Source organism: Bacillus sp. ABR (assembly GCF_056172715.1).
The window spans coordinates 173,015-286,384 of sequence record NZ_JAOYSL010000002.1; the positions used below are offsets into that span (position 1 = coordinate 173,015).

Below are 113,370 nucleotides of genomic sequence, written 5' to 3' on the forward strand. Positions count from 1 at the left end.
AACCATAGGCATGAGCATTCCAGCGGCCATAAATCCCCCCACGCCGGTCAACGTGTAATTCAAAAATTGACGCCTGGACACTCCATGTCTCTTCTCGCTCATTTTTTTCTCCCCCCCTCAGGTCGTCAGCTACTTTATAACTGAATTAGAAAAAATTTCATAAAACTAGGACACCCTCATAATATATCAATCTATTCACAAGGTCAACATCCTAAAAAGCTATGTACAATGCAAATGTAAGGGTTTTTATGAAGGGTTCCATTTTTGTAACAAAAAGTTCAAAATTTGTTCTACACTGTCTTGAATGACTTTTTGCTTTAATTCAACCTTCAAATGCTCCAGCGGAACCGGCTTGAGCAAAAATAGCGATTCGCTGATCTCAGCATGCTCTTTCCACTGGTGATCAGATGTGATCAGTGCGACATGCTGAAAATGATCTTTGAGCGACTGCTTCATTGTGAGTATGTCTTCTTGTTTCCGGTCACTCACTTCTAAATATGTATGTGGTGGAAAAAGAAAAACCCGCCCTTTTAATTGTCTTTCAAGTTCCTCTGCTACAAGAATAGTAAACTCTCCTAAAGACACGGTTTGTTTCATTTGCTCTGCATCAATCCCAACTAATGGAATGATAGCGGTATCAATGTAAGCTTTAGATTGCAAAAAGCGATCCGCGTCCTCTGCTTGAAACTTCATCAATTTCCCCTCTTTCATGACATAAGCCCTGCCTGTATAGGGCAAGGCTTATTCGTTCAGTTTATGACAATAGGCTTAATTCTTTTGCCAGCTTATTAAATGTTTCTTGATCATGACGGTCAAGTGCTTCATCTATCTCTTTCATTAGCCGTTCTTTTTGGAAAGTTGCGATTGAGTGCTCAAGCACTTTCTCAGCAAGATCCTTATCTTTTTCGTTCTCATAAAGATCCTTTGGAATATGGGGATTTGTTTCAAGAACAGCTGCATATTCCGGCGAACGATAAGCAGAACGGAAATTCAATTGAATAAACAAATCCTGCTGTTTATTCAAACGAATATCATGAAATGACTTTTCAGCATCTGTCGTCATGATGTTTTCTTTATAAAATCTAAAGGGAACTTCATCCACACAGTGTGTTGACATGATGATTCCCCTTGGGCAAAATTCTGCTTGCTCTACAAAATGAACCTTTTCCATCAAAGAGTCGTGACTCATTAAATAATTTAATATCCAAACACACTCTCTTCGCTTTAGCTGATAATGGTTTAAGAACCACCGGATAAATTCCTTCTTTTCATTGACAGAAACAGGGGTCTGCATGTTATTCCCTCCTCTATCGTAAATTAAATTGCTATACATGAATTATTCAACAAACCAGTTCTTCATTCCTGCAAACTATAAGGAAATTTCGTCTTCAATTCTTAAAATCGTTTCTTCAATTTCTTCATTCGTGCCATCTTTCTCTAGAACTTTGCGTAATAACGGCAATGCTTCTTTTTGTCTGCCCTCTTCTAAAAGGAACGAAGCGTATTCATATAAAAAGTCACGTTCCTCATCAAAATCAGGCAGGGCAAGCTTGAAATACTCGGCAGCTTCTTTGTATTCTTCTCGCCCGACAGAAGCAGATGCTGCATACCAATTCCATTTTGGATCATCTTCCCCAAAGCTTTTAACCTCTTTAATAACATCTAGAATTTCATCAAACAGCTCTTCATTTAAATAGATCGCCAGCAATGTTTGAACTGCTTCAATATAACCCGGATCGAGAGCAAGTGCTTCTTGAAGCAGTTTTTTCGCATCTTCTGAATCCCCATTTTTCAAATCAATCTTGGCACCATATAAATATAATTCTTTGTTATACTCATCAACTTTAATACCCTCTTTTACTACCTCTAAAGCCTCGTGATATAGTCCTTCTTCCTCATAACTTTTCGCTAAAGGCATATAAAGTGACGAATAGGATGGATCAATATCTTTCAGTTCTGTAAGCTGCTGAATGGCTGTTTTTGTTCTGCCAGCCCTCATCGCTGTAAATCCGTAGCCAAAAAGAGTGTTTGGGTCTGCTTGATCTTTTACTGCCTTTTCGTACCATTCAAGTGCATCCTCAAATTCTCCAGCTGTACTGAGTGATTCAGCAAGCCGCTGATACACATTGACCCCGCCAACCTCATGCTGTTGATCTGCCACTTTGTAGAAAAAATCAGCCGCTTTCTTTGAAAGACCTTGAGAAAAATACAACTCACCTAATGCAAAATCGATGATAGCTTCATTCGGAAGTAGTTCTTTCGCTTTTAAAAGCTTTTGTTCACTGACTTCAAATAGTCCTTGCATCTGATACAAATCTGCCATTAACAATAAACTCTCTGGGTACGCATCATCATCTTCAGGAATCGTTTCTAATACTGCAATCGCCTTCTCTTCTTCATCAGAGTCAATCAGCAGCTCTGCATAAAAACACGTTAAACCTGTTTCCTCTGGATATAAATCATGTAAATCACTGATGAGATTCCGTGCTTTATCGATATCTCCCCAATCATAATATAATTGAGCCGCTTGCGCCTTTTCTTCATCATGCAAATGCTTCTCTGCTTGAGCAAGTGTTTGGAGTCCTTTTTCAGTCTCACCCGCCTCAACTAATTTTATGGCTTCTTGTAATGAACTATTCAAATCAAACCGTTCCTTTCTGTTTCCAAAAACCTAAACTATTGTTACTTCATATCATAATCGACAGGTGCACATCCAGCAAATATGTTGCTCTTTTAAAATGAACCCATTTTTGTGTTTTAAAGACTGTTTTTCATTTCATCCTATACGAAACTGATGATTTGTAAACTGCAGACACTATTTTTATCGGACAAAATGTTTTTTTTCAAGGTTTCACCTTGAGACAAGCTATGCTATATTTCTGACAAATATGCAGAAGGAAAGAAAAAGCCTGAGGACATCCTCAGACTGTTTTCGTTAAATATTCAATGTGTTCAAAGAAATTTGGGTATGAGACACGAACAGCTTCCGTATCTTCAATCTCAATTGCTTGCTTTGTCACACATGCGGCAATTCCCAGCATCATACCGATACGGTGATCTCCGTAGCTTGAAACGACTGCGCCGCCTTGAAGCGTAGTTTTACCATGAATCTTCATACCATCATCTGTCGCTTCAATATCAGCACCGAGTTTTTTAAGTTCTGATACGACTGTATCAATTCGATTGGTTTCTTTTACTTTTAACTCAGCGGCATCTTTAATGATTGTTGTTCCTTCTGCTTGGGTCGCAAGAAGCGCAATAATCGGAATTTCATCAATGAGTCTTGAAATCATGTCACCAGAAATTTCAATCCCTTTTAATGATGAAGTAGAAATGGTTAAATCACCGTACGGTTCTCCGCCTTTGGCATCTACTTCATTAATCTCAAGATTTGCCCCCATAAGTTTCAGTACATCAATAATACCTGTTCTTGTTTTGTTTAGCCCGACATTTTTTAAGACAATCTGGCTATTCGGAACGATTGATCCAGCTACAAGGAAAAATGCAGCTGAAGAGATGTCCCCAGGAACAAATATATCTGTTGCTGTTAATGTTTGGCCGCCTTCAATGGAAACACTTTGTTCATCTTCATCTAGTTTTACACCAAACATTGAGAGCATTCTTTCTGTATGATCTCTTGATTTGTGTGGTTCAGTTAATGTCGTTGTTCCCTCTGCTTGCAGCCCTGCTAAAAGGACAGCTGACTTAATTTGTGCACTTGCCACTGGAGACTCATAAGTTATGCCTTTTAAATGACCGCCACGAATAGACAGTGGTGTATACTCGCCATTTGCTCTCCCGTCTATTTTGGCTCCTAGTTGTTTAAGCGGACCCGTCACACGTTTCATTGGTCTTTTGGCAATACTCTCATCACCGATTAGTGTACTGTGAAACTCACAACCAGCTAATATCCCCATCATTAATCGAATGGTTGTACCAGAATTGCCAACATCGAGAATGTCAGACGGCTCTTTGAGCTCTTTAAGTCCCTTACCATGAATGACAACATCTGTCCCTTTTTGTTCAATTTCAACGCCCATCTTTCTAAAGCAATCAATCGTACTTAAACAATCAGCTCCAGGAAGAAAGTTTTTCACTACTGTGGTTCCATCAGCAATTGCACCAAACATCACTGATCGATGTGAAATAGATTTATCACCTGGGATATGAATTTCTCCATTCATAGGAGCATTTTTATGAATTTTCATGTTTGTCACCTCAGTCAGCATAAAATGTATCGTAATTCGCTCTATTTTTTATACAGATTTCTGCACGCTTCCGGTCGTCATCTGTTTGAAAACTAATGCGTAAAATCCCATTAATGTCTTCCCGCGTCTCAATAATACGGATATTTGTAATACTAATGTTTTCACTTGCTAGATGCCCTGTAATCTCCGAAATGACCCCAGGGTGATCCGGAACATCGACATACAGATCATAAAAAGCAGGAATGGCTCCTTTTTTCCTTAGAGGAAGTCCATCGCGATATTCCTTTGCATCTTGAAAATAAGAGAACAATCCTTCAGCATCTTCATGCTGTACGAAGGTCTCAATGCGGTTAATCTCTTTTTTCCATTCATGAAAACGGTCTAAAATCTTGTGTTTATTGTGCAGCAGGATATCCCGCCACATTGCAGGATTACTTGAAGCAATTCGTGTGATATCACGAAAGCCTCCAGCAGCAAACCGTTTAACAAGTGGGAATTGTTCTTCAAAATGATGGGCTTGATGCACAAGGCTGGCTGCAACAATATGAGGAAAATGGCTAATGACACTTGTCACAGCATCATGTTCTTCTGGTGTCATCTCGATGAAATGAGCTTTTGTCCCCTTTAACAAATCCATCAACCGATCAACAGCTTGACGGTTTGTTTCCTTTGCAGGCGTTAAAATGTAGAACGCATTTTCAAATAAAAAGTCTTTTGCTGCAATAACACCTGACTTATGAGAGCCTGCCATTGGATGGCCACCAATAAATTGGTAATGCTCAGGCAGCGCTTTTTCAGCAAAATGGACGACCTTTTGCTTTGTGCTGCCGACATCAGTGATTGTGAGCTCTCTTTCAATTCCAGAGTCTGCAATATCACTAAGCATCTTTACTGTTTGCTGGACAGGTGTTGCCAAAATAATGGTCGAAGATTCTTCTAAACCCGCTAGAAACGAATCAGCTGTTGCATCAATAATTCCCAGCTTTGTTGCAGCAACCATTTGCTCTTTGGAAACATCAAACCCTACAATTTTTTTATGAGGATACTCTTTTTTAATCGAGAGTGCAATGGACCCTCCAATTAAACCGAGTCCAGCGATTAATATTGTTTCGTTTGCATCGTTCATATTCATCACCTGATTTTTCGCGAAAATTAAACAACCTATTTCAACAGCTTATATGTATATGAGGTTGGTACAATGAAAGCCATATCCTGCATTAGGATATGACTTTATGGTTATGCTACGCACGAATGCCTTGCAGTAAATCGGCAAGTGTACTTAGAATTTCTTCATTTTGCTCTTTTGTTCCGACGGTAATACGTAAAGAAGTCGGAAAACCAAGTGCTTTACCGGAACGAACAATGTAACCTTTTTTCAATAATGCATTGAACAATTCATCTGCATCTCGTTTAAAATCAATCAGCACAAAGTTTGTTTGAGATGGATAGATATATAGTCCAAAACGGTCAGCGAAATCTTGATATTGCTTAAGGCCTGCTTCATTTTTCTGTCTGCATGATTGAATGAAGTCTTGATCTTTTATCGCTGCACGCGCAGCTGCCTGAGCGATACGACTAGTATTAAACGGTTCTCTCGCTGGTTCAATGGCAGTAATCAGCTCTTCTGACGCAATCCCGTAGCCTACTCGAAGTGCTGCAAGTCCATACGCTTTAGAAAACGTTCGAAGTACAATGACATTTTGATAGGATTGTAATAAAGATAAACTGTCTGGAAAATCTTCTGCACGAACGTATTCAACATACGCTTCATCTAGTACAACAAGCACGTGAGCCGGCACTTCGTCTAAAAACGCCACAAGCTCAGATTCTGACAAATGATTTCCCGTCGGGTTATTTGGATTACATACCCAGACAACCTTCGTGTTTTCATTGATCGCATCCAGCATGCCCTTCAGATCGTGAGCTCCTCCGTCTAAAAGAGGCACCTCTCGAATTTCAGCATGTTCAATCACTGCATTGTGACGATATTGCGGAAAAGATGGAGATGGGATGACGGTATTTGTATGTTGATCAAGGAATGCCCTTGCAATAATTTGCACAAGTTCATCTGAGCCATTCCCGAAAATTAATTGTTTTTCACTTACTTGAAGAAATTCAGCCAGCTCCGTTCTTAAACTTGCGCTGTATCCATCTGGATAAATCGCTAAATGTTCGAGCTCGGCCTGTATCGCCTCTCTTGCATGTACGGAACATCCAAAAGGGTTTTCATTTGAAGCCAATTTCACAATTTTGTCTAATTGATATTCCTTTTTGACCTCTTCAATTGGTTTCCCAGGTTGATACGGTTTAAGCTGTTTTAATTGATCTTTGATTTGCAAAATGTTTCACCTCATTTGAATGAATAGAGGGGACTAAATGTTTTTGCATATGTTTCAAATTCTCTTAAAGCTTCTTGACGTGTATCACTTGCCAGCAATTGTTCTTGAAGCTCTTCAATTTTTTTCACAAGTGCACTGCCGACAACGACGCCGTCACTCAATTTATTCATTGAGTCTACCTGTTCTCTTGTTGAGATGCCAAAACCGACCGCAACCGGGATGTGACTCAGCTGTTTCACTTGTTGAATAAATTCTGTAATTGACGCGTCAAAGGATTGTCTGACACCTGTTACACCAAGAGATGAAACACAATACACAAAACCTTCTGCCTGCTCTACAATGTTTACTAATCGTTCCTTGCTTGTTGGTGCAACGAGTGAAATATATGAAATGTCATGGGTTTGACAGTTCTTTTGCAGCTCGCTGCTCTCTTCAAACGGCAAGTCGGGTGTTAGGAGTCCCGAAATATGATTTTTGCGCAGTAAAGCGAAAAAGTATTCTGTGTCTAATTGTAACACAGGATTATAATACGTAAATAGAATTACAGGAATTTTTACACCGTTTTTTTTCATCTTCCCTGCTAATTCTATCGCTTTTACGATATTCATGCCATGATTTAGAGCTCTTTTGGAGGCTCTTTGAATGACAGGACCGTCCGCTAGTGGATCGGAATAAGGAACACCGAGTTCAATCGCATGTGCACCGGCTGCTTGAAGGGAGATAGCTAAATCAATCGTGATATCTTCTGACGGATCTCCTGCTGTGATAAATGGGATGAATAATTTTTCGCCTTGCTCTAATTGAAATCTAATCATTTTGTTTCCCCTCACTTTCAAGCACGTTCATTAATGTATGCACATCCTTATCGCCTCTTCCTGACAGGCAGACAAGGACGATTTCATCTTCATTCATCGTCTTGCTTACCTCAAACGCCTTGGCTAGCGCATGTGCAGATTCAATTGCTGGAAGTATTCCTTCTTTTTCAGTCAGCAGTTTTAGGGCATCTAGTGCTTCTTCATCTGTCGCACTCACATATTGAACCCGTCCGCTCGCATGTAAATAGGCGTGCTCTGGTCCAATTCCTGGATAATCTAAACCAGCGGAAATCGAATATGGTTCAATAATCTGGCCAAATTCGTCTTGGATTAAATAGGTCAAAGACCCATGGATCACTCCTTTGGTTCCTTTCGTAATGGTTGCAGCATGGAGCGGCGTATCGATTCCTTTTCCAGCAGCCTCTACACCAATGATATCTACCTCTTCATCTAAAAATGCCCGGTACATTCCAATGGCATTACTTCCGCCGCCAACACAGGCAATGACTTTATGAGGTAGTCTTCCTTCTTTTTCAAGCAGTTGCTCTTTTGCTTCATCACCAATCATGCGCTGGAACTCGCTGACAATTTGAGGATACGGATGAGGGCCAACAACGGAGCCGATCATATAAAAATGATCACTGCAGTGCTGAACCCAATAGCGAATGGCTTCGTTTGTTGCATCTTTTAAAGTACCATTTCCGCTTGTGACAGGTATGACTTCAGCGCCAAGCAGTTTCATTCGGAAGACATTGAGTGATTGTCTTTCCACATCCTCTTTTCCCATAAAGACCGTGCAGGATAACCCGAACTTTGCGGCCACCGTTGCAGCAGCTACTCCGTGCTGACCTGCGCCTGTTTCCGCGATGATGTTTGATTTCCCCATTTTTTTCGCAAGCAGGGCCTGCCCAAGCGCATTGTTAATTTTATGAGCACCTGTGTGGTTTAAATCTTCTCTTTTTAAATAGATCTTTGCGCCGCCGAGGTATGCTGAAATTTGGTCAGCATATGTAAGCGCAGTTGGTCTGCCTGAATAGTTTCGAAGTAGTGATACATATTCTGCTTGAAAAGCAGGATCTTCTTTTAATTCACGAAATGCCTGTTCAATTTCTGCAAGTGGCTGCATGAGCGTTTCCGGGACAAATTTCCCTCCGAATTCTCCGTATCTGCCAATTTCATTTGGATATGCGTACATCATTTAACATCCTTTCTTCGAGCGCTTCGATCTTAGCGCTGCTTTTCTTTCCGTTTTCTTCTATTCCGCTTGAAAGATCGATCGCTTCTGGGTCATAGGCGAGCAGATCTGCTATCGTTTCTGGTGTGATGCCGCCTGCAATTACGCAAGTCTTCCCCAGCCGTTTTGCATGTTTAACGTATAGAGGCACTGCTTCCCAAGCAAAAGCTGTTCCAGAGCCGCCTCTCATCCCTTTTACTTTCGCGTCAATAAGGAAGCCATCGACAACAGGCCCAAATGCCGTCATTTTTTCAAGCGTTCTTGTTACATCAGGCTCGTGATGGAACACTTTCCAAACGACAGACCCTGTTTGTTGTTTGATTTCTTTTACGTCATCCTGCGTTTCATCTCCATGAAGCTGTACGATATCTAAAGGTATCTGTTTTGTGATCTCGCGCACTCTTTGAATCTTTTCATTTACAAATACACCGGCAATCTTTTTCTCACACTTTGTTTGGGTGAGCCATTGTTTCACTTGATCTGGCTGGACTTGTCTTTTACTTGGAGCAAAAATAAATCCGATGGCATCTGCGTGAGATTGCGCAATACATTCCACATCTTCTTGTGATACTGCCCCGCAATATTTTACATAAGGCTTCATCCTGTTCATTCTCCAAACAATGTCTGAACGGCTTTTTCTTGTGATTGTTCTCTCATTAATGATTCTCCTACAAGGACTGCACCCGCTCCATGATTCTTCACAAAGGTTAGATCATCAAATGTTTGAATCCCGCTCTCACTCACTAGTAAGACCTCTTTTGGAACGAGGGGGGCAATCTCTTTTGTTTGTTCAACTGTTGTTGTAAATGTATTTAAATTCCGGTTGTTCACTCCAATGATTTCAGGAGTGAACAACTTTAAAATATTTTCCAGTGTATCTGCTGCATGTACTTCGACAAGGACATCAAGTCCATTCTCTTTCGCTTCAGCATAGAGCTCGTGCAGCTTTTGCGGCTCAAGTACTTCTCCAATTAATAAAATGGCATCTGCTCCTATACGTCTTGACTCTTCTACCTGTATGGAGTCAATGATGAAATCTTTTCTTAAAATTGGACGATCTACGTGTTTTTTAATGAGGGATAAGTATTCGTTTTTTCCTTGAAAGAATGGTTCATCCGTTAAAACAGATAAGCAATCAGCGTTGGATTTTTCGTAAGCTTTTGCTGTTTGTAAAGGATCAAAATTTGGTTGAATGATTCCTTTGGAAGGAGACGCCTTTTTCACCTCAGCAATTAGACCAATTGAGCGATGAGGATTCATGAGTGCTTCTTTAAATGATCGACTTTCAAAGTGTTCATCTACTGGTAACTGCAATGTTTGGACATGTTCTTTTTTGCGGGCAATGATTTGATTAAGCATAGATCTCTTCCTCTCTCGTTTTTTGTTTTAAACGAGCCAATTGTTCTTTGGCTGCGCCGTTTTTAATCGTTTCAATCGCTTTTAATGTTCCTGCCATGAGGTTTTCTGACTTCCCTGCGACATATAAAGCCGCTCCAGCATTCAGGGCTGTAATATGAAGCGGCGCCCCTACTGTTTGATGATTCAATATATTCTGAATCAATTTGGCGCTCTCTTCCGGTGATTGGACCTGAATATCTGATAAATATCCTTTTTGCAGCCCAAAGTCTTCTGGAGTGAGTGTATATTCTGTCATGACATCTTTTTTGAGTTCAATCACATATGAATTTGCTGTAATCGTTAATTCATCAAGCCCATCTTCTCCGCAAACAAACAGCACATGTTCTGGCTCTAATGGCGCAAGGGCTTTTGCCATTAATTTTGCCTTTTCCTTTGAGTAGACGCCGATGATTTGCTTTTTGGCTTGCATTGGATGGCAAAGCGGGCCTAATAGATTAAATACCGTCCGGAAGCCGAGCTGCTTGCGGACTGTGGCTACTTGTTTCATAGATGAATGATACAATGGTGCAAATAAAAAGCCCATGTTTTTCTCTTGTATTTGTCTTCTTGTTTCTTCCGGTGTGGATTGAATGTGAATCCCAAGACACTCTAGTACATCGGCACTCCCGCTTTTAGAAGAAACTGATCGATTTCCGTGTTTGGCGATTTTGGCTCCAGCAGCGGAAGCGACAATCGCAGCGGCAGTTGATATATTAAAGGTTGAGAGTCCATCGCCTCCCGTGCCACAAGTATCAACAACATCAAGCGATCGTTCCATTGGTGCTGCATTTTGCCGCATGGCTTTCACAAAACCCGTCATTTCTTCAGCGGTTTCTCCTCTATGCGCTAAAATCGAGAGACATGCAGCGACTTCAGCATCTGTTAAAAAGCCGCTCATCATATCATGCATGAGTTTATTTGCTTCATTTTCTGATAGAAAGCCTCCATTAACAAGAGCTGATAGTCGGTGATTCATCCTGCACACTCTCCTTTTCTGAGAAAATATGTTCCGCAAGCTGAATGGCTTTCAGAAGTGCTCCTGCCTTGTTACAAGTCTCTTCCCACTCGTTTTCTGGGACAGAATCAGCCACAATGCCGGCGCCTGCTTGTATAGAAGCGGTCTGATTTTTGACGCTCATCGTACGAATGGTAATACAGGAGTCGATATTACCGTCGAATCCAATATAGGCAATACAGCCGCCATACGTTTCCCTTGGCTCAGGCTCCATTTCATTTAATAATTGCATCGCCCTTATTTTCGGGGCACCTGTTAATGTGCCTGCTGGGAAAGCGGACATGAGCGCATCGACTGGATGTGTATCCCGCTTTAGCTTTCCTGTCACAATGGAGATAATGTGCATGACATGTGAAAAATTCACTACTTTTGTAAAGGTCGGTACGGACACACTGCCGTATTCTGCCACACGGCCTACATCATTTCTGGCAAGATCCACTAACATGTAATGCTCCGCTTTTTCCTTTTCATCTTCAAGCAGCTCTTTTGCTAGCTCAGCATCCTCTTCTCTTGTTCTTCCTCTTTTTCTTGTGCCTGCAATAGGATGGATTTCTAGATGCCCGTTTTTGGCATGGATTAATCGTTCTGGCGAGCTGCCGACTAAATCACGATCTTTTAATTTCATAAAATACATATATGGAGATGGATTCACAATCCGAAGCACGCGGTATAACTCAAATGAACTCACTGATACAGGGATATCAAATCGCTGCGAGAGGACGCCTTGGAAAATGTCACCCGCTCGAATGTATTCTTTGATTTTTTCTACGTCCTTTAAAAATTGCGCTTTTTCATAGGTTGACGTCACATGTTCAAAGGATGGCGGCTCATTCATATTCCCTGATAATATCAGTTCTTTCATATCAGTCTTTGAATGGAGCTTGTGAATCATCTGTTCAAGCAGTTTTTGATTTTCTTTATAAGCGCGTATTTTTTCGTCTTCTGCTTCATGTCCGGTTAGCTGGGTGTACTGGATAAAATGAACATGATTCGTTTCATGATCAAAGGCGATCATCGTTTGGCAGACAAATAGTGTGCAATTATCTGCCAGCGATGCGTTTCGATGAGGCCTGACAGAAGGTTCAATGTTTGGAATCAGATCGTAGCTTAAGTACCCAACAGCCCCACCTGTAAATGGGATATCAATATCTGGCGCTTTGATTTGATATTGCTCTTTCATCCAATCCAGCAGTTCTTTCAGCTCTTGCTTTTGCATGACTTCCTGCCCCGCAGCGTCACGTGCAATGTATTTGTTTTGGTCATCATGTAAGGTTAAAAACGGATGCAATCCAATGAAGGAATATCTCGACCAGCTGGAAGACTCATCTTTGCTTTCTAGCAAATACACAATATCTTGTTTGAGTTTTTCAACAATTTGAATCGGTGAGAGCGTATCGACTGTAATGGTTTCAACAATTGGGATCGTTTTGTAGGACTCACTGTCCTTTAAAAATTGGGTCAGGTTTGATTGGGAATTCATAAGCACACTCCTTAAATGGGATTAAGGAGAATGAGGGGACATATAGAGGGTTTGTATGAGTATACGAAATAAGCCTAAAAGAGGGTTTCTCTTTTAGGCAGTATGATTAAATAGAAGTATCGTATCTCTGCTCAACTCTACTCATCTCAACTACCCTAGTCTCATTCTCATCTTCTCTAAGCTTGCAATGCCGTTTACACCTGTGTGTAAACTTCGGCTGTTCATATCGTATTATAATTCCTTGTTTTTTGTCAACTGTAAATCAGGGCGAAGCGTCACAGCTTCTTCCAAGTACACATGCTGTATGTCTTCCTGCTTTGTATCTGTCTGGACAGTCATTAAGACACGAATACATTGCTTTAAACCGCCATCAATGTCTAGTTCCTGCATGCAAGTAACCGGTACATATGTCCATCCTTCAAACTGACGAAGTGCTTTTGCCGGAAAAACGGAGTGAATATCTTGTGTAGCTGAAATCAAGATCTGCACGACACGTTCTGGATCTACTTGGTTTCTTGAAATAATCGCTTCTAACAGCTGTTTCGTTTTGTTTAACACTTCAGTTTCTGTATCTTCTATCACAGTTGTAGCCCCACGTATCCCGCGAAACATCATAGACATCCCTCCTCCCGTTTCCATTCTTCGAGCCAGTAGTGCAGCTCATCTTTTGTGAAAGACTGTAAGGTGACGTCACCAATCTGTTTTAATAAAACAAATTGAACACTGCCGCCTCTTGCTTTTTTATCACCAATCATCCGGTCAACAAATGTTTTCGTTGAAATATCTGGTGTGACTTGTACAGGGAATCCAAGCTCTTGCATCCACTCTTTTAGTTCCAAACGATTAAGGCTGAGCCCCAGCTGCTTTTCGCTCACATACAGCGCAAACTGCATGCCGATTGCAATGGCATCTCCATGCGTGATGACGCCGTATCCGTATTCTGCTTCGATGGCGTGCCCCAGTGTATGGCCTAAATTCAAAAATGCACGCACACCTTGTTCTTTTTCATCTTCTTGAACAATTGACGCTTTGACTTGAATGCCTTGATACAGCATATGTGCCAGCTCACTCTTTGATAAATCCGACAAAGAACGAATGGACATTAGTTCTGCTAAAAAGTCTTCACTAGAAATCAATGCATGTTTGATGACTTCTGCAAAGCCTGATCTTCGTTCAATTTGAGATAGAGTTTCAAGCATACTAGTATCATAGATCACAGCTTTCGGCTGATGAAATGCACCGATTAAATTTTTACCGAGCGGATGGTTGATCCCTGTTTTCCCGCCAACTGCACTGTCATGTGCCAGCAGCGTCGTCGGAACTTGGATAAAGTCAATGCCCCTCATATAAGTGGCAGCAGCAAATCCAGCCAAATCTCCAATCACACCGCCTCCCAGCGCAATAATGCAGGCGGATCGATCAAGCTGAAATTGAATGGCTTTCGTATGAATATGCTCAAATTCGGCAAAGGATTTTGACTGCTCTCCGCTTGGCACAACCACTTTGTTCACAGGCCACTTCTGTTGAAGTAAGCGAACCATTTCATCACCATAAATGGCATCAACAACTGTATCTGTGACGATTAAGAGCTTCGTATAGGAATGCCCAGTGGAAGTTATCAAGTCGACGATATTGCGTTTAATCCCATCACCGATAAATACAGGATAAGTGGCTGATGACGTCTTAACTTCCAGTGTTTTCATTAAAATTCCCTCTGAAGCTGGCGCATTTTTTCAACATTTTCTTTAATGCGGTCAATTTGGTCAAGGCCAAACTGCTCCACAACCGCATTGGCAATTTCCCATGCCACGACTGCTTCTGCAACAACACTTGCAGCAGGAACAGCGCAGCTGTCAGAGCGTTCAATACTTGCAGAGAAAGGTTCTTTTGTTTCAATGTCAACGCTTTGAAGCGGCTTATAAAGCGTTGGGATTGGTTTCATAACCCCTCTTACGACAATTGGCATACCAGTTGACATTCCGCCTTCAAGGCCACCTAGGCGGTTTGTTTTTCTCGTATAGCCCTTTTCTTCATCCCAGATGATTTCATCATGGACCTCACTGCCATTTTTAGAGGCTGCCTCGAAGCCAATACCGAATTCAACCCCTTTAAAAGCGTTGATACTAAGTACAGCGCCTGCAAGCTTGCTGTCCAATTTACGGTCGTAATGAACATAGCTGCCCACCCCAACCGGCATTCCTTCAACGATGACTTCAACAATTCCGCCAATTGAATCGCCGTTTTTCTTCGCTTCATCAATTGCATCCATCATTTTCTGACCTGCTTCACTGTCATAGCATCGAACAGGTGATTCTTCTGTTACCTTTTGCAAATCTTCAATAGATTCATATGCTGTATGAGCTGCTTTCACTCCGCCAATTTCAAGAACGTGGCCAGCTACTTTAATCCCTAGATGCGCCAAGATTTGTTTGGCAACTGCGCCTGCTGCTACGCGAACAGTTGTCTCGCGGGCTGACGAGCGCTCTAATACGTTTCTCATATCACGGTGTCCGTATTTAATCGCACCATTTAAATCCGCATGTCCTGGTCTTGGACGAGAGATTTGACGCTTCATTTCACTTTCTTCTTCTTCTGTGATCGGCTCTGCCCCCATCACCTTTGTCCAGTGCTTCCAGTCGTTATTTTCAACAACAAGAGCGATTGGCGAACCTAATGTTCTCCCGTGGCGAACGCCACTTAACACTTTTGCCTGGTCTTTTTCGATCTGCATTCTTCTTCCTCGACCATGACCTTTTTGTCTTCTAGCCAATTCATAATTGATGTCATCCTGCTCTATGTAAAGTCCTGCTGGAACTCCTTCAATAATTGTGGTTAATTGTGGACCATGTGATTCACCTGCTGTTAAGTACCTCATTGACTTAATCTCCCTTCATCGCATTAACGCTTTTAAGTAAAAATATAATAACACACTTACTACTAAAAAGTCAGCTACATACCCTTCTTTTGATAAAAGAAAGTATCAGCAGATGTCAGTCCAAACTTTTCTGGGTGAAAAATTTGCTCTGTTGAACCAACAAATAATACGCCATTTTGTTTTAAACTACTGCTCATTTTCAAGTAAATTTCTTCTTTCGCCTCTTCAGTAAAATAAATCAGTACATTTCGGCAAACGATAAGGTCAAGCTGTTTTTCATATGGATCAGCTAAAAGATTGTGCTTCTTAAATTGAATATGCTTTCGAACCTCATTTTTCACAGTGTAAAATGAGGAATCTTCTTTTGTGAAATACTTTTGCTTGATATGATCTGGTACCTCTTGCAAAGAGCGTTCATGATATCTGCCTTTTTGAGCTGACTGCAGAACTTTGTCATCAATGTCAGTTGCAATAATTTGAAAATCTTTCACAAGAGGATGGCTTGACAGCAGCATGGAGAGTGTATATGGCTCTTCTCCAGTCGAACATGCTGCGCTCCAAATCTTTAAAGTGCCGCCATTTTTCGAAAGCAGCGGCAGGATTTTTTGATCAAGTACTTCCCAGCGCTGATAGTTTCGGTAAAATTCTGACACATTAATTGTCATGCGGTCCATCGTCTCATCTAATAGTGCTCTGTCCTTTTCAAGCGCGGCGGCGAATGCTTCGAAATCTTTAAATCCTTTTTTATCATAAAGTGATGTTAATCTTCGTTTCATTTGTGCTTCTTTATATAAATTCAGATCAACCCCGGTTAGTTTTTTCCATTTTCCAACAAATACTTGATATGAATCCATCAATGTCCTCTCCTGTCTCATCTATCTTTGTCCTAGTATAGCTGTTTTTATTGAAAATTTGTATCTTCTCATACGAAATTTCGTGTAGAAAGTTCAATATAAAAAAAGCCAAAGTGCTCATTGAATGAACACCTTGGCTTGAACCTTAATAAATCCAGCTTGAGATGGTTTGATCCCAGCTTGTGAGTTCTTCTTGTTTGAAGAATAAGTTAATTTCTCTTTCAGCACTTTCTGGTGAGTCTGACCCATGAATAATGTTTTTCCCAACAGTCAATCCATAGTCTCCTCTTATTGTTCCTGGAAGCGCTTCCTTTGGATTTGTTTTGCCGATAATTTGTCTTGTTACGTCTACTACCTGTTCACCTTGCCATACCATTGCAAATACAGGTCCTGACGTAATAAAGTCAACCAATTCTCCGAAAAATGGTTTTTCTTTATGCTCTCCGTAATGTGTTTCTGCTACTTCCTTTGGTATACTCATTAGTTTTGCACCAACAAGCTGAAGCCCCTTTTTTTCGAATCTTGACACAATGTCACCGATTAATTGTCTTTCCACACCATCAGGTTTGACCATAAGAAATGTTTTGTCCATATACGTTTTCCACCCCGTCGTTATGTATGTATAGGCTTACATTGTTACAAAGTGATCGTATCATTTTTTTTTATAATAATCAATTTTTGACAAAAAATTTCACAAAAAAACCAATCAACGTAGCGTTGATTAGAATTTTCGTTTCCCAATATATTTTGCAATGGAGGCGAGTGACGTTCTCGCTCTTCCTCGAGGAAGCTTGTCGAGCTGTTCAAAAGCTTTTTTCAAATACATTTCACTCACTCGAATCGAGCGGTCGATCGCATCTGTTTGTTTGAGGCTTTCAATGACAGGCTTCAGCTGCTTCTCCGTCGTTTCACTATTGATCAGCTTCAATTGACCTTCTAGTGTCGGATTTTTCAGTGCATATAAAACTGGGAGTGTGACATTCCCTTGTAAAAGGTCTCCTCCAACAGGCTTGCCCAGCTCTTCTTCTGTTGATGTGAAATCAAGGACATCATCAATGATCTGATAAGACATGCCGACATAGTATCCAAACCAATAGAGGGCTTTATGTGTTTTTTCATCTGTACCTGCTGCAATAGCGCCTAATTGACAGCTGCCCGCAATAAGCAAGGCTGTTTTTCGTTTGATTCTTCTTAAATATGTACGCAGGTTCTGTTCCATATTATATTTATCTTTCACTTGCTCTATTTCACCAAGACAGAGCTCAACGACCATTTTTGACAAAATTTCATGTGCCATTGGGTGATTGATTTTTGTCATGTATTCAAGTGATCTCGCAAACATATAATCCCCTGTGTACATGGCAATTCTGTTATCCCATTTTGCCTTTATCGTTGGTTTACCTCTTCTCAGCTCTGCATCATCAATCACATCATCGTGAACGAGTGATGCCATATGAATCAGCTCGAGAGCAACGGCAACATATTTTATTTTATTAATGTCATAGTCACCAAACATGCCTGAAAGGAGAACAAAAACGGGGCGGATTCGTTTTCCGCCCGCTTGCAGCAAATGAAGACCTGCTTCACTTAATAATGCATAATCAGAGCGAACTGTTTGTTCAAGCTCTTTTTCAATTATATCGATATCATGATTTAAAAAAGAGATCATTGCTTTTAGTTTCATTATCTTCACCCAAATATCGTTTATTCAAAGCTTCTTTCCGATATGTGTTGCTGCTACACCGCCTGTAAATGGATGATACGAGACATCAGACAGCCCGGCCTCTTCAAACAGAGCCGCCAGCTCTTTCATGCCAGGGAATGTTTTGGCTGATTCTTGAAGCCATGAATACTCCTGGTAACTTTTGGCAAACAGTTTACCAAAGAGCGGCATAATGTATTTGAAGTAGATGTAGTAGCCCTGCTTAAAGCCGATCATCTCAGGCTGTGATGTCTCAAGACAAACAACCATTCCGCCGGGCTTCACTACTCGTGTCATTTCCTTTAGCACCGTTAAATAATCAGGGACGTTTCGAAGTCCAAAACCGATGGTGACATAATCAAATGAGTTGTCCTCAAAAGGAAGCTCCATCGCATTGCCGTGAAGCAATTCAATCTGTTTGTAGCCCCCAGTCTTCACCTTCGTTTCTCCAACACTCAGCATGTTTTTACTGAAATCAAGGCCTTTGACCTCGCCTTTTTCTCCAACAGCATCTGCAAGCGCAATTGTCCAATCGGCTGTCCCGCAGCATACATCTAATGCTTTAGAGCCTTTTTGCACATTCATGAGCTTCATTGTTTTATCACGCCATTTTTTATGCTGTTTAAAGCTGATGACAGAGTTCATTTGATCATAGTTTTTATAAATTTTTTCAAATACACCGTGTACTCGCTGTTCTTTTGATTGCTGCATGACTTACCCTTCTTCCACTTTCTGATGGTACGCAGGCTCATTTTTCATATGATCCAAGCGATTTAATAGCTCTTTTTGAACGACCGGAGATGAAACAAGATGCTCCTTGATCGGCCGTTTGGCCTTTTCATAGCCTTCATTCTCAAAGTTGTCAAAACATGAATAGGCGTCCGTATAACTATCGTTCAAAAAAAGTTTTAAATGTTTGTCATTTTCTGCTTGTTTCATGAAACGTTTATAAACAAGAAAACGACTTGCAATCTCATTCCAATGCGTTAATTGAAAATGCTCAGAAATCCTTTGGAAAAGCGCAGATTCAACTGTAGCTACACTTTTGTAAAAGTGCGCTGCATCTTGAATGGACCGGTCATACAGTCTAATTTTATGTTCATTGATCTCTTTGATCGCCGTAGCGAGCGTGCGGATCATATAAATGTCTTTCATGTCAGAGAGAAGAGAATAATAGAGACCGCTGAAATAGTCTCCTGCCAGGATGGTCAGCTGACGATTTTTGAATTCGTCTTGCTTGATGGCTGCAGCAGTTGTGACTTCGTCATGGGTATCAAGGGCAATTTGCACAAGCATCGCCGTTAAAATATAATTTTCTTTTTTCTCTGCATCAATTTGAGCTTCATCAAACATTGCATGAAAAAGAAGGAGCTTATCTTCATCGATGAGTGGTGCGCGTAAATGCTTCGCCAAATAAGGATGAGAAAGCTTTTTATTTAATTTTATATTTAGATTAGATAAAATTCCGTAGATGTCTTGCAAAGATATCACCCTTGTCCCAAAAATTACAGTTTCATATGTAGACCTGCACATTGTATAGAGATTTATTATACCATATCAGCTCTCACTTTTATGCTATCAAGTGCATACAAGTTCTTTATTTCTTTGCTTCGCTTTGAATTTCACCGAAGCTTGTTTGAATGACAGCATCGCCTCTTACTTTGATCGCTGACGTATGCTCAGTAAATTGTGCAATGATCACTTCACCTTTATCAAGCTTCTCGGAATGGTGAAATCTTGTATCAGAGCCTCTTGTTAGGCCGATGACGTTTACACCATTATCAATGGCTTTAATCACCACAAAATCAGATGCTTTATTTTCACTCATTTTGTTCACCGTCCATCTATTGAATTAGTCGTTTTTAATAAAGGAAAGCACTTCTGCTCTTGCGGCTGCATCATTTGCAAATGTGCCGCGTACTGCTGAGGTCACTGTTTTAGCGCCTGGCTTTTTCACTCCGCGCATCGTCATACACATATGCTCTGCTTCAACGACAATCATCACGCCATGCGGATTAAGTGTTTCCACCATACTATCTGCAATAGTTGATGTAATGCGTTCCTGAAGCTGCGGGCGTTTTGCCACGGCTTCGACTGCTCTTGCCAGCTTGCTAAGTCCCGTTACTTTTCCGCCGCGCGGAATATAAGCAACGTGGGCTTTCCCGTAGAAAGGCACGAGGTGGTGTTCACACATTGAATGGAAAGCAATATCTTTTACAAGGACGAGTTCTTCGTGGTCTTCGCCAAAAATGGTTTTAAAATGTTCTTTTGGATCTTCATTTAATCCTGAAAACACTTCTTCATACATTTTTGCGACTCGTTTTGGGGTATCGAGAAGTCCTTCACGATCTGGATCTTCTCCGATTGCTTTTAATATATCGCGTACTGCGTGTTCAATTAATTCTTTATTTATTTCACTCATGTATTATATCCTCCAAAGGCGATTACATTTCATTCAGATTCTAGCACACTTCAGATCCTAAAAGCAAAGGAGAGCGTTCTAAACGAACCTTTTGATTCAAAAGGAAAAGCCCCTTATGAAAGGGGCTTTTCTAGACCAGTGTGAAACTGTATATGTATAACTCCTTCAACAGGATCATTACACATAACGATTATTTACCTGCCACCGCGTCTTTAAGTGCTTTACCTGGTTTGAAAGCAGGTACTTTGCTTGCAGGGATTTCGATCTCTGCACCAGTTTGTGGGTTACGTCCTTTACGAGCTGAACGCTCACGTACTTCAAAGTTACCAAAACCAATAAGTTGGATTTTGTCACCATTTTTAAGTGCATCTAAAATTGTATCAAAAACAGAATCAACTGCTTTTGTCGCGTCTTTTTTAGATAGTTCGCTTGCTTCAGCAACCGCGTTAATAAGTTCTGTCTTGTTCATGCCTTTCACCTCCTCCCAAAAATATGCATTCAATAGATTGTTATCATTTCTTCACAATTCATCTTCTTTCTATACCCTTTTTCAGAAAAAAAGAGCGTCTAGAAAGCGTTATACATGGCTTTTCATTAGAAAACATCTCTTTGAAGGAATGTTTGTCCAACAAAGTGAAGATTTTCTGTAAGTAGATTAACACATATGAAATACCATATCAAGCATTTTAAAGGGTAGAATCCTTATTCGTCAAGGATTAAGGGCACTTTTGCGAACGAATATTCCTAATTTCAACCTGAATCTGACTAATCTTTATACAATTGTCTTTTTATGACTCATTCAATACGCAAAAAAAGACCCCTATCAATGAGAGGTCTCACTTGCTATAAAATAATCGCAATCAAACCGCCTGATCCTTCGTTGATGATTCTTTCAAGTGTTTCCTTCAGCTTATATCTTGCGTTTTCCGGCATGAGAGACAGCTTTGCTTGAATGCCTTCTCTGACAAGGGAGCTGAGGGAGCGGCCAAATATATCTGAATTCCAGATCGAAAGCGGATCATCTTCAAAGTCTTGCATTAAGTAGCGGACTAGCTCTTCACTTTGTTTTTCTGTTCCGATAATCGGTGCAAATTCGCTCTCTACATCTACTTTAATCATGTGAATAGATGGCGCTACCGCTTTTAACCTTACGCCGAATCTTGATCCCTGCCTAATGATTTCTGGCTCATCTAAACTCATATCTGACAACGCTGGCGCTGCAATCCCATAACCAGTCTGCTTCACCATTTTTAATGCGTCTGATACTTGATCATATTCTGTCTTAGCATGAGCAAAATCTTGCATGAGCTCTAGTAGATGGTCTTTCCCTCTAATCTCTACACCAACGACTTCTTTTAAAATATGATCATATAAATCATCTGGCGCATACAGGTCAATCTCCGCAATCCCCTGACCCATTTCAATTCCTGCTAACCCCGCTCTTTCAATAAAATCAAATTCACTGAATTGACCAACGACACGGTCGACATCTCTTAATCTTTTAATATCCTTTACGGTTTCCTTCACTGAATCCTGATAACTCTCTCTCAGCCAGTGATCTTCTTTCAGCACCATCACCCAGCTTGGCAGGTTCACATTCACCTCTAGAACTGGGAATTCATATAATGCTTCACGAAGTACACTGAGTACGTCTTGCTCTCTCATACTTTCTACGCTCATGGCGAGTACTGGAATATCATACTTTTGGCTAAGTTCCTGCCGGAGCGCTTCTGTTTCAGGATGATATGGCCTCACTGAGTTGATGACCATAATAAATGGCTTTCCAACCTCTTTGAGTTCATCAATCACTCGTTCTTCAGATTCAATATAATCATGTCTTGGGATTTCTCCAATGGACCCATCTGTTGTAATCACTACACCTATTGTTGAATGCTCTTGAATGACCTTGCGTGTACCAATTTCCGCTGCTTCATGAAACGGGATTGGCTCTTCATACCACGGCGTATTGATCATTCTTGGGCCATTTTCATCTTCATACCCGCGCGCACCAGGGACAGTGTATCCCACACAATCGACAAGCCTGATGTTGACATCAAGACCGTCACTCACGTGAATAGATGCTGCTTGATTCGGTACAAATTTTGGCTCTGTGGTCATAATGGTTTTTCCTGCTGCGCTTTGCGGCAATTCATCCTGTGCTCTTGCACGATCTGCCTCATTATTGATATTCGGGAGCACCACGAGCTCCATAAACTTTTTAATAAACGTAGATTTCCCTGTACGAACAGCGCCAACGACTCCTAAATATATATCGCCTCCTGTTCGTTCAGCGATATCCTTGAAAATATCGACTTTTTCCAAGTGATCCCCTCCCGGACTTGCTATCCTCGTTTTCAAATTAAATACTCTATTCTTCAATCAAACTGTGCTTGAAAGGTGTCTGGACAATATATGTGTATGACGTTGTCCTATTTGAATATGACACCTTTTTGTTTTGAGAGTATGTTTAGCCATAAAAAAACCTTTCTCCTCATTTATATGCAGAGGAAAAAGGTTCATTCTTGTTTATGACGTCTTTTTTTCTAAAAAGGCAGGCTCACCTTTTTTGTTGATGGTATATGGGACAGAAAACGCGGGTACAAACGGAGTTTCCTGCCAATATACATCTTGAATGTTTTCACCTGGTTTCAGCTTTTGCTTCGTATTCTTCAAAATATGAGCAAAATCACTGCGGTAGTCCACATAGATGTCACCGTTTGATGAAATCAGTAATGGAAGGGAATTCCCTGTCACAGGACTCATGACCGCAGGCGGCGATTTTAATCCTAATTTTTTTTCATTTAACGTATATAAATTGGCTGATACGACTTTGCCGTATGGCGGATATGTATGTTCATCTTGATACATCTTGATCCTAAGACGTAATTCATTGATGGTCTGCGTCATTTTGACATCAAGCAGTTTCACAGTTGGTTTCTTTTCGACGTCTGTGAGGACATAAATATATTCGCCCCCGCCTTCATAAGATGTAGACGGTACGTCGTGTAAATATCTTGGTGACAAGCGCTTAAAGTCGATGACATATTTCTGATAAACCGGCGTGTCTGCTTCTTTCGTTTCTATAGGCAGAAGACCATTTGTTGCTTTTTGAAATTCCTCAATGGCTGTCTGGACACTTTGCAGCTGCTCTTCGTATGGCACCCGGTTCTCAGCTTTGCGATTTTCTGGATACAGACATCCTGTTAATAACATAAGTGCTAACAGCGTGACACTGACTTTTGCTTTGATCATCACATTCTTCCTTTTCTTTATTCATTGACCGGCCCGCTAAAGACAACTAAAAACACAATGATACCTGATATCAGCATCAAGCTGTATGCGACGGTTGAGGCTGTTATTTTAAGAAATTTGCTTTTCAGCTTAAACCTGCTGAAATAAATGGTTACTACGGCTAAAAACATGAGCCCCATTGAACCAAGCGCAAACCACATCTTGATTAAAGCAAAACTCATCGTGCCTGTCCCCCTTTAAAACGAACGAATTGTAAGCGTTTATATTTCATTTTAAACCAAAAATAAGGTAAATACCAATCATTTTTCCAATCATTCAGAAAAAAGCGCATAAAAAAACTGAAGCAAAGAGGGGGACTCTGCTTCAGTCATTGGATCGACTATTTTCCTCATTCTGTAGAGGCAAAGCTCTATTCAAACTTCATTGCTATGTTATGCAAGTCTTCCCCTTCTTGCATCCTCTACATGCCTAAGTTCAGTCTTTCCATTTATTTTGTTTGGTTTTCAAACATGTTCACAAGGTCTTCCATCTCATGTGTTTTCACACGTGCCATTAAAGATTCTACAGCATCGTCAACCTTTTTCCCTTCAAACAGGACGCCGTAAAGAGCCTCTGTAATCGGCATGCTGACCTTGTATTCTTTAGAAAGCTGATAAGCGCCTTTTGTTGTGCGGACGCCTTCGACAACCATCCCCATTTTTTCAAGCACTTCTTCGAGTTTATATCCTTTACCGAGTAAATTCCCGCAACGCCAGTTACGCGAATGAACACTTGTACATGTCACGATCAAATCGCCAACACCTGTTAATCCGGCAAATGTAAGGGGATTCCCTCCCATTTTTGTGCCAAGACGTGCGATTTCAGCAAGGCCTCTAGTGATAAGCGCCGCTTTTGCATTGTCACCATATCCAAGTCCGTCTGTGATACCAGCCGCAAGAGCAATGATATTTTTCAATGCGCCGCCAATCTCTACCCCAATCACATCAGGGTTGGTGTACACTCTAAAATGATTGTTCATGAACAAATCTTGAACAAATTGAGCTGCTTCAATATTTTCTGACGAGACAGTGACAGTTGTCGGATGACGCAGACCTACTTCTTCTGCATGACTTGGCCCTGATAGGACAACGACAGCTTCTCTTTTCTCAGATGGGACTTCTTGTTCAATCATTTGAGAAATTCTAAGAAGTGTATCTGGTTCGATTCCCTTACTGACATGGACAAACGGCACCTTCGATGAAATCAGCTCATTTGCCTGCTTCAATACCTCACGAATGGCCTTTGTTGGCACAGCGACAATAATCGCCTCTGTCCCTTCTAAAGCCTGCTTCATATCAGTTGTCGCCTGAATAGACGCTGGCAGTTCTACATTTGGCAAGTAATCATGATTTTCATGTTTCTCATTGATTTGATCAATGAGCTCTTGTCTATGTCCCCACATGTGTACATCATGATGATTATCAGCTAATACAAGCGCAAGAGCTGTTCCCCAGCTGCCTGCTCCAAGTACGGAAATTTTCTTCATCCTGCTCACCCTTTTTATTTTCTCGCTCTCGCAAATATTTTAATTGGTGTTCCTTCAAAACCAAATGCATCTCGAATGCGGTTTTCTAGGAAACGCTCATAAGAAAAGTGCATAAGCTCTGGATCGTTTACAAACACAACGAAGGACGGAGGCTTAATGGCCACCTGTGTTGCATAGTAAATTTTGAGGCGCTGTCCGTTATGGGTCGGCGTTGGATTCATCGCCACCGCATCCATGATGATATCATTTAAAATATTGGTTTGAACGCGCATTGCATGGTTTTCGCTCGCTGTGATAATCGACGGCATTAATGTATGAATTCTCTTTTTCGTAAGAGCAGACATAAACAAGACAGGTGCATAATCAAGGAATTGAAAATGCTCACGGATGTTTTGCTCAAATTCCTTCATCGTTCGCTCATCTTTTTCAACAGCATCCCATTTGTTCACAATGATAACAACCGCTTTACCAGCTTCGTGTGCATAGCCCGCAATTCGTTTATCCTGCTCAATAATGCCTTCCTCGCCGTCAAGTACAACAGCGACAACATCAGAGCGATCAATGGCTTTTAATGCACGAAGCACACTGTATTTCTCTGTTGTTTCATATACTTTCCCTTTTTTCCTCATACCTGCTGTATCAACAATGACAAAGTCACGCTGATTGTACGTAAACATCGTATCGACAGCATCTCTTGTTGTACCAGCGATGTTGCTGACAATGACGCGGTCTTCTCCCAGCATAGCATTCACTAATGAAGATTTCCCTACATTCGGGCGGCCAATTAAGCAGAACTGAACAACTTCTTCATCATATTGCGTATCCGGTAAATTTTTAAAATGTTCTGCAACTGCATCAAGCAGATCACCAAGACCTAACCCGTGTGTTCCAGAAATCGGAAACGGCTCGCCAAATCCGAGCGCATAAAAGTCATACACGTCGCTTCTCATTTCAGGGTTGTCCAGTTTATTGACAGCAAGTACGACTGGCTTTTTCGTGCGATATAAAATTTTTGCGACTTCTTCATCCGCAGATGTCACGCCATCTCGGCCATTTACCATAAAGATAATGACATCCGCTTCGTCCATTGCGATTTCTGCCTGATGGCGAATTTGCGCCAAGAATGGCTCATCTCCAATATCAATTCCACCAGTATCTATTAAATTAAAGTCATAATTTAACCATTCAGCAGAGCTATAGATTCGATCTCTTGTTACACCAGGTGTGTCTTCTACAATCGATATTCTTTCGCCTGCGATTCGATTAAAAATTGTAGATTTTCCAACGTTGGGCCTTCCAACAATGGCTACGACAGGTTTACCCATAGTACCCTTCCTTTCAATCCAGCCGCGATTCAATATGTTCATCATCATGTTTCAACCGGGATTTAAAATTTTCATTCAGTTTTATGAAATAAACCCTTCAAACATGAAGGGTTCAACTTATATATTATATCAATTTTTAATCAGACCACAATGAATAACTTAAAAATGTTTGACAATCAAGTAAAGATCTTCTCCAATGCCGTGTGCAATTCCATCTAAAATGGCCTCTAAATTCATGGCATACATGTCGAGTTCTTCTTTATTTTCACAGAAAAAAACGGCTGTTCCGCCAATGACCCGCTCTTTATTTGTTGTCGCCACAGCCAATATAAATTGTTCAATGGTGTTCGCCATGCCCTATTACCTCACTTTCTTTTTTATGAAATCTGTCGGCATTCGAATGGCATTTTCTAAAATAGGCACCTCTTCTAATACACGGACAGCCAAATCTTCACGATACCATTGCGGTAAAATGAACACGCCAAGTGTGCCGTTATTCAGATCACGTTTTGCGAGCGGACAGAGCGATGGTTCCCCAGAATCGCGATACACGCCAAGCACGTTCGATAAATCAAATAAAATGGCTTGCCGCTGTCCAAGGTTGGCAATCGTTGTAGCAGAGTTGAAATTTTTCGGCGTCAAAATAAAGCCCATCCCATGCTCTAAAATGAGCTTTTGCTTTTCAGGCAGCCCGATATTCATAATGTATATATCATTCACATAAAGCCCTGCCCCATCAAAGCGAAGTTCCCCTTTTTGAATATTGACGATATCCTTTAATTGACTGCCTGACATTAATAGCTTTGCCATGAAAAAACAAAGAATACCGACCACTGTTCCAACAACAAGCGAGAAGAAAATACAGGCTGTCGTTGTAATAAGTGCAGTGAGAATCGCAATATAATTTCGACTTTCAAAGGCAATGGCAATGCCTTCTATATATGTACTGCCTCGTGAGACAAGCTCGTACGAATCCATTTGGGTTAACGTATTTCTTTCCATATTTCTGACATCGCGAAATTGCGTGGCTGCCAAAGTGAGAAAGGTAATCGCCGTAAATTCCTCCTGAATCAGTGCAGGCATAATGATCGCACCTAATCCTGACGCAATAAAACCAAGCGCAATGTGAATCACTTGTCCATGAATATACGTAGGGTATTGCCGGTAATCGGTTCTTAACATGTAAAGTCTGGCCGCCATCCCAAAGATGACACCAATAATCACAGGAAACGTATAGTCTGTCATGTTGATTTTGCAGCCCCTTTTACTGATTTTCTTGATGAACGGGCGTTGAAGAGCTTTTCAAGCTGATCGACACCTAATAGGAAGACCGCTCCTTGCACAACGAAGGAAAGAAAAGAGAGATCCCCTATGACAATTGATGATGTGAGGCGGTGAATCGTCAGCGCATAAAGGGCTTCGCCGAGACATACTGACATCATCCATAGGGTGATTCTTTCCGTTAACGGCTGTCCATATGTCATACACATTAAGATCAGCAAGGCAAATACGACCCAATCCACCTTTATTATCGTGAACCAAACAGGGTCATATAATGCAAACATCATAAAAAAGGCATACGCGCTCACCATTGAGCCCAATTGCATGATCCTCATGAATCGATAACCAGGCCTGAATATGACGAAAGCGGCACATGCATATAAAAGAGTCATCAAGAATCCCGCATTCATGCTCATATCTAAAACGGATATCATGAAATGACTGGATATAATATGGACAAGTACACAGATACCTAGCACGCTGCGCCACAAACTTTTTTCCATGATAAATGTCACCATAATCCAAACGAACCATATAGACCAATAATAGTACAAAGCCTCCAACGCCTCATCACCTCAATTACATTATGGGAAAATCTCCAATTTTTAAACATGCGGATCGTTACCGGCTCTGTATGAAATAAACAAGAGGTGACACCCTAATGATTGAGGAGGGATGAGTGATGGGAAAAGATAGACAGGAAAAGCGTTTAAAGGCGTCAAAAAGAGTGGAATCTGATCGTGATCAATCCATTCATCATAAAGGTGCAACAGCATTAGAAGGTCCAGAAAGCGCTCGAAAAAGAAATCAATAAAAAAAGGCATGTGATATCACATGCCCCTCTTACTATAGTACGTTGTGTCAACGCCTCTTTCTTTGAGCCAATGACTTGTTTCCCCTGAGATCACAACTGGAGCTTGTCTCAGTTCTTCAATCGTCTTCACACCAAGCACTGTCATCATCATCTTGATATCTTCTTGAAGATCCATGATATCTGCGATGAGGCCGCTTTCTCCTCCACTGGTCAATGATTTTAAGAAAAATCCAGCAAGACCAGCAGCAGATGCGCCAAGAGCTAATGATTTGGTTACATCAAGAGCATCTTTGATACCTCCGGAGGCTAAAATCGTTTGATTCTGAAAGGCTGTATGTACTTCAGCAAGACTCGCTGCAGTTGGAATCCCCCATTGATCAAAATAACGAAGGGCTTTTTGGCGGCGGAGATTTTCAATCTTAGAAAAGTTCGTCCCACCAAATCCGCCTACATCAATGGCTGCAACCCCAGCATGGAATAACTTTCTTGCCGTCTCCTTGCTCATGCCAAATCCGACTTCCTTCACGACAACAGGCACACCAACAGATTCAACGATAGCTGCAATCCGCTCAAGCGCCCCCCTGAAATCGCGATCCCCTTCAGGCATGACAATCTCTTGGATGACATTCAGGTGAATCTGGAGCATATTTGCCTCGAGCATGCTGACTGCTTCTTGAGCTTGCTTAATCGTCGCTTCACTGCCTAAATTCGCAAATACAATTCCATCCGGATTGACTTTACGAACGATTTCATATGTTCGTCTTTCTTCTTTATCTTTCAGTGCAGCCATTTGTGATCCAACTGCTACTGGGATATTGGTCTCCTTCGCTGCGATCGATAAAGAGCGGTTGATCTCATAGGTAGATTCTCCGCCCCCGCCAGTCATTGCATTGATAAAAATTGGCGAACCGAAAGTCAGTCCGCCAATTGTCGTATGTGTATCAATTTGTGATGTTGCAAGATCTGGTAAACTGGCGTGAACGAAGGAAACATCTTCTAAACCTGTTGCTGCATGCTGGCCAGTGGACAACGCATGCTCAATATGCTGTTTCTTTCTTTCTGCTCGCGTCAATTTTGATCACCAAATTATTTTAGTTTATTGAGTTTATCGCCGATCAGGTCACCAAGCTGGAATCCGCTTGTGTTTTCTTCTTTCGCCTGATATTGACGATAATCCTCTTCGATTTGTTTTTCAGGATTTTCTTCTAAATCACGAATGCTTAGTGAGATGCGCTCTTCGTCTTCATTCACATCAAGCACTTTCACTTTGACAGTCTGCCCTTCTTCAAGGACTTCTTGCGGCGTGCCGATATGTTTATGAGAGATTTGGGAAATATGCACAAGCCCTTCTACACCTGGCAGAATTTCAACAAATGCACCAAAGCTCACAAGACGTTGAACAGTTCCTTCAAGCACATCACCTTGTTTTACCTTTTCACCAATTTGGCTCCAAGGTCCTGGTAATGTTTCTTTAATAGATAGTGAGATACGTTCGTTATCACGATCAACAGCAAGTACTTTGACCTGGACTTCCTGTCCTTCTTCTACTACGTCAGATGGCTTTTCAACATGCGCATGGGATAGTTGAGAAATGTGAACTAATCCATCAATGCCGCCAATGTCAACAAATGCACCAAAATCAGTAAGCCTCTGCACTTTACCATCAATCACACTGCCTACTTCAAGCTTTTGCAGGAAGTCTTGCTTTTTGTCTAACTGCTCTTGCTCAACGACTGCACGGTGCGAAAGAATCACGCGATTTTTTTCGCGGTCAAGTTCTACCACGACAAGTGAGAGTGTTTTCCCTTTGTAATCTGTGAAGTCTTCTACATAGTGTGCTTCTACTAGAGATGCAGGAATAAATCCACGCACACCAATGTCAACGACAAGACCACCTTTTACAACGTCTTTTACTTCAGCTTCAAATACTTCTTTTGTTTCAAACTTTTTCTCTAGGTCTTCCCAAGCGCGGTCTGCATCAACAGCACGTTTAGATAAAATCAAAGCATCGTCTTCGACCTTTGTTACTTTAAGCTCTAACTCGTCGCCATCTTTCACGACATCTGATGCTTTTTCAACGTGAAGACTTGATAATTCACTGATTGGGATGATACCAGGTTGTTTCACATTGACGATATCTACATTGACATGCTTGTCCTCAACTTTAGAAACAATCCCTTTCACTACATCTCCAACCTCTGGTACCTGAACATCGATTTGATTCATTTCCTCTGTCATTTCGATAACCTCCTTGGTCCAAACCTACACAGCTTAGTTAAAACGACTGGGCGAATATGTGTCTTAAGCATGATGAATGCCAGCCGAATATGTATTATAGAAACATTCAAATCAATATAATTGCTTGAATGATCAATAAAAATAGTATTAGTATAAACTTCTAATAAAAGACCTTGTTTGTCAAGAGATAAACCTCTAACTTATTAAAGTTTTCTAAAATTTCTTACTGTTTCTCTACGCGGTCTGCCGCATCTAAAATTTTCCCTGCCACCTCTTGAATAGAAAGGGAGGTTGTGTCAATTTCAATGGCGTCGTCCGCTTTCTTTAAAGGTGAAACTTCGCGCTCAGAATCAAGCTTGTCACGTCTTGCAATCTCTTCAATCAGCTGATCGTAATTGACATCGTAGCCTTTTTTCTGATTCTCTTCAAAGCGGCGTTTTGCTCTTTCTTCTACTGATGCAAGCAAGAAAATTTTCACTTCGGCATCCGGAAGTACGTGAGTGCCTATGTCTCTTCCATCCATAACGACACCGCCTCGTTTGCCAAGCTCTTGCTGCCTGCGGACCATTTCTTCCCGAACAGCTCTGTGCTTTGCAACAACCGATACTTGGTTGCTTACGCGGTCTGTGCGAATATCCTCTGTGACATCCGTATTGTTTAGATGGACTTTTTGACCCTCTCCTGTTGTTACTAGTTCAATGACTGTTTTTTTCAGTAATGAATCAAGTGCCTGTTCGTCTTCAAGGTCTACACCTTGATTAAGTGCCGCAAGTGTAATCGCGCGGTACATGGCACCTGTATCAATATAAATATATGATTTTTTGGCTGCGACTATTTTTGCCACAGTGCTTTTGCCTGCTGCTGCAGGACCATCAATTGCAATAGATAATTTCTTTTTCATAATACCTCTCCTTGATTGAATCTCCCTTATGAATTGTAACACGATCACCGCTCAAACGGGGGAATTTTCTATCAATCCTTCTGCTTAAACGTCTCAATCCATTCTTCAATACTCATGTTATTCACACCCTCATACTGCACGACTTTTGACAAAAAAAGTTCTCCTTTCGTCAAATGAAGTGTGATCTGAACAGTTAGCAATAAAATAAGCTGAATGAACACCACTTTCAATAACCATCTTTCCATTGTCTTCATACAAAAAGCCTCCACGCTAGATTCTTTCCTCTCTAGTATGGAAGCTTTTTACACCCTTTATTCTTATGCTTTTTTCACACGTGTTAAAAGCTGCTGCTGGAAGCAGTATTTCATAATGTGCTGTTGGTGGTCATTTGTGATCTCTGAAAACTCCATGATCGCTCTTGTTTTGCCAGACTGTTCATCTTGATATACTCGATTCATCTCTGCAACCGCTTTAATTTTCACGGGCTCTTTTAAGGGAAGTTCAAACTCTGTGGCCACTTCTCCATAATCTTTCAATGACACGCCCTCAGGAACAGCAATCGCCACGCCGCCAGCACTTATATTCACAATAAACGTGTCAAAGGGCTCTTCGTCCGTTTGCATGATGGTGGCTTTGATCATCGTATCCACTCTCAAATATTCTCTTCGCTGAAGCCGGATCATTTTTTCTTTTGGCGGAATGGAAATAACAATCATCGGAATATCTTCTTTTCTTTTTCCAATGACTTCGCTTGTACATTTGTATGGAATTTGATTTTCGTCAAAAAAGAAGACGGTGATTTCTGTTTGCTGATTTAAGTAGATGGTGCGGCCCGTTTCTTTATCTGCTGGATAATTAATGCAAATATCATCGTTATTATTTTCCAAAACCTTCGATTTTGCTGTTTTCACTTCTTTGTTCTCATTGACATATTCAATTGTGATTGCATCCCCTATTTGTAACATTCCTCATCACTCTTTTCATCTGTGAAATCGTATCCTCTCCTATATTAAACCATGTCTAAAACAAAAGGAAAAGACTTATTAGCCTTTTCCTCGCTTCCTTTTCTATAGGTCTTTATATATAGGTTCTGCGTTTTTCAGTTTATCTACCCGTTCTTCTTTTCCAGTATCTGCATTAATGAACATGCGGTACGTATCGTTTTTTATCGTTCCGAGGAACTCATAGCACAGAACTTCCTCTGACATATCATTTTGCACAATCGCCAAATGAGTATCTTCGATCTTTACATGCTGATTCAATGTTTTCTGCGCTTCTTTTTGAGAGATTTTCGGTGCTTTGATGTCTCGAGTTTTATGATTCGTTAAGTAGTCCTTCGCTGAAAACCCAACAACCTCGCCATCATCCAATGCGACTTTCATGCGTATACTATCTGGATAAAGCAATACATTTTTTTGAAGAGGCACATAGGTAAATACACCGATATTATCAAATTGTGCACTTTCATCTAAATGGAACGATTCTGTGTCAAATCCGTGCTTCTTTAAAAAGCTGAGTGCTTTTTCTGATGCAGCATTCAAACTGATTTTTTGTTTTTTCACGTCACGATTCTGAAGAAGGTAGACTGGGTGCCCTCCTTTTTCAGTTAAGTCTAAGTAAAAGTTAGCATGGCTGTCTGGATCAGACATCGATAAGCTATACACGTCACGATTGGTTTTGCTGCCGCTTTTTCTCACTTTAAAATGTTGATTATGGTCAGGTGTGAATTGCTGTGCAATGCGGATCGCTTCTTTTTTTGAAATCTTGTCGCCTTTTAGATGATTGTAGCCTTGTGTTTCTTTTTCTGTCGACACATTTGTAGGCCCAAGATCGACATCTGCAAACGCATCTGCATTTCTCTCGACTGTTTTCAGCCCGTCAATGATGGTGTTGTCGTTCTTTCGATCGCCGTCAGCCAGCGCCATTTCAACATCCATCCATTTTAAGTTTTTATTAAGGACGAGGTGCTGCACTTGTCTAAGTTCGTTTTGGATATCTGATGCTTGATTATAAAGGGCTGTAATGGTTTTGTGTGTATCTTTATTTAATGGTTCGTCTGATAAAGTTTTGACTGATGATTTGTAGCTAAAGTCTCCGACATTCGCCAGGAATTCTTCCGTTTTATTAAAAGGCATCAATGTGAGCGGGAGCTGGCTGACATTGTTATGCGCTTCTGATGACATTCTCCATACATCTGCAAGTGCTGGTGAGATGGATGTTTGGCTGTTCATCGCAAGTGTTGCGCCCAGTTTGTCATGCAGCTGATCCACCTGATACGTTAAATCGTGGAAGGCTCTTTGGTAGTTGTTCTCAGCATGAAGCAGCACGGCGTCTTTTTCTTGATGTTCTTTATAGCCCCAGTAACCTGTTGAGATGACAGCAATTCCTAAAATAGCAATCAATATTCCTCTGATCATTTATTTACACCTCTTTTTATTCGCAGAATATATGTTTCCCGATTCGTTTAATTTGTGGTCTTCCCCAAATCCATGGACTTGTTGCTGTATCAGGATTAAAGTAATAAATGGCGCTCTCAGATGGGTCCCAGCCATTGATTGCATCAAACACAGCCTTTTTTGCCGTTTCATCTGGCGTCATATAAAATTGCCCATCTGCAACAGCGGTAAATGCTAGCGGTTCAAAAATGACCCCTGCGATCGTATTTGGAAAGGTCGGATTGTTCAAACGGTTTAAGATGACGGCCGCGATGGCCACCTGTCCTTCATACGGCTCACCTCTTGCTTCACTGTAAACAGCTTGTGACAAGAGCTGAATGTCATTACTAGAAAATCCACCAGGCATGTTGGCTGCTGTTTGTTTCGGTGTTTGATTCCCCTGCTGGCTGCCTGACTGATTGCCAGACTTCCCAGATGATCCACTTTGACTTTTTTGATTTTCTTTTGTACCTTGGGCTGTCTTCTTTTGCGAGCTTCTTTTCGGAGCCTTTGTTTGCTGATCAAGAGGCTTTCCGCCATAATGGGTAAACTGGTTCCCTTGCTGCAGCTGCTTTTGAACAAATTCTTTGTAGTATTTCGTCTTTTGAACTAATAAGCTTTTTGTTTTCTCGCCTACAAGTCCATCGACCTTCTTGATGCCAAATTGGCTTTGAAAGTTACGAACGGCCCAGTACGTCCCCCAGCCATAGACGCCATCAATTTTGCCATTGTAAAAACCATTGTATTGGAGACGCGCTTGCAGTTCGACTACATCTTCTCCTGTTGCGCCCCGCTGGATGACTTGGCTGGTGAAGGCTTCACTTTTACTCTCTGTCAAAAGTGAAGACGCAAGAAGAACGATTGAGAAGATAAGAACGATTTGTTTTATGAAACGAGCTTTATCCATATTTGATCCTCCTGTACTTTTGATGTTTGAATATATGTTTCTTCCGATCCCTATTTTTATACATTCAACACAGGAGAGAATTGGATGGAAAAGACAAAAAAACGCCCTATCAACAAATAGGACGTTTTCAAAAATTAAATTTGTACCATTTTTACCGCACGGGCTTTTTTTGCTTTCCTTAAACCAAACCACCATAAAAAAATCATGAACGGCACCATGATATATCCCCAGTTTTTCATCCCTAATAGAATGAAATCATATAGGCCGTGAAACAGCACAGGGAGCGTTAAAGAAAGAATCAGCCATTTGCGCTGCTCTTTTTTATCAGAGAAGCGGGCTTTTCCGATATAAAATCCCATCACAACACCAAATAATGCGTGACTTGATACAGGTAATAAAGCACGGGTAAACGCATATTCGACCCCATGACCGACTAAGTAAAGAATATTTTCAAGTGTTGCAAAACCAAGTGAGACACTCGTTCCATACACAATCCCGTCATAGTGTTCGTCAAACTGGGCATGCGCATAAACGCTGACCATTAAAATAAACCATTTTAATGATTCCTCTAAAAAGCCCGACGTCACAAATGAAATCAAGATAGGGTTTGTTGCGATATTTTCCTCTTGAAGGACATATTGAATAAACATGGTTGGAAACACAAGTATGACACCTAGCATAAAAGATCTGATGACCATATGAACCGGCTCATTGTCGTACTGATCTTTCAAATAAAAATAACTTAAAAGTGCGATGCCGGGAGCTAAACCTGCTGAGATGATTGCGATCATAACCAGACCTCTTTCCCTACATTATCCTTCATTATCGTACCATGATTTACCCTTTTTTTATATGACTCGGGCCCATTTTTCTAAAAATAAATTTCTATATAATCCCAATTTATAAAAAAAGAACTGAACCCCTTTGAAGGATCCAGTTCTTTTTTTATCCGTTGATTCTTTTGTTGATTTCTTCTGCAATGAGTCCGCCATGAAATCTTCCATTTTCGATGAAAATTTCATTCGCATTATTTCCAGCAGCAATGACTCCTGCAATGAAAATACCTTCAACATTCGTTTCCATCGTTTGTTCATCAAATGCTGGACGGCCTGATTCTTGATCTATCGTGACACCCATTTTTTCTAAGAAAGAATGATCTGGATGATAGCCAGTCATGGCAAATACATAGTCACTTTTCACTCGATCCGTTTGATTTTGCTGGTTTGTAAAGATCACATCTTCTTCTGTGATTTCTTTCACCTGCGCGCCAAACTCCATTCGAATCGTTCCATTACGGACAAGCGCTTCAAACTCTGGTAAAATCCAAGGTTTGATGCTGGATGAATATTCAGTTCCTCTATAAAGCACAGTGACTCTGCTTCCGCATTTCACAAGTTCTAGTGCAGCATCCACACTAGAGTTCTTCCCGCCAATCACCGTCACATCTTTATCAAAATATGGATGTCCTTCTTTAAAGTAGTGATATACGTGGGGAAGGTCTTCTCCTTTGACGTTCATATAGTTTGGATGATCATAGTAGCCAGTTGCAATGACGACGTAATCACATGAATAGTCGTTTTTTGATGTATTCACTGTAAAACGGCCATCTTGTTTCGTCACGGCGTTCACTTTTTCAAAAGCATGCACACGCAGGTTTTTTCGTCTGACGACCTCTCGGTAATAGGAAAGTGCCTGAATACGAACGGGCTTACGATTTTCAGTAATAAAAGCGACATCACCGATTTCAAGCTTTTCACTTGTACTAAAAAAGGTTTGATGTGTTGGGTAATGATAAATACTGTTCACGACATTCCCCTTTTCAATCACAAGTGCATCAATCCCAATTTGCTTGAATGCGATGGCAGCTGATAGTCCGCATGGGCCGCCTCCTATTATGATCGCTTTTTCTTGTTTCATTTGTTCCACTCCTGTCATTTCACTGCAATAACAATTGCTGGGCTGTTTGATTCTTTGTTCCATTCCATAAAAAAATCTCCTATTTAAGGATAGGAGATTTTAAGGCGCGATGCAAATCAGCCGCTTAAATCCAGCCTCTGAATCGAGAAGCTTCAGCCATTTTACGTACACCGACCATATATGCAGCAAGACGCATATCAATCCGGCGGTTTTGCGCCATTTCATAAATATTATTAAATGATTTCACCATCATATCTTCTAAACGAGTTTCAACTTCTTCTTCAGTCCAGTAGAACCCTTGGTTATTCTGAACCCATTCAAAGTAAGAAACAGTTACACCACCCGCACTCGCAAGTACGTCTGGGACAAGTAGTACACCACGATCTGAAAGAATTTTGGTTCCTTCCAGTGTCGTTGGACCATTTGCTGCTTCTACGACAATTTTGGCTTTAATGTTTGCCGCATTATCTTCTGTGATTTGGTTTTCAATGGCTGCAGGTACTAGGATATCACAATCCAGCTCAAGCAGCTCTTGGTTTGTAATTGTATCGTTAAATAATTTAGTGACGGTTCCAAAGCTGTCACGTCGGTCAAGCAAGTAGTCGATGTCTAGACCATCTTCATCGTATAATCCGCCGTACGCATCTGAAATCCCTACGATTTTCGCTCCAGCATCATACATGAATTTAGCTAAGTAGCTTCCTGCATTTCCGAATCCCTGTACGACAACACGAGCCCCGTTAATGTCAATTCCTTTTTTCTTCGCCGCTTCTTTGATGCAGATCGTCACACCTTTTGCTGTTGCAGTATCACGTCCGTGTGATCCCCCAAGAACAATTGGTTTTCCTGTAATAAATCCTGGCGAGTTAAACTCATCAATTCTAGAATATTCATCCATCATCCATGCCATAATTTGAGAGTTCGTAAACACGTCTGGTGCTGGAACATCTTTTGTTGGTCCAACAATTTGACTGATGGCGCGAACATAACCGCGGCTAAGTTTTTCAAGCTCTCTGAATGACATTTCTCTTGGATCACAGATAATACCGCCTTTTCCTCCGCCATAAGGAAGATCCACAATTCCACATTTTAAACTCATCCAAATTGAAAGCGCTTTTACTTCTTTTTCCGTAACGTTCGGGTGGAAACGAATTCCGCCTTTTGTTGGACCGACAGCATCATTGTGCTGTGCGCGGTAACCAGTGAAGATTTTCACAGATCCATCATCCATACGTACTGGAATTTTGACCGTTAATAGACGAATTGGCTCCTTCAGCAATTCATACACTTCCTGCGGATACCCTAATTTGTCTAGCGCTTTATGTATGACGGTTTGAGTTGACTTTAAAACATCTAGCTTATCTTCTGCGTTATGAGCGGCGTTTTGATCGGCTGCCATTAAAATAAACCCCCTAGAAATCTTTCATGATCTACTGCTCCCTTTCAAGCAATAGTATACACCTTCGTACTGGTAAAGCAAAGGTAAAAAGCGTTTTTTATCAAAATAAAATATCAGCGTTTATAAATATAAAAAAGGATATAAAAAAATACTGTTGTTTCATCACAACAGTATTAAATATAATAGAAAAAAGTGATTAAAAATACATTTGAATCGTTTTCACAGCATCTTCTTGCATGATCACTTTTCCATACTCTTTTAGCCGGTGAATGGTGAGTGTCGTAGGTGAACCAAACTCTGCTAAAATTGAAATGACTGTATCAGCAGATAGTTCTCCAACATCATCTAGGCTAAGATAATATTGACCTTCATAATGGTAAACTGTACCCCCTAAAAGTCCAATACGACTTAAACTATGGGACAGTTGAATCACATCTTCAAACGAGGCAAATTGATAGAGCACATGCTTGCTCTCGTCGAGCTTGACTTGCATCTCAATGTAATCTTCATCAAACTCATCATCAGCATCTTCCTGCTGACTCTTTGTGACAATGACGACCATCCCCTGCGCCTGAAGAGAAAATACTTCAACAGCAATCGGTCCATTCGCTTCAAAACCGAGCTCCTGATTCGCCTCGTTCATCATGTCTTTAAACAGTTGATGGACTTTGAACGAATCTTTCCAAAGGTCTTCTTTCGTAAGACCTCGGTCTGTCAGGTCATCTAGTGTGAGAAAAATTTTGATTTTATTATAATTCAGACGCTCCAGTCGCATAACGTTCCCTCCTGCCTCTTCTAAACACACATCATACTGTAGTATATGAGATGATGAGTCATAGGTTCTTAATTTTGTATTCAGTTTACACTGTGTCAAGACGGAAGACAAGCATGAAGCTATGCTTACGGTGACTTTTATGGAAAATATTGAGGGTGCCGCAAGTTAACGCGTTTTTAGAGGCATTAAATAGATCAGATGGGTTTCTGGTTCTGCTCCGAGACGCAAGGGAATTTTTGTTGTACCGTAGCCATTACTAATGAGAAAGAACGCACCTTTGACCTGGCCTGTTCTTCCTTTTTCATACGGTCCAAATTTCCCAATTCGGATCTGTCCCCCATGCGTATGACCGCTCAGGACAAGATCGATTCCCTCTTCTTCACTCATCAAATGATGTACATCTGGATTGTGCGATAAGAGAATATTGACATCTTCTTTCACAAACTCTGGCCGTATCGCTTCATAATCTGCTTTTTCAAGCCGAATATCATCAATTCCTCCGATTTTAATTCGCTGGCCTTCGAAATTCCATACAGCCGTTTCATTTTGCAAAGTCGTGACATCGTATGCATGAAAAATCTCTTTCAACCTTTGCTGGTGCAGCTCATGATCATTATTTCCCCAAACAAAATAAACCGGCGCAATTTTTGATAAACGTTTCACATTTTCTTCAATCCTTGCGTAGGGCACACCTTTTTCTGCTAAATCTCCGCCAATCATAATCACATCTGGCTCTTCCTGTCTGATTTCCGCTAATAAAGTGTCACTGATGAGACGTCTGTGTGTATCAGAAATAAAGAAAATGACAGCAGGCCGGTCTGATTGAAGTGCTTCTATTGTAAAGTAATGCTTTTTGATGTTGTTTTGTTTTGCCGTTTTCACCATTTTTGCCGTTACACACACACCTGTTGTAACAGCCGCAATGGCGGCAGTAAATCCGATGGCATATTTCATCACAAATGGCTCCCTTACATATCTTTCTTTCATAAGACGCTTGAATGAAAAAAGACGTTTCAACTGTTAAACGTCTTTTTTTCTCATTTATTTACTTTCATAATAGAGATTAATGTCATATTGCTTCTGCATATAGTGAAAAACTGCCTCGCGCTCTTTCCACTGATTTGATTGCGGCCATAAGTCTGTACTCTTTTGTATAATTTCACATCGAAGCCGATGATATTCATCTTCAGCCTTTTCTTCTTTTTTCTTATAGTAATAAGAGGCATAAAAAGCAAAGACCTCAGCCATGATCCAAAACAGAAAAACTTCATGACCAAGCAGTGTGGCAATCATCGCTTCTGGCTGAAGCGAGCCGCCTCCCGCATTTGCCGTGATCACAAAATAAAACAAAAGAATGGCCAGCGATAGAAGGGCTGTCCATTGCCACCTTTTGCACTGCTTGGCAAAACCCTCATATTTATGCTTTCTTTTGATCAATGTTTCCATCATCTTCTGTGTTGGCTGATCCATATATCGGCTGATTGTGTGCAATGTCATCACATACACCCTGTCCCTTTTTTCTACATATGTATGTGCGTGCTTCTTCATTCATGTCAGATGATTAGTTTTCTAGTGGAATATTCAGCACTTGACCACTGTACACGCTGTTACCTTTCAAATGATTATAGGCTCTAATTTTCTCTTCACCCGAACGGTTTTTGTAATACTTCATTGAAATTCGATACAGGTTTTCCTCTGGACCAACAGTGTGCTGCACGACACGAACTGGCTTTTCTTCCTGCTTCTTTTTGTCTTCAGCTTCTTTTCGTTTTTTCTCTTCCTGTTGCTTTTGCAGGGCTAGCTGCTGCTGTTCACGCTTTTTGGCAGCTTCAGCTCTCGCGCGTTCTTTTTCTTTCGCTGCTTGTTCACGCTCTTCTTTCTCTTTAGCAGCTTTTTCTTTTTTCTTCTGTTCAGCTTTTTCTTTCGATCGCTGTTTTTCTTCATCTTTCTTTTGCTTCTCATCATCAGACGCATCCGCTTTATCAGCGCTTGAGTCATTTTTCGTTTCGGCAAGTGCTGACGGGACTGGGTCTGTGTCAGCACTTGATGTAGAATCAATATTATATACATCTTGATTATTATTATGGTTGATTTCCTTTGACGTGTAGTAGATCAAAAGGAAGAACACCGTGACGACGATAATAGGAAAGATAATAGCCAGTGTTGTAAACAATGGATTGCGAACCTTTTTCGTGCGCTGCTTTTTATATTCATGAAAATCTTCTCGTGTAGGAAAGTGAGAGTCATCTGAAGGCTGTACTTCTTCTTCTTCTTCAAAAATCTTCTCAACATCATCGTCATGGATGTTTGTCAGCTGCTCCTTCTTTCTCTTCATTCTCGACATTTCTTCCATGTTCATCCCTCCCCCTATATTTCAAACGAATTTGACAAGCAAAGACTAAGTCAATGACAAAATGGGTCATGACAGGAACAAATAAATTCCCCGTCCACTCGTATAAAAGTCCTAAAAAAATACTAATGGAAACCACAAGGATAAACAAGAGTATTTTTGATAAGTAGCGAAAGTGAAGGAGCGCAAATACGATACTAGCAATCTCCAATCCAAATTGCTGCTGGACGATCCCTCGGAATAGAATTTCCTCTGAAAAGGCGATGAGCAGTGTTAACCAAACAATATGCGGGATGCTGCGGTTTTTGAACATTTTTTCATTTAAACCACCATCATCATACATATGAGCAGGAAACACCTTCATGACAATCGCATCCACAATAATTACAAGCACAGCGCCGCCAATTCCATAAGTCAGTATCCGCACATCATGGATCTCCCACAGGAATGTGAAATCTGTCCAATGATCGAACATAAATATCCCTAGTAAAAAAGAAATAACCAGCATCAGCAGCTGCGTAAAATACAGCTGTTCTACGACTTGTCGATCGGTTAATTTTTCAATAATTCGGCGATGTTGTTCGATCAATGCTGCGCCTCTTTTGTCAGATGAAACATACGATCCAGCACGGTCTTCCAGTGTTTCATTTCATTCAGCTCCAATGGTTGTTCTTTTTTTTCATAATCAGACAGGTCAAGTCCGCAAGAAGAGCAGCAATTGCCAGAGGATGCGGTCTCCGTTTGATCAAGCTGTTCGTAAAAGTATGATAACAGAGATTGTCTAAAGCAGCGATGATCTGTGATCCGCTCCTTAAATTGCCACACTTTTCTCAGTTTTTCTGTTTGTCTGTCCTGCAATTTCTCTTTCAGTTTCATCAGGAGCACACGAGGCTGTTCAGACTGATACATCCTGTAATAGTGGATCAACATTCTTGCCCGTGTCTCCTGAAGCCCTGATTCCATCAATTGTTCACGTAATTTTTTTTCATCATTTGTCTGCATTTGTGTCAGCCTAGCTAAGAAGAAATCAATTTCTGGCTCATCAAAGCCCTCGGCTTGTATTAAATGCTGTTGAATGTCCGCATCCTCTTCTGTATATAAGAGAATGCTCACACTGTTTTTCCCGTCCCGTCCTGCTCTTCCAATTTCCTGCATAAATGCTTCAATTGACTGCGGCGGGCTCATATGAATAACAAATCGTATATCTGCTTTATCAATTCCCATTCCAAAAGCACTTGTACAACAAATGAGATCAAGCTGTCCGCTGATAAATTGCTGCTGAATCAGCATGCGGTCTCCCGCATCCATTCCGCCATGGTAATACTCTACACGCTGATGGGTTTTTTGTTTCATAAAAAGCGCCATATCTTCTGTCATTTGCCGGGTCGGGCAATAAATCAGACCGGGGCCTTGCAGGAATTCCACAAGCTCAATGGCCCGTTTCTCTTTTGCTTCTTTCGTTTCGTGCGCTTCTTTAACTAAAGCGATGTTTGACCGGTTGACAGAATGAATATGAAAGTCTGGATGCTGCAATCTTAACGTTTGCACGGTATCTTTAAGTGTTTGTTTTGTTGCTGTTGCCGTCAGTGATAAGGCGACAGGATGACCTAACGCTTCTCTCCATTCTCCCAGCTTTGAATATTCCGGACGGAAATCATGCCCCCATTCGGATATACAATGGGCTTCATCGACGACGAACAAACCAATATGCATCGATTTGAGCTGTTCTAGCAGTACCTCTGACATTAATGCCTCAGGGGCGACGAATAAAAATTTATATGATGGCAAATGCCGAATGATATGTCGTCTCTCCTGAAAAGACAATGTGCTGTTCAGTGCCGCCACTCGTTTTTCTCCGCGCATTTTCATTCGTTCGACTTGATCCTCCATAAGCGATAACAGCGGCGAAATAATGAGAACTAATCCATCTGTCATATAGCCGGGAATTTGATAGCAGATGGATTTCCCTCCGCCAGTAGGCAGCATGGCAACGGTATCCTTTTGATTTAGTACACTTTGAATAATGTCCTCTTGACCTGTTTTAAATGAGTCGTAACCAAAATATCGCATGAGCGTCTGATGAAGCTTATCCATTTGCTTTCACCATCCTTGTCAGAGCCAATCGTATTTGAAAATAAGTAAATGAATGTTCGAGTTTTTCTTTAATCAGCTTCATTTTATTTGTTTGAAGCTCTCTGGCTACTGCATGAATGGCCTGCTGCGCTTCTTCACTCACATACGGCTCTATTGAGAAGTTCGGTTCATGTATGGAAAGCTCGACAATATGGTCTTCGATCGTTGCCTTTTTTAATGAACGAATATGCGCAATCTGATCAATATCAAAGCCTTTTTGCACAAGTTCGAGCGTTTTGTGAGTAGAGGTTGTTAGCACGCGTTTGAATTCAAGGTCACCTACGAGCTTTTGCATGAGCTGCGCCTCACCTTTTTGGGCAGCATGAATAAAATAATGAAGGACATTCCAAAAAAGCAGGTACACATACCACACATCTTCTTTTAGCCACTCTGCCATTTGCTGATACGTACGCCCGATTCTTTCATTTGACGTCAATGAATAAACAAAAATCAGCGCCTCTTGATCACTTATACGGTTAAGGAGCGTTTCTAGTTCATGATGCAGCTCTTCTGAAAGTTTATTCTTCTCGTGATGCTGTTTTAAGAAGGATTTCGTCCAGCTTTGTACGGATACATCTCTTTGTATTGGGACATATTGATACGATCCAGCCATATGGTGAGAAAGCACTTGTACAAGTAGCGAGAGCCTCATCCATAGCACCTTTGCTTTATCATGATATTTCGCACCATGAAAATAAACGGGCATCGGTTTTTCTAAAAAATACTGGTTTAGCATACGCTGTCCTGCATCTGTAACAGTGAATGTCTCACCCGTTTTTTTGATGTATTGCTCTTCGTCAAGTTTTATAGTAGATCGATTCAGCTGATCCCTCGTAAACCCCGGGTAACAGCCGAAGTACTTTGAAAGCTGAAATAAACTGGCATCCTGTATGGTTTGTGATGATTTTTTTCCTTTAAAAAGATGGTAGACAGCACTTATGGAGCGTTCGCCGTTCAATTTATATACGCTGTCCATTAACATGACATCCAAATAATGAAGAGTCATTCGCCAAAGCACCTGTCTTCCTGACAAAATTCGAATATTTTCTCCCTTTATTTTAACAGATTTCATAGAAGAAGAAATGTTTAAACTCAATTTGTGGGGGAAAGTTATGAACAAACCCTTATGTGATAAGCATTCTCAATCACTTTACAGTTGAAATGTGAAATTAAAATCATTACAATAAGGTTTGAGGAAATTGTTTTTTATCGGTGAAACTAAAAAGGTTAGACCATTTGTTCCATCGAACAATCTGGGAGGTATTTTTTTAACATGGCAAAATATACAATTGTAGACAAAGACACATGTATTGCTTGCGGCGCATGCGGTGCAGCTGCTCCAGACATTTATGATTATGATGATGAAGGCATTGCATTTGTTACGCTTGATGACAACCAAGGAACTGTAGAAGTTCCAGAAGTACTCGAAGAAGATATGCTTGATGCATTTGAAGGATGTCCAACGGATTCAATCAAAGTTGCGGACGAATCTTTCGAGGGTGACCCACTTAAGCATGAATAGTATAAAAGCCCCTTATGCAGGGGCTTTTTTTATATTAACTATTTTGAAGTCGGCGTTTATTTTCAAACCATGGACGCATTTTCACAAAAATGAGGCTAAACACGATGGTAAGGATGATGCCTTTAATAAAGTTAAATGGTAAGATCCCTGCTGTAATGGTCGTCTTGAGCGCATGATCGGATAGTTCTGGCGCGTTTAAGAACCATGTGTAAGCTGGCAGGAATAAGAAGTAATTTAAAATGCTCATCATCACAGTCATAAGCAATGTACCCGCGATCATAGACCATGCCATCCCTTTTGCTGATTTGATTTTTTTGAACATAAAGGCGACTGGCAAGATAAATAATGTGCCTGCAATGAAGTTCGCGACTTGCCCAACTGGAACGCCGGACATACTGCCTTGAATGAGGTAATGCAGTACATTTTTTAATGCCTCAACAGCAATACCTGCACCCGGTCCATAAATTAAAATTGCAATAATCGCCGGGATATCACTGAAATCAATTTTCAAATACGCTGGAAGACCCGGGAAAGGGAAATCCAATAAAATTAATACAAACGAAATACTGCTGAGCATACTGGTAACGACTAAACGCTTTACTTTACTTTGATTCAATATTCTCTCTCCTTTTCGATCAAATCTTTCGAAAAGAGGATTGTTCCATTTTAGCCACAAAAAAACCGCCCTTGAAAACAGGAGCGGGGAAATTGGGCTAGACAAATAAACGTGTAAACATCAATGTTTTCAACGTTTATGAACCTCCATCTTCTCCCATCCAGACTATACTGTCGGCTTCGGAATCACACCGAATCCTGCCAAAAAGGCTCGCGGGCTTAGAGACTATGCTCATCACCGCCGGTAGGGAATTACACCCTGCCCCGAAGATTGATCATTATTCAATTCGACATCATTATATATGATATATGAGCATTTGTACAGATAAAAATCCTGAGCAAATTCATCAGTTTTAAGAAATCGTAAAAAACACAAAAATTCTAATGACAAATGCGCAAAAATTGGTTATCTTTTGTTTAAAGGTGTTCATTCTTTATAAAGACACAAAGAAATGTTCGTGTTTTCTTTTTTACTTTACTGCTTTAATTTGATTGACACAGTGAAAAGGAATATGGTAAATTATCAGATATTTATGACGTTTATTTTAGGAGGAAATCTTACGATGTTTCGAGTATTAGTCTCAGATAAGATGAGCAATGATGGTCTTCTACCACTTTTAGAATCAGATTTTGTTGAAATTGTCCAAAAAAATGTAGCAGAAGCAGAAGATGAATTACACACGTTTGATGCCTTACTTGTCAGAAGTGCCACGAAAGTAACGAAAGAGCTTTATGAAAAAATGACTTCATTAAAAATTGTCGGCCGTGCCGGTGTAGGAGTAGACAATATTGACATTGATGAAGCAACCAAGCATGGCGTCATTGTGATCAATGCACCAAACGGTAATACGATCTCGACAGCTGAGCATACGTTCGCCATGATTTCATCACTTATGCGTCATATTCCGCAAGCCAATATTTCTGTCAAATCAAAAGAATGGAACAGAGGTGCATATGTTGGTGCTGAGCTTTACGGAAAATCTCTTGGGATTGTCGGCTTAGGCAGAATCGGAAGTGAAATCGCCCAGCGTGCAAGAGCGTTTGGCATGACAGTCAACGTGTTTGACCCATTTCTCACAAAGGAACGTGCAGAAAAAATTGGCGTCAATGCGAAATCACTCGATGAAGTACTCGAAGTATCAGATATCATTACTGTACATACGCCATTAACAAAAGAAACAAGAGGACTTCTCAATAAAGAAACGATTGCAAAAACGAAAAAAGGAGTTCGCCTTGTAAACTGTGCACGCGGCGGCATTATTGACGAAGCTGACCTTCTTGAGGCACTTGAAAGCGGCCATGTCGCAGGAGCTGCACTCGATGTATTCGAGGTAGAACCTCCAACTGATAATCCGCTTGTGGATCATCCACACGTCATTGCAACTCCGCATCTTGGTGCCTCTACAAAAGAAGCACAATTAAATGTAGCAGCGCAAGTATCTGAAGAAGTCCTTCAATTTGCAAAAGGTCTTCCTGTCATGTCATCTATTAATCTACCAGCGATGACAAAAGACGAATTCAAAAAGATTCAGCCTTATCATCAGTTTGCAGGAAAACTTGGACGTCTTGTCTCTCAATCAATGAGAGAACCTGTAAAAGAAGTAGGCATTTCTTATGAAGGCTCTATTTCAAAACTCGAAACATCTTTTATCACAAAAAGTCTCCTCTCAGGCTTTTTAAAAGAGCGCGTTGATTCGACTGTGAATGAAGTAAATGCTGGAATGGTCGCAAAAGAACGCGGCATTAGCTTTAGTGAGAAAATTTCTTCCAGCGAATCTGGTTACGAAAACAGTATTTCTATTGAAGTCAAAGGTGATCTTTCAACCTTTACTCTAAAAGCGACTTACATCCCGCATCTAGGGGAACGCGTTGTTTCTATTAATGGATTTAATATTGATTTTTATCCAGATGGACACCTTGTCTACATCCAGCATACAGATGCACCTGGTGTGATTGGAAAGGTTGGACAGATTTTAGGCGACCACGATGTCAACATCGCAACAATGCAGGTAGGACGTAAAGAAAAAGGCGGCGAAGCCATTATGATGCTTTCTTTCGATAAGCATCTAGAGGATGAAATTGTGAAAAAATTAACGGAAGTACAGGATATTCTTTCTGTCCGCCTGATTGACCTTTAAAAACAGTGATAAACCTCATGCAAAAGCATGAGGTTTATTTTTTTGAAACCATTAACCGGTCTCCTGTTCGAATGAGGTGAGTGGTCAGCTCATTGATCTTTTTCAATTGTTCCACAGTCATTTCATGCGCCTTTGCTATTGACCAAAGAGTGTCCCCTTTTTGAATGACATATGTATTTTTTTCATGTCCATTTACATGAAGAGCTGGCTCTTTGAAACGTTCCTCTGCAATCATTTTGAGCGGATCTATCGCATCCTCTTTGCTGACTGACCAATTGCCACGATGTACCTCAAAATGCAAATGAGTGCCTCTAGAGGCTCCTGTGTTGCCAATGATGCCAATTGGCTCTCCTGCTTGTACTTGGTCACCCTTTTTCACAAAACGCTCGTGTAAATGAGCATAGACGGTTTCGTACCCGTTTGGATGCTGAATAAACACAACCTCTCCATATGTAGCCGATACATACGAACGCGTAACCACACCTTCACTTGCAGCAAAAATGGATTCTCCTTCTGGCGCAGCTATATCTAATCCCTTATGCGAGCCGCCCCTTGTCCCAAACAAGTCAGTGACTTCTCCTTTCACTGGCTCCACCCATTCGTTTGTCTGCTGCGCATGGGCAAATGGTGCTAAGATGAAGAACAAAAAACAGCTTGCACCTATGAAGCAATACCTTTTCATCAGTGACTCCCCTTCTTTGAGGTTCTTTTCATGACAGCTTAGTATACAGCAAGAAGGCCATTTTATATACATTAAAAAAGAACGCAATGACTTACTTGCGTCCTTTAACGATCTTTGATGACAACTGGATTCGGCAGAGCCGGTACCTCTATTGGTTCGTTTAATTCATAAGGTCCTACTTGATCTGTTCCTGCATATTGAATGGTGACATCTGTAAAACCAAAATCTTTCGCTGTGAGCAGCAGACCTTCAATGAGTAGAATATGATCAATTGAGTCCGATAATTTTGCTGATGCTCCAAACGTGATGGTCACATGCTTACCTTTTGATGTCACTTCTTTAATGGATTCTTCTTTAATTAATGGTTCGAGCCCAGAATCACTCGACCGTTTCATGGCCTCTACCGCCTCTTCATAAGAAGAATAATGCGTTTTTGAGGGCACCAAAAAAGTCCCGCTCTTATTTTCTAATACGTAATAAGCTTGCTTTGTTTGTTTATCAATCGATACCCTGCCGATGCTTCCACTTGCCCCTAATTGAAGCTGAGAGCCTTTGACAGATTTGACTTCCACTTGCTTATACCTGCTCCATTTCAGCGTTTCTTTTACCATATCTTTAAACCGATTGGCTTCCTTTATCGTATCAAGGGACAAATCATTTTTTAACTGAAAGACAAGTGTATTCCCTTTTTCACGAAGGTCCACCATCTCAAGATAAGATTGAAGCGGCTTTGTCATTTCAGGCAACTGCACCTGTTCATATGTGTTCATTATTTCCTGCAAATGGTCATGTTCATTCTCTTTTTCAATACTAATGGGAACCACTTGAGATGTTGATTCATCTATGTATGCAACCGTCATATATTTTTGCTTGTCTTCATGAGAAACAACGTGCGCGGTACCATTTGCCTGTTTCACCGGCTCTAATGTGGCATTCGCCTGTCCTTTGTCAGCACTTGAGTCCATTTTCATCTGTTGATGCTGTTCTTGAGCTGCCGGCTGAAATAAATGAGGAGAAATTAAAAACGCCATAAATAAAACCACAACGGTTGCCACCGCTGGACCGATCCATCTGACACTTTTCTTTTTCTTCCCGCTTGCCATCAGCATCTGCTGGTATATCTGCTTAGATGAACGGTTGTCCTCCACTTTTGGAAGCTGACTTAGTAACACCTTGATTCGTTCTTCGCTCCAATCGGACCTGTTCGTTTTCATTCACTAGCTCCTCCTTCAAAAGCTCCATATGTTTTCGGAGCACTTTCAGGCCTCGGTGCTGCGTTGTTTTGACTTTGCTTTCCGAGAACTTTAGCGCCTTTGCCGTCTCCATGATTGAGTAGCCCTGGATAAACCTTAAAATGATGACAGCTCTTTGATCAATCGTACAGTGATCAAGTGCGGCATAAATTTCTTTTGTATTTTCATCCTGTACAGCTAGTTCGTCCGGGAGCAAATCTGGATCTTTTACATCCTGCTTATCCCAATCAAACGTGCCGAGCACCCGTTGTCTAATGGTTTGCTGTTTGCGAAACCAGTCAATCGCCACATGCCTTGCAATTGAAAACAGCCATGTTTTCTCGCTGCTTCTTCCTTCAAAAGTTTTATATGAGTGAAGTACCCGAATGTAAACCTCCTGCACGAGATCCTCTGCCTGATTTTTATCTTTAACCATATAAAATAAAAACTGGTACAAATCTTGATGGTACGAATCATATATTTTTTGAAAGGTTTCATGCATAGGAAACCCCTCCGTTCACTTATTTTTGTCGAGTGACTCTTATAAAACGTTACATTACAACTTTATGACAAATATATTACAAGTTCGACAGTTTGGAAAGGGCTTTTTGTTTAACTTCTCCTTAAAAATTTCAAAATAGAAAAAACACTTCATTTTCTTTCGAAAAGAAGTGTTTCTCATGTAACAAGATTCTTCGTCAAGATTAGACGAGTTCCTGCTTTTTTCTCGGAATATAGAAGGTGAAGTGTGTACCTGCACCCGTTTTGCTGTGAGCATGTATAGAGCCTTGATGCGCTTCGACGATGTTCTTCACAATCGCAAGGCCAAGCCCAGTACCAGAACGTCCTCTTGTTCTTGCTTTATCAGCTTTATAGAAGCGCTCGAAAATAAAGGGCAGATCCTCTTCTGGAATTCCGCTTCCCGAATCTTTCACATCCATTTTCAGCCCGTTTTCCACCGATTGAACCGAAAAGTGAACCTCTCCGCCCTCTGGTGTATGACGAATGGCATTATCAATGAGATTCGTAAACACTTGCTCAATCTTATCTGGATCGAATACAAAGTACGGTTCATCCACTTGAATATTATACGTAAGATCGATTTGTTTTTCTTTCGCAATCCCTAGAAACTTGCGGTAGATCTTCTCAGTCAGCTCTTCCGTATCTGTTGATTCAAGATTCAGTGTAATATGACCTGCTTCCATTCTCGCTAGATCTAGAAGATCATTTACAAGTCGTCCCATTCGAAGTGATTCATCGTAGATAATTTGCGCAATCTCTTTCTTTTCCTCTTCTGATCCTGCAATATCATCTACAATCGCCTCACTGTACCCTTGCAGCATGGCGATTGGTGTACGAAGTTCATGACTGACATTGGCAATGAAGTCTTTTCTCAGTTTATCAAGTCTTCGTTCCTCCGTCATATCACGAAGGACTGCAACTGCTCCTCTGACATCCTGCTGATTATAAAGCGGAGACATGAGAAGAACCCACGTACGCCCTTGCAGCGTAACTTCGATCATTTGCTCCTTTTCTGTGCTGACAGCTGTATGAAATAGCTCGCGCGCTTCTGGCGGCAGTTCATCTCCATCTTTGATCTTCATATTTTGCTCATAATACCACGCCTGCAAAAATCGTTCTGCAGGAGGATTTGTCATCAAGATCGTTCCATCAATATTGATGGTGATGACGCCATCGGCCATACTGCTTAAAATATTAGACAAATGTTCTTTTTCTTGATTTAAGGCGGTGATATGGAATTTAAGCTGCTTCCCCATTTGATTAAAGGCGATCGCCAGCTCTCCAATCTCATCTTGCGTTAAAATAGGAATCTTTGTATCAAATTTCCCCTTCGCCAAATCTTGTGCACCCTCTCTCATCTTTCTAAGAGGATAGGTGACACGTGTTGACAAGAAGAAAGCGAATATAGTGGTCAGTACAATCGCAATTCCAGCGGCTAAGAAGATGTATCGCGTCGTATGTTTCGTTGTTTGTTCTACAGCGAGGAGTGACTGAGAAAGAAAGACCATGCCTTTTTTTCCGTTCGCCTCATAAGGAACACCAACTACAATTCGTTCATCTTTTTGATTGCCTGCATCAGGTTCTGCACGTTTACTGATTTTTTTACGATCTTTCAGTGCTTGGTTTAAATCGCTGTCCGCTTCAATTTGTTTCTTTGTAATCGCAGGAAGCTTCCCGCCTTTTTCAGACGAATACCACTCTAGCCCGTCCTCTTGGATGATCGCAATACTCGTCAATTTGTCAGCTAGTTCTGATGTTATCGACCTTGCAAGCGATTGATCCTCATGGCTTTCTAAAATGACTGCTACTTTATTTGCCATTTGTGTTAAATCAGATTTTGCTTCTTCTACATGATAATTCTCAATGAACTCTAAAAGAAGCACAGTTAAAATAGATAAAACGATCAGGACGAGGAAAAGAATGGTTAACCATAGCTTTCCTACAACACTTTTCCACAGTTTCATTCAGCGCCGACCTCAAATTTGTACCCGACACCCCATACAGTTACGATTTTTTTCGCAGCTTCTGGTGACACTTTATTCAGTTTTTCACGAAGTCGTTTGACATGGGTATCGACTGTTCTTAAGTCTCCAAAGAATTCATATTGCCATACTTCTTTTAACAGTTTTTCTCTGTCATAAACTTTATCTGGTGTTTTTGCAAGGAAATATAAAAGCTCATATTCCTTCGGCGTGAGGCTGACTTCTTTGCCATCAGCCGTCACCCTATGGGCATCATGGTCAATAGAAAGATGAGAAAACACAAGAACATCTTTTGTTGTTGTCCCAGTATTAAGATAAGATGTTTGAGACGATCTTCTGAGCAATGCCTTCACACGTAAAACAACTTCACGCGGGCTGAAAGGTTTGACGATATAGTCATCCGTTCCTGCCTCAAATCCTTGAACGCGGTTGGCCTCTTCTCCTTTTGCCGTCAGCATAATGATTGGAGTCGCTTTTTTGTCTCGAATTTGATTACACACTTCGATTCCATCTGTACCAGGCATCATTAAATCGAGCAAAATGAGGTCGTAATCGGTTTGAAGCCCTTTTTGAATCGCCTCATCTCCGTTTTCTGCTTCATCGATTTCATAATTTTCACGTTCTAAATACATTTTTAAAAGGCGGCGAATTCTTGCCTCATCATCTACGACTAATATTTTCGTTTGAGTTGTGTGTTCCATTAGACAGTCCTCCTGCTTTCTCCGTTGTTACATTCATTTTAACAAAAAGCCGAATTGAATCATAAAAGTTGGCCTTTTCCTTGTGATTATGCGTAGGAATGAAGCCCCGCAATGACAAGGTTGACAAAGATGAGATTAAACATAATAATGGCGAAGCCGATCACAGCAAGCCAAGCGGACTTTTCACCATGCCAGCCTCGCGACAAGCGAAGATGAAGATAGGCTGCATAAAAGAGAAACGTAATCAATGCCCATACTTCCTTCGGGTCCCAGCCCCAAAACCTAGTCCATGCTATTTGCGCCCAGATCATGGCAAAGATCAGCCCGCCTAATGCAAATACAGGGAAACCAATCGAAACAGCCCGATACCCAATTTCATCGACTAAATCTAGGTTCACCTGTTTCACTAGCGGTTGAAGCAGTGCGCTCAGTCGTTTGCGAATGATCAATCGAATGAGTCCGTATATAATCAGCCCTACGCTAAATGACCATAACACTGTATTGACCTTTCTGCCTGAAAAAACAGGCGGCAACTCAACAAACGGCTCCAAACGATCTTCCGTCACTAGCTCCCCTTTATGAGGTCCGACAAGAGCTGGCAGCTCATAGACCATCACACTTTTTTCTTTATTTTTATCGATCCAATTAAATGTCGCTTCATATCCTGTCATTCTAAAGATAGACGTGACAGCGATAAATGCAAGTGTCACCACAATCATAAACATGACAAGCTCTAAACCAAACGTCTTCTTTCCTGGCTTTGTTTGATCCACATGCTTTAATAGAAAGATGACGCCTGCCACAAAGCTGATGGCTAAAATGGCTTGACCAAGTGCTGCCGTTGTCACGTGAATATAAAGCCAATTACTTTGAAGTGAAGGAATCAGCGGTGAAATATCTGATGGGAACATACTTGCATAGGCAATAATCAATAAAGCGATTGGAAGTGTGAATAAACCAAGTACAGACACTTGATACACAAAATATAAAATGATGAATGCAAGCACCAGCATCATGCCAAAAGCCGTAGTGAATTCAAACAAATTACTGACTGGTGCATGACCAGATGCAATCCATCTTGAAATAAAATAGCCCAACTGGCTCAAAAAACCGATGATAGTAAGCGTAATGCCAATGAGTGCCGCCTTATTCCTGCGCGGTCCATCTTCTTTCTTTTTTCCTTTAATGGCACCACCAAAAAAAGGAACTGCCGCTAAATAAAATAGAAAAGCTGCAAATAACAGATTTTCACTGACTGCCGCCATCTAATCCTTCCCCCTTGCTTTTGCTGATACTTGTTGTATCAGGCAGCTCTTTTTGATCAACTGGCTGTTTGATGCCACTGCCGCTCAGTAACACGTTAAGATCGGACTTTAAGCCGAACCAGTTTTTGTTTGTATGTCCTGCCACCAATACTTTTCCATCCTTTGCCGACAGCCAGATTCTTCTATGCTGCCAATACATCCCCTGCACGACACCAATCATGAAAATGATTCCGCCTACAATAAGCACCCCTAGTGTTAAATCTTTTCTAACAGTTAACCCTGTGACGTTTTTCGTTTCAACCCGATCAAACTTCATTTTATATAGATTGTTATCAGAACCCTCTACTGTCTCTTGAATGGCGACAAAGCTTTTTTCACCTTTAGGTTTTTCAGGAGAAATCATTTCAAACACGAAAGCAGGATTATTGGGATTCCTTGTTTTCGTACTTGGTGTTCCATCATCGTCAAAATAAAAATCAGGCAGATAGCTCATCACTTTGACTTTGTAACCGCTACCAAGATCATATTCCGACTTAGGCTCCAGCAGATTAATCTTCACTGTACCGAAAGATTTTTCTGTATCTTTACGAATCAGCTGAAAGACCATTTGATCGAGTTCATTTTGTTTAAAATCCACTTGATACAATGAGAAATTGTCAAACTTGAGCGGTTCATTCACTTTGATATCGTGTTCTGTGACCTGCTTCAGCTTGGGCTTTTCACCAAATACAACTTCTCCTTCACGTTTGTATAAGATGGCATCCGTTTTATAGCTTTTCACCACTTGACCGTCGCCAGCTTTTTCAATGGCATTCTCAAACACTTCTTTTTCATTTCCAGTTTCATAACGATCAATTGAAAACGCATTATTTTTCAAGAAATATTGACCATCCGTACCTGGAATCGGTGCAGTTTCACCTTCTCTGACCCACAGCGTTTCATCCACGTACATGCCCGGGACGAACCGGAGCATCGATCCAATGAGAAAGATGATTAATCCAATGTGATTGACGTAAGGTCCCCAGCGTGAAAAACGTCCTTTTTCGGCTAAAATATACCCATTTTCTTCTCGCACGCGGTAACGCTTTTGTTTCATTGCTCTAATGATGCCTTCATATGTATGCTGATCTAATGTTTTGTCTGTCTCGCTGAACAGACGCTGTCTTCTCATAAAGCCTTCTTTTTTGATAACCCCTTGGTTTTTGAGTGCTCGATAAAGAGGAATAACGCGGTCGAGACTGCAAATGACAAGAGAGATTCCGATTGATGCGACAAGAGCTAAAAACCACCAAGAATTATAAAGATCATGGAATCCAAGTGTATAATACAGCTTGCCAAACGATCCATATTGCTCTTCATAATACGTGGAAGCAGATGCACCTGGCGGAATAAATCGCTCCTGCGGAAAAATCGTTCCAAGCGAAGAAGCGAGCAGTGTAATGACAATCAGCCACACACCCACCTTAACGGAAGAAAAAAAGTTCCATACTTTATCAACAATCGTTTTGTTGTATGTTTGCGAGCGTCTTGCACTGCCGTCATATCTCATATCAAGCAGCTTCGAAGAGTTTTTCTCTTTAGCCGCAATGGGATTCCCGCATGATTCACATAGAACAGTACCGATTGGATTAATATGTCCACACTCGCACTTTACCTCTTTCATTCTATGACCCCTTTGGTTTAATCAAATTCATATATTCATAGACATTACGTTCTGTCATCGTTCCCTTTATGACTTTGATTACCTTGCCTTCAGGATTAATTAAAAATGTGGTTGGTAGCGGCGTAATATCATATGCCTCTGTCACTTGACGATCTTTGTCCAAGGCAACAGGAAAATTCACGCCATAGGATTCCATAAAATTTTTCACGGCAATCTTGGATTCCGCAACATTGACTGCAACAATTTCCACACCGCGATCCTTGAACACTTCATATTGATTCGCCATATAAGGAAATTCTTGTTTACACGGACCGCACCATGTACCCCAAAAATTAAGAAAGACACCTTTGCCTTTTAAGTCCTTTAACTCAATCCGATCCCCATCCACAGATTGAAGGACAAAGTTTGGCGCAATAGATCCTTCTTTGACTCGATCCTGTTTGGCAAATACTGAGTTATACATTGTATAACAAAGTGCAGCAAGCATCACGAGGAGAATGCCCGTCCGTATGAAAAACCGTCTTTTTTTCATCTGAAGTACCCCTTCCCCATAGACATTCAGGTAAATTATAGCATTCTCCTTCTTTTGATGCTTCTTCATTTTTTGAAGTTTATGTGAAAATTAAAAAGCGCTTTTCCCATGATCGGCAATTGCTCTCAGGCGCTTTACTTCATGTGGAGACAATTCTCTGCGGTCTCCTGGTCTCATACCTTCAATATGAAGGAACGAATATTGCTCCCTTTTTAGCTTTAACACATCATGGCCGATCGCTTCAAACATGCGGCGTACTTGTCTGTTTCTGCCTTCATGAATGGTTAATTGGACAATACAAGTTTGCTTTCGTTTATCAATAGAAAGCATTTTCGCACGGGCAGGTGCTGTTTTTTTATGATCTAACATGATCCCTTTTTCTAGCTTTCTAAGCAGTTCCTTTGATGGTATGCCTTTTAGCTTCGCTGCATACGTTTTATCAATTTCGTATTTCGGGTGCATGAGCTTATGGGCAAATTCCCCATCATTTGTAATCAAAATCAAACCGCTCGTATCATAATCTAACCGGCCGATTGGATAAAGGCGCTGCGGGATATCATCAAAAAAATCTGTGACGACCTTACGTCCTTTATCATCCTCGGCAGCAGAAATGACGCCGCGCGGTTTATAAAGCATAAAGTAAACCGGTTCTTCTCTTTCAAGCTTTAAGCCATTGACTTCAATTTTATCTGAAGAGCCCACCTTCACTCCGAGCTCTGTCACTGTTTGACCATTAACGGTAACTCGTCCTTCTTTAATTAATTCTTCAGCCTTTCGTCTTGAAGCGACGCCGGCATGTGCAATTACTTTCTGTAAACGTTCCATTTGTCTTTCACCTCATGTACTATCTTACTTGCTTGACCTAAAACAAACAAGCATTCGCGGAAAAATAAGCGTTTCGTCTGTCTAATTTCAGCTAAAAAGCGATTTTCCATCCATGAAATACAAAAAAGCGCCTGATTAGGCGCCGCTAAATAACAAACTGACGATAATCACAGATGCAATGACACCAATGAGATCTGCTAACAAACCTACTTTCAGCGCATCTCCCATCTTTTTAATACCGACTGCTCCAAAATAAACCGTCAAAATGTAAAGGGTGGTGTCTGTTGACCCTTGCATGACTGCCGCGAGCTGACCAATAAAAGAATCTGGACCATACGTCGCTATCAAGTCTGATGTCATCCCAAGTGCAGCCGTTCCTGATATCGGGCGAATAAACGCAAGTGGAACGACTTCGGGAGGGAAACCAATCGCTGTAAAGACTGGTTTTAAAAGTCCCATAACAAAATCAAGCGCACCTGACGCACGGAATATCGTAATAGCTACAAGCATGCCGACTAAATAGGGAATGATGGAAAAGGCAATTTGAATGCCCTCTTTTCCTCCCTCCACAAATGTTTCATAGGTTGGTACCTTTTTAATGGTTCCAGCAATCAAAATCCCTGCGATGATCAGTGGAATCAAAGCAAGTGACAGCCAGTTAATAAATGCCACAAGATCACCCCCGCCTGCTTCTGCGATAGTGGAAATAACGATCGATGAGAATTGCTCCGATTCCTGAAATGAGTGTTGCTAAAATGGTTGGTCCTACAATGTCTGTTGGCTGATCTGCCCCATAGGTCATTCTTATAGCAATGACGGTTGTTGGCACAAGTGTGATAGAGGATGTGTTGACCGCTAGAAATGTAATCATAGAACGGCTTGCCTCATTTTTTCCGCCATTTAATGCTTTCATCTGCTCCATCGCCTTAATCCCAAGTGGTGTAGCGGCATTCCCAAGACCAAAGAAATTTGCCATGAGATTGGACAAAATATACCCCATTGCAGGATGATTAGGCGGAATATCCGGGAATAGCTTTGAAATAAAGGGCCGGCACATTTTACTAAAGAAATTTAACAGCCCTGCCTCTTCGGCAACCTTCATGAGCCCGAGCCAAAAAACGAGGACACTAATCAGACCAATTGAAATAGTAACCGCTTCTTTTGAGCCCTTAAATACAGCCTCATTCACTTCATGCATCGTTCCATTAAACATCGCATAGACAAGACCGATGACAGTGAGAAATACCCAAATTAGATTGACCATGAAGATCCGCCTATAGATGTCTGAAAGACAGACTTAAACATTTCTTGAAAGCTTTTCTGAGGCATGCGGTTTCGTTTATTCTCATAAAAAATCGGTAATTGCTCGATCACCTGTCCATCTAATAAAATCGTCATTTTCCCTACAACATCTGGGATGGCTTCGGCGTTTTTTTTCCATTTCTTTTTAGGGGTGAGCATTTCTGTTTCAATTTTGACAAGTTTTTTCTCATCTTCATTTAAAAAATAGTCCACATCACGCTTGATAAACGCTTTTTTTTCGTAAAAGGTCCCTTTTAACGAAGCAAGTCTTCCTTTTTCAGCAAGCACATACGTTTTGTAGTGATCAAATGCATATTCAAACATAGAGATATGATCCTTCCAGTCGTCCGGCGCATTAATGGTCACAGCGATCAGCTCAGCATCCCCTTTTGCAGCGGTGGAGACGAGTGTACGTTTTGCAAGTTTTGTATATCCTGTTTTCCCTCCAGTTGAATATTCGTATAAACCGGTGAGTAGCTTGTTTTTATTTTTCCAATAGCCTTCCATTGTTTTCGCTTTATAGAAAGTCGTACCGGCAATTTTTTGATATTGTTTATGTTTCATCGCGTATTTTGTTAGGATCGCCATGTCATAGGCTGATGAATAATGATTTTTATGATCATCGAGTCCGTGTGGGTTTTGAAAATTCGTATTCTCCATTCCTAGTTCAGCCGCCTTTTGATTCATCATAAAAATAAAGCCTTCTAAGCTGCCGCCAACATGCTCTGCAATGGCAACAGCTGCATCATTTCCAGAACGCAGCATGAGCCCGTATGTCAAATCTTCTAAGCTTACCTTCTGCCCTTCCTTTAAATAAATGGATGAGCCCTCCGCTTGAATCGCGCGTTTTGATACTTTGACGGTATCTTTCATTTTTCCTGATTCAATAGCTAATACAGCCGTCATGATTTTTGTAATACTGGCGATTCTTCTTTTTTCGTGCTCGTCCTTTCCAAATAGGACTCTGCCTGACTGTCCATCTATTAAAATGGCACTTCTTGCACTCACTGATAACGAAATGTCTGCTTTGGCATGTGAGGAAAAAGGCAGTAAGAGTGTAAATAGAAGAAGGACTGCTGTTCCAATTTTTAAATAGGGCATGTTCATTCACGTCCTTGTCCGTTTTGTACAAGTGTATGCTCAGCTGAAAAAGTTATGATGCCTCGTCCATAAAAAAAGCGCCTCTACATGTAGAGGCGCTTCTTCGAATTACTTATACCATTTTCACTTGTTGATGAGAAGTCGTATATTCCAGCTCTTCTCTCATCGCTAAAAAGTCTTTTTCTAATGAAGAAAATAATTGTTTCATATCAGCGGATACTTCATGGTGAAAAACAATGCTGCTTTTTCCTGTATAGGCCGAACGGCTGTCTTCGTACCATGTATCCTTTTTCGGCGTGAAAAATTCTTCAATACATTGATGATAAATACGGTGAAGCATCTGCTGTGCGGCTTGCTGCGGAAATGTCTGCTGCTGCCCCATTTTCCTGCAAACTGCTGCTGCATCCTCGCTGTACACTGCAAGCTTCCGTAATGTACTCAATATGTCACAATAATAGGCTTCCGCTTCGGGGTTTAATCGTTTCAAGCTTGATAAGGTGGCTTCGTTCAGAAAACCATTCATTTCAATTGCAACCTTTGATAAAAAGACGCCTGCTTGATCAACTTGAGCCTTTACATTCATATGTGCCATTTGTTTCTTGTTTACCTTCCCCTCATGGCTTTGTCACCATTTTATCTGTCATCAAAAGATTTTAGACCTAAAATCTTTTTTATATTTTATCATACATTTTTCCTTCTTTTGAACTATTTTATATCTTCAAATGTTTGATTGAAGTTTTCAAAAAATAGATCAGCTTCTTCTTGCACACCATCTGCTTCCACATTCTCTGGAAGCGGTGGTAATTCATCTAACGCTTTTAAGCCAAATTGCTCTAAAAAGGTCGGGGTTGTCCCATAAAGAATTGCTCGTCCCGGGCCATCGGCACGTCCTACTTCACAGAGCAATGCTTTGGCTACTAAGCTATGAAGCACACGCTCTGATTTGACGCCTCTAATCTCCTCTACCTCACTGCGTGTAATCGGCTGTTTATAAGAAACAATGGCAAGCACCTCCAGCGCTGCCTGCGACAAACCTTTGGATGGTGTCTCGACTAATTTTTTTAAATACATGCTGTATTCTTTTTTCGTCAGCAGCATATATGAATCTGCATATTCAATGAGCTCAATCCCTCGTTCTTGTTTTTGATATTCTTCCTTTACGGAAGACATAATGTCGAGTAATACCGACTCATCTACTTCAAGAACAGACATGAGCTGTTTTCTTGTTAAGCCTTCGTCACCTGCTGCATACAGCAGTGCTTCTAAGATGGCTTTCCAATTCACGATATCAAGCGTCATGAATCGTTTCACTCCCTATGATATAAATGTCTTCAAAGTTCCCTTCCTGCTCTAGCATGATTTGATGACTTTTCATCAATTCGAGAACAGCAAGAAACGTCACGACAAGGTGTTCCTTTTGATCATGTTGAAATAGAGTCATGAAATTGGTCCGCTTTTTTGTTTTTCTTAAATGGTTCATAATCTCATTCATTTTGTCTTCAATCGGGATTTCTTGTCTTGTAATCTTTGATGGTGCTGGTTTCGTTATTTTCTTTCGGTTTAATACCTTTTGGAACGCACCTAACATATCATACACCGTTACGTGTAAATTTGGGTCCTTCGCTTCTGATTCTTTTGCAAATTCGCTTAAATCACTTGGTGGTTTTGTAAAGGCATTTTGCCTTTCTTCTTCGCGTTCCTTTAGTTCTTGTGCTGCATTTTTATACTTGCGGTATTCAATCAATTTGCCAATCAGCTCTTCTCGAGGATCCTCTTCCTCTTCGAGCAGGTCTTCATCAAACAGCTCTTCCTCTTGTTTCGGAAGAAGCATTCTGCTTTTAATACTCAGGAGGGTTGCAGCCATGACCAAATATTCACTCGCAACATCGAGCTCAAGCTCCCTCATCGTGTGGACATATAATAAATACTGCTCCGTAATTTTAGCGACGGGAATATCATAAATATCAATTTCCAACCGGTTAATTAAATGTAAAAGCAAGTCCAAAGGACCCTCGAACGAATCTATTTTCACCTGATATTCCAGCATCTTTTTCTCACCATTTCTACTGTCTTCTAAGTACCGTTTCATCGGCTAACCTTTAGTATAAGACAGGATAAAGCTCTCGTCCAATATAATTTCGGCCATGATGCCTTGGGCAAATCAAGAAAAACAGTGGATCCGCCCATACCAATAAGGGCATTTATACATAGAATACCATTGTAATCAGAACTGATGAAAAAGGAGGCCGTATCATTATGGGAGATGGCTATAACTTTGGCGGAGGATTCGCGCTTATTGTCGTGCTTTTCATCTTGCTGATCATCGTTGGCGCGGCTTGGGTTTATTAAAGAAACAGAGCGTCCTTTTCACTAAAGGGACGCTCTTTCTTCTTTTCTTTTCAATATGTTAGACTGAAAGTGGAAAAGGAGATGACCGCTGTGTATCCTGAAGCGTACGTGGCTTTTTTACACGAATTTCATACAACAAGAGATTATTTTGAGTGTCATGAAATTCTAGAGGAATATTGGAAGGAAGATCCCCCTGAGCAGCGCAAAGAATATTGGGTCGGGCTCATTCAGCTCGCTGTTGCCTTGTATCATCAAAGACGGGGAAATGGAAAAGGAGCAAAACGGCTCATTTCTAACAGTCTTCATTTGTTAGAAGCAAATCGTTCAGTATTATCGAATCTCGGTCTGGATGATCAGGCATTTCTGATGCTTCTGAGAACGCTGAAAAAGAAAATGGATGAAGATATGCCCTATGAAAGTGTGATGCTGCCGATCAAAGATGAAGCACTTCTTTCTTTATGCCAAGAAATGGCCCAAAAAGAAGGACTGCTCTTTGGGCAGGAAAGCAACTTATCCCATACATTTTTAATCGAAAAACATAGACTTCGTGACCGGACAGATGTATTGCTGGAGCGAAAAAAGCAGATTGAACGTAAAAAAAGCAGAGGACTATAGCCTCTGCTTTTACATGTGTGATATTTAATTTGATTCGCTGTGACACTTATGAAAGAAGCCTTGCGTTAATTCATTTGGAATGAGTGTTTTGGTTTTAAATATGTCTTCCACGGCTAAAACCATTTCCTTGCCGATTCCTTGATCACGATGGGATGGATTCACACTAATATGTTCGATTTGTACTTGGTCGTCTGTTTTCAACACACCAATAGCACCTACAATATCCTCGCCATCTTTCCATAGGAACAGCTGCCGATCTTCATCCATTTCATATGACTTCATCGTCTGCTGAAGCTGTTTGACGTCTTTCTCACCCGGCATAAAGGACAGGAGTCCCATGGCAATTTTTTCAAAAGACCTCTTGTAACGAATTAACATATATACCCCTCAATATTCAAATTATCCTAATTTCCAGCAAATGTCTTATGATTCATTTGCTCATCACACATTATAAACATTTTTATACCGTTTTTAAACTCTTTTTCACTAAATTAAGAGAACGTTCGATTGAGATTCGCCATTTCAATAGCAGCTGCAGCCGATTCGCTGCCTTTATTTCCAGCTTTTGTACCAGCTCTTTCAATGGCTTGTTCAATCGATTCTGTTGTCAGTACACCAAAGATAATCGGTACCCCTGTTGACATTGCACTTTGAGCAATTCCTTTAGCAGCTTCATTACAAACGTAATCATAGTGAGTCGTTGCGCCTCTGATCACGGTTCCAAGTGTGATGACTGCATCATATTTTTTGGTTTCAGCTAATTTTTTTGCCATGTACGGGATTTCAAAAGCGCCTGGTACCCACACAACATCGATATCATCACCATTTGCTCCGTGTCTGAGCAATGTGTCTTCTGCTCCATCTAACAGTTTACTTGTAATAAAATCATTGAATCTCGCTACAACGATTGCAAATTTTAGTCCTTCTGCTACTACATGACCTTGTATTGTATTCATATGTTAATCATCCTTTTTTGTGATTTTTATTTTGTTTTGATAGTCGCTGCTTGATTATTGTTTAAATATGTCTGTAATGCTTCTATTGTCAGCATCTTTAAATCATGCTGTTTTTGGATCTCCTTTAGTTCAGGGACGCGAGCCATTGATCCATCTGCATTCATAATTTCACATATGACACCCGCTGGCTCTGAGCCTGCCAGTTTAGCAAGATCAACCGCTGCCTCTGTATGACCTGGTCTTTCTAGTACGCCGCCTTCTTTTGCAATAAGCGGAAAAACATGGCCTGGACGGGCAAATTCGTCTGGCTTTGCGTCTTTATTTAACATGGCCAGCACGGTCGTGGAGCGCTCAAAAGCACTGATACCAGTTGTCGTTGTCACATGGTCGATGCTTACTGTAAATGCTGTATGGTGTGCATCTGTATTATGTTCAACCATTGGATGCAGATTCAGGTGTTTGGCGATCGACGCATCGACTGGCGTACAAATGAGGCCTCTTCCATGTAAAGCCATGAAGTTAATCACTTCAGGTGTGGCATGCTCAGCCAGTGCCACAAAGTCTCCTTCATTTTCTCTGTCTTCATCATCCACTACGATAATGATTTCTCCTTGTTTAAGGGCATTTACTGCCTCATCAACAGAATGATACATACAATCGCCTCCTAGAATCCGTGCTCTTTTAGAAATGATGGGGTCAATCGAGATGGCTGTTTATCGCCTTGCTCTTTTGTTAAAAAACGATAAATGTATTTACCGATCATGTCACACTCTATATTCACGATATTCCCCATAGATTTAGTCGGGAAAATAGTTCCTTCAAGCGTATGAGGAATAATAGAGACTGTGACTTGTGAATCTCGCAAATCGAAAATGGTCAAGCTGACACCATCTATTGCGATCGAACCCTTTTGGGTGAGCATATCTGTGAGGGTCTTGTCCATCTTTAAATCATAGTAAATGGCATTACTCTTCTTTTCTATTCGGGTGATGACTGCCGTTCCATCAACATGGCCTGAGACAAAATGGCCGCCAAATCGTCCATTTGAGGACATGGCTCGCTCTAAATTCACTGGACTGCCTTTTGTCAGCTGATCCAGTGATGTCGATTTGACCGTCTCTGGCATCACATCTGCGGCGAACTGTCCTTTTGTAAAGCTTGTGACTGTCAGACATACTCCATTAATGGCGATACTGTCTCCGAGGTGAACATCTTCCAGCACACGGCTGCATGTAATGACAATTTCCATGGCATCTGCTGACTTTTTACTTAATGACTGAACGGTGCCAACTTCTTCAATAATCCCCGTAAACATGTGATCCTCCCTTTCTTTTCATTTGTATTTCTCACTTTTTAAAAAAAGCGATGTTAGGGACATGTGATCGATTGAGCACCTTCGTCGCTTTTTATGGTCCATACAAGGTAGATGAGGGATCACCTAATAAACACTGCATGCATCTATTAACAACAAAAACATACAGAAAGCCCCGGAAAAAATTCCGGGGCTGTGGTTTTTTTGCATCAGAAATAAGACTATGATCAACAAATATTTTTCGTTCATAGCTTTCTTTATCCTTCTCCCATCCAGACTTTCACTGTCGGCTTCAGCTTTTCACTGAATCAACCGTTAATAAATTAACGGGTCACGGGCTGTAAAGCATTTGCTTTATTACCGTCGGTCGGGATTTTCACCCTGCCCCGAAGGATACAATCGATATTTAGCTGTCCTTAGGGGCTATTATAGCGATCCTTGTTGTCAAATGCAACAATCAAGATTTCTTCAAAAAAAAAGCCTCCTTATAGGAAAGGAGACATGTTAATTTACGACTTTTACTACTTTTATCAGTCCATCTATTCTTTTTTCATTACTAAAGTAGGCTTTAATACGATCGCCTTTTTTCAGATCGGCCACATCATCTTCAAATTTCTTACCATTAAAAATGATTTTGGTGCCATTCTTTGCTTGACCGTAATATTCATCTCCATCAATTTTCGTAATGGTATATTCATAGATAGTGTAATCTTTATCATTATTTGTTAAGCTCTCGCCAATGGCTGTTGGCACATCTTCAATTTTCATGCCATTCATGTATAAATAACCTGCGCCTAAACAAAGCAGTAAAACAAATAAGATTGCCATTTTTAATTTAATTTTCCCCATATTTAGAACCTCCATCATCTGCACTTCGCCTATTTGTATGTTTTATTCCTTCTTTTATTGAAATAAAACCAAAAAAGCTGATTTTCATTAATGGTTACTTATATAACGATTCAGATGGCCCTTTGGTTCCACCTCTTAATCATTACATATGATACGAATATGCGTTCTTTATTAAGGGGGTCTTTTTCTTATTTATAAGTTCGTCCCACACGATACTGCAGGCTTTTCGATTATATTCTTTTTTCGAGTGCGAATAAGTCTTCCTCTAACAATTGTGACCGCTGAACAGCGATGCTGCGGCTGTCGCGAACCCCTTGATTATAATAGTAGCTTCCAAGGTTTTTTGTGATAAATTCTAGTATATTAATGGCTGCTAATTCACCAATCTCTTCTTCTCGTTCTTCGGCAAAGTAACGCTGAATGGCCATCATCATTTGATTTTTTTCTTCTTTAGTGAGTGTTTTCAAAGTCTCCCCTTCTTTCTATTTTCTTCATTTGCAGCTGGATATGCTGGCATTTCACAAATACGAATGTTTGTTCTCTTATCATATCATAAAAAAAGATTCTGTGCATGAATGCCCTAAAAGAAAAAGCGTATTTTGATGTAATGGATCAAAATACGCTTTTTCTCAGAAGGTGTCATAGGTGTTATCCATTTTATTTTAAAATGGATAGGATCGTCGCTACAGAATGATCTACAAATGAACGCTCTGGACGTGACTTCATGAAGACGGTAAGCCCGATGAAAGAAACGACCAGTGTCTGTGCTAAGGCTTTAGCATTCAAGCCGCTTTCGAGCTCACCTGAGCGAATACCTTGCACGATCTTTTCTTCAAAAATAACCGAAAGATACATCTGATGCTCTCTTGTCAGAATTTCAAATTTCTCTTCGTGTGGAGCAAGCTCCACTATTGTATTAATGCAAAAACAGCCTTTACTTGGGCCATCTCCATATTCCTCTTCCACTACATCTGTCAATAATAGATGAAATGCTTCCTTTACAGATCGATTGTTTTGAAGTTTTGTTCGAATACGGGCTGCATGCTGCTTTGTATATGTGCGTAATGCAGCCTCAAATAATTCCTCTTTATCTCCAAAGGCTGCGTATAAACTTGGCCGCTGTATTCCCATTTTTGCAGTCAAATCGCTTAACGTTGTAGCTCTATACCCCTTTTCCCAAAAAAGCATCATTGCATCATTCAACGCTTTTTCCTCATCAAACTCACGCTGTCGAACCATCATCAATTCCTCTTTTCAACAATAAAATCCTTTCACGATAACAACCATCTATTTCTTTGTTTGTAAGTTTTCATTACCAATCGGTATATAATGATTGTATTTTATTCATGTAACATTGTCAATTTGTCTTTCTGATCTCCAAATCAACATAGAATAACCAAAATAAAATCTTGACTTTAAAACGTTTTGTTGGTTATTCTTAATCATAATCATTTTGTACCGATCAGTATATTATATTAAAAAGCTCAAAAAGAGGGGATGCAATGAATGGTTAAAGATAAAATGACTCACTATATGGCACTACTTTTTGCAGCAGCCTGCGGGATGGCTGTTGCAAACATATACTTCGCACAACCGTTACTAGATTCACTGGCAGCCGAGTTCGATATCACGTATTCATCCATCGGTATTGTCATTACGATTACTCAGCTTTGTTATGCGGCGGGGCTGCTACTGATCGTACCACTTGGTGATCTGTTGAATCGACGCCGGCTCATCATTGGTCAGATGCTTTTATCTGTGCTTGCCCTCATTCTAGTCGGCATCGCTCCTATCGTCACCGTCCTATTTATAGGATTAGCATTGGTCGGACTGCTCGCTGTAGTCACTCAGGTACTCGTTGCGTTTGCAGCAAGTTGGGCTGCTCCAGAAGAGCGCGGCCGTATCGTCGGCTTGGTGCAAAGTGGAATCGTCATCGGTATTCTTCTCGCCCGAACCTTTGCTGGTGTATTAACCGATTTTGCTGGCTGGAGGTCTGTATATCTTGTTTCTGCCGTCATCATGCTGATCCTAACTGGCGTATTGTTCCGAGTGCTCCCGCGTGATGACAGCAAAAGAGAGTCATTATCTTATGCTCATCTGCTTCGTTCAATGTTTGTATTGTTCATACAAGAACGAATCCTGCGCATCCGCGGGATTCTAGCTCTTCTGATTTTTATCGTCTTTGGTACGTTATGGACTTCACTCGTGCTGCCTCTCAGTACTGCGCCACACTCTCTTTCACATACTGCTATTGGCGCATTTGGTCTTGCTGGAGCAGCCGGAGCATTAGGGGCTGCTCGGGCTGGCAGCCTTGCTGATCGAGGTTTTGGACAGTTCACAAGCGGTATAGCCCTTGTCCTATTATTCATTTCATGGTTTTTCATCAGTTTGACTGAACATTCACTTATTGCCTTAGTCATTGGCATTATCATTCTTGACCTATCTGTGCAGGCAGTACACGTAACGAATCAGACTATGATTTTCACAGTGCGGCCTGAGGCGAGAAGCCGGCTTACGGCTGCTTACATGATTTTTTACTCCATCGGCAGTGCGACCGGTTCAATTGTTTCAACCAGCATATACGCAGCCTATGGCTGGAGCGGAGTATGTCTTTTTGGTGCCTCTATCAGCGCTTTAGCCATTTTGTATTGGATCATCACCTATCGCCTAACGAAACAAATCACATTTGACTCAGAAACAAAATAAAAAAACACCGCGATTAAGCGGTGTTTTGGATTACGCATCCACAACTTCAACTTTTTCCATGCCTTGGCCTTGCTCCATATCAAGTACAGCCTCGATACCAGATGTTACCTTGCCAAAAACAGTGTGAACACCGTTTAAGTGCGGCTGCGGGTCATGTACGATAAAGAATTGGCTGCCGCCTGTGTCTTTACCAGCATGTGCCATTGATAATGAACCTCTTTCGTGCTGATGTGGATTTCCTTCTGTTTCACATTTAATTGTGTAACCAGGACCACCCGTTCCATTGCCGTTTGGGTCCCCGCCTTGGCTGACGAAGCCTGGAATCACGCGGTGGAACTTCAATCCATCGTAGAAGCCTTCATTCGCTAATTTTTCAAAGTTTGCTACTGTACCTGGAGCAGCCTCTGGGTAAAGTTCAAACTCAATTTTCTTTCCATTCGTTAATTGTATGTATCCTTTTTTCGCCATTTTTCACATTCTCCTTTCAGGTTAAACAACGCTCATTATAGCACATTTTCGGTGATGTTAAACATCCCCTGCTCTTCGATTGTCATTTACCTCTTAACTGATGATTGATAAAATAGGATTGCTTGATTCTTTTTTCCTCATAAAATGATATGTGACGAAATGACATGTCTTCATTTATTGGAAAAGGAACACATCTTAAAAAGAAAATTGAAACGTCGAGTCAATTTGTTACGTCTATATGATGGAGTGCATTTCTGTACGTGTACTCAAAAGCTGAGTTTCTCTTGAAAGAGGAACGCTTTCGACTTGAAGGAGGTCAACATGTTTAAAAAAATGATGCTTGGTATGATGGCAGCGCTCCTTTTCCTAATTGGTGCGCCAAAAGTCAGCTTAGCGGATGCAGCTGTCGGCGATGTCATCGTCACACTCGGGCAAGACTTAACACCAGCTGATCGACAAAAGGTGCTTGACGAGTTGAATCCACCTGAAAATGCGACAAAAATTGAAGTAACCAATAAAGAAGAGCACGAATATTTAGGAAAGTATATCCCTCGTTCTTCTATCGGGACGAGAGCATTATCATCTTCATCTATCACCATTGAGAAATCAGGTACTGGTCTGACTGTGGATACACACAACATCAAGACCATTACAGATGAGATGTATTTAAATGCTTTAATGACAGCAGGTGTCAAGGATGCCAAGGTTGTCGTCACTGCTCCATTTGAAGTATCTGGTACAGCCGCACTGACGGGCTTACTTAAAGCGTATGAAGTGTCAAGCGACAAAGCCATTCCAGAAGATGTGAAGCAGGTGGCGAACGAAGAGCTTGTGACAACTTCTAAATTGGGTGACTCCATCGGGAAAGACAACGCTTCTGCCCTTATTGCAAAAATCAAAGATGACATTGCAAAAAACGGTGTCCCTAAAACCACAAAAGAAGTAGAAGAAAAAGTCGATCAGGCTGCTTCTGATTTGAACTTAAATCTGACGCAGGATCAAAAAGATCAGCTTGTCTCGCTATTTGATAAAATGAAAAACATCAATATCGACTGGAATCAAGTAGGATCTCAAATTGATAAAGCAAAAGACAAGATTACAAAATTTATAGAATCAGATGAAGGGAAAAACCTTCTTCAAAAGATTTGGGATTTCTTTGTCTCCATCTGGAACGCGATCGTCTCTGTATTCACTGGAGGAAAATAATCCATGAAAAAAAGCTGCCTGTACCCCAGGCAGCTTTTTTAATTAGATGATTTCACTTTTGATTGATACGGTAAATCAAGTTTGACAATGTCCTCATAGGTTTCACGCTCAACCACAAGCTGCGCTTCCCCGTCCTCTACAAACACAACCGCTGGGCGCGGGATGCGGTTATAGTTGTTTGACATACTATAACCGTAAGCTCCGGTACAAAAGACAGCCAATAAATCCCCTTGTGATAACTCTGGCAGATCGATATCCCAAATGAGCATATCTCCGCTTTCACAGCATTTACCGGCAATTGAAACGGTTTGATCATGCGTTTGACTCATTTTATTGGCACTTGCCGCTTCATATTTCGCTTGATATAAAGCCGGACGAATGTTGTCACTCATTCCGCCATCTACCGCAACATAATCGCGGATGCCAGGTACGTGTTTTGATGATCCGATCGTATAAAGAGTCGTCCCTGCATCTCCAACGAGAGAACGGCCTGGTTCTATCCAAATCTCCGGCATATCGAACTCATAGCGGGCCACGTTCTCTTTCACAGCTTGGATTATTTTCTCGACATATTCTGTCGCAGGAAGTGGTTCATCCTCTTCTGTATAACGAATCCCAAAGCCGCCGCCTAAGTTTAACACTGTAGAAATAAAACCAAATGATTCTCTCCATTCATCCAGCTTCAAAAAGATTTTATCTGCCGCAAGGACAAAACCAGCCGTATCAAAAATTTGTGAACCGATATGACAATGAACACCTAAAAGCTCGATCACTTCTGAACGAAGCACTTGTTTCACCGCTTCATCTGCTTGTCCATTGTGAAGATCAAAGCCAAATTTTGAATCCTCTTGACCTGTCGTAATGTAATCATGCGTATGCGCTTCGACACCAGGTGTGATGCGGAGCAATACTTTCACTTTTTTTGACAGCTCTTGACCAAGCTGTTCAATGAGCTTCATTTCATAGAAATTATCCACAACAATACAGCCGATCCCATGCTCTAAAGCCATTTTTAATTCTTCTCTGCTTTTATTATTGCCATGGAAATGAATTTTTTCTACTGGGAAGCCAGCGCAAATGGCTGTGTGAAGCTCACCGCCTGAGACAACATCAAGAGATAATCCTTCTTCTTTAGCAAGCTGAAACATGGCGATGGAAGAAAATGCTTTACTCGCGTATGCTACCTGTGCTGTTAATTCTTCTTCTATAAATGCTTTTTGAAAGCTTTTTGCGCGCTCCCGTATTAAAGCCACATCATATACATAAAGTGGTGTCCCATACGTTTCAGCTAAAGAAACGGCATCAACACCACCAATTTCTAAATGACCGAGTTCATTTTGTCTGCAAGTGCCGTGTAAATACAATGTCATTCCCTCTTTCTCCGCTTCGGCTGAAAAAAGGCAGCTGCGTGAGCTGCCTTTTGCCTTGTCTCAAAGTTAAAAATACAATATCACAATCTTCAGCCACTTTCAATGAGCCTTAAGAATTTGGCGGAATTTTTGATCTGTTTTGAGGGTGAACGATGCTCGGTCTTACTTTTGAGCCAGGAACAGACGTCCGAATCAGCACTTGCCACAGAGCCTTCCCATTAAAAGGGAGGAACGGCCACATATAAGGCGTCTGCAATGAACGAATGGAAGTTAAATAAATGAGTAACAACGTAAAACCAATGATGAGTCCATTCAGCTTGAAGATCGCCACTAGTGCTAGGATGATGAGCCTGACAATCTTATTGGCGACACTCAGCTCATAGCTTGGCGTTGTAAAGGTACCGATCGCCGCCAGTGAAACGTATAAGATGACCTCTGGTGTAAACAAACCGACATCAATAGCGATTTGTCCAATTAAAACAGCCGCGATCAGTCCCATGGCGGTCGACAATGCGGTTGGCGTATGAATTGCTGCCATCCTTAAAAATTCCACCCCGAAATCAGCAAGGAACACTTGGAGAATCACAGGGATATGAGAAGGTTTGTTAAACCCAATATAGCTTAAATTGTCAGGCAGAAGATTTGGTTCAAGGATAAAAAGAAACCAAATCGGCAAAAGAAAGGTAGAACATAAAATGCCTAAAAAGCGTACCCATCTTAGGAATGTACCAACGGCAGGAGCCTGGCGATATTCTTCTGCATGCTGAACGTGGTGAAAAATAGTGGTTGGTGTAATGATGACACTAGGGGATGTATCCGTAATGATGATGACATGCCCTTCTAATATGTGGTTAGCGGCGACATCTGGACGCTCGGTGTAACGCACTAGCGGAAAGGGATTATATCCTTGCTTAATAATAAATTCTTCAATCGTTTTATCAGACATCGTCAGCCCATCAACCTTAATTCCTGATACTTCTTTTTCTATAATATCTACAAGATCTGGGTCTGCAATATCTTCAATATAGCAAACACAAACATCGGCTTTGGAACGCTCGCCTACTTTGAGCATTTTGTATCGCAGCTTTTCATCCCGCACTCTTCTTCGAATAAGCGCTGTATTTACAATAATGTTTTCAACAAATCCGTCTCTTGCTCCCCTGACAACCTTTTCTGTATCCGGCTCCTCAGGCATTCTGCCAGGATAACTTCTAACATCAATGATAAAGGCGTAGTTTTCACCTTCTACAACAACTGCTACAAGCCCGGACAGCACTTGATCCACCGCTTCATCCAGCGTTTCTACCTTGGAGACCTGCTGATTGACAAGGCGGTTCTCGACTACATGTGCAAGATCATCTGATTCTGGTTCGTTGTCATTGATTTCGATTAGTTCTTTTAATAAGTAGATGACATACTGCGTATCACACAACCCGTTTACATAGTAAAGCTGGATTTCCTGATCGTGTATATAAATTTTCCGAACACCAAGGTCAAAGCTGAGACCCATTCCGACATTTTCTTTGAAGTAATCTTCATTTTTCTTCGGGTCTCGGTACACGTTTACCTTGTCTTTCTTCATGGAAGCCACTCCTTTCTAATATTAATTCCACTGCTTTCATCGTGATTGGAGATCCCTTGCTCAGATCATCTTTCCGTCCCATCTTGCCAATATCTCCAATCCCGACAACGAACGGGAGATTGAGGGAGTCAAGACAATACACTGTATCCCCGCTCATTTTATGGGGCTCCATTTCGGGAAGACCGTGTTTGTCGACACCGTATTCTGTCAGTTCACCTTCCCGGTCAATGGAGACATGGACCTTTGTCCATTCGGCTTGGTGCGTCTTGGATGCAACTGCAATCGCGCCAATAACTTCGATTTCAGGGTGGCGTGCCACATGTTTCATCGCCGTCTCGCCTGTTCCTTCTCCGGTCAGTCCAGAATCATCAAACATCACAAAGACTGGATCATACGGCGTTTTTAAAATCATCTGAACAAGTTCAGGTCCTGTCCGTTTGCTTGGATTTCCTTTTGAGCTGGAAATACATCGTCCGCCGACGTTTTTAGCGGCGAGCTCAATGGTTTTGGCAGCATATATATCTCCGTCTGTCACTAAAATGACTTTCCGTCTTTGCCCCATATTCGGTTATCCTTTCGGTTTAAAGATCAGTGCGATAATAAATGAGAATAAAATCGCAGCTGATATTCCAGCAGAGGTTAATTCAAAAATACCGATACCGATGCCGATGAATCCATGTACATCTGCCTGGTGCATTGCCCCATGAAGCAAGCTATGACCAAAGCTGACGATTGGTACGGTTGCGCCCGCACCTGCAAATTCAATAAATTTATCATAAATACCGAATCCGTCTAAAATGGTACCTGCCACAACAAAAGTAGTCATGACATGTGCCGGCGTGAGTTTGAGTACATCTAGCAAAAGCTGGCCAATGACACAAATAAGTCCGCCTGCCACAAAAGCGATAAGATAATCCATTAGCTCTCTCCTCCTGCACGCTCAAATACGACACCGTGCGCAATGGTTGGAATGGTCTCTTTTTGCTGAACCATCATTGGGCTGAGTAGCGCCCCGGTTGCGACAACGAGTACTCTTTGCAGATTCCCTGCTTTCATTTCTTGAAAAATATGACTAAATGTCACAACAGCTGAACAAGCACAGCCGCTGCCTCCAGCGAATACGTTTTGATCGGGTGTATAGATGATTAAACCGCAATCATCGTGTTTTCGCCCAAGCTGGATGCCTTCTTCTTTCAGGAGATCCTTTAAAATCGGTGAACCAATGCCTGATAAATCTCCAGTTAAAATCAAATCGTAATCATCTACTGTTCTTCCTAAGTCTTCTAAATGCTGCTTGATGGTGTCTGCCGCGGCCGGTGCCATGGCCGATCCCATATCAAATGGATCTGTAATGCCAAGATCCATGACCCTGCCTACCGTTGCACTTGTAATTTGAATTTGTGAGGGCTCTTGGCTGATAATAACGGCTCCGCTCCCTGTTACGGTACTTGTTGCTGTATCTGGCTTTTGTCCGCCGTATTCGGTCGGGTTTCGAAATTGGCGTTCTGCGGTCGCATTGTGACTGCTTGTTGCTGCGATGGCTCTATTTGCAAAGCCGCCATCAATGAGTGCTGACGCAATGGCGACCGATTCCATTGAGGTCGAGCATGCTCCAAATAAGCAGAGAAACGGGATCTTCAGCTCTCTTGCCACATAGTTTGCTGTGACGTTCTGGTTGAGTAAATCTCCAGCTAGCAACAGATCAATATCGCTTTTTTGCAAATTTGCTTTCGATAAAGCGGTTGATATCGCATCATCCATGAGCTTCCTTTCAGCCATTTCCCAGTTCTTTTGATCACAGTGCATTTCATCGTATGTTTTATCAATTAAATGTCCAATTGGACCTTCTTTTTCCTTAGGTCCTGCAGCAGTTCCTTCTGCATTGACATAAAGCTTGTGCTCAAATACCCAAGATTGTTTACCTGTTAGTTTCACCTTTCATTCCTCCTACGAAAACATCTTTTCGAAGATGTATCGAATGATCCCTACGATATATGCCGAGACGACACCGAACACAATGACGTTCCCAGCGAGCTTAAACATATTTGTGGCAACACCTAAAACAAGCCCTTCACTTTTATGCTCAAGGGCAGCACTTGTCATACTGTTAGCAAAGCCTGTTACCGGTACGGCCGATCCCGCTCCAGCAAACTGGCCGATTCTATCGTAAATACCGATACCCGTTAATAGAGAAGAAATTAAAATGAGGGTTGCCACTGTCGGGTTCCCTGCTGTCTTTTCATTAAAATCAAAAAAGTGGATATAGAAATTTTGCAGCCCCTCACCTATTAGACAGATTAAGCCGCCAACTAAAAACGCCTTGATGCAGTTGAGGACATAAGGAGGTTTGGGCTGATATGTTTTCACCTTAGATGGATAGTTTTCTTTTAAACTCGACACGTGTTGTTCCCTCCAATTTCTTAAATATAAATAAGCCAATGAAATAGTGAACCAAATACCTTTCCTAAGACGATGGCCATGAGCAGCAAAACTATTTTCCCGTCCATTCCAATTCTTTTCGTTAATATAGGAAGTACATTTAATACTTCAGTGAGTGCAGCTGCAAGCATACCGACGAAGATGCCTGATAAAAGACCGACCGGCAGCGCCAGCCATTTGGTTAAATGCAGATGTATTTGACTTAAGGTGGCCCAGCCGCCAACAACCGCCCCGCTAATGACTGCCGCCTCGTACCCTTGTATGAAGCGCTGCGTTTTGGTTAATTGCATTAAGCGGGGAATGATGCCAAGCACTGTAAGAAATGCCACAAATCCTGCTCCGACTGTTAAACCGCCGCCAAGTCCAACGAGTACGACAAAAAGCCATTTACCGATCATGGATATCCTTCAATGTTTCTTTATTTTCATTGAGTGCGACATAATGATCGAGATCGAGCTGATATTTAAACATTTCCACTTCGAGCGGACTTGGTTCTTCATTTAAACGCTTTTTAAATACATGATTGAAAAACAAAATCATCCCAAGGCCGAGTCCAAAGCTATATGGAATTTGTAATAAATACGGATGCTCAACCGTTTTCCCTGTGATCATTTCATATAGGCGGATATGAACGAGCCGCATACTGACATCCTCGTGGAAATTCATAATGGCAAGCGCCGCTCCGACAAATAATAGAAGCCATACAAACACAAATAAAACGGGAGAAAGCTGGCGTTTGCCTGTATCAATTTCAACAATGGCCTCAGAGCCGCCAACGGTTTGAATGTCGATATCTGGCCACGTTTTTTTGATCGTTTTGACGACATGCATGATATCAAGAACGGCGATGTGACGATCCTTTTTGCTGACATGATACACCGGCATTTTGCTAAGCTTTTGCACAGCAAACTCATCACCAGTGATTTGGGCGACATCCTCTAAATAAATGAGCTGATCTATTCCGGTCTTGATTCGATGGCGCAGCCGAATAAAGATTTGTCCGTCCATCCAAGTCACTTCCTATACGAGGGGTTAAAAATAGTATGTGGTGAAAAATGGTTCTCATACTGATAGAACTTGATTTACCGGTAATTACCACACAAAAAAAGCCAGCCGAATTGGCTAGCTGTCTTTTTGATCCATTTGCATTTGGATTTGCTTTAAAATTTTCTTTTCAAGCCGTGAGACTTGCACCTGTGAAATGCCAAGTCTTTCTGCAACCTCAGATTGTGTCTGGTCTTTATAATACCTTAAATACACAATGAGTTTTTCCCTTTCTTCTAATTCCTTGATCGCTTCTTTCAGAGCAATTTTGTCAAACCATCTTTCTTCAGAATGATCGGCAATTTGATCAAGCAATGTTATCGGATCCCCATCATTTTCATACACTGTTTCATGAATGGATGATGGTGAGCGGACCGCTTCTTGGGCGAGGACGACATCCTCTGGTGTGATATCAAGGTATTCGGCAATTTCTTGAACGGTCGGCATTCTTCCATGAGACTTAGACAACTCATCCCTTGCCCGCCGGATTTTATTTCCGAGTTCCTTTAATGACCGGCTCACTTTGACCGTCCCATCATCCCGAATGAATCGCTGAATTTCCCCGATGATCATTGGGACGGCGTACGTTGAAAACTTTACATCATATGACAAATCAAATTTATCCACAGATTTCAGCAGTCCAATACAGCCAATCTGAAACAGATCATCTGGTTCATATCCCCTATTTAAAAAGCGCTGAACAACGGACCAAACAAGACGCATGTTTTTTTCTACGAGGAGGTCTCTTGCTTGCTGATCACCGTCTTGGCTTTTTTTGATGAGCTCTTTGACTTCATCATTTGACAGCTGGGCTTTTTTAGCTTGCTTTTTTACCTCCACATCCATATGAGCAGCTCCTTTAATTACAAAGCGCTTTGCTTTTTGATAGATGCTTTGTTAAACGGATGGTCGTGCCCATTTCTGGAGATGAATCCACCATGACATCATCCATAAAATTCTCCATGATGGTAAAGCCCATTCCAGAGCGCTCTAAGTCTGGTTTTGTTGTAAAAAGCGGCTGTCTTGCTTCCTCAAGATCGGTAATACCCATGCCTTCGTCACGGATGGTGAGGTAGACGACATGGTCATCTAATGTGACATGGATATGCACCTTGCCATCTGGATTCCCATCATAGCCATGGATGATGGAGTTTGTCACTGCCTCTGATACGACGGTCTTGATTTCTGTTAATTCATCTAAAGTCGGATCAAGCTGAGCGATAAACGCCGCGACTGTCACCCTCGCAAACGATTCATTTTGGCTTAATGCCGAAAAAGTCAGATTCATTTCATTTCTCATGACGCCACCCCCAATGTTTGCAAAGCCGTTTGCTCTGAAGGCTCCATACGAATGATTTTAAACAAACCAGACATATCAAATAACCGATTCACTGCTGGCGAGATGGCACAGACGACCATTTCTCCGCCAAGCTGCTTAATCTCTTTATATCTTCCTAAAATCACTCCGAGTCCAGAGCTGTCCATAAATGATAAATCAGCCAGATTCAGCACAATGTGGCGAATGTCCTCTGTTTCCAAATAATTCGTCACCTTTTGTCTCAATGTTTCTGCGGAGTGATGATCGAGCTCTCCTGTTAACCGAATGCAAAGTACGCTCTCTTTTACTTGAAAATCAATACCAAGGCTCATCTTTTTATTCCTCCTTGCTCTATTTCGGATAAAGAGTGTTTCTCTTTTATATGAAGTAAATCCTTCACCATGACAAAACTAGTGACCATTCGTCACATTTAGATGTTCTTTTCTTTTTCCTCATAGCAAAAAGACTGCCCATTTCAGCAGCCTTTCGCCTTTTATTTCCATTTCACAAAATCAGCCATTGCTCGTTTGAAGAAAGTCCAAATGCCTGCCTTTTCCATTCCTTCTTTTGCTTCTACAGGACTTTCATGCAGCACTTTTCCGTCTTTTTTCAAGACGATCGTACCAAGTTCCGTTCCTTTTGAAAATGGAGCCTTGACATCATGAGACAATTTGATTTCTTTTTTGATCTGATCCACATTTTCGCCTTTTTTCGTTAGAAGGGAGATCGGTTCAGAAGTAACGAGCTGAATATTTTTCTTTTTCCCTTTGCTTACTTTGACCTCCGCCACATCTTGCCCTCGTTTGTAAAGCGGATGAGTCGTATATTGACTAAATGCGTAGTCCAGCATTTTGACTACCTGAGCGTTTCTGTCTTTCGGGGTACTTGCGCCGAAGACAACCGCAATGACGCGCATGTTGCCTTTTTTAGCAGATGCAGTTAAACAGTATTTCGCTTCACCTGTAAAACCGGTTTTCACCCCATCGACACCTGGATAAAATTTAATCAGACGGTTTGTGTTTACAAGCCAGAATTTTTTATCTGTGTTTTGCCGTAGATAGTCTTCGTAGACACCTGTGAATTTTGTGATTTGTTCATATTTCAACAGCTCTTTTGCCATTATTGCCATATCGTGAGCTGTGCTGTAGTGGTCTTTTTCAGGGAGCCCTGTTGGGTTTTGAAAGACTGTTGAGGTGAGGCCAAGCTCTTTCGCCCTTTTGTTCATCTGCTCTACGAACTGTTCTTCAGATCCTGCAATATGCTCTGCCATGGCAACTGAAGCATCATTTCCTGACGCAATCGCAATGCCTTTCAGCATTTCTTTCACGGTCATTTCTTCTCCTGGTTCAAGGAAGATTTGCGACCCTCCCATGGACGCTGCATAGTCGCTCGTTCTGACCTTGTCTGTCATTTTCAGTTTACCGTGATCTATAGCTTCCATGATGAGAAGCATCGTCATGATTTTGGTCATACTTGCGGGTGCAAGCTTTTCATCGCTGTTTTTGTTGTAAAGCACCTTTCCCGTGTCACGTTCTATTAAGATCGCTGATTTGGCTTCGTGTGCCAATTCTGATGTTTGTTTTTCTCCTGGTTTTTCAATCTTTTCTTTTGCTGTCGCAGATGGTGAAACCATTGAGATAAGGATCATTAAAATAAACAATGCACATATATGACGTTTCAAGTGGCAGACCTCCATTATCGTAATCCTTTCTATTTTTTCCTCATACAGGCTGTTTTATTCAGAGATCGTATGATTGCAAATAAAAAAAGCCTTCTGCTTGGGTAGCAGAAGGCTTCTGGACACATGCTATGAAAGTTGTTTGACAATGTCTTTTACTAAATCAAGAAAACTTGCTTTCACTTTTTCCGTTACTTCGATCACTTCATCATGTGACAGCGGCTGATCCAAAATACCAGATGCCGCATTGGAAATGCATGAAATGCCAAGTACTTTGATTCCTGCATGACGCGCAACAATGACTTCTGGAACAGTCGACATTCCTACCGCATCTGCTCCAAGCGTTCTAAGGAAACGAACTTCAGCAGGTGTTTCATATGAAGGGCCTGTCATCCCTGCATAAACCCCTTGCTGTACAGATATACCTAAACGCTGGGCTGTTTCTGCTGCAAGTGCCAGCAATTCTTTATCGTACGGTGCAGACATATCAGGGAAACGAACGCCTTGACTGTCATTTCGGCCAATTAATGGATTGGTTCCCATCATATTGATATGATCTGTGATCAGCATGAGGTCTCCTGGACGGAATGAAGTATTCACTCCGCCGGCTGCATTTGTGACAATGCATGTTTCAATACCAATTTCTTTCATCACACGGACAGGAAACGTCACTTGCTTCATATCATACCCTTCATAGAAATGAAAACGTCCTTGCATCACGCAAACGACAGTGCCTTTCAGCGTTCCGATCACGAGCTGCCCTGCATGTCCCTCTACTGTTGAAACAGGGAATCCGGGAATATCTTCATATTTTATTTTGATTGGATTTTCAATCTCATCTGCTAAAATGCCAAGCCCTGATCCTAAAATCAATCCAACTGTTGGTACATATGTCGATGCTTGTTTAATATATGCCGCCGCTTCTGAAAACTGTGCTCCCACGAGATTTCCCCCTATTTGAGTTTAGATAAAAAGCTTGTTCCGTATTTTGGCATCGCTATCTTGAAATTATCGGCAACGGTTGCCCCAAGATCAGCAAATGTTTTTGCTGTTGGCAGTTCATTTGCTTCCTGATGCTTTTTGCTGTAAGCAATGAGCGGAACGTATTCTCTTGTATGATCTGTTCCGTGATGAACCGGGTCATTTCCATGATCTGCTGTGATCACAAGAAGATCATCCTCTTTCAACAGGTCAAACACTTCAGGAAGACGTGCGTCAAATTCCTCTAATGCTTTTCCATAACCCTCTGGATCTCTTCTATGTCCGTAAAGAGCGTCAAAATCAACAAGGTTCAAAAAGCTGAGTCCTGTAAAGTCTGTTTTAAGTGTATCGACCAGCTTGTCCATTCCATCCATGTTCGATTTTGTTCTAAGAGATGATGTGATTCCTTCGCCGTCATAAATATCAGAGATTTTTCCGATCGCAATGACATCGAGCCCATCATCTTTGAGTTCATTCATGACTGTACGGTCAAATGGTTTTAACGCATAATCATGACGGTTTGGTGTTCTAACAAAAGCATCAGGCTCTCCGACAAACGGACGAGCGATAATCCGTCCAACCATATATTTTTCATCTAATGTGAGTTCACGGGCAATTTCACAAATACGGTAAAGCTCATCTAATGGCACAACTTCTTCGTGCGCAGCAATTTGCAGCACAGAATCCGCAGATGTATAAACGATTAAATCGCCTGTTTTCATGTGCTCTTCGCCAAGCTCATCTAAAATTTCCGTACCAGACGCAGGTTTATTTCCAATAATACCTCGGCCAGTTTTTTCTTTTAATTCATTTAATAGTTCATCTGGGAATCCGTCTGGAAAGACTTTGAACGGTGTGTCTATGTAAAGACCCATGATTTCCCAATGCCCTGTCATTGTGTCTTTACCATTTGATGCTTCTTGCATTTTTCCATAATACGCAAGCGGTTTTTCATCCGCTGGAATTCCTTTGATTTCTTTAATATGACTCAGCCCAAGCTTCGCCATATTCGGCATATGAAGCCCGTTCATTTTTTCAGCAATATGTCCAAGTGTATCTGCACCTACATCATTAAAATCAGCAGCATCTGGTGCTTCCCCAATCCCTACTGAATCCATTACGACGAGGAAAATGCGTTTATACTGATAATCAGGCATTAAAAAGCGCCTCCTTCAATATTCTTGTCTTTTGACCTTACAAACAGTAAGAGGTCAGACATCTCAAGTATAAACCGTTTACAAGCCAGTTGACAACCATAAACGGTGTAAAGATGAAAAAGCATGACACCCGTTCATCGTGTCATGCTTTACTTATGCCCTTGGATGGAATTTGTGATACACATCTTTCAGTCTTGTTTTCGTCACATGTGTATAAATTTGTGTTGTTGAGATATCGGCATGTCCGAGCATCTCCTGTACAGCTCTTAAGTCCGCACCGTTTTCAAGCAGGTGTGTAGCAAATGAATGTCTGAGCGTATGAGGCGTCAGCTCCTTTTGAATCCCTGCTTCAATGGCTCGTTTCTTTAAGTTCTTCCAGAAGCCCTGGCGCGACATTTTTTTCCCGTGATGATTGAGAAACAGGGCATCGGACGGCTGTTTTTTTAACAGCTTGCTTCTTCCCTTTTCGATATATTCTTCAATTGCGCTTGCGGCAGCTTCACCGATTGGCACAATTCGCTCTTTTCTTCCTTTTCCAAAACAGCGGATAAAGCCCATTGTGAGGTGCACATCTGCAAGGGTCAGATCCAGCATTTCACTGACGCGAATGCCTGTTGCATATAAGAGCTCAAGCATTGCTTTGTCTCGGTAGTCAAAGGGAGTGTGCTGATTTGGTGTATCAAGCAGTTTTTCGACCTCCCCTAATGATAGAACTTTCGGTAATGTCCGCTCTGTTTTTTGCGTTTCAATGTTCCATGACGGGTCATCCGTTGTCACTTTTTCCCGAAGCAGAAATTGATGAAAGGAACGGATCGATGATAGATGCCGTACAGACGTTTTACTCGATTTCCCTTCCTCTTTTAACTGCTTTAAATAATGAATGATATGCAGGCGCGTGACATCGCTAATATCCGTCAGCTGTTCATGTGTCATTAAAAAAGACAAGTAGTTCTGCAAATCTCTTTTATAAGAAACAATGGTATTTTCAGAGAGTCCTCTCTCTACGGTCATAAAATGAATAAAGTCGGATAATTGATCGTTCAATGATTTCTACTCCCCGTTTTGATAAAAATAAATCAATCGGTCTTGCCAATTGTCTTGATTCGGCTGATCCATTTCCATCACTTTAATTGCTGCACCCTCTGGTTTATCATAACGATGGTAGCTTTCATATTCTGAATTTATCCATATCATAGCATAATAGAACAGGACGGTAAAACCTGTGAACAAGATAAATACTTTGATCACTTCACCTGTTGTTTTGAGCCATTTTCGCATGATCTTCAAGTCCTTTCTCACCTTCTCATTACTTCAGCATATGCCAGGTAGGACAAGGAATATACAGCGAAAATGCAAAAAACCTCTTCATCTTAAATGAAAAGGTTCCAATTCGGATTATTTGCCGGATTCATCATCATGACACCGGTGGCAAATACCATGGAATGTCAATCTATGATCCTTAATTTTAAATTTCCAGTCACGTTCAATAATCTCTTCGACATCTTCTAATAAATCATCTTCTATCTCATCGACTGTTCCGCATTCCATGCAGACAAGATGGTGATGGAAGTGAGCGGCTCCTTCTTTGCGAAGATCATATCGCGAAACGCCGTCTCCAAAGTTAATTTTATCAACAACTTTCAGTTCAGTGAGCAATTCTAACGTCCGATAAACAGTAGCAAGACCAATTTCAGGAGACTTCTCTTTTACGAGGAGGTATACATCTTCTGCACTTAAATGGTCTTCTTCATTCTCAAGCAGTACTCTTACTGTGGCTTCACGCTGTGGCGTGAGCTTGTAGCTGGAAGAATGAAGCTGTTTCTTAATTCGATCAATCCTATTTTCCATTGACTTTCCCTCCTACGCCACATTACTTGATCATTATATCAAATGATGTGCTGAGAGCCAACTATAATCATTTTAAATTGATAAATAAATTGATTATTAATTAATAACAATTATAAAAGAATACCTGCCAGCTTTTTCATCAGCATGAATGATATGTACGATTCAAAAAAAGATGAAAGTGCAGCAAGCGCTAAAATCATCAGCAGAACCGATGCATACCGGCCAAACCACTGGACGGGTGCTTGACTGATGGTTTTTTTCATGAAGAGCTGTCCAATGAGACGGATGGAAAACGCAATCGCACAGGTGCCAATCACTAAATAGGCTGGAATAAGCAGAATGTTTTGCGGAAGCACCGATACAAACGAGAGAAAAAATCCACTCAGCCCCATTTGATTCACGAGAAAACCAACAGTAAATCCAACAACAATTCCTTTTAAAAAGATCATGAGAAAGATGAGCGGCAGACCAATAATGGATATTCCCAGGATCCACATAAGGCCTAAATATTTCATATGATGCAGGAAGCTTTGTAAAAACATTTCTTTTGATTCTGCTGCCTTCTCATTCGTCAGCTGACCAAAAAATTGATTTAAATAATAGAATAAATCCTCTTTCTGGCTGAATGTCATGCTATTGACAATGATGGCACCGAAGATCACACCCATTAAAAAGAGTACAGAGACAAATAAATAAATCGAGAGATGATCTTTTACGTGCTGAAGAAGATGCTCCTTCCAAGACTTTTTCCGCATGTGTCTTCCTCCCAAATCGTAAGGTTACTAGATTCTATGAGAGAGATTACGAAACATGACAGTTTTATTGAAAGAAAAAAGAGAAATCAGCCTGCTCACTGCTTTCTCTTTTTCATTTATCGTGCGGCTTTTTGTACGTTCACAAGCCCGGCACCGTAATAAAAAGGTTCTCCAAGTTTTGTCGCCGTTTTTGACAGTCTCTCACGCACTTCATCGTTAGTCAGATTCGGATGTTTTGATAGAATGACAGCCGCAGCGCCCGTTACATGCGGTGATGCCATTGACGTTCCGCTCATGTAGCCATATTCGTTATGAGGAATGGTGCTCAGCGTTGAAACGCCTGGTGCTGAGACTTCCAGTTCTTCGCCAACAGATGAATCAAAAGCTCTTTGCTTTTTTTGGTCAACAGAGGCAACAGCCATCACGGAGCTGTATTTAGCCGGATAGTCAATCGTATTGAGAGAGCCATAACTTCCTTCATTCCCTGCAGAAGCCACAATGAGAATCCCTTTATCATACGCTCGATCTACCGCTTCTTTCAGCGCCTCAGATTCACTTGCTCCCCCCATACTGATATTGATGACATCCATGTCATTCTCAATGGCCCATTCAATCCCTTTTATGATCCAGCTATAGTAACCGTCACCATTTTCATCTGCCACCTTGACAGCATAGATAGAGGCTTTTGGCGCAACACCAACGACACCTACCTTATTATCTAAAGCGGCAATTGTCCCTGCCACATGCGTCCCATGTTTATGCGGATCTACAAGCGGATCGGACTCTGTCGGTACAAAGCTCACCCCGCCGGTGACATGTAAATCCTCATGTTTGCCGTCGATACCGCTGTCAAGAACTGCTACTTTGACATTCTGTCCAGCGTATCCTTGTTTATGTACCTTTTGTGCTTTGATGCTTTTGATGCCATATGGAACAGTTTGACTGCTTGTTTTTGCTTTTTGGTCTTCCTCAATGAAGGTCACTTCTTTTGCTTCATTCAGTTTCTTTTTTGATGTCTCATTCAACGACACTTTCATCATATCTATTTGCTCTATGGATTCTTTCACATGCCCGCCAGCTTCTTCTACAAGCTGTTTTTGTATTTTGTCTTGAACGGAAGAAGAAAAGCCGATCATGTACTCTTTTTTTGCTTGTTCCTTTGCAGAAATATCTGACGCGCCAAACATGACCGATGCCACAAGCACACTTGCCATACAAAGCCCTGCTCCAAATGACTTGACGTTCACAATACTCACTCTCCCTTTCGTTTCTTTTTGTCATTTAACTACATTTTTAGACAAAAAGAAACGACCGTTTGTCCTATTTTTTAAAATTTTTCCATTTATTTGATCTAGTTGTCACAAAAAAGCAAAATAAAAATGCTTATGATCCTCTTGATAGTGATCATAAGCATTTCGTCCTTTATGTTTTTTCATCATGTGCTGCAAGACTTCTTGTTTTGTTTTTGTCTTCCTTTCGTGTGTGCTAAAATGCGGCATGTTTCCTCTCGACAGTTCTGGATTTCGGCTGTGCTGCCTTTGGATATGCTCTCGTTTTTTCTTTGCTTTGCTTTTTCCCATTTGGCAAAACCCCTTTCGTTGACGTTATGATACACGATGTTACATAAAAAAGATAGACGTAAATACGTCTATCTTTCTGTTTTTACCATATCAAGATGCGGAATCCCATCTTCATCATAAACATCTGAGACGGCCTTGAAACCAAATGATTCGTAAAATGACTTCAGGTAGGATTGCGCCTGTATTTTAACACTTGTTTCACCTAGTTCACTAAGCTTTTCCAAAGCCTTGATGAGCAGCATCTTTCCATACCCTTTTTTCCGGCCGGCCTGCGTCACAAGAACGCGGCCGATGGACGCCTCTTTGTACACGATCCCGTTTTGAAAAATTCGGCAATAAGCCACAATGGTGCCGTTCTCTTTTGCGATGAGATGAATTGCTTCTTGGTCCCTGTGATCAATTTCAGGGTAAGGGCATGTTTGTTCTACAACAAACACGTTGACTCTTTCCATAAGAATCAAGTAAAGATCCTCTTTTGACAATTGTTCAAACGTTTGAGATGTCCATTTAATGTGACTCATGATTGATATCCACCTTACCGTACACTCCGCCTCCACCAGCGATTAGTCCGACTTCGCCCTTTCTTGCTTTGATGATGTAGCCCGCTGTCTTTTCTGGCAGAACGGCTTTTAATTCTTGTTCTGTTGCTTGATGCAGAATATTCATCTCTGTGTGAAACACGGCTTTTAGCTTCTCCAGCGTTTTAGGTCCAACACCCGGAATAAACTGAAGTGGGAGCTGATGAACATAAGGAGGTCTCATTCTTTTTTCACTTTCTTGGTCAGCAAGCTCTTTTAAACGCTCACTTACTCCTTTTGTCATCCGGGTATGTCCGCATTCGTGGCACTCTTCCTGATCTGATGCGTGAGGTTTTACCCCGCATTTCTCGCAGGTCGTATGATAATACTTCCCAAGCCGCGGAGCAAGTCCATAATTTCCTGTGACAGCTCTGCCATCTTTTTCTTCAAGGGCTAGCTTGAATTCGGCAAAAGAGGCATGATCCATTTTGATTTTTGTATATTCTCGCGCGATTTTCCCTAAAGAATGGGCATCTGAATTCGTTAAAAAGGGATACCGGTTCAGCTCACTCAGCTGGGACGCCATTGACGTATCACAGCTAAGACCAAGCTCAACAGCATCAATAAGGTCAGGATCAAATACTTCCGTTAAAGAAGTGCTGACCCCTTTGCCGTATAGACTTTTATGCGGCGTAAAAATATGAGCAGGAATAAACAATCCTCCTAGCTCTTTTACTTTGTGCTGAAGTGTTTTCCCATCAACATAGAGGCGCTGTGAGCTCAAATGGACATTTTTCATATGAAGCGAAAGCCATGCGGAGAACTCAGACATTTTGTGTAGTGTGGGCATAAATGCCAGCACATGAATCGGACCTTTTGAATGGTCATCATTGATCTCTAATTCACTGCCTAAAAGCAGCACTGTCGGTCCAAATGATAGACCGCCGTCATTTAGTTCCGTGTACCGGCCTTCCTCTACACCCTCTATTAACTCTTCTAAGACTTCTGGAGATTGTGCATCTATCACACCAATCATCCCCATCCCTTTACTTTCTGCTGCTTCAATGAGAATTTGGTCAATTGTCAATGACCTTGCACCTGTAATTTTGACAGCTCTGCCTGTTCTTGTTCTGCCAATATGAATATGGATGTCTGCAAAAAATTCCTTCATTTTGTTGACTCAAGTACCTCTTGCAGTTGTAAGTATTGAATGGCATAGGCTGTTTTTGCATCGTAAATATGCTGATCTTCAATGAGGTGCAAGGCTTCTTCTAATGAAACTTCCATTACTTCGACAAATTCATCTTCATCCAGCTCTCTTTTTTCTTCAAGCGGAACTAGCTGATCTGCTAGATAAATGTGAACAATTTCATCTGCAAAACCAGGTGATGTATAAAAGGCCGTCAGCTTTTGAAGCTGCTGAGTTGTATATCCTGTTTCTTCTTCTAATTCTCTTAATGCTGTATGTGCCGGCTCTTCCCCTTTTTCTAGTTTTCCAGCCGGAATTTCAACGATGGCTCTCTCTAATGCTTTACGGTATTGTTTGACCAAGATGATTTTATTTTCGTCTGTACGTGCAATGACAGCTACTGCACCAGGATGTTTAATGATTTCGCGTTTGCCTTGTTTTCCGTTAGGCAATTCTACATCTTCAAGTACCAAATCAATGATTTTTCCGTTGTATAATTCTTTCGACGATAATGTTTTTTCTTCAAAGTCCTTCAATTTTGTCAGCTCCTCGTTCTACTTTCACTTTTTACTTCATTTATTTTAACATAGATGATTTAAGAGAAGCGAAAAGCGAAACGCTTGCTTCAATGCGCCATTTGAAATCACCTAGCTTGAATTCCTGATTTTTTTCACTTAATGTGAAAGGATAGGAGTGTGATGGAATTGAAAAAAAGACGTATTGGCACCTCAGATCTTTTAGTGAGCGAGGCGGCACTAGGATGCATGTCTCTTGGGACTGATAAAGAAAAAGCGCTCTCTTTATTAGATGAGGCCATTGATCTCGGAATTAACTATTTGGATACAGCCGATTTATATGATTTTGGGACAAATGAGGAAATTGTTGGGGAAGCCATCAAAAATAGACGGCAAGATTTGATTTTGGCGACAAAAGGCGGCAACCGCTTTGAAAAAGGCAAACCAGGCTGGGACTGGGACCCTTCAAAGGCGTACATAAAGGAAGCAGTAAAACAAAGCCTCAAGCGGCTTCAAACAGATTATATTGATTTATATCAATTGCATGGAGGCACGATTGATGACCCCATTGATGAAACGATTGAGGCTTTTGAAGAATTAGTAGAGGAAGGCGTTATTCGCTATTATGGCATTTCATCTATCCGCCCAAATGTCATTAAAGAATATGCCAAAAAGTCCAATATCGTAAGCGTGATGATGCAATATAGCTTACTCGACCGCCGCCCGGAAGAATGGTTCTCTCTTCTTGAAGAACAAAGCATTAGCGTCGTCGCAAGAGGCCCTTTAGCGAAAGGATTATTAACTGAAAAACCACTTTCTCAAGCAAGTGCAGCGATTCAAAAAAACGGCTATCTTCAATATTCATTTGAAGAGCTCCAGCAGATCATTCCTTCTTTAAAGAAAGTCGCTTATGACCTGTCCCTCACCGAACTGTCCATTCAATATGTACTGAAACATTCTGCGGTCAGTTCCGTTGTATTTGGCGCGAGCTCGGTGGATCAGTTAAAAGAAAACATAGCAGCAGCAAATGCACGTTCTTTAAGTGACCAAGAAGTCAAAGCAGTAACTTACTATACAAAACCGTTTGTGTATGAAGCGCACCGATCCTAATAAGAAAAAATCACATCATTTGATCTCGTCAGAATGTAGAAAAACTCATGTTTTTCTACATTTTTTTATGTTTTTCTCTATATAAAATAAGGAGGGGCTAAAAGCCCCGTTGTCTTATCTTGCACTTTCGTAATATGCATAATTTCCAGATTTGCCTTTAAGATAAAATGTGGTACCAAAACGACTGAAACTATTTGCAAAAGAACCATTATCTGAATGCATACATAATCGATTACTTGCACCTTTAAAAGGAGTTACAGAACAATCTACAATTGAAGTAGCCTTTGTACTCACATCTGCATTCGTTAACTCATTTGTTGCAAGAGCTTGTCCAGAAACAGGTAAAAGCAATCCTAAAGATAAAGCGACTCCAGCCATTGTTTTTCTCAATTTCATGTGAATCATCCCCATTCCCAAATTTTGTAACACATCTTCATTATAAGAAGAACGACCCTCTATCAAAAGGGTCTTAATAACCATATTTTCAATAAAAAGGAATTTAAATAAATCAATACTCACCTTTTTATTTCTGTTTCAAACATAAGTTATGGGATTTCGTTTAAAAAATCATACTGTCTCGATTCTGAAATGAAGTGATATGAAGGGGGCAGAAATGCTTTTCTCTTTATGGACCTATGTTTATTCTCTGTGGATCTATCTCAAGGATGATGACATAAAAAAAGGAAGCATCATTGCTCCCTTTTTAGCTTTTATACTTTCTCCAGTCTAAATGGCTTTCATCTAGCAGCTCTGAAAAGCTTTTGTTTTTTTCTTTTTCTTTCTGCTGCCGAAGGAGATCTTGTCGTTTTTGTTCTTCTCTTTTTTCTGTTTCAACGGCGAGGTTCTGTTTCATTTGAAGAAGCTGCTGTTTGACATCGTCCTTTATGCCGTCCTTTAATTTCGCTTGATCCTGCTTGGTCTTTTTCATTGTGCCTCTCTCCTTTTGACTTAGTGTATCATCCGTTTTATTTTCTGAGCAAGAGGCACGCCAATCTACCAAGATGTGGTATGATCGTCATAGAAAAAACTCCGGAAAGGAAGAATCGGCTAGATGAAGAAATGGATCGCTATATTTGCCTTCATATTATGTCCACTCGCTGTCATCAGCATTTTTTTCACCAATAAAATGATGTATATTCGAAAATTAACGGATGAAGAGCTCATCAAACGAGAATCAGATGGAGGCCATTATCATCACGAGGAATTTCAGCAGCTTAAGAAAGAGAAAGTGTGTATTCCTTCAGCATTTGGTTATAATCTACATGGCTATTTTGTGCCGCATCCTCATACAACACGCACAATCGTACTTTGCCACGGTGTGACAGTCAGTTTGATTAATTCCGTTAAGTATATGAAATTATTCCAAAAGCTCGGATGGAATGTGCTGCTTTATGATCATAGAAGACACGGGATGAGCGGCGGGAAAACCACGAGTTATGGATATTATGAAAAAGAAGATCTAGCAAAGATCGTAAAGTGGCTCAGACAAAGACTCGGAGAAAGTGCCATCATTGGGATACACGGAGAATCAATGGGTGCAGTCACGACCTTGTTATATGCTGCGAAGCCGGAAGCAACCGCCAATTTTTACATAGCAGACTGCCCTTTTGCTTCTTTTGAGGACCAGCTTCTGTATCGGTTAAAAACAGATTTTCGCCTTTCAGGGCAATGGATTCTTCCACTAAGTGATCAAGTGTTAAAATGGCGGGACGGATACCGCATCCGGCAAGTTTCCCCTCTTGATGTGATCGATCATGTGAAAGTACCTGTACTTTTTATTCATAGCCGCCATGACGACTATATCCCCTGTGAGCAAAGTCAGCAGTTATATGCACGTAAAAAGGGTGACAAACAGTTGTTTATTGCGCCACACGGTGCGCATGCAATGTCTTTTAGCGAAAATAAGGAAGCTTATGAGCAAGAAATTCAAGCATTTCTTCAAAGATTTGAATTGAATGAAAATAAAAGAGGAGAATGAACAGCAGTTCGTCCCCTCTTTTTGAGCTAACTTATGCGATAGTCACCACTGTTGTATGGTGTCTGCCCGCAAGCTCCATATGGCTCTCTTCCGATTGCTGCTGACTCATGACCGATAATCCTGCAGTTGCTGCCAATAAAAGAACTATCAAACTCGTTTTCATATAAATGACCCCCATTTTGAATTTTTGATATGGCTTGAATTTTCCTTTCGTAAAACCGGGTAGATACTTCAAACAGTCCAAGCTCATTGTAATAATGAGCCGCATCAAGTGCCAATTCCTCAATATCTGGGTATAAGCGCTTGTCCTCGAGCAGGTCTAATGTATCGTCTATGATTGTTATGTCTGCATCAACGTACAATGCTTTTAAGAACTGAAATTTGCAGATGTAAATTTCATCTTCTAATTCACAGGCCTTCATAATACCTTGTTGATAGAGGGTTAACGACTCTTCTATTTGTTTTTGTTTAAACAGGATTTGTGTCAGCATAAATAGTGGGTCTAGAGAGCGATTAAGATGGGTTAAATTCTCCTTTTCAAACACTTCAATAGAGTCTTTCAGATAACGGCTTGCTTCCGCAAGATCGTTCATTTGATAATAACAGTTACCTAAGTTGAAAAGGGCCGAACCTATGACTCGAGGGTTTCCAATTGAGCGTGCTCGCTTTAGAGCATTTTTAAAGTAGGGCAATGCATGTTCATAGCATTTCAAATCATCATAGTTTGCACCAATGACAAATTCACAGTGGATGATTCTCAGCGTGTACGTTCTGTAGGCAGAATACGTATCTAACGCTTGCAAGGCATAGTGCATCGAAAAGTGGGTTTGTTTCATGTGGTAGTAAATTTCTGCTAATTTAAAGTAAAATTCTGCTCTTTCTATATCATCTGATATGAGATTGAGCTTTTTTTCTGCTGAGCGGTAATAAGCAATGGCACTTAAGTAGTTTCTCTGTTCAAATTCAAACATTCCTGTGAAAAAATGAACATAGTATTCAAGCATATCCGTTAATTTCGTTTGTGAATGTTCGATCGTTTCTAGCAAATTCTTAATCTCTTCATCATTCGAGGCTTTCTTTGCCGGTTCAAAATATTCAAGCATTACCTTGTGGCGAAAATCCATCAGCTGGTAAAACAATAACAAGTTTTGATCCTGCTCCATTTCGAGGATTTCCTGCTCGATCTCCGCCTTCAGCTTCTCTGCTTTCATCACATGAAATCCGCAAATCTGCCTATACCATTCGTTTATTTTGATTCCAACCTGAGGCGATGACAGCTTGAGCTTCAATTCACTTTAGCACCTCCCTTCTCATATACGATACATGTTGTATTCTATCACATTTCCTCGAATGGAAGAAATATGAAATGTCATTTTTCGCAAAGTTTTCGGTATCCCGCAATAAACGCTGCGAATGCCTATTTTTCGGCATTTACAGCCATTATTTTTTTATTTCCAGCTTGCTCATTTTGTCGAATTGTTTGTTGAAAAACTGCTTTTTTTGCTTCAAAAGATCATTTTTCAGATTAGACAACCGTGCCGTTTGATGAGATGATGAACGCACGAAAAAAACCCTTTCGAAAAAGGGCTTTTATAATACATCTGTTACTTGGTCCATATTCTCTTTGATCCAATTGACAGCTAATTCGAGCGTTGGAAATTCTTCCGTTTCAAATGTGACTTCATCTTGAAGAAGCCAAACGTCCTTTTTCACCGAATCCATTCCACCTATTGACCAGTGCAAAAGGCTATAGGGATGATTGTTATTTAAAAACGACACCCATGTTTTATTTTGTGCCGTATTTTGTATCACTTTTAGCTTTTGATCCACTACATTTCCACCTTACTTTACAAGTATACCCATTCTCGGGCTGAGTATTTGTTGAGGACTTTTCAACATGAGTGTGTTGGCTTTTTCATTAAAATCAATCGTCATTTCCTCGTCAAAAAAGACCTTTTGTGCTGTGTGTATGTACAGCTTAAAGAGCTGATTATGCTTGAGCTCTTCCCATTCGCCTGTTCTTTCACCTGTGAGCCAAATCATTGGGACACCGCTTACCGCACAGCCGCACCCATCTGAATCATATCGAAGGAGCAGTTCTTTTGTTTCATGCCCTGCTTGTTGTTTTGTAAGGTACGCTGCTGCTGGTTCTGTTATATGAATATACATGCCGAACATCCTTTTTCCGTTGATTGTTACATTGTAACATATCAGTCATCAATTAAACATGTTCACGTCCTGCCAGCTCTTATGTCTGATCGTTTTTCTTTAACTGGTCTGACCAATTGTACGCTTCTTGTTCAATTTCTTTAATGAGCCCATCTTTTCCTTTCATATAACTTGCCATATCTTCAGGATATGCTTTTGCCAATTGACGCTTTTTATCGGCATAGGCTTTGGCACGATCAGGTGCAGCTTTTAAATAATCTCGGAACACCAAATGCCTTTTTACATCATCATGTCCAGCTTCATAGGCGTGAACGTGATGTGTTCGATTCAAGCCGCCTTTTCTAAAAAAACGTCTTCCCTTGAGTCCATTTTCTCCGAGCGGTTCATATCCAAGCTGACGAAACAGGTGGTTACATTCATCTAAGCGACTGATATGCTTCACCTCTAGCAATATATCAATAATTGGCTTAGCCGCCATTCCTATGACTGACGTACTGCCAATATGATGGCCATATACCCAGTTGTCGCCAACTATCTTTTTCAGCTTATCATGCTCATCTTGAAATTGTTTTGGCCAGCTCGCTTGGTATTCAATCACTTCCACTTTTCGAAGCATCAAACGTTCCAGCTTTATTAACATCAGATTGTTTTCCACCTGCAAACGATCCTTCTGTTTAAACCCTAGTTTTTCATAAAGCTTGATTGCTGGTATATTTGCTTCCGCTGTTGTGAGCTCAATTGTTTTTTGATGCTGGATGATGGATTGCAGGAGCGCTGTCCCGATGCCTTGTTTGACATGATGAGGGTGCACAGCTAACCGGCTGAGGATGATCCGGTCGTCATGCAGTTCATATGAAGCGATCCCTAACAAATGCCCCTCTTTTTCAAATCCTATGAAAATCTCATTTGTTTCTATTATGTCTTTAACCGTTTCTTTTAAGGGCGGTAAATCTTGATAGCCTATTTGTTCTGCCTCCCGCTGATATGCGGCCAATTGGATATGTAACAGCTCTTTTGCTTGTTCTTTATTTTTTTGATCCAGTCTAATGATCATGCTTTCGCCTCCAGCTTTTTCACAAATAGCACCCTGTCTTCATGAATGCCGTCGTAATCTGAAAAAACTGAAATGCCATCGACCGTTTTATCTCCCTTTTCTATCTGAAAACCGAGCTTTGTATGGTAAGCAATTGAGACTTTATTGACAGGAGCCGTGATGGCCTTAATCGTTGTTCTTCCTTCCTTTTCAGCCGCTTCATAAAACGCTTGATAGAGAATTTTGCCAATCTTCAATTTTCGGTGGTCTGGATGTACCCCCACAAAGTGAATATACGCTTCATCTGAATGCGATTGCGATAAAAAACCGACTAAAAAGCCGATCAGTTCACCTTTTTCAACAACGACAAAACTTGTTTGCTGAAAATGTTCGAAAAATAGCTTTGGCAATTTTGCGCGCAAATCTCTGCCTCCCCACCAGCTTTGAATGACGGATGTGACCGCATAAAAATCTGACGGCTTCACTTGACGTATCATGATGGCCTCGCCCCTTTTCATTTTTAGCTGTACCGTTTCACAAAAAATCAACTGTTTCAATAGTCTACCTGTCTGATCAATTGTTTGTAAAGGTGATGTATCAGCCTTTTTTCCTTCAGCTTTGTTGGTTCTTCGTCTTTTCGCCGTCATCTCCTTTTAAATCTTCACACTTATTTCAAAAAGTTCACTTTTTGTGCGAAAGATCCATTCTTTTGTTATGTTAAAATTGTTCATATAAGAAATGGAACAAAAGTTTATTGGAGATGATGATATTGGTTTGGATTGTTACTTCACTTGTTGTGTTTAGTCTTTTAAAGTTGCTTGTCACTTCGCTGCCTTCTGGTGTTGTTGAACGCCTTTTTAGTCGTTATGCGGTGCATGCAAAAGTAACAAGTGATCAAACAACGATGACGTTTCAAGGACGTCCACTTGATGATCAGCAAACATCTGAAATTATTCAACATTTTAATGATGCGATCTTTATTGAACGTTATTATATTTATCCTGGTGACGAAGAGCGTTTTCTTCATCCGCAGGAAGGACCAGCGCCGCTTACCATGCAAACAAAGCTTGGCAAGCATGATGTGACCCTTTATCTGTATCATTACGATGACCACGTGGATGTGGTGCGGCAGTTTACCCATAAGCCTAAGAAAAAACTAACGGCCTATCGTTTGCGTTCTGAGCCGCTCCAAACATCCAATAACTTGGCACATGCTTAAAATGACTCATTTTACAAAGATGAGACGAAGTGGAGACACTTCGTCTTTTTTGTATGGATTTACACTCTTCTCTTTGAATGATTTACCAGTATCAATTTCACCTTCTGGCGGTTAAAATATATACAGAACATACGTTCTAAGAGGTGAAAATGATGAATGAACGAGCCATTCTGCTTGTGGATATGCAGTCATTTTATGCGTCGGTCGAAAAAGTGGAGGCTCCTCATTTGAAGGATGTGCCGCTCATCGTCTCAGGAGATCCTGAGCGGCGGAGCGGGGTCGTACTTGCCGCCTGCCCGCTCGCTAAAAAACGGGGCGTACAAAATGCATCAAGATTATGGGAAGCACAGGAGAAATGCCCTGAAGCCGTCGTCGTACGTCCACGTATGCAGCGCTACCTTGATGTTTCTGTCATGATGACAGAACTGCTTGAACAATACACAGATCTTGTCGAACCCTATTCAATTGATGAACAGTTTCTCGATATTACGGGGAGTGTGACACTACTCGGTTCACCCCGCGAGATCGCCCAAAATATACAAACGACTATTATGAACCAGACGGGCATTTACGCACGCGTTGGCATTGGTCCTAATAAAGTGCTCGCTAAAATGGCCTGTGACCATTTTGCTAAAAAAAACACATCTGGCATCTATGAGCTTCGTGCAGACCGGGTGGCGGCTGATTTATGGCCGCTTCCGGTTGGAAAACTATTTGGCGTCGGCAAACGAATGGAGCACCATTTAAAACGAATGGGCATCAGTACCATTGGGACGCTTGCTACTTATCCGTTAGACCGGCTAAAAAAGCGCTGGGGAATCAACGGGGAGCTTCTGCAGCGAACTGCTTTAGGACACGACCCTTCCCCGGTCACTCTTCACACACATGATCAGCAAAAGGCGGTTGGGCATCATATGACCCTTCCCCATGATTATGCGTCCTTTGAGGACATCAAAGTCGCCCTTCTTGAATTGAGTGAAGAAGTGGCAAGACGTGCGCGCTTTAAGCATTATGTTGGGCAAACGGTGTCTGTTGGCGTAAGAGGCGCTGATTTTTCTCATCCGACTGGATTTCATAGACAAATCAAGCTCCATTCACCCACACAGTACGGGACAGATATTGCAGACGCAGCCATTCAGCTATGTCAGCAGCACTGGGACGGCCAGCCCATTCGCAGTGTAGGTATTACTCTCTCGCAGCTGCAGCCTGACAGCCAATATCAGCTGAGTTTATTTGATCACCATTTAAAAAAAGACAGACTCAGCAAAGTATTTGATGCCATCCATATGAAGTATGGACCTGCTGCGCTCTTGCACGCTTCGTCACTAACAAGCGCAGGGCAGGCGTATCACCGCGCCGAAAAAATTGGTGGACATTACAAATAACGGAGGCGAACAGCCATGAATCCCAATAAATTAACACCTGGATACAACATCATGTGGGAATCAAGCCGAATGATGCTCCCTGAGCACCGTGAACAGCTGCTTGCTCAAAAACGGAAGAAAAAAGAATACACGCCTCCTCCGCTGAGCACTGATCAGCTAGAGGAAATGAATTTTTTGATCACACAGTCGATTACAGAGGACCAAGCGATTTGCGTAACATATGCTGCAGCAGGTATGAAACAGCAGTTTTGGGGCTGGGTGAAAGCCATTCATTATGAAACGCAGCGCATCAAAATCGTCAATGATGAAGATGTTCTCCACCTGTCCTTGCAGCAAATTGCCGCGATTGATCTTGATTAAATGGTCTTTAAGTGATCGTACGATCAGCAGATCTAAAAGACATAGAAGCATCGGCAGAAAAAAATTTGCGGGCTATTCGGAGATCCTCTGTCATATGGTGGATGTCTCCTCCATCAAATTGTGTATTTAATTTGCACAATTTTTCATGTATGATTGGAACATCTTAACACTCAGGGGAGAAACAGCATGAAAAATAATTTACGTACTTTACATCCACTTAGTTGGACGATCATCATCGGCACCATATTCGGCCGAATGGCGACGTCCATGAGCATTCCTTTTTTGGCCGTTTATTTGACACAAGTCAAAGGGGCTTCAGCTTCTTCAGCTGGGTTAATCATTGCCGTCAGCTCCCTTATTGGAATCGTTGCGAGTTTTTACGGCGGCTATGTTTCTGACCGAATCGGCAGAAAAAAAGTCATGCTTCTATCCATCTTCGGCTGGTCATTTGTCTTTGTTGGCTTTGCGTTTGCAGATGCCATTTGGGTCTTCTTCCTCATGAATGCTTTAAATGGACTGTGCCGGGCACTGTTTGAACCGACGTCTAAGGCACTCTTATCTGATGTCACCCCATCAAGTATTCGGTTATTTGTTTTTAATTTACGGTATACGGCCATTAATATTGGTGTAATCTTCGGCCCGCTGCTTGGCTTATATCTCGGGTCATCGAAAACAACGTTTCCATTTCTTGTCGCTGCCTTTATTTATTTGTTATACGGATTAACACTGGCCTGGCAATTTCAGAAACATCCAGTTGCTGCTCCAGAAAGCACAAAACAAATCAGCGTCAAAAAAGCCCTTTCCATTATTCAAAAAGATACGGTCTTTAGCATCATCCTCATCGGCGTTACCTTATGTTCGTTCGGGTATTCGCATTTAAGCTCAACACTGCCTCAATACTTATCAGCGTCACCTATGATTGAGGATGGTCCTAAACTGTTTGGATATCTTTTGTCTTTAAATGCAGTGGTTGTCATTGTCGTACAATACCCGCTCATCATGATTGCGAAGCGCTACTCCACCATTTTGTCGCTGACCACTGGGAATATTCTTCTTGCCGGCAGTTTGTTTGCCATTGCTTTTTCACAGAGTCTCGGCATGCTTGCTTTCATCATTGTCGTGTTTACGATTGGCGAGGTTCTGCTGTTTGCGATGATGGATCTTTTTGTAGACAATATTGCAAAGCCTGAAGTGAAGGGATCGTACTTTGGTGCGATGGGATTTTCTCAGCTCGGCAGCGTCATCGGACCATTTGTCGGCGGACTGTGCATTGACTATTTTGGCGCAGCCCATCCCCTCTCCATTTTTACGGTCTTGTCGATGATCACCATTGCAGGCGTTCCATTCTTACTCATAGGATATTACCGTTTAAAAAAGCGATCGGCGGCGGCCGTAGCTGTTAAAGTAAGTGGAGATCATTAAAAAAAACCGCTCTCTCGTTTGAGCGGTTTTTTCTTTATACCCGGCGGATGGCGATCTCTTCCACCTTGTGCTGATCACCTTTTTTCAAAATGAGATCAGCTCGATATTTTGTCGGCAAAATATTTTGATATAAATTAGGCCGATTCACGGTATTCCAAATCGTGCTTGCCATCTGATCTGCCTCTTCATCCGTCAAATCTTTATATTGATGAAAGAAGGATTCAGGGTCTTGGAAGGCTGTTTCCCTTAGTAAACGAAACCGTTCTTTATACCATAATTGAATTTGCGTTTCAGCGGCGTCTACATAAATCGAAAAATCAAAGAAATCTGATACAAACACACGCGGTTCATCCTTCAGATCATCCAGCGCTGGTGATTGGAGCACATTGATTCCTTCAATAATGACAATATCTGCATCCTCTACTGTTTCATACACTCCTTCTAGCCGGTCATAGGTCAGATGCGAATATACCGGGGCATGCACAGTTTGTTTACCTGATTTTAATTCATTTAAAAAAGACAGCAGGGCTTTGACATCGTAGCTTTCTGGAAATCCCTTCTTTTCCATCAGCCCTCGATCCTTTAATTCTTTTTGAGGATATAAAAAGCCATCTGTTGTCACAAGACTTACCTTCAGCCCATCTCCAAGCCTCGATAAAAGCGTTTCAATGATACGAGCCGTTGTGCTTTTCCCGACAGCTACACTTCCAGCAATCCCAATTAAAAAGGGAATTTTGGCATGATGCGGGTAGTTTAAAAAGGCATTCACATGCTGGTTTTTTTGTTTTTCTGCAAAGACATGTAATGTCAGAAAACGAATAAGCGGTATGTAAATATCTCGAACTTCTTCAAGCGATAAATAGTCATTTAATCCTTGCAGCGCTCTCGCTTCCTCTTCTGAAACAGATACCGGCATATATTCTCCAAGAGCGGCCCAGGCCTCTCTCGTATGGCGCGTGTATAGCGTATTAAAATCTAGTCGCGTGTCACTCAAAGTCTTTCCCACCAATCTTCACTAAACTCGTAACCCAAAAAGACGATAATCCGATTGTAGCTTAAAATGAAGGCGCTGTCTTTATTTTTCAGCGAAAGTTTGCTTGTTTTGCGAAAAAAAGCATTAAAAAAAGGAATATGAGGGTAAATAAGAGTATTCAGTACGATAGATAGAAGGGAGCACACCAAATGAAATATGTGATGATTGGCGGAGATGCAGCTGGAATGAGCTGCGCTATGCAAATATATAGAGAGGATCCAAATGCATACATTGTTGCTTTTGAAAAAGGAGAGATTTTCTCATATGGACAGTGCGGACTCCCCTACTTGATCGGCGGTCTCATTGATGATCACAGAAAGCTGATCGCACGCAGTGCTGAAACCTTTCGTGAGAAATATGGAATTGACGCCAGATGCTTACACGAAGTGACCTCCATTGACCCAGAGCAAAAAACAGTGTCGGGTCATCATACGAAAACAAAAGAACCCTTTACAGAAAGCTACGATCGCCTCTTAATTGCGACAGGAGCAAGCCCTGTCACACTGGATTTAGACAGCCAGCCATTAGAAGGCGTACACGTATTAAAAACCATCCCGCATGCGCTGTCCATTTTAGAACATTTAGAAAAGGACATCACACATATCACGATCATTGGCGGTGGATATATCGGCCTTGAAATGGCTGAAAATTTAAAAGCGCTCGGAAAAAACGTACATATCATTCAGCGGGGAGCAGCACTCGGCCCAGGCTTTGACTCCGATATGGCAAAATACCTTAAAGAAGAGGCTGACGCCAAGGGCATTCACGTATCGCTTGGAGAAACAGTGCAGCAATTAGAAGGCAAGTCACATGTCACAGCTGTTATCACAGACAAACAAACCATTCAAACAGATATGGTCATCATGGCCATCGGTGTCACTCCGCAAACCTCCTTTTTACATCATACCGGTATCAAGCGTCTTCAAAATGGCGCTATTGCAGTAAATCAATACATGCAAACCAATATAAAAGACATTTATGCTGCTGGTGATTGCGCGGCGACCTATCACCGCATCAAAAAATCACTGGATTATATTCCGCTTGGCACAACTGCGAATAAACAAGGGAGAATCGCAGGCTTTCATATGACAGGAACAAACCGGGCGTTTCAAGGCGTGACTGGAACAGCCATCATGAAATTTATGGACGTGACAGCGGGAAGAACAGGCTTATCAGAAAAGGAAGCAAAAGAAGCGGACATTCCTTTCTCCGTGATCACCATTGATAGTACGGACCACGCAGGGTATTACCCAGATACGCAGAAAATGAAAGTGAAACTAATCTACAGAAGCGATGACCATACCTTGCTTGGTGCCCAAATCATCGGCAGAAACGGTGTAGATAAACGGATCGATATCGTGGCGGCTGCCCTTTACCAAGAGCTGACCATAACAGATCTTGAAGATTTAGATATTAGCTATGCACCGCCCTTCAACAGTGTATGGGACCCGCTTCAGCAAGCGGCAAGACGGATATAGAAAGTTGCGCAATGAAGCCTTATCAAAAAAAGAAACCAGTTCAAAACCGGTTTCTTTTTTGTTACTTTTTCATCAATGCTTTGCGTGCTGCTTTTTCAAATAAAAATGGGAATAACTGATACAATTTGCTGCCAGCGTTCATCCACCCGGGCAGATTAATCTCTCTCTTTTTCGTCATCATGGCAGATACGACTTTGCCTGCCACCTTGTCCGCACTCAGCATCATAAAGTCAACGTTCTTCACATATTCACCGCTGCGGTCAGCGATGGTAAAGAAATCTGTTGCAATCGGTCCTGGATTGACTGTTGTCACGTGAATGCCTGAGTCTGCCAGCTCCATTCTGAGGCTGTTTGAAAATCCAAGAACGGCATGCTTTGATGCGGAATAAATGGCTGATTTGGGCGTCGCAATCTTTCCTGCCTGGGATGCGATATTGATAATATGTCCCTGCCCTCTTTGCTTCATCTCAGGGATGACCTTTTTCGTACAGGCGATTAAGCCAAACACATTGACCTCAAACATCGACACCATTTCTTCGATGGACGCATCTTCGACGAGATCGAATACACCAAAGCCGGCATTGTTGACCAAAATATCGACCGGCCCCACTTCTTCATACGCGCGATCAATGTCCTCAAGCTGACTGACATCAAGCTGAGCGATGTGACACACACCGCCAGCGCTCACAATTTTTTCTTTCACATCTGTAAGCTTTTCTGTTCGTCTTGCTGAAATTATGATTTCTGCGCCTTCTTCTGCTGCCAAGTACGCCATTTTTTCACCAATGCCCCCAGATGCGCCTGTAATCCAAATTCTTTTTCCTGTCAATCGCCCCATGCGTTTCACTCCTTAGTTTGCCCTGTAATAGACGATTCCGTCTTTTTCTAATTCTTCAATTTGACCAGCCGCTAAGAGCACATCAAGCTGACCGACTGTCTCTGACATCGTTAAAAATAAGGCCTCTTCATATAGCACTGGAAATAGCTTACGGCAAAGATGAAAGGCTGTCATTTCTTTTTGTTTGAGCAGCTGATACATTGTGTTTGCCCGTTTTTCTTGTTTCTTAAATCTTTCTTCGATCAATTCATGGTGAGCCGTGATGAGCTGACCGTGTCCCGGATAAATCGTCTTGATTGGCAGACGCAATAACCGATTAAGTGATGCTTTATATTGAAGCAGTGATTTTTGACGTTCCTCACCTTCATACGGTGCTTCCATTAACGGATTTGAGGAAATGGTCGTCAAAAGCAGGTCGCCGCCAATAAAATTCCCCGTTCTTTCGTCTAGAAAGGAAAGGTGAGACTGTGCGTGTCCGGGTGTTTCCATCACAAAGAAGTGCTCATGCCCGCTTAAACGATCACCTTCTTTTATGACCTCATCTACATGTGAAGTACAAGAATATGTATAAGATTGCTTCACCATTTTTTCACACTCATTTTGTCGAAGCGGCACACCTAACTGCTGAAAAAAAGGAACCATAAAGTCCACTTGGTGCTGCTTAAACACTGGATCCTGACTAATATACGGCTCATTTAGCTGGTGTCCGATCACACGGACATAAGGTTTCATCAAATTCAATAGACCGACATGATCTGCATGATGATGGGTCAGCACCACTTGATCAATATCGTCTATCGATAAACGATGTTCCTTTAGTTGCGTGACAAAGGCACGCTCTGCCTCTTCTGTCATCGGCCCGCAATCTACTAAGGTTACGGCCTCTCCTTTTAATACATATGCATGCACATCCCCAACGGCAAACGGCGTCGGGATGGATAATTGAATGATGTCTTCTTTCACTTTTATATGTCATCTCCTGCTTTTTGACTCATGATTGTGGGACTCAGTCTTCTTACTTCATTGTATCTTGCAAAAGGCAGACTGTCATGCGGTTTAGATGGGCAATTTTTTTAACTGCCCCTATTGACATAAACTTGTCCATCGTTGCATAATGAACAACAAATATATGATGCGCGATGACAAGGATTAGTAAGCAAAATAATGATGCAAGAGAGTGAGGTCCGCCGGCTGTAAGACTTCACCATCCTCTTATTTGCTGAACCTGCCCTTTGAGCTGTTAGGCAAACCTAAACGTTTCCCGCGTTAAGGGACTAGAGCTGAGTATGCATGTTTGCATGCTAATTGAGGGTGGTACCGCGAAAAACCTTTCGTCCTTTTCAGGCGAGAGGTTTTTTTATTTTCTACAAGGAGGAGCAGCTTATGAGTAAAATTGGATTTATCGGTGCAGGCTCGATGGCAGAGTCTATGATCAAAGGTTTATTAAAAAGCGGCATGATGTCGAATGAAGATATCATTGTCACAAACAAAACGAATGAAAAACGATTAGAGGAATTACAGGCGCGATATGGGGTCAAAACGGATTTCGCTCGGTCCTTTATTTATGAAGAAGCGGATATTCTCGTTTTTGCCTTAAAACCGAAGGATGCAGAAAGCGGAATTTCTGAAGTCCAGCCTCATTTACATGGCCAGCTGATCATTTCTATTTTAGCGGGTATTTCCATTGAAACGATTCAACACTACGCTGGCGGAAAGAGTGCAGTCGTTCGTGCAATGCCAAATACATCAGCGGCAATTCAGCAGTCAGCAACAGGTATTGCCGTAAGTCAAGAAGTGACTGAGGAGCAAAAGAAAAAGGCCGTCGAGCTGTTTGAAACAATCGGGCATGTCACCGTATTAGATGAATCGCAGCTAAATGCGGTGACAGCCATCGCAGGCAGCGGCCCTGCCTTCATTTATCATTTGATTGAAGGAATGGAGCGAGGTGCTTCGGAACTTGGAATGGACCAAGCAACTGCGAAATTACTCATTTGCCAAATGATTGCAGGCGCCGCCAATATGCTTCAAGACAGCGGAAAAGAACCTGCCGAACTGCGCAAAGAAATCACAAGTGAAGGCGGAACAACAGAAGCCGGCCTGAACACACTGGCTGCCTATCAATTTGAAGAGGCCGTTGTCGATTGTGTCAAAACAGCCACTAAACGCGCAGCAGAATTAAACGAAATGTTTTCAGCAAGCACGTATAAATGAATTTGAAAAGCACCTGTTTTGATGCAGGTGCTTTTTCACATATACCCCTCTATTTTTTTTCGTTGGCTACTGGGTGTGGATTTCGTGATTCACACTTCGGTTCTTTCTGTTCTTTACTAGAAATGGCTTGTTCTAATAAAGAATCACGTGCCTGATAAAAATTCACATCAACTAACAATTCTTGATGCTTCACTATTAGCACCTCCTCATGTAGATGATTCACTCATTGACATGATGGCTTTGATTTGATCCAGATGATGTTGTTCATGTAAAGCGATGGTTTCAGCTAATATTTGAACGGTCATCAGTCCTTCTTCCGGATGCAGGCCTGATTGTTCCCATATATCTTTTTCTAATAGCCGAAGCGTGTTGTATCTTCTCTCTTTCATCCGTTTGATCAATGCTTTGATCTCCTCTGCGTTATACCATTCATACGCTCTATCTTTCACATACATTTCAGGATCATACGATTGAAAGGGCGTTTGATCATCTGATATCGCCTGCTCTATCCGCTCTGACCAGACTTCTTCTGTGTCATACAAATGCCCGGCGAGCTGCTTGATTGACCACTTCCCCTCCACCAAAGATTGATCCAGTGTGTAATCATCACAAGCCTTCACTAGCTTCTCTAGTTCACTCATACTTTCCTGAAGCGATGTGATGATGTCTGTTTTTGTTAATTTCCCAGTTTCCATTACGCAATCAACGTCCCCTTTACAGTGAATGCATTTCTACTTTTGATTTATCTTGATGCTTTCCTTTTAGTAGCAGGAAGCTGTTCATTAAACCTGCTACTATCACAAGCCCGGCCATCCCTATAGCTATGATATGTATAGGAATCAAATCTCCGATAAATGCCATGAGGATAAACCCACTAATATAAAATATGCGTGATAATGCAAGACCTACTGAAAAAACACGGGCTCTTAAATGACTGCTTGCATAGGTCATAATATTAGTAGAATACAAAACTTCGACTGGACTATATAATAGATTGGCTAATAAAACAACAATCAAAAATCCAATAAAAGTCGTTTGTTGATACGACAATGCATGTAATATCGCAAGCAATATAACCGCTAACGTGGACCACCTTTTATAAAATTGAAAGGAGAATTTCGCTTTTTTGAAGTACGCTGCAAGTGTAAGTCCACCGATAATTTGCCCTAGTCCACTAATTGTATGACCAAGGCCCAAGCCAAAATTCCCTTCTCTGGCCACTTCTAAAATATACAGACTAAATAAAACATAAACGATGCTTAAAACAAACTCTCTTGACATCAATATCCATATGGCGCTTTGAATTTTGGGTGATCCTTTGATTTCTTTAATCCCTTCTTTAAAACTTTGAACATATGACACATACTCTTTTTTTTCAGATGCTTCTTTCGCTTTAATAGGAATTAACAGCATAGCTGATAATAAAAATGTCAGCGCATCTACTAAATAAATTGTAGAAATTGACCAAATTTCTGTCACCAACCCGCCTAATCCTGTCGCGATGAGCATCGATGCGCTAAAAGATGTGGCCAGTATACTATTCCCCTTAGAAAGCTGCTCCTTATCAATGATTTCAGGTATCATAGATGAACGAGCTGGCAGATATATACCAGAGAAAGCACCATTTAACGCCAATAATAAATAAAGGATAAACGGTGTAACATTCATTGTGACAACTAAAACAAACCCCAGTCCAATGATAAAACGTGCCACATCTGCGAATATCACAACTTTTTTGTAAGAAAACTTATCTATAATTGGGCTCAAAAGCATAGATGTTAAAATAAGAGGGAGCATGGAACAAATAAATAGAATGCTTAGATGAGTCGCTTTCCCAGTAAGTTCATAAATTAAACCAATTGTCGCTATCGTTCTAAACCAATCTCCAAAAGCTGATAAGTTTTGCCCAATAAAGAAACAGACAAAATTTTGATCTTTGAATAGCGATGTCGTTTCTTTCTTTGAAACCATTAGAGGAGCACCTCAGTCGACTCGTACCAACCTAACTCTTTTTGCATAAACTCCACGGCTTGATCATAATTTTCTCTCTCTTTTTCTGGTATAAGATCAACTAAGATCGCCGGATACCATGGCTTCGCTTCTTCTTTGATTAAAAAATATTGCTCCGCTTCTTCAACTACTCCTTTCATTATGAGCAGGTGTAGTTTACGATAGATTTCTTCACGTTTTGGCATTCGATTCAGATGCGTTTTTTCTATTTTCATTGTTTTAGGGAAGAAGACGAGTCTTCTATCAAAAGCATGATATTCTCTAGATTTAACAATAGGTAATTCTTGATTCGTTAGGCTTTCGATATACTTTTGCGTATTTCCTTCATTTGACCATATCATGCCTTGCATATAGGAGATCGCTCCTGTTCCCAAACCAATATATTGATCTTCATATCCTCCGTAAATCACTTCGCCATATTGAAAACGTTTATTCTGATGCTCTGGAGCCATAAACGTATACACATAATTTTGATGCCAGCCATTCGTTTTTAAATGAAGATATAATGTATCACTAAACTCAAATTTTTCTTTAGGATTTGGCGGCATTGGCACCTTGCCTTTGTTAATTTTTGATAACCATCCCTTTGAACAAGCAATATATTCTAGTGGATACGTATCAATACTTGTGCTTCCTAATGCCATCACTCCATTTATGTCCTCAATCATCTCTTCTTTCGTTTGTCCAGGCAGCTGATAAAGCAAATCAATATTATAAGATTGGAAATGACGTTTCATTAAGTCCACAGTCTGAGAGATTTGATCAAAACTAGCCGTTAAGTTGAACATTTTCCGATAGTGTTCATTTAATGTTTGGACACCAAAGCTCCCTCTGTTGGCTCCACCTTCAGCCATAGCAGCCACTCTTTCTGGCGTAGCTGTTTTTGCTTCACATTCAAATGTCCATTCATAATCAGCAGATAATGAGAAATTTTCTTTTATAGCGGTCGAAAGTCGATAGATTAGCTCTGGGGGCATTATGGAAGGAGTCCCTCCACCAACGAACACCACATCAAACGTCATTTTTTGGATATTAGGGGATTGGGATAAGATACGCATCTCATTGATTAAAGCATCTATATATTTTCCGATAATGGGCTCATATTTCGTAGATTTAATAAAAGGACAAAACGAACAAATCGTATCGCAGAAAGGGATATGTAAATATAAAGCGTTTTTCCCTTTTTGAAATGTTCGCTCTTTCTGAATGAATTCTGTCACACGAGATTGTGCTCCTTCTTGGCTCGCTTGGCCAAAAAACGGATAAAGAAAATTCCACAAAGACGGATGCTCATCATAATAACTTTTCATATTTGACAATTATCTCACCCAACTCTCGTCTATTTTTATTCTACATACAAATTCACAGAGAAGCTAAATAAAGCACTTCTCTGCGAAAAACTCTTTTCAGTAAGTATTGATTCTATTCATTAGATTGCAATCCACTCGTTACGCTTCATTTTTATCACCTCCTTTTAATTAGAATAAATGTAACTTAATTACATAATTGATTATAATAGACTTTTCTGAATATTTCAATCATTTTCACTACTTTTTGTAAGGACTATTGTTTTATATACAATTTACGTATGAAACTTTTGGTATAACCATGAAAATATAGACTGAACATTCACAACCAAAAGCCCTATCATCAAGATAGGGCTCTTCATCACATCTACTTACTCTTTCTCTAATAAAGCATGAATCGTTGATTCTAGTAGTTCTGGCAAAATGCCAAAAGAGAACGGGACGTGCAGCCGCTCTGTCCATTTGTGCGGGTCCTTTCCTAATGGACCCACGTTGATGACTGGAACGTAAAGGGCTTCCTTTTCTCCTTGCGGTAAAGAATAGCCCTTTTGGTAAAGCGGCATATTGGTCGTGTAATGACCTACCTCCTGCTTTTCGAGCTGTAAGTAACTTAAATCAGACAATCCCGGGAAATATTTCACTTCCTCTACTTCAAGTCCGTACACCTCTTTTGCCTCTTCTTGAATCTTCTTGAATGTCTTCTGAATATGCGGATCTTCTGTTGAGGACACAGAAGGGTAAAATGGCGGACTATAAAATAGAACAATCAGCGGTCCTTCTTCCTTACAAAGCGTCGTCAGCTCCGAGACAATTTCCGTTGAAAAATCACGATCTCCAAGCTCACCCCGGTTGGCAAAGGCATAGTTGACAATGCGCTCAACCTCCTGTTCACCAGAGCGTTCTGCGGCCTTTTGATACAGCTCGTGATACGTGAGTACCGTAACCCGGGTGTCAATTGGTGTAAAGTGTTTGAATCGCTGAAAGTCAGCTGTTTTTTGCTGAAGATTGGCCTCGATTTGGTCTGCTGCTTGCTTCGCAGTATCATAGAGAAGGCCGTGCAGTTCTTCACTTGAACGTTTCATCATGAGCACATTAAATAAAGATACGGCTGTGTGAGGTGTTTGAACGGAATAGGCTTCTTTCAAGTCCTTTTGCATTAAGTTCGTTGGGGGCGGAGTTACTTCACCATCTACTTCCTCACAATAATCACTATTGAGCTCTAACAGCCGGTTTAGTTCAGATACCATAAAATTCGCATTTAAACCTGAGAATGGCTCTCCTACATGCGTTTCAATCCCTTTACAGAAAAATCCGGCTAATACCTTTCCTATACTGCCTGTATACATATAATGATGTTCATCCCCTGGATACTTTTCAAACATGGGCTCACTGTTTAAACACGCGGTATAGTCAAGGTCATGCTTTTCTTTAAGCTCCTTTAGTTTCGGGACAGCCTCAAGCATTCCTTGTGAATTCACTTCTTCATCAGGAACTGTGACAAGCAGGACATTTCCATCAAATGTTTCTGTCATCGCTCTTTCCAGCATAGAAAGCTGCACGGTGAGCCCTGCTTTCATATCCATGGCCCCTCTCCCAAACAGCCAGTCGCCTGAAGCAAGGTCCTCTCTTGCCCTCTTTGGAAGTAGCGCAATTTTTTGCGAAAAGGATGCCATTAACTCTTCAGGCTTGCATGCCATGTTTTGAAATTCGCCGTAATCTTCTGTATCAACTACATCAAAGTGACTAAGAAGCAGCACGGTACGCCGCAGCGTACTGCGCTTCACAAGTGCCGTTAAATAATACCGGCCATCTTTCATCGGATGCAAAGCCAAATGATCAGGGTTCTGCTCAAAATAAGGCCGTTCCCTTAGCAAATAATATAAGTATTCCGCTAACGCGACTTCTCCTGTTGTACCTGATATGCTTTCATATTGCATAAGAGCTGTCAGGAGCTCCTTTAGTTCACTCTCTGTTTGCCATTTCATCCGTTCTCCCCCTTTGATGTCTCTATCTCTCCATTATACAAAAACGTGTATAAAAGCTATATTCTTTGAGCACCTTTTATGACGAAAGTTTGAATGGCTGTTATAATCGGCTATACAATTCCATGAGGAGGCGAAGGTATTTGGAAACAAAACTCTTTTCACCTTGGACATTAAAAGGTGTTACACTGAAAAACCGCATCGTGATGTCCCCGATGTGTATGTATTCATCCTATGACCGTGATGGGAAATTACAGCCTTTCCACTTCACACATTATATTTCCCGTGCACAAGGTCAGGCTGGCCTCATTATGGTGGAAGCAAGTGCTGTATCTCCTGAGGGAAGAATTAGTGATCACGACCTCGGTATTTGGAGCGATGAGCACATTGAAGGTTTCGCTTCATTAAACGAACAAATCAAATCATACGGAACGAAGACAGCCATCCAGCTAGCCCATGCAGGACGTAAAGCTGAACTTGATGGGGACATCCTTGCACCATCAAGCATTCCATTTGATGAAACATCTAAAACCCCTGTCGAGATGTCTGTTGATCAAATCAAAGATACCGTTCAGGCGTTTCAGGATGCAGCTGTACGGGCAAAAAAAGCGGGCTTTGACATCATTGAAATTCATGGTGCACATGGCTATTTGATCAATGAATTTCTTTCACCGCTTGCGAACCACCGAACAGACGACTATGGCGGTTCACCAGAAAACCGCTATCGTTTCTTAAGAGAAGTCGTAGACGCGGTCAACGCCGTATGGGACGGACCTTTATTTCTCCGTGTGTCGGCTTCTGATTACACAACAAAAGGACTTGATATTGCAGATTATATTGGGATTGCCACTTGGCTCAAAGAGCAAGGTGTCGACTTAATCGATGTCAGCTCAGGTGCTGTCGTACAGGCGAAAATCAACACATTCCCCGGCTACCAAGTAACATTCGCTGAGAAAATAAAAGAAGGGGCCGGCATTCAAACAGCTGCTGTCGGTCTGATCACATCTGGTGTACAGGCAGAGGAGATTTTACGAAATCAGCGTGCAGATTTGATCTTTATTGGCAGAGAATTTTTACGCGATCCATACTTTCCAAAAACAGCTGCTCAAGAGCTCCGTACATCCATTGAAAGCCCGCGTCAATATGATCGTGCTTGGTAAAAGCTTTTAGGAAAAAAGGTGTCTATTTTTCGAAATAGGCATCTTTTTTGTTTTTAAGAGAAACATATCTGCCTTTTGTGCCGTCTTTTAGCTAAAGAACCACTTAGAGGAGATGGAAGAATGAATTCGGCAATGATTGAAAAAATGTATCATATAGATGGACACCATTTTTATACAAAACATCGTCAAGGCAAAAGGCAAGCCACGATTATCTTTGAAGCTGGCTACGGCATTTCTAGTGATACGTGGTCGAATATGGCCCGTGATATTGACCCAGAGCTTGGGGTTTTCTTATACGACCGTTTAGGAAATGGAAAGAGCAGTAAGAGCGGTGAAGGAAGAACCTTGCATGACCTCGCTGATGATTTAGATGCGCTGCTGAAAGAAGCCAATATTCAGCCGCCATTTCTCATCGTCGCTCACTCATTCGGCTCTCTTGTCAGCCGGCTATGGGCAAGCCGAAGAGGAGATGATGTCATCGGCATGGTGCTGCTAGACCCAGCAAGTGAGGAACAAGAGCAGGTGATCCTGCCGCTTTTATCAAAGGAAGAACGCACTTCATATCTGGAGCAATTTACAGCAGAATGTACGCATGAGGACTTTCAGCAAATGTTAAGCACAATCAAAGAGGAGCAAACCCATTATGGGATGATGCCGCTTCTTGTCATTTCATCAGGTAAGAGCCGATTGTTTCATCCAGCGCATGAAGCTTGGCTCAGACTGCATAAACGCATGCTGTCTTTGTCATCCCAAAGCGGATGGATTCAAGCGCAGAACAGCTCGCACTATATTCATCATGATGAACCGCATATTGTACAGCTTGCCATCTATGATGTATGGTGCGCAGCCAAACAACCTGTCTCCTATTATCAAACTGCTAATTAAAACGAAAAACTCCTTGACCCGTTATGAGTCAAGGAGTTTCTTTTATTTATGCCGTTGGAGCAGATTGACTTTTTTCAGAAAGCAGCTTTTCAATGCTGACAAGCTGAACACATAATGTAAAGATGTCAATCGCTTGCTCTAGTTCTTCAAGAGCCGGGAATGTTGGTGCAATGCGAATGTTACGATCAAGCGGATCTTTTCCATATGGATATGTTGCACCTGCGCCTGTCATTGTGACACCTGCTTCTTTAGCTTTTTGCACAACCGCTTTTGCACAATGATCAAGTGTATTTAAACTAATGAAATATCCGCCATTTGGCTTGTGCCATTCAGCGATATCTTTTCCGCCAAGTTTTTCGTCAAGAATGGAAAGAACGAGGTCAAATTTTGGCTTAATGATCGCTGCATGCTTTTTCATATGTTCCTTCAAACCTTCTGGATTTTGGAAGAAACGAAGATGTCTAAGTTGATTGATTTTGTCCGGTCCGATCGTTTGAATCGATAATTGCTTTTGAGTAAAGCTCACATTGTCCGGGCTAGACGCCATCAGTGCAACACCTGAGCCTGGGAATGTAATTTTAGACGTAGACGCAAACATAAACACACGGTTCGGGTATCCTGCCTCTTCAACTGCTTGAAAAATATCTTTTAACGTATCAGGTGTATCCGTTAGATGGTGGACTGCATATGCATCATCCCAAAAAATGCGGAAGTCGTCTGCTTTTGTTTTCATTGAAGCTAGGCGGTCAACGACTTCATCTGAATACGTAATACCGTCTGGATTGCTATATTTTGGTACACACCAAATGCCTTTAATCGCTTCATCTTCTGCGACCAATTTTTCTACCTGATCCATATCAGGTCCATCAGCCTTCATATCGACCGTGATCATCTCTATGTTAAATAGCTCACAAATGGCAAAATGACGGTCATACCCTGGGCTTGGTGCAAGGAATTTTACCTTTGGCAGCTCTCCCCAAGGTGTTTTGCTGTCACATACGCCGTGAGTCATCGCACGTGCAATGGTATCATGCATCATATTCAGGCTTGAGTTACCGCCGATGATGATTTGTTCAGGCTTTAAATTAAGTACATCTGCAAAAAATTTCTTCGTTTCAGGAAGGCCTGTCAAGCCGCCATAGTTTCGCACATCTGTGCCATCTTCAGCTGTCATTGCATCCTTTGATGTCACAACATCGAGCATGCCCATAGACAAATCGAGCTGTTTTGGTGAAGGCTTCCCTCTAGACATGTCTAAGTGCAAGTTTTTACTTTTGTAAGTTTCATACTCATTTTGTAGTGCCACATATAGGTCATTCAATTCTGCTTCACTTAATGCTGTAAAACCGCTCATCTTTGATTGTGCCTCCCGTATTCTTCATAGTTTGATTCGTCATTTGTTTTTTCTTCACCATTTTACCACTACCTGAAAAAGAGCGTCATCATAAATATCAAAAAAATCACACAACTTTTTTTGACGATTCATCCAATTTTTACAGGGTGCGTTCAATGGGAAAAGAAGAGAAATCATGTGCAGCTTCTGTCAGCGGAAATATATCGCGGGCTTCTTTCAACAGTTGTTTCAGTGCCTCTTCTCCTTGGTAACGTGCACTTATATGGGTCAAAATCAGCCTTTTTACGCTTGCTTCCTGTGCTGTTTTCGCTGCTTGTTCTGTTGT

Annotated in this window: 130 protein-coding genes, 2 riboswitches and 1 other annotated feature (2 of these 133 only partly in view); of the genes, 17 read left to right on the forward strand and 113 right to left on the reverse strand. The window is 41.3% G+C overall.

Features of this window, described 5'->3' with window-relative positions; genetic code table 11:
- The 32 genes from OIT90_RS06145 to OIT90_RS06300 form a co-directional block, all read right to left on the reverse strand.
- Positions 1–102: the start of a ubiquinol-cytochrome c reductase iron-sulfur subunit gene (locus OIT90_RS06145; protein ID WP_007500911.1), read on the reverse strand. Its footprint begins 405 nt before the window's first position; the window shows 102 of its 507 coding nt (coding positions 1–102); its start codon is at positions 100–102; its stop codon lies beyond the left edge, outside the window.
- Positions 103–246: 144 nt separating this feature from the next.
- Positions 247–693 carry a YpiF family protein gene (locus OIT90_RS06150; RefSeq protein WP_064497527.1) on the reverse strand — a complete coding sequence of 149 codons (447 nt, stop codon included), beginning with the start codon at positions 691–693 and terminating at the stop codon, positions 247–249.
- 61 nt (positions 694–754) lie between these two features.
- Positions 755–1,294 (reverse strand): ReoY family proteolytic degradation factor, encoded by a 540-nt coding sequence (locus tag OIT90_RS06155; protein WP_008344562.1) that lies wholly within the window; start codon positions 1,292–1,294, stop codon positions 755–757.
- A 75-nt stretch (positions 1,295–1,369) separates the two neighbouring features.
- Positions 1,370–2,641, reverse strand: a complete 1,272-nt coding sequence (locus tag OIT90_RS06160) for a tetratricopeptide repeat protein (protein ID WP_039179527.1) — start codon at positions 2,639–2,641, stop codon at positions 1,370–1,372.
- Positions 2,642–2,921: 280 nt separating this feature from the next.
- Positions 2,922–4,208: a 3-phosphoshikimate 1-carboxyvinyltransferase gene (aroA, locus tag OIT90_RS06165; RefSeq protein WP_059377975.1), complete on the reverse strand. Its 1,287-nt coding sequence runs from the start codon at positions 4,206–4,208 to the stop codon at positions 2,922–2,924.
- Positions 4,209–4,218: 10 nt separating this feature from the next.
- Positions 4,219–5,334 (reverse strand): prephenate dehydrogenase, encoded by a 1,116-nt coding sequence (locus OIT90_RS06170; RefSeq protein WP_474892365.1) that lies wholly within the window; start codon positions 5,332–5,334, stop codon positions 4,219–4,221.
- A gap of 115 nt (positions 5,335–5,449) precedes the next feature.
- Positions 5,450–6,547, reverse strand: a complete 1,098-nt coding sequence (hisC, locus tag OIT90_RS06175) for a histidinol-phosphate transaminase (protein ID WP_144490275.1) — start codon at positions 6,545–6,547, stop codon at positions 5,450–5,452.
- An 11-nt stretch (positions 6,548–6,558) separates the two neighbouring features.
- Positions 6,559–7,362: a tryptophan synthase subunit alpha gene (gene trpA / locus OIT90_RS06180; RefSeq protein WP_474892366.1), complete on the reverse strand. Its 804-nt coding sequence runs from the start codon at positions 7,360–7,362 to the stop codon at positions 6,559–6,561.
- Positions 7,355–8,557: a tryptophan synthase subunit beta gene (trpB, locus tag OIT90_RS06185; RefSeq protein ID WP_047203218.1), complete on the reverse strand. Its 1,203-nt coding sequence runs from the start codon at positions 8,555–8,557 to the stop codon at positions 7,355–7,357. Before trpB ends, trpA begins: the two co-directional genes overlap by 8 nt.
- Entirely contained in the window at positions 8,538–9,206 is a 669-nt protein-coding gene (locus OIT90_RS06190) for a phosphoribosylanthranilate isomerase (protein ID WP_474892367.1), read from the reverse strand. The genes trpB and OIT90_RS06190 overlap by 20 nt, the downstream gene beginning before the upstream one ends.
- A complete protein-coding gene (trpC, locus tag OIT90_RS06195) occupies positions 9,203–9,955 on the reverse strand; it encodes an indole-3-glycerol phosphate synthase TrpC (RefSeq protein ID WP_064497532.1) in 753 nt (250 codons plus the stop codon). The genes OIT90_RS06190 and trpC overlap by 4 nt, the downstream gene beginning before the upstream one ends.
- Positions 9,948–10,970: an anthranilate phosphoribosyltransferase gene (gene trpD, locus OIT90_RS06200; RefSeq protein ID WP_474892368.1), complete on the reverse strand. Its 1,023-nt coding sequence runs from the start codon at positions 10,968–10,970 to the stop codon at positions 9,948–9,950. The genes trpC and trpD overlap by 8 nt, the downstream gene beginning before the upstream one ends.
- Positions 10,942–12,489: an anthranilate synthase component I gene (gene trpE, locus OIT90_RS06205; protein ID WP_474892369.1), complete on the reverse strand. Its 1,548-nt coding sequence runs from the start codon at positions 12,487–12,489 to the stop codon at positions 10,942–10,944. Before trpE ends, trpD begins: the two co-directional genes overlap by 29 nt.
- A gap of 231 nt (positions 12,490–12,720) precedes the next feature.
- On the reverse strand, positions 12,721–13,104 hold the full coding sequence (aroH, locus tag OIT90_RS06210) for a chorismate mutase (protein WP_024422804.1): 384 nt from the start codon (positions 13,102–13,104) through the stop codon (positions 12,721–12,723).
- Positions 13,101–14,192 carry a 3-dehydroquinate synthase gene (gene aroB / locus OIT90_RS06215; RefSeq protein ID WP_474892370.1) on the reverse strand — a complete coding sequence of 364 codons (1,092 nt, stop codon included), beginning with the start codon at positions 14,190–14,192 and terminating at the stop codon, positions 13,101–13,103. The genes aroH and aroB overlap by 4 nt, the downstream gene beginning before the upstream one ends.
- Positions 14,192–15,364, reverse strand: coding sequence for a chorismate synthase (gene aroC / locus OIT90_RS06220; protein WP_024422806.1), 1,173 nt, complete (start codon positions 15,362–15,364; stop codon positions 14,192–14,194). Before aroC ends, aroB begins: the two co-directional genes overlap by 1 nt.
- A 74-nt stretch (positions 15,365–15,438) precedes the next feature.
- The gene (locus OIT90_RS06225; RefSeq protein ID WP_064497536.1) at positions 15,439–16,218 is read right to left on the reverse strand and encodes a CheR family methyltransferase; all 780 of its coding nucleotides are present in this window, start codon (positions 16,216–16,218) and stop codon (positions 15,439–15,441) included.
- A 145-nt stretch (positions 16,219–16,363) separates the two neighbouring features.
- A complete protein-coding gene (ndk, locus tag OIT90_RS06230) occupies positions 16,364–16,810 on the reverse strand; it encodes a nucleoside-diphosphate kinase (protein WP_024422808.1) in 447 nt (148 codons plus the stop codon).
- Between the two features lie 129 nt (positions 16,811–16,939).
- Positions 16,940–17,902 carry a heptaprenyl diphosphate synthase component II gene (hepT, locus tag OIT90_RS06235; protein WP_041085904.1) on the reverse strand — a complete coding sequence of 321 codons (963 nt, stop codon included), beginning with the start codon at positions 17,900–17,902 and terminating at the stop codon, positions 16,940–16,942.
- Positions 17,903–17,926: 24 nt separating this feature from the next.
- A complete protein-coding gene (locus OIT90_RS06240) occupies positions 17,927–18,631 on the reverse strand; it encodes a demethylmenaquinone methyltransferase (RefSeq protein WP_024422810.1) in 705 nt (234 codons plus the stop codon).
- A 3-nt stretch (positions 18,632–18,634) separates the two neighbouring features.
- Positions 18,635–19,402: a heptaprenyl diphosphate synthase component 1 gene (locus tag OIT90_RS06245; RefSeq protein WP_041085908.1), complete on the reverse strand. Its 768-nt coding sequence runs from the start codon at positions 19,400–19,402 to the stop codon at positions 18,635–18,637.
- 115 nt (positions 19,403–19,517) lie between these two features.
- Positions 19,518–19,748 carry a trp RNA-binding attenuation protein MtrB gene (gene mtrB, locus OIT90_RS06250; protein ID WP_008344541.1) on the reverse strand — a complete coding sequence of 77 codons (231 nt, stop codon included), beginning with the start codon at positions 19,746–19,748 and terminating at the stop codon, positions 19,518–19,520.
- Between the two features lie 24 nt (positions 19,749–19,772).
- A complete protein-coding gene (folE, locus tag OIT90_RS06255) occupies positions 19,773–20,342 on the reverse strand; it encodes a GTP cyclohydrolase I FolE (protein WP_003215789.1) in 570 nt (189 codons plus the stop codon).
- Positions 20,343–20,532: 190 nt separating this feature from the next.
- The gene (gene hbs / locus OIT90_RS06260; RefSeq protein ID WP_003215863.1) at positions 20,533–20,811 is read right to left on the reverse strand and encodes a non-specific DNA-binding protein Hbs; all 279 of its coding nucleotides are present in this window, start codon (positions 20,809–20,811) and stop codon (positions 20,533–20,535) included.
- Positions 20,812–21,185: 374 nt separating this feature from the next.
- Positions 21,186–22,664, reverse strand: a complete 1,479-nt coding sequence (spoIVA, locus tag OIT90_RS06265; protein WP_008344534.1) for a stage IV sporulation protein A — start codon at positions 22,662–22,664, stop codon at positions 21,186–21,188.
- A gap of 204 nt (positions 22,665–22,868) precedes the next feature.
- On the reverse strand, positions 22,869–23,594 hold the full coding sequence (locus tag OIT90_RS06270; protein WP_106025039.1) for a hypothetical protein: 726 nt from the start codon (positions 23,592–23,594) through the stop codon (positions 22,869–22,871).
- Between the two features lie 17 nt (positions 23,595–23,611).
- A complete protein-coding gene (locus tag OIT90_RS06275; RefSeq protein WP_034280421.1) occupies positions 23,612–23,815 on the reverse strand; it encodes a DUF2768 domain-containing protein in 204 nt (67 codons plus the stop codon).
- Positions 23,816–24,081: 266 nt separating this feature from the next.
- Positions 24,082–25,119, reverse strand: coding sequence for an NAD(P)H-dependent glycerol-3-phosphate dehydrogenase (locus OIT90_RS06280; RefSeq protein ID WP_041085916.1), 1,038 nt, complete (start codon positions 25,117–25,119; stop codon positions 24,082–24,084).
- A gap of 14 nt (positions 25,120–25,133) precedes the next feature.
- Positions 25,134–26,444: a ribosome biogenesis GTPase Der gene (gene der / locus OIT90_RS06285; protein WP_041085918.1), complete on the reverse strand. Its 1,311-nt coding sequence runs from the start codon at positions 26,442–26,444 to the stop codon at positions 25,134–25,136.
- Between the two features lie 159 nt (positions 26,445–26,603).
- On the reverse strand, positions 26,604–26,798 hold the full coding sequence (locus OIT90_RS06290; RefSeq protein ID WP_008344527.1) for a capping complex subunit for YIEGIA: 195 nt from the start codon (positions 26,796–26,798) through the stop codon (positions 26,604–26,606).
- 6 nt (positions 26,799–26,804) lie between these two features.
- Positions 26,805–27,689 carry a YIEGIA family protein gene (locus tag OIT90_RS06295; RefSeq protein ID WP_039179575.1) on the reverse strand — a complete coding sequence of 295 codons (885 nt, stop codon included), beginning with the start codon at positions 27,687–27,689 and terminating at the stop codon, positions 26,805–26,807.
- Positions 27,686–28,288, reverse strand: coding sequence for a YphA family membrane protein (locus OIT90_RS06300; protein ID WP_421727355.1), 603 nt, complete (start codon positions 28,286–28,288; stop codon positions 27,686–27,688). Before OIT90_RS06300 ends, OIT90_RS06295 begins: the two co-directional genes overlap by 4 nt.
- Positions 28,289–28,407: 119 nt before the next feature.
- Between OIT90_RS06300 and OIT90_RS06305 the strand changes: the two genes are divergently transcribed.
- A complete protein-coding gene (locus tag OIT90_RS06305) occupies positions 28,408–28,539 on the forward strand; it encodes a YpzI family protein (protein ID WP_064497540.1) in 132 nt (43 codons plus the stop codon).
- Positions 28,540–28,555: 16 nt separating this feature from the next.
- Here the strand turns inward: OIT90_RS06305 and fni are convergent, their stop codons facing one another.
- From fni to OIT90_RS06390, 17 genes are all read right to left on the reverse strand, one after another.
- Positions 28,556–29,611: a type 2 isopentenyl-diphosphate Delta-isomerase gene (gene fni / locus OIT90_RS06310; protein ID WP_474892371.1), complete on the reverse strand. Its 1,056-nt coding sequence runs from the start codon at positions 29,609–29,611 to the stop codon at positions 28,556–28,558.
- 14 nt (positions 29,612–29,625) lie between these two features.
- The gene (gene rpsA, locus OIT90_RS06315; protein ID WP_041085926.1) at positions 29,626–30,777 is read right to left on the reverse strand and encodes a 30S ribosomal protein S1; all 1,152 of its coding nucleotides are present in this window, start codon (positions 30,775–30,777) and stop codon (positions 29,626–29,628) included.
- Positions 30,778–31,000: 223 nt separating this feature from the next.
- On the reverse strand, positions 31,001–31,678 hold the full coding sequence (gene cmk / locus OIT90_RS06320; protein ID WP_039179588.1) for a (d)CMP kinase: 678 nt from the start codon (positions 31,676–31,678) through the stop codon (positions 31,001–31,003).
- A gap of 71 nt (positions 31,679–31,749) precedes the next feature.
- The gene (locus OIT90_RS06325; protein WP_099663365.1) at positions 31,750–31,932 is read right to left on the reverse strand and encodes a YpfB family protein; all 183 of its coding nucleotides are present in this window, start codon (positions 31,930–31,932) and stop codon (positions 31,750–31,752) included.
- Positions 31,933–31,995: 63 nt separating this feature from the next.
- Positions 31,996–32,643, reverse strand: a complete 648-nt coding sequence (locus OIT90_RS06330) for a flagellar brake protein (protein ID WP_058837963.1) — start codon at positions 32,641–32,643, stop codon at positions 31,996–31,998.
- A 102-nt stretch (positions 32,644–32,745) separates the two neighbouring features.
- Entirely contained in the window at positions 32,746–34,095 is a 1,350-nt protein-coding gene (gene ypeB / locus OIT90_RS06335) for a germination protein YpeB (RefSeq protein WP_039179595.1), read from the reverse strand.
- 16 nt (positions 34,096–34,111) lie between these two features.
- Complete coding sequence (gene sleB, locus OIT90_RS06340; RefSeq protein WP_058837965.1) at positions 34,112–35,020, reverse strand: spore cortex-lytic enzyme; 909 nt, start codon at positions 35,018–35,020, stop codon at positions 34,112–34,114.
- Between the two features lie 134 nt (positions 35,021–35,154).
- Entirely contained in the window at positions 35,155–35,811 is a 657-nt protein-coding gene (gene prsW / locus OIT90_RS06345; RefSeq protein ID WP_024422824.1) for a glutamic-type intramembrane protease PrsW, read from the reverse strand.
- Positions 35,812–35,965: 154 nt separating this feature from the next.
- A complete protein-coding gene (locus OIT90_RS06350) occupies positions 35,966–36,937 on the reverse strand; it encodes a YpdA family putative bacillithiol disulfide reductase (RefSeq protein ID WP_268465803.1) in 972 nt (323 codons plus the stop codon).
- Between the two features lie 124 nt (positions 36,938–37,061).
- On the reverse strand, positions 37,062–38,336 hold the full coding sequence (locus tag OIT90_RS06355; protein ID WP_007500982.1) for a Glu/Leu/Phe/Val family dehydrogenase: 1,275 nt from the start codon (positions 38,334–38,336) through the stop codon (positions 37,062–37,064).
- A 196-nt stretch (positions 38,337–38,532) separates the two neighbouring features.
- Positions 38,533–39,111, reverse strand: a complete 579-nt coding sequence (locus tag OIT90_RS06360; protein WP_024428080.1) for a genetic competence negative regulator — start codon at positions 39,109–39,111, stop codon at positions 38,533–38,535.
- A gap of 165 nt (positions 39,112–39,276) precedes the next feature.
- Entirely contained in the window at positions 39,277–40,065 is a 789-nt protein-coding gene (locus OIT90_RS06365) for a metallophosphoesterase (RefSeq protein ID WP_151284388.1), read from the reverse strand.
- Positions 40,066–40,152: 87 nt separating this feature from the next.
- A complete protein-coding gene (locus OIT90_RS06370; protein WP_075623415.1) occupies positions 40,153–40,608 on the reverse strand; it encodes a DUF2663 family protein in 456 nt (151 codons plus the stop codon).
- Positions 40,609–40,672: 64 nt separating this feature from the next.
- The gene (locus tag OIT90_RS06375; RefSeq protein WP_474892372.1) at positions 40,673–41,464 is read right to left on the reverse strand and encodes a LysM peptidoglycan-binding domain-containing protein; all 792 of its coding nucleotides are present in this window, start codon (positions 41,462–41,464) and stop codon (positions 40,673–40,675) included.
- Positions 41,409–42,050: a CPBP family intramembrane glutamic endopeptidase gene (locus OIT90_RS06380; RefSeq protein WP_151284390.1), complete on the reverse strand. Its 642-nt coding sequence runs from the start codon at positions 42,048–42,050 to the stop codon at positions 41,409–41,411. The genes OIT90_RS06375 and OIT90_RS06380 overlap by 56 nt, the downstream gene beginning before the upstream one ends.
- Positions 42,047–43,555 carry a RecQ family ATP-dependent DNA helicase gene (locus OIT90_RS06385; RefSeq protein ID WP_151284391.1) on the reverse strand — a complete coding sequence of 503 codons (1,509 nt, stop codon included), beginning with the start codon at positions 43,553–43,555 and terminating at the stop codon, positions 42,047–42,049. The genes OIT90_RS06380 and OIT90_RS06385 overlap by 4 nt, the downstream gene beginning before the upstream one ends.
- On the reverse strand, positions 43,548–44,600 hold the full coding sequence (locus tag OIT90_RS06390; RefSeq protein ID WP_268465766.1) for a YpbB family protein: 1,053 nt from the start codon (positions 44,598–44,600) through the stop codon (positions 43,548–43,550). Before OIT90_RS06390 ends, OIT90_RS06385 begins: the two co-directional genes overlap by 8 nt.
- A gap of 267 nt (positions 44,601–44,867) precedes the next feature.
- Here OIT90_RS06390 and OIT90_RS06395 point away from each other — a divergent pair, with 267 nt between their 5' ends.
- Complete coding sequence (locus OIT90_RS06395; RefSeq protein ID WP_003215700.1) at positions 44,868–45,116, forward strand: ferredoxin; 249 nt, start codon at positions 44,868–44,870, stop codon at positions 45,114–45,116.
- 34 nt (positions 45,117–45,150) lie between these two features.
- Here OIT90_RS06395 and OIT90_RS06400 read toward each other — a convergent pair whose 3' ends face one another.
- Positions 45,151–45,732: an ECF transporter S component gene (locus OIT90_RS06400; protein WP_081258390.1), complete on the reverse strand. Its 582-nt coding sequence runs from the start codon at positions 45,730–45,732 to the stop codon at positions 45,151–45,153.
- A gap of 144 nt (positions 45,733–45,876) precedes the next feature.
- Positions 45,877–46,007: riboswitch (FMN riboswitch) on the reverse strand.
- Between the two features lie 287 nt (positions 46,008–46,294).
- On the opposite strand from OIT90_RS06400, the gene serA reads away from it, so the two are divergent.
- Positions 46,295–47,869, forward strand: a complete 1,575-nt coding sequence (serA, locus tag OIT90_RS06405) for a phosphoglycerate dehydrogenase (RefSeq protein ID WP_024422834.1) — start codon at positions 46,295–46,297, stop codon at positions 47,867–47,869.
- A gap of 34 nt (positions 47,870–47,903) precedes the next feature.
- Here serA and OIT90_RS06410 read toward each other — a convergent pair whose 3' ends face one another.
- The 15 genes from OIT90_RS06410 to OIT90_RS06480 form a co-directional block, all read right to left on the reverse strand.
- A complete protein-coding gene (locus OIT90_RS06410; RefSeq protein ID WP_058837970.1) occupies positions 47,904–48,551 on the reverse strand; it encodes a M23 family metallopeptidase in 648 nt (215 codons plus the stop codon).
- Between the two features lie 104 nt (positions 48,552–48,655).
- Positions 48,656–49,765 carry a hypothetical protein gene (locus OIT90_RS06415; protein ID WP_064497553.1) on the reverse strand — a complete coding sequence of 370 codons (1,110 nt, stop codon included), beginning with the start codon at positions 49,763–49,765 and terminating at the stop codon, positions 48,656–48,658.
- Positions 49,677–50,285, reverse strand: a complete 609-nt coding sequence (sigX, locus tag OIT90_RS06420; protein ID WP_039179611.1) for an RNA polymerase sigma factor SigX — start codon at positions 50,283–50,285, stop codon at positions 49,677–49,679. Before sigX ends, OIT90_RS06415 begins: the two co-directional genes overlap by 89 nt.
- A 202-nt stretch (positions 50,286–50,487) precedes the next feature.
- Positions 50,488–52,269 (reverse strand): ATP-binding protein, encoded by a 1,782-nt coding sequence (locus tag OIT90_RS06425; protein WP_058837972.1) that lies wholly within the window; start codon positions 52,267–52,269, stop codon positions 50,488–50,490.
- Entirely contained in the window at positions 52,266–52,988 is a 723-nt protein-coding gene (locus OIT90_RS06430; protein ID WP_003215596.1) for a response regulator transcription factor, read from the reverse strand. Before OIT90_RS06430 ends, OIT90_RS06425 begins: the two co-directional genes overlap by 4 nt.
- Before the next feature lie 86 nt (positions 52,989–53,074).
- Entirely contained in the window at positions 53,075–54,253 is a 1,179-nt protein-coding gene (ccsB, locus tag OIT90_RS06435) for a c-type cytochrome biogenesis protein CcsB (RefSeq protein ID WP_039179613.1), read from the reverse strand.
- Positions 54,237–55,916 (reverse strand): cytochrome c biogenesis protein ResB, encoded by a 1,680-nt coding sequence (gene resB, locus OIT90_RS06440; protein ID WP_039179616.1) that lies wholly within the window; start codon positions 55,914–55,916, stop codon positions 54,237–54,239. The genes ccsB and resB overlap by 17 nt, the downstream gene beginning before the upstream one ends.
- Position 55,917: 1 nt before the next feature.
- Positions 55,918–56,448, reverse strand: a complete 531-nt coding sequence (resA, locus tag OIT90_RS06445; RefSeq protein ID WP_039179621.1) for a thiol-disulfide oxidoreductase ResA — start codon at positions 56,446–56,448, stop codon at positions 55,918–55,920.
- Between the two features lie 90 nt (positions 56,449–56,538).
- Positions 56,539–57,273 carry a 23S rRNA pseudouridine(2605) synthase RluB gene (rluB, locus tag OIT90_RS06450; RefSeq protein WP_058837974.1) on the reverse strand — a complete coding sequence of 245 codons (735 nt, stop codon included), beginning with the start codon at positions 57,271–57,273 and terminating at the stop codon, positions 56,539–56,541.
- 135 nt (positions 57,274–57,408) lie between these two features.
- Entirely contained in the window at positions 57,409–57,945 is a 537-nt protein-coding gene (locus OIT90_RS06455) for a spore maturation protein (protein WP_024422843.1), read from the reverse strand.
- A gap of 4 nt (positions 57,946–57,949) precedes the next feature.
- Positions 57,950–58,537, reverse strand: a complete 588-nt coding sequence (locus tag OIT90_RS06460; RefSeq protein WP_474892373.1) for a nucleoside recognition domain-containing protein — start codon at positions 58,535–58,537, stop codon at positions 57,950–57,952.
- A complete protein-coding gene (locus OIT90_RS06465; RefSeq protein ID WP_041085973.1) occupies positions 58,525–59,676 on the reverse strand; it encodes a D-alanyl-D-alanine carboxypeptidase family protein in 1,152 nt (383 codons plus the stop codon). Before OIT90_RS06465 ends, OIT90_RS06460 begins: the two co-directional genes overlap by 13 nt.
- A 112-nt stretch (positions 59,677–59,788) precedes the next feature.
- Positions 59,789–60,268 carry a YpuI family protein gene (locus tag OIT90_RS06470; RefSeq protein WP_041085975.1) on the reverse strand — a complete coding sequence of 160 codons (480 nt, stop codon included), beginning with the start codon at positions 60,266–60,268 and terminating at the stop codon, positions 59,789–59,791.
- A gap of 113 nt (positions 60,269–60,381) precedes the next feature.
- On the reverse strand, positions 60,382–60,975 hold the full coding sequence (scpB, locus tag OIT90_RS06475) for an SMC-Scp complex subunit ScpB (protein ID WP_024422847.1): 594 nt from the start codon (positions 60,973–60,975) through the stop codon (positions 60,382–60,384).
- Complete coding sequence (locus tag OIT90_RS06480; protein WP_474892374.1) at positions 60,965–61,723, reverse strand: segregation/condensation protein A; 759 nt, start codon at positions 61,721–61,723, stop codon at positions 60,965–60,967. The genes scpB and OIT90_RS06480 overlap by 11 nt, the downstream gene beginning before the upstream one ends.
- A gap of 209 nt (positions 61,724–61,932) precedes the next feature.
- On the opposite strand from OIT90_RS06480, the gene OIT90_RS06485 reads away from it, so the two are divergent.
- Both OIT90_RS06485 and OIT90_RS06490 read left to right on the forward strand, forming a co-directional pair.
- Complete coding sequence (locus OIT90_RS06485) at positions 61,933–62,025, forward strand: YjcZ family sporulation protein (protein WP_012010430.1); 93 nt, start codon at positions 61,933–61,935, stop codon at positions 62,023–62,025.
- 90 nt (positions 62,026–62,115) lie between these two features.
- On the forward strand, positions 62,116–62,640 hold the full coding sequence (locus OIT90_RS06490; RefSeq protein WP_251180634.1) for a DUF309 domain-containing protein: 525 nt from the start codon (positions 62,116–62,118) through the stop codon (positions 62,638–62,640).
- A 24-nt stretch (positions 62,641–62,664) separates the two neighbouring features.
- On the opposite strand, the gene OIT90_RS06495 is transcribed toward OIT90_RS06490, so the two are convergent.
- The 7 genes from OIT90_RS06495 to OIT90_RS06525 form a co-directional block, all read right to left on the reverse strand.
- Entirely contained in the window at positions 62,665–63,018 is a 354-nt protein-coding gene (locus OIT90_RS06495) for a GNAT family N-acetyltransferase (RefSeq protein ID WP_039179637.1), read from the reverse strand.
- 113 nt (positions 63,019–63,131) lie between these two features.
- Positions 63,132–63,596, reverse strand: a complete 465-nt coding sequence (gene ribH, locus OIT90_RS06500) for a 6,7-dimethyl-8-ribityllumazine synthase (protein WP_029706184.1) — start codon at positions 63,594–63,596, stop codon at positions 63,132–63,134.
- A gap of 26 nt (positions 63,597–63,622) precedes the next feature.
- A complete protein-coding gene (gene ribB, locus OIT90_RS06505) occupies positions 63,623–64,249 on the reverse strand; it encodes a 3,4-dihydroxy-2-butanone-4-phosphate synthase (RefSeq protein WP_474892375.1) in 627 nt (208 codons plus the stop codon).
- 11 nt (positions 64,250–64,260) lie between these two features.
- Positions 64,261–64,911 (reverse strand): riboflavin synthase, encoded by a 651-nt coding sequence (gene ribE / locus OIT90_RS06510; protein WP_474892376.1) that lies wholly within the window; start codon positions 64,909–64,911, stop codon positions 64,261–64,263.
- Positions 64,912–65,164: 253 nt separating this feature from the next.
- Positions 65,165–65,306, reverse strand: a riboswitch (FMN riboswitch).
- A gap of 106 nt (positions 65,307–65,412) precedes the next feature.
- Positions 65,413–65,757, reverse strand: coding sequence for a hypothetical protein (locus tag OIT90_RS06515; protein WP_034623431.1), 345 nt, complete (start codon positions 65,755–65,757; stop codon positions 65,413–65,415).
- A gap of 230 nt (positions 65,758–65,987) precedes the next feature.
- A complete protein-coding gene (locus OIT90_RS06520) occupies positions 65,988–66,224 on the reverse strand; it encodes a DUF2164 domain-containing protein (protein WP_058837977.1) in 237 nt (78 codons plus the stop codon).
- Positions 66,225–66,414: 190 nt separating this feature from the next.
- On the reverse strand, positions 66,415–66,996 hold the full coding sequence (locus OIT90_RS06525) for a TetR/AcrR family transcriptional regulator (RefSeq protein ID WP_474892377.1): 582 nt from the start codon (positions 66,994–66,996) through the stop codon (positions 66,415–66,417).
- 267 nt (positions 66,997–67,263) lie between these two features.
- Here OIT90_RS06525 and OIT90_RS06530 point away from each other — a divergent pair, with 267 nt between their 5' ends.
- Positions 67,264–68,463, forward strand: coding sequence for an MFS transporter (locus OIT90_RS06530; RefSeq protein WP_059377128.1), 1,200 nt, complete (start codon positions 67,264–67,266; stop codon positions 68,461–68,463).
- A gap of 30 nt (positions 68,464–68,493) precedes the next feature.
- Here the strand turns inward: OIT90_RS06530 and OIT90_RS06535 are convergent, their stop codons facing one another.
- Complete coding sequence (locus OIT90_RS06535) at positions 68,494–68,931, reverse strand: peptidylprolyl isomerase (RefSeq protein ID WP_008359679.1); 438 nt, start codon at positions 68,929–68,931, stop codon at positions 68,494–68,496.
- Positions 68,932–69,252: 321 nt separating this feature from the next.
- On the opposite strand from OIT90_RS06535, the gene OIT90_RS06540 reads away from it, so the two are divergent.
- Positions 69,253–70,137 (forward strand): DUF1002 domain-containing protein, encoded by an 885-nt coding sequence (locus OIT90_RS06540; RefSeq protein WP_024422856.1) that lies wholly within the window; start codon positions 69,253–69,255, stop codon positions 70,135–70,137.
- Between the two features lie 38 nt (positions 70,138–70,175).
- On the opposite strand, the gene lysA is transcribed toward OIT90_RS06540, so the two are convergent.
- The 23 genes from lysA to OIT90_RS06655 form a co-directional block, all read right to left on the reverse strand.
- Positions 70,176–71,501, reverse strand: coding sequence for a diaminopimelate decarboxylase (gene lysA, locus OIT90_RS06545; protein ID WP_039179655.1), 1,326 nt, complete (start codon positions 71,499–71,501; stop codon positions 70,176–70,178).
- A gap of 115 nt (positions 71,502–71,616) precedes the next feature.
- Entirely contained in the window at positions 71,617–73,089 is a 1,473-nt protein-coding gene (locus OIT90_RS06550; protein WP_047204120.1) for a spore germination protein, read from the reverse strand.
- Entirely contained in the window at positions 73,043–73,651 is a 609-nt protein-coding gene (spoVAEA, locus tag OIT90_RS06555) for a stage V sporulation protein SpoVABEA (RefSeq protein WP_047204121.1), read from the reverse strand. The genes OIT90_RS06550 and spoVAEA overlap by 47 nt, the downstream gene beginning before the upstream one ends.
- 6 nt (positions 73,652–73,657) lie before the next feature.
- Positions 73,658–74,008, reverse strand: coding sequence for a stage V sporulation protein AE (gene spoVAE, locus OIT90_RS06560; protein WP_007501045.1), 351 nt, complete (start codon positions 74,006–74,008; stop codon positions 73,658–73,660).
- Positions 74,008–75,024: a stage V sporulation protein AD gene (gene spoVAD / locus OIT90_RS06565; RefSeq protein WP_039179664.1), complete on the reverse strand. Its 1,017-nt coding sequence runs from the start codon at positions 75,022–75,024 to the stop codon at positions 74,008–74,010. The genes spoVAE and spoVAD overlap by 1 nt, the downstream gene beginning before the upstream one ends.
- 12 nt (positions 75,025–75,036) lie before the next feature.
- Entirely contained in the window at positions 75,037–75,489 is a 453-nt protein-coding gene (gene spoVAC / locus OIT90_RS06570) for a stage V sporulation protein AC (RefSeq protein ID WP_039179667.1), read from the reverse strand.
- A gap of 20 nt (positions 75,490–75,509) precedes the next feature.
- On the reverse strand, positions 75,510–75,926 hold the full coding sequence (locus tag OIT90_RS06575; RefSeq protein ID WP_034280358.1) for a stage V sporulation protein AB: 417 nt from the start codon (positions 75,924–75,926) through the stop codon (positions 75,510–75,512).
- Entirely contained in the window at positions 75,916–76,536 is a 621-nt protein-coding gene (locus OIT90_RS06580; RefSeq protein WP_059377134.1) for a stage V sporulation protein AA, read from the reverse strand. Before OIT90_RS06580 ends, OIT90_RS06575 begins: the two co-directional genes overlap by 11 nt.
- 114 nt (positions 76,537–76,650) lie before the next feature.
- Positions 76,651–77,418 (reverse strand): RNA polymerase sporulation sigma factor SigF, encoded by a 768-nt coding sequence (gene sigF / locus OIT90_RS06585; protein ID WP_024422864.1) that lies wholly within the window; start codon positions 77,416–77,418, stop codon positions 76,651–76,653.
- 13 nt (positions 77,419–77,431) lie between these two features.
- Complete coding sequence (spoIIAB, locus tag OIT90_RS06590; protein ID WP_024422865.1) at positions 77,432–77,872, reverse strand: anti-sigma F factor; 441 nt, start codon at positions 77,870–77,872, stop codon at positions 77,432–77,434.
- Complete coding sequence (gene spoIIAA, locus OIT90_RS06595; RefSeq protein WP_024422866.1) at positions 77,869–78,222, reverse strand: anti-sigma F factor antagonist; 354 nt, start codon at positions 78,220–78,222, stop codon at positions 77,869–77,871. The genes spoIIAB and spoIIAA overlap by 4 nt, the downstream gene beginning before the upstream one ends.
- 161 nt (positions 78,223–78,383) lie before the next feature.
- Positions 78,384–79,538: a D-alanyl-D-alanine carboxypeptidase family protein gene (locus tag OIT90_RS06600; protein ID WP_369880173.1), complete on the reverse strand. Its 1,155-nt coding sequence runs from the start codon at positions 79,536–79,538 to the stop codon at positions 78,384–78,386.
- Positions 79,539–79,697: 159 nt separating this feature from the next.
- Complete coding sequence (locus tag OIT90_RS06605) at positions 79,698–80,510, reverse strand: purine-nucleoside phosphorylase (protein ID WP_474892378.1); 813 nt, start codon at positions 80,508–80,510, stop codon at positions 79,698–79,700.
- Positions 80,511–80,521: 11 nt separating this feature from the next.
- The gene (gene deoB / locus OIT90_RS06610; protein ID WP_064497560.1) at positions 80,522–81,706 is read right to left on the reverse strand and encodes a phosphopentomutase; all 1,185 of its coding nucleotides are present in this window, start codon (positions 81,704–81,706) and stop codon (positions 80,522–80,524) included.
- A gap of 153 nt (positions 81,707–81,859) precedes the next feature.
- Complete coding sequence (gene xerD, locus OIT90_RS06615) at positions 81,860–82,750, reverse strand: site-specific tyrosine recombinase XerD (protein WP_039179686.1); 891 nt, start codon at positions 82,748–82,750, stop codon at positions 81,860–81,862.
- Positions 82,751–82,756: 6 nt separating this feature from the next.
- A complete protein-coding gene (locus OIT90_RS06620; RefSeq protein ID WP_024428058.1) occupies positions 82,757–82,984 on the reverse strand; it encodes a YqzK family protein in 228 nt (75 codons plus the stop codon).
- A gap of 117 nt (positions 82,985–83,101) precedes the next feature.
- Positions 83,102–83,554, reverse strand: a complete 453-nt coding sequence (gene fur / locus OIT90_RS06625; protein ID WP_003215577.1) for a ferric iron uptake transcriptional regulator — start codon at positions 83,552–83,554, stop codon at positions 83,102–83,104.
- A 110-nt stretch (positions 83,555–83,664) separates the two neighbouring features.
- Positions 83,665–84,309 (reverse strand): stage II sporulation protein M, encoded by a 645-nt coding sequence (spoIIM, locus tag OIT90_RS06630; protein WP_039179689.1) that lies wholly within the window; start codon positions 84,307–84,309, stop codon positions 83,665–83,667.
- A gap of 116 nt (positions 84,310–84,425) precedes the next feature.
- Positions 84,426–85,556: a S8 family peptidase gene (locus tag OIT90_RS06635; protein WP_082672218.1), complete on the reverse strand. Its 1,131-nt coding sequence runs from the start codon at positions 85,554–85,556 to the stop codon at positions 84,426–84,428.
- Between the two features lie 111 nt (positions 85,557–85,667).
- Entirely contained in the window at positions 85,668–85,889 is a 222-nt protein-coding gene (locus OIT90_RS06640) for a hypothetical protein (RefSeq protein WP_039179694.1), read from the reverse strand.
- A 68-nt stretch (positions 85,890–85,957) separates the two neighbouring features.
- Positions 85,958–86,410, reverse strand: a complete 453-nt coding sequence (locus tag OIT90_RS06645) for a GNAT family N-acetyltransferase (RefSeq protein ID WP_474892379.1) — start codon at positions 86,408–86,410, stop codon at positions 85,958–85,960.
- Entirely contained in the window at positions 86,397–87,578 is a 1,182-nt protein-coding gene (locus tag OIT90_RS06650; RefSeq protein ID WP_474892380.1) for a TIGR00375 family protein, read from the reverse strand. The genes OIT90_RS06645 and OIT90_RS06650 overlap by 14 nt, the downstream gene beginning before the upstream one ends.
- Entirely contained in the window at positions 87,575–88,132 is a 558-nt protein-coding gene (locus OIT90_RS06655; protein WP_039179704.1) for an NUDIX hydrolase, read from the reverse strand. Before OIT90_RS06655 ends, OIT90_RS06650 begins: the two co-directional genes overlap by 4 nt.
- Before the next feature lie 168 nt (positions 88,133–88,300).
- Here OIT90_RS06655 and OIT90_RS06660 point away from each other — a divergent pair, with 168 nt between their 5' ends.
- Positions 88,301–89,221 (forward strand): aldo/keto reductase, encoded by a 921-nt coding sequence (locus OIT90_RS06660; RefSeq protein ID WP_041086021.1) that lies wholly within the window; start codon positions 88,301–88,303, stop codon positions 89,219–89,221.
- Positions 89,222–89,335: 114 nt separating this feature from the next.
- Here the strand turns inward: OIT90_RS06660 and OIT90_RS06665 are convergent, their stop codons facing one another.
- Positions 89,336–89,740 carry an antimicrobial peptide LCI gene (locus OIT90_RS06665; RefSeq protein WP_474892381.1) on the reverse strand — a complete coding sequence of 135 codons (405 nt, stop codon included), beginning with the start codon at positions 89,738–89,740 and terminating at the stop codon, positions 89,336–89,338.
- 184 nt (positions 89,741–89,924) lie between these two features.
- On the reverse strand, positions 89,925–90,149 hold the full coding sequence (locus OIT90_RS06670) for a YqkE family protein (protein WP_039179706.1): 225 nt from the start codon (positions 90,147–90,149) through the stop codon (positions 89,925–89,927).
- A gap of 123 nt (positions 90,150–90,272) precedes the next feature.
- Between OIT90_RS06670 and OIT90_RS06675 the strand changes: the two genes are divergently transcribed.
- A complete protein-coding gene (locus tag OIT90_RS06675; protein WP_474892382.1) occupies positions 90,273–91,199 on the forward strand; it encodes an alpha/beta hydrolase in 927 nt (308 codons plus the stop codon).
- Between the two features lie 26 nt (positions 91,200–91,225).
- Here OIT90_RS06675 and OIT90_RS06680 read toward each other — a convergent pair whose 3' ends face one another.
- The 5 genes from OIT90_RS06680 to OIT90_RS06700 form a co-directional block, all read right to left on the reverse strand.
- Positions 91,226–92,488, reverse strand: coding sequence for a response regulator aspartate phosphatase (locus OIT90_RS06680; protein ID WP_024428051.1), 1,263 nt, complete (start codon positions 92,486–92,488; stop codon positions 91,226–91,228).
- Between the two features lie 301 nt (positions 92,489–92,789).
- A complete protein-coding gene (locus OIT90_RS06685) occupies positions 92,790–93,029 on the reverse strand; it encodes a YqkC family protein (protein WP_024422884.1) in 240 nt (79 codons plus the stop codon).
- Positions 93,030–93,041: 12 nt separating this feature from the next.
- Complete coding sequence (locus OIT90_RS06690) at positions 93,042–93,368, reverse strand: iron-sulfur cluster biosynthesis family protein (protein WP_039179713.1); 327 nt, start codon at positions 93,366–93,368, stop codon at positions 93,042–93,044.
- 79 nt (positions 93,369–93,447) lie between these two features.
- Entirely contained in the window at positions 93,448–94,422 is a 975-nt protein-coding gene (locus OIT90_RS06695) for a GNAT family N-acetyltransferase (protein WP_268465753.1), read from the reverse strand.
- The gene (locus OIT90_RS06700) at positions 94,419–94,898 is read right to left on the reverse strand and encodes a GNAT family N-acetyltransferase (RefSeq protein WP_024428048.1); all 480 of its coding nucleotides are present in this window, start codon (positions 94,896–94,898) and stop codon (positions 94,419–94,421) included. Before OIT90_RS06700 ends, OIT90_RS06695 begins: the two co-directional genes overlap by 4 nt.
- Before the next feature lie 272 nt (positions 94,899–95,170).
- Here OIT90_RS06700 and OIT90_RS06705 point away from each other — a divergent pair, with 272 nt between their 5' ends.
- From OIT90_RS06705 to OIT90_RS06720, 4 genes are all read left to right on the forward strand, one after another.
- The gene (locus OIT90_RS06705; RefSeq protein ID WP_024422888.1) at positions 95,171–95,620 is read left to right on the forward strand and encodes a YfmQ family protein; all 450 of its coding nucleotides are present in this window, start codon (positions 95,171–95,173) and stop codon (positions 95,618–95,620) included.
- A gap of 152 nt (positions 95,621–95,772) precedes the next feature.
- On the forward strand, positions 95,773–97,005 hold the full coding sequence (locus OIT90_RS06710) for a DNA polymerase IV (RefSeq protein WP_039179722.1): 1,233 nt from the start codon (positions 95,773–95,775) through the stop codon (positions 97,003–97,005).
- A 15-nt stretch (positions 97,006–97,020) separates the two neighbouring features.
- Complete coding sequence (locus OIT90_RS06715) at positions 97,021–97,365, forward strand: YolD-like family protein (RefSeq protein WP_047202242.1); 345 nt, start codon at positions 97,021–97,023, stop codon at positions 97,363–97,365.
- 186 nt (positions 97,366–97,551) lie between these two features.
- The gene (locus OIT90_RS06720) at positions 97,552–98,787 is read left to right on the forward strand and encodes an MDR family MFS transporter (protein ID WP_039179728.1); all 1,236 of its coding nucleotides are present in this window, start codon (positions 97,552–97,554) and stop codon (positions 98,785–98,787) included.
- 34 nt (positions 98,788–98,821) lie between these two features.
- On the opposite strand, the gene coaA is transcribed toward OIT90_RS06720, so the two are convergent.
- Positions 98,822–99,781, reverse strand: coding sequence for a type I pantothenate kinase (gene coaA / locus OIT90_RS06725; RefSeq protein WP_039179731.1), 960 nt, complete (start codon positions 99,779–99,781; stop codon positions 98,822–98,824).
- Positions 99,782–99,969: 188 nt separating this feature from the next.
- On the opposite strand from coaA, the gene OIT90_RS06730 reads away from it, so the two are divergent.
- Positions 99,970–101,298 (forward strand): CoA-disulfide reductase, encoded by a 1,329-nt coding sequence (locus tag OIT90_RS06730; RefSeq protein WP_039179734.1) that lies wholly within the window; start codon positions 99,970–99,972, stop codon positions 101,296–101,298.
- A gap of 61 nt (positions 101,299–101,359) precedes the next feature.
- On the opposite strand, the gene OIT90_RS06735 is transcribed toward OIT90_RS06730, so the two are convergent.
- Both OIT90_RS06735 and OIT90_RS06740 read right to left on the reverse strand, forming a co-directional pair.
- Positions 101,360–102,136 carry an SDR family NAD(P)-dependent oxidoreductase gene (locus tag OIT90_RS06735; protein WP_268473927.1) on the reverse strand — a complete coding sequence of 259 codons (777 nt, stop codon included), beginning with the start codon at positions 102,134–102,136 and terminating at the stop codon, positions 101,360–101,362.
- Between the two features lie 12 nt (positions 102,137–102,148).
- Complete coding sequence (locus OIT90_RS06740; RefSeq protein WP_268465749.1) at positions 102,149–103,099, reverse strand: MBL fold metallo-hydrolase; 951 nt, start codon at positions 103,097–103,099, stop codon at positions 102,149–102,151.
- Positions 103,100–103,266: 167 nt separating this feature from the next.
- Positions 103,267–103,478 (forward strand) — a binding site (T-box leader).
- 41 nt (positions 103,479–103,519) lie between these two features.
- Here OIT90_RS06740 and proC point away from each other — a divergent pair.
- Complete coding sequence (gene proC / locus OIT90_RS06745; protein WP_268465747.1) at positions 103,520–104,347, forward strand: pyrroline-5-carboxylate reductase; 828 nt, start codon at positions 103,520–103,522, stop codon at positions 104,345–104,347.
- 49 nt (positions 104,348–104,396) lie between these two features.
- Here proC and OIT90_RS06750 read toward each other — a convergent pair whose 3' ends face one another.
- The 5 genes from OIT90_RS06750 to OIT90_RS06770 all read right to left on the reverse strand — a co-directional run bounded on the left by OIT90_RS06750 (position 104,397) and on the right by OIT90_RS06770 (position 109,649).
- The gene (locus OIT90_RS06750) at positions 104,397–104,540 is read right to left on the reverse strand and encodes a hypothetical protein (RefSeq protein ID WP_474892383.1); all 144 of its coding nucleotides are present in this window, start codon (positions 104,538–104,540) and stop codon (positions 104,397–104,399) included.
- Between the two features lie 13 nt (positions 104,541–104,553).
- Complete coding sequence (locus tag OIT90_RS06755) at positions 104,554–105,042, reverse strand: DinB family protein (protein WP_126681624.1); 489 nt, start codon at positions 105,040–105,042, stop codon at positions 104,554–104,556.
- A 19-nt stretch (positions 105,043–105,061) separates the two neighbouring features.
- Positions 105,062–106,318 carry an MFS transporter gene (locus OIT90_RS06760; RefSeq protein WP_474892384.1) on the reverse strand — a complete coding sequence of 419 codons (1,257 nt, stop codon included), beginning with the start codon at positions 106,316–106,318 and terminating at the stop codon, positions 105,062–105,064.
- A complete protein-coding gene (locus OIT90_RS06765; RefSeq protein WP_126681710.1) occupies positions 106,318–107,667 on the reverse strand; it encodes a coproporphyrinogen-III oxidase family protein in 1,350 nt (449 codons plus the stop codon). The genes OIT90_RS06760 and OIT90_RS06765 overlap by 1 nt, the downstream gene beginning before the upstream one ends.
- 368 nt (positions 107,668–108,035) lie before the next feature.
- Positions 108,036–109,649: a M20/M25/M40 family metallo-hydrolase gene (locus OIT90_RS06770; protein WP_474892385.1), complete on the reverse strand. Its 1,614-nt coding sequence runs from the start codon at positions 109,647–109,649 to the stop codon at positions 108,036–108,038.
- A gap of 140 nt (positions 109,650–109,789) precedes the next feature.
- On the opposite strand from OIT90_RS06770, the gene namA reads away from it, so the two are divergent.
- Both namA and OIT90_RS06780 read left to right on the forward strand, forming a co-directional pair.
- A complete protein-coding gene (namA, locus tag OIT90_RS06775) occupies positions 109,790–110,806 on the forward strand; it encodes an NADPH dehydrogenase NamA (protein WP_268502856.1) in 1,017 nt (338 codons plus the stop codon).
- A gap of 120 nt (positions 110,807–110,926) precedes the next feature.
- On the forward strand, positions 110,927–111,691 hold the full coding sequence (locus OIT90_RS06780; RefSeq protein ID WP_474892386.1) for an alpha/beta fold hydrolase: 765 nt from the start codon (positions 110,927–110,929) through the stop codon (positions 111,689–111,691).
- A gap of 46 nt (positions 111,692–111,737) precedes the next feature.
- On the opposite strand, the gene OIT90_RS06785 is transcribed toward OIT90_RS06780, so the two are convergent.
- Positions 111,738–113,045, reverse strand: a complete 1,308-nt coding sequence (locus OIT90_RS06785) for an aspartate aminotransferase type Ic (RefSeq protein ID WP_039179751.1) — start codon at positions 113,043–113,045, stop codon at positions 111,738–111,740.
- A 139-nt stretch (positions 113,046–113,184) separates the two neighbouring features.
- Positions 113,185–113,370, reverse strand: the final stretch of a protein-coding gene (gene rnz, locus OIT90_RS06790) for a ribonuclease Z (protein WP_461198244.1). Its footprint extends 744 nt past the window's final position; only the last 186 of its 930 coding nucleotides appear in the window; its start codon lies beyond the right edge, outside the window — the gene reads right to left on this strand; the stop codon is at positions 113,185–113,187.

What these genes read in the sequence shown, in the direction of transcription:
- OIT90_RS06150 (WP_064497527.1), bottom strand. Translation starts at nt 693, where the DNA reads ATGAAGTTTCAAGCAGAGGACGCGGATCGCTTTTTGCAATCTAAAGCT.
- OIT90_RS06155 (WP_008344562.1), bottom strand. Translation starts at nt 1,294, where the DNA reads ATGCAGACCCCTGTTTCTGTCAATGAAAAGAAGGAATTTATCCGGTGG.
- aroA (WP_059377975.1), bottom strand. Translation starts at nt 4,208, where the DNA reads ATGAAAATTCATAAAAATGCTCCTATGAATGGAGAAATTCATATCCCA.
- OIT90_RS06170 (WP_474892365.1), bottom strand. Translation starts at nt 5,334, where the DNA reads ATGAACGATGCAAACGAAACAATATTAATCGCTGGACTCGGTTTAATT.
- trpA (WP_474892366.1), bottom strand. Translation starts at nt 7,362, where the DNA reads ATGATTAGATTTCAATTAGAGCAAGGCGAAAAATTATTCATCCCATTT.
- trpB (WP_047203218.1), bottom strand. Translation starts at nt 8,557, where the DNA reads ATGTACGCATATCCAAATGAAATTGGCAGATACGGAGAATTCGGAGGG.
- OIT90_RS06190 (WP_474892367.1), bottom strand. Translation starts at nt 9,206, where the DNA reads ATGAACAGGATGAAGCCTTATGTAAAATATTGCGGGGCAGTATCACAA.
- trpC (WP_064497532.1), bottom strand. Translation starts at nt 9,955, where the DNA reads ATGCTTAATCAAATCATTGCCCGCAAAAAAGAACATGTCCAAACATTG.
- trpD (WP_474892368.1), bottom strand. Translation starts at nt 10,970, where the DNA reads ATGAATCACCGACTATCAGCTCTTGTTAATGGAGGCTTTCTATCAGAA.
- trpE (WP_474892369.1), bottom strand. Translation starts at nt 12,489, where the DNA reads ATGAATTCCCAATCAAACCTGACCCAATTTTTAAAGGACAGTGAGTCC.
- aroH (WP_024422804.1), bottom strand. Translation starts at nt 13,104, where the DNA reads ATGATGTTTCGCGGGATACGTGGGGCTACAACTGTGATAGAAGATACA.
- aroB (WP_474892370.1), bottom strand. Translation starts at nt 14,192, where the DNA reads ATGAAAACACTGGAAGTTAAGACGTCATCAGCCACTTATCCTGTATTT.
- aroC (WP_024422806.1), bottom strand. Translation starts at nt 15,364, where the DNA reads ATGAGGTACTTAACAGCAGGTGAATCACATGGTCCACAATTAACCACA.
- OIT90_RS06225 (WP_064497536.1), bottom strand. Translation starts at nt 16,218, where the DNA reads ATGGATTCATATCAAGTATTTGTTGGAAAATGGAAAAAACTAACCGGG.
- ndk (WP_024422808.1), bottom strand. Translation starts at nt 16,810, where the DNA reads ATGGACAAAACATTTCTTATGGTCAAACCTGATGGTGTGGAAAGACAA.
- hepT (WP_041085904.1), bottom strand. Translation starts at nt 17,902, where the DNA reads ATGAAACTAAAAGCAATGATCTCTTTTTTAAATCATGATATCGATATA.
- OIT90_RS06240 (WP_024422810.1), bottom strand. Translation starts at nt 18,631, where the DNA reads ATGCAGCAATCAAAAGAACAGCGAGTACACGGTGTATTTGAAAAAATT.
- mtrB (WP_008344541.1), bottom strand. Translation starts at nt 19,748, where the DNA reads ATGAGTGAAAATAAAGCATCTGATTTTGTGGTGATTAAAGCCATTGAT.
- folE (WP_003215789.1), bottom strand. Translation starts at nt 20,342, where the DNA reads ATGAGTGAAATAAATAAAGAATTAATTGAACACGCAGTACGCGATATA.
- hbs (WP_003215863.1), bottom strand. Translation starts at nt 20,811, where the DNA reads ATGAACAAGACAGAACTTATTAACGCGGTTGCTGAAGCAAGCGAACTA.
- OIT90_RS06270 (WP_106025039.1), bottom strand. Translation starts at nt 23,594, where the DNA reads ATGATCAAAGCAAAAGTCAGTGTCACGCTGTTAGCACTTATGTTATTA.
- OIT90_RS06275 (WP_034280421.1), bottom strand. Translation starts at nt 23,815, where the DNA reads ATGAGTTTTGCTTTAATCAAGATGTGGTTTGCGCTTGGTTCAATGGGG.
- OIT90_RS06280 (WP_041085916.1), bottom strand. Translation starts at nt 25,119, where the DNA reads ATGAAGAAAATTTCCGTACTTGGAGCAGGCAGCTGGGGAACAGCTCTT.
- der (WP_041085918.1), bottom strand. Translation starts at nt 26,444, where the DNA reads ATGGGTAAACCTGTCGTAGCCATTGTTGGAAGGCCCAACGTTGGAAAA.
- OIT90_RS06290 (WP_008344527.1), bottom strand. Translation starts at nt 26,798, where the DNA reads ATGGCGAACACCATTGAACAATTTATATTGGCTGTGGCGACAACAAAT.
- OIT90_RS06295 (WP_039179575.1), bottom strand. Translation starts at nt 27,689, where the DNA reads ATGACAGACTATACGTTTCCTGTGATTATTGGTGTCATCTTTGGGATG.
- OIT90_RS06305 (WP_064497540.1), top strand. Translation starts at nt 28,408, where the DNA reads ATGGGAAAAGATAGACAGGAAAAGCGTTTAAAGGCGTCAAAAAGAGTG.
- rpsA (WP_041085926.1), bottom strand. Translation starts at nt 30,777, where the DNA reads ATGACAGAGGAAATGAATCAAATCGATGTTCAGGTACCAGAGGTTGGA.
- cmk (WP_039179588.1), bottom strand. Translation starts at nt 31,678, where the DNA reads ATGAAAAAGAAATTATCTATTGCAATTGATGGTCCTGCAGCAGCAGGC.
- OIT90_RS06325 (WP_099663365.1), bottom strand. Translation starts at nt 31,932, where the DNA reads ATGAAGACAATGGAAAGATGGTTATTGAAAGTGGTGTTCATTCAGCTT.
- OIT90_RS06330 (WP_058837963.1), bottom strand. Translation starts at nt 32,643, where the DNA reads ATGTTACAAATAGGGGATGCAATCACAATTGAATATGTCAATGAGAAC.
- ypeB (WP_039179595.1), bottom strand. Translation starts at nt 34,095, where the DNA reads ATGATCAGAGGAATATTGATTGCTATTTTAGGAATTGCTGTCATCTCA.
- sleB (WP_058837965.1), bottom strand. Translation starts at nt 35,020, where the DNA reads ATGGATAAAGCTCGTTTCATAAAACAAATCGTTCTTATCTTCTCAATC.
- prsW (WP_024422824.1), bottom strand. Translation starts at nt 35,811, where the DNA reads ATGATCGCAATCATCTCAGCAGGTTTAGCTCCCGGCATCGCACTTTTA.
- OIT90_RS06350 (WP_268465803.1), bottom strand. Translation starts at nt 36,937, where the DNA reads ATGAAACAAGAAAAAGCGATCATAATAGGAGGCGGCCCATGCGGACTA.
- OIT90_RS06355 (WP_007500982.1), bottom strand. Translation starts at nt 38,336, where the DNA reads ATGGCAGCCGATCAAAACGCCGCTCATAACGCAGAAGATAAGCTAGAT.
- OIT90_RS06360 (WP_024428080.1), bottom strand. Translation starts at nt 39,111, where the DNA reads ATGCGACTGGAGCGTCTGAATTATAATAAAATCAAAATTTTTCTCACA.
- OIT90_RS06365 (WP_151284388.1), bottom strand. Translation starts at nt 40,065, where the DNA reads ATGAAATATGCCATCGGATTTACTGCCGCCATTGCGGCTGTTACAACA.
- OIT90_RS06370 (WP_075623415.1), bottom strand. Translation starts at nt 40,608, where the DNA reads ATGACATTGCACACAATCAGCCGATATATGGATCAGCCAACACAGAAG.
- OIT90_RS06375 (WP_474892372.1), bottom strand. Translation starts at nt 41,464, where the DNA reads ATGGAAGAAATGTCGAGAATGAAGAGAAAGAAGGAGCAGCTGACAAAC.
- OIT90_RS06385 (WP_151284391.1), bottom strand. Translation starts at nt 43,555, where the DNA reads ATGGATAAGCTTCATCAGACGCTCATGCGATATTTTGGTTACGACTCA.
- OIT90_RS06390 (WP_268465766.1), bottom strand. Translation starts at nt 44,600, where the DNA reads ATGACTCTTCATTATTTGGATGTCATGTTAATGGACAGCGTATATAAA.
- OIT90_RS06395 (WP_003215700.1), top strand. Translation starts at nt 44,868, where the DNA reads ATGGCAAAATATACAATTGTAGACAAAGACACATGTATTGCTTGCGGC.
- serA (WP_024422834.1), top strand. Translation starts at nt 46,295, where the DNA reads ATGTTTCGAGTATTAGTCTCAGATAAGATGAGCAATGATGGTCTTCTA.
- OIT90_RS06410 (WP_058837970.1), bottom strand. Translation starts at nt 48,551, where the DNA reads ATGAAAAGGTATTGCTTCATAGGTGCAAGCTGTTTTTTGTTCTTCATC.
- OIT90_RS06415 (WP_064497553.1), bottom strand. Translation starts at nt 49,765, where the DNA reads ATGAAAACGAACAGGTCCGATTGGAGCGAAGAACGAATCAAGGTGTTA.
- sigX (WP_039179611.1), bottom strand. Translation starts at nt 50,285, where the DNA reads ATGCATGAAACCTTTCAAAAAATATATGATTCGTACCATCAAGATTTG.
- OIT90_RS06425 (WP_058837972.1), bottom strand. Translation starts at nt 52,269, where the DNA reads ATGAAACTGTGGAAAAGTGTTGTAGGAAAGCTATGGTTAACCATTCTT.
- OIT90_RS06430 (WP_003215596.1), bottom strand. Translation starts at nt 52,988, where the DNA reads ATGGAACACACAACTCAAACGAAAATATTAGTCGTAGATGATGAGGCA.
- ccsB (WP_039179613.1), bottom strand. Translation starts at nt 54,253, where the DNA reads ATGGCGGCAGTCAGTGAAAATCTGTTATTTGCAGCTTTTCTATTTTAT.
- resB (WP_039179616.1), bottom strand. Translation starts at nt 55,916, where the DNA reads ATGAAAGAGGTAAAGTGCGAGTGTGGACATATTAATCCAATCGGTACT.
- resA (WP_039179621.1), bottom strand. Translation starts at nt 56,448, where the DNA reads ATGAAAAAAAGACGGTTTTTCATACGGACGGGCATTCTCCTCGTGATG.
- rluB (WP_058837974.1), bottom strand. Translation starts at nt 57,273, where the DNA reads ATGGAACGTTTACAGAAAGTAATTGCACATGCCGGCGTCGCTTCAAGA.
- OIT90_RS06460 (WP_474892373.1), bottom strand. Translation starts at nt 58,537, where the DNA reads ATGGTCAATCTAATTTGGGTATTTCTCACTGTCATCGGTCTTGTCTAT.
- OIT90_RS06465 (WP_041085973.1), bottom strand. Translation starts at nt 59,676, where the DNA reads ATGCCCTATTTAAAAATTGGAACAGCAGTCCTTCTTCTATTTACACTC.
- OIT90_RS06470 (WP_041085975.1), bottom strand. Translation starts at nt 60,268, where the DNA reads ATGGCACATATGAATGTAAAGGCTCAAGTTGATCAAGCAGGCGTCTTT.
- scpB (WP_024422847.1), bottom strand. Translation starts at nt 60,975, where the DNA reads ATGACGCTTGATATCGTGAATTGGAAAGCCATCTTAGAAGCACTGCTG.
- OIT90_RS06480 (WP_474892374.1), bottom strand. Translation starts at nt 61,723, where the DNA reads ATGCTGGAATATCAGGTGAAAATAGATTCGTTCGAGGGTCCTTTGGAC.
- OIT90_RS06485 (WP_012010430.1), top strand. Translation starts at nt 61,933, where the DNA reads ATGGGAGATGGCTATAACTTTGGCGGAGGATTCGCGCTTATTGTCGTG.
- OIT90_RS06495 (WP_039179637.1), bottom strand. Translation starts at nt 63,018, where the DNA reads ATGTTAATTCGTTACAAGAGGTCTTTTGAAAAAATTGCCATGGGACTC.
- ribH (WP_029706184.1), bottom strand. Translation starts at nt 63,596, where the DNA reads ATGAATACAATACAAGGTCATGTAGTAGCAGAAGGACTAAAATTTGCA.
- ribB (WP_474892375.1), bottom strand. Translation starts at nt 64,249, where the DNA reads ATGTATCATTCTGTTGATGAGGCAGTAAATGCCCTTAAACAAGGAGAA.
- ribE (WP_474892376.1), bottom strand. Translation starts at nt 64,911, where the DNA reads ATGTTTACGGGGATTATTGAAGAAGTTGGCACCGTTCAGTCATTAAGT.
- OIT90_RS06515 (WP_034623431.1), bottom strand. Translation starts at nt 65,757, where the DNA reads ATGGGGAAAATTAAATTAAAAATGGCAATCTTATTTGTTTTACTGCTT.
- OIT90_RS06525 (WP_474892377.1), bottom strand. Translation starts at nt 66,996, where the DNA reads ATGGTTCGACAGCGTGAGTTTGATGAGGAAAAAGCGTTGAATGATGCA.
- OIT90_RS06530 (WP_059377128.1), top strand. Translation starts at nt 67,264, where the DNA reads ATGGTTAAAGATAAAATGACTCACTATATGGCACTACTTTTTGCAGCA.
- OIT90_RS06535 (WP_008359679.1), bottom strand. Translation starts at nt 68,931, where the DNA reads ATGGCGAAAAAAGGATACATACAATTAACGAATGGAAAGAAAATTGAG.
- OIT90_RS06540 (WP_024422856.1), top strand. Translation starts at nt 69,253, where the DNA reads ATGTTTAAAAAAATGATGCTTGGTATGATGGCAGCGCTCCTTTTCCTA.
- OIT90_RS06550 (WP_047204120.1), bottom strand. Translation starts at nt 73,089, where the DNA reads ATGAAGAAAGACAAGGTAAACGTGTACCGAGACCCGAAGAAAAATGAA.
- spoVAEA (WP_047204121.1), bottom strand. Translation starts at nt 73,651, where the DNA reads ATGGGGCAAAGACGGAAAGTCATTTTAGTGACAGACGGAGATATATAT.
- spoVAE (WP_007501045.1), bottom strand. Translation starts at nt 74,008, where the DNA reads ATGGATTATCTTATCGCTTTTGTGGCAGGCGGACTTATTTGTGTCATT.
- OIT90_RS06575 (WP_034280358.1), bottom strand. Translation starts at nt 75,926, where the DNA reads ATGATCGGTAAATGGCTTTTTGTCGTACTCGTTGGACTTGGCGGCGGT.
- OIT90_RS06580 (WP_059377134.1), bottom strand. Translation starts at nt 76,536, where the DNA reads ATGGACGGACAAATCTTTATTCGGCTGCGCCATCGAATCAAGACCGGA.
- sigF (WP_024422864.1), bottom strand. Translation starts at nt 77,418, where the DNA reads ATGGATGTGGAGGTAAAAAAGCAAGCTAAAAAAGCCCAGCTGTCAAAT.
- spoIIAB (WP_024422865.1), bottom strand. Translation starts at nt 77,872, where the DNA reads ATGAGAAATGAAATGAATCTGACTTTTTCGGCATTAAGCCAAAATGAA.
- spoIIAA (WP_024422866.1), bottom strand. Translation starts at nt 78,222, where the DNA reads ATGAGCCTTGGTATTGATTTTCAAGTAAAAGAGAGCGTACTTTGCATT.
- OIT90_RS06600 (WP_369880173.1), bottom strand. Translation starts at nt 79,538, where the DNA reads ATGATCCTTATCTCAATGGTTTCACCATCTGCGACAGCAAAAGAAAAG.
- deoB (WP_064497560.1), bottom strand. Translation starts at nt 81,706, where the DNA reads ATGCCTGATTATCAGTATAAACGCATTTTCCTCGTCGTAATGGATTCA.
- OIT90_RS06620 (WP_024428058.1), bottom strand. Translation starts at nt 82,984, where the DNA reads ATGCGAAAATGGCTCAAAACAACAGGTGAAGTGATCAAAGTATTTATC.
- fur (WP_003215577.1), bottom strand. Translation starts at nt 83,554, where the DNA reads ATGGAAAATAGGATTGATCGAATTAAGAAACAGCTTCATTCTTCCAGC.
- spoIIM (WP_039179689.1), bottom strand. Translation starts at nt 84,309, where the DNA reads ATGCGGAAAAAGTCTTGGAAGGAGCATCTTCTTCAGCACGTAAAAGAT.
- OIT90_RS06640 (WP_039179694.1), bottom strand. Translation starts at nt 85,889, where the DNA reads ATGGGAAAAAGCAAAGCAAAGAAAAAACGAGAGCATATCCAAAGGCAG.
- OIT90_RS06645 (WP_474892379.1), bottom strand. Translation starts at nt 86,410, where the DNA reads ATGAGTCACATTAAATGGACATCTCAAACGTTTGAACAATTGTCAAAA.
- OIT90_RS06650 (WP_474892380.1), bottom strand. Translation starts at nt 87,578, where the DNA reads ATGAAGGAATTTTTTGCAGACATCCATATTCATATTGGCAGAACAAGA.
- OIT90_RS06670 (WP_039179706.1), bottom strand. Translation starts at nt 90,149, where the DNA reads ATGAAAAAGACCAAGCAGGATCAAGCGAAATTAAAGGACGGCATAAAG.
- OIT90_RS06675 (WP_474892382.1), top strand. Translation starts at nt 90,273, where the DNA reads ATGAAGAAATGGATCGCTATATTTGCCTTCATATTATGTCCACTCGCT.
- OIT90_RS06690 (WP_039179713.1), bottom strand. Translation starts at nt 93,368, where the DNA reads ATGTATATTCATATAACAGAACCAGCAGCAGCGTACCTTACAAAACAA.
- OIT90_RS06695 (WP_268465753.1), bottom strand. Translation starts at nt 94,422, where the DNA reads ATGATCATTAGACTGGATCAAAAAAATAAAGAACAAGCAAAAGAGCTG.
- OIT90_RS06700 (WP_024428048.1), bottom strand. Translation starts at nt 94,898, where the DNA reads ATGATACGTCAAGTGAAGCCGTCAGATTTTTATGCGGTCACATCCGTC.
- OIT90_RS06710 (WP_039179722.1), top strand. Translation starts at nt 95,773, where the DNA reads ATGAATGAACGAGCCATTCTGCTTGTGGATATGCAGTCATTTTATGCG.
- OIT90_RS06715 (WP_047202242.1), top strand. Translation starts at nt 97,021, where the DNA reads ATGAATCCCAATAAATTAACACCTGGATACAACATCATGTGGGAATCA.
- OIT90_RS06720 (WP_039179728.1), top strand. Translation starts at nt 97,552, where the DNA reads ATGAAAAATAATTTACGTACTTTACATCCACTTAGTTGGACGATCATC.
- OIT90_RS06730 (WP_039179734.1), top strand. Translation starts at nt 99,970, where the DNA reads ATGAAATATGTGATGATTGGCGGAGATGCAGCTGGAATGAGCTGCGCT.
- OIT90_RS06735 (WP_268473927.1), bottom strand. Translation starts at nt 102,136, where the DNA reads ATGGGGCGATTGACAGGAAAAAGAATTTGGATTACAGGCGCATCTGGG.
- proC (WP_268465747.1), top strand. Translation starts at nt 103,520, where the DNA reads ATGAGTAAAATTGGATTTATCGGTGCAGGCTCGATGGCAGAGTCTATG.
- OIT90_RS06755 (WP_126681624.1), bottom strand. Translation starts at nt 105,042, where the DNA reads ATGGAAACTGGGAAATTAACAAAAACAGACATCATCACATCGCTTCAG.
- OIT90_RS06760 (WP_474892384.1), bottom strand. Translation starts at nt 106,318, where the DNA reads ATGGTTTCAAAGAAAGAAACGACATCGCTATTCAAAGATCAAAATTTT.
- OIT90_RS06765 (WP_126681710.1), bottom strand. Translation starts at nt 107,667, where the DNA reads ATGAAAAGTTATTATGATGAGCATCCGTCTTTGTGGAATTTTCTTTAT.
- OIT90_RS06770 (WP_474892385.1), bottom strand. Translation starts at nt 109,649, where the DNA reads ATGAAATGGCAAACAGAGAGTGAACTAAAGGAGCTCCTGACAGCTCTT.
- OIT90_RS06780 (WP_474892386.1), top strand. Translation starts at nt 110,927, where the DNA reads ATGAATTCGGCAATGATTGAAAAAATGTATCATATAGATGGACACCAT.
- OIT90_RS06785 (WP_039179751.1), bottom strand. Translation starts at nt 113,045, where the DNA reads ATGAGCGGTTTTACAGCATTAAGTGAAGCAGAATTGAATGACCTATAT.